Here is a 115,343-nt window from a genome sequence, read left to right as displayed (position 1 = left end):
GCAAAAGGTCTATAAGGACAAAGTTCAGGAACTTATCGCCGTTCAGGATGCGCAGATGCACAACGCGGGCGTGCAGGTCGAAGGAGATTTTAAAACTAACCGGACGCTGTTAATTACCCTGGCGCTGATAAGCATCGCTGCCGGATGCGTAATGGGATGGTATATCGTACGTTCCATTACCCGACCGCTTGATGACGCAGTACGCTTTGCCGAGGCGATTGCCGATGGCGATCTGACTCGCCATATCACCACCGACTATAAAGATGAAACAGGCGTACTACTGCAAGCATTAATGGCGATGAAAACGCGTCTGCTGGATATCGTACAGGAAGTGCAAAACGGTTCGGAGAGTATCTCCACGGCGGCGGCGCAAATTGTCGCCGGTAACCAGGATTTGGCGGCGCGTACGGAAGAGCAGGCCAGCTCGGTTGAAGAAACGGCGGCGTCGATGGAACAGATTACCGCCACGGTTAAAAATACGGCTGACCATACCAGTGAAGCGACCAAACTCTCTGCCGGCGCCGCCAGCGTAGTGAAAAACAATGGGGAGATGATGAATCAAGTGACGCAGAAAATGCGCGTCATTAACGATACGGCAAATCGTATGTCGGATATCATCAATATCATTGATTCCATTGCCTTTCAGACCAATATTCTGGCGCTGAACGCGGCGGTTGAAGCGGCTCGCGCGGGCGAACATGGGCGCGGTTTTGCCGTTGTCGCCGGAGAGGTTCGCCAGTTGGCGCAAAAGAGCGCCTCGTCAGCCAGTGAAATCCGTAATTTGATTGAAGATTCAACCAGTCAGACTCAGGAAGGGATGCACCTGGTGGAGAAAGCCAGCGCCCTGATTAATGGCATGGTGGATAACGTCGAAGAGATGGATGTGATATTACGCGAGATTGGGCAGGCCAGCCGCGAGCAAACTGACGGTATTTCGCAGATTAACAGCGCGATTGGCCTGATTGACGCCGCCACGCAACAAAACTCCTGCCTTGTGGAAGAGTCTGTTGCCGCCGCGGCGTCGCTGAACGAACAGGCGTTACATTTAAAAGAGCTGGTTAACGTGTTCCGCGTCCGCGAAGAGGACACGCAGCCCGCTTAATCCAGTTCGGCGATTTCCAGCGCCGCGCGATCAATCACGCCGATAATGCGTTTGATTTGCGCGTCGTTGATATCGCTGTGGTTTATCCGCAGATCCAGCACGGCCTTGAAGTTATCCAGCGCCCGCTTCATCTGCGGATTTTTACGTAACTCCATGCCCACACAACGGGCTTTTAGCCGCGCCTGAATATGCGTCAGGTGTTCGCGATTTTCATCAAGCCATTGCGCGCCGTTCGCGGTAATCGCGATTTTTTTCCGCCCGCCTTCTTCGTCGCTAATCGTGATAAATTGCTGATCCTGTAAAAAATCCAGCGTAGGGTAGATCACACCAGCGCTTGGCGTATAGCCGCCCCCCGTCAGGTTTTCTATCGCTTTAATCAGTTCATAGCCGTGGCTGGCGTCCCGGGTCAGGATATCAAGAATGACCAGCCGAAGCTCCCCGTGGCCAAAAAATCGCTGACGTCGACCACCGCCCTGTCCATGACGACCACAGCCGTGTCCGTGACGGTGTTCGCCGCCGCAACTGGCGTTCTTATGCTGATGCGCGCTATGGCAGCCTTCATGCTGATGTTCTCGATCTTTACAGCAGCCGTCGTGCTTATGATCCCGGTTTTTGCAACACCCTTCATGTTGATTTTGCATCATTGCCTCCTGCTTATTTAGATATATCTAATTTATATCTAAATGATGCTTTTTAGCAAGGATAAAAGCGCTTGTTGATATAATCTATTAATTTATAACGTTTTATTTTGAAGTTGTGATTAGCGATGTGTTGCCAGAACACTATCAAAAAACAGTTGCATTTTTACTGATTAACAATCATTATCATTTAAAACTTTAATTTAGATATATCGTATTACTTCACGAAGGCAAAAAATGACGACATCATCCGTACGCTACCCACAGCGTGTTCGTAATGAGCTGCGTTTTCGCGAGCTGATCGTTCTGCGGGTAGAACGTATTAGCGCAGGATTTCAGCGGATCGTACTTGGCGGCGAGGCGCTGGACGGTTTCATCTCCCTGGGCTTTGACGATCACACGAAAGTTTTTTTCCCTGAGCCAGGCTGTCGCTTTACGCCCCCGACAGTCACTGAGGAAGGCATTATCTGGGGGGAGGGCGTTCGTCCGGTCTCCAGGGATTACACGCCGCTGTATGACGAGGCGCGTCGCGAGCTGGCGCTGGATTTCTTTATCCACGATGGTGGCGTAGCCAGCCGTTGGGCAATGGAAGCCCGTGAAGGCGATACACTGACGATTGGCGGGCCGCGCGGTTCGCTGGTGGTGCCGGAAGATTATGCCTGTCAGGTTTATGTCTGCGATGAGTCCGGTATGCCTGCGCTACGTCGTCGTCTGGAATCGCTTAGCCGTCTGCCTGCGCGCCCTGCGGTAACCGCGCTGGTGAGCATTCAGGATGCGGCATACCGCGATTATCTCGCCCATTTGACGGACATTACTGTGGAATATGTTGTTGACGGCGATGAACAGGCAATGCAAACGCGCCTGTCGCAGCTGACAATACCAGAATCAGACTATTTCATCTGGATTACTGGCGAAGGCAAAACGGTAAAACGTTTAAGTCAGTGCTTTGAAAAGGGGTTTGATCCACACCTGGTACATGCGGCAGCCTATTGGCATCGTAAATAGCGGTATGGGGCGAGCCCTGTCAGAAACAAAAAAGCCACTCTTTAGAGTGGCTTAATTATATGATTTTAAAGCTAAAATTTGGTGGCCCCTGCTGGACTTGAACCAGCGACCAAGCGATTATGAGTCGCCTGCTCTAACCACTGAGCTAAGGGGCCGTGGCGGTGGATTATAATGTAACTTTACGCTGTAATCCAGCCGTAACCGTGCGGGTGCTGTTTTTATAAACAATGTGTTTTCAACCCGTTATACTTAAAGAACGTTGTATTGCTCAGGAGTAATAATGGTTAAGGACATACTGGCGCCAGGGCTACGGGTGGTTTTTTGCGGCATCAATCCGGGACTCTCGTCGGCGAATACCGGCTTTCCGTTTGCACATCCCGCGAATCGTTTTTGGAAAGTTATTCATTTGGCCGGTTTCACCGATCGGCAGTTGAAACCGGAAGAGGCGGAAAAATTACTGGATTTTCGCTGCGGGGTAACGAAACTCGTCGACCGACCGACGGTACAAGCGACTGAGGTGAAGTTGCATGAATTACGTAGCGGCGGACGAAACCTGATTGAAAAAATAGAGGACTACCAGCCCGCGGCGCTGGCGGTGCTTGGTAAACAGGCTTTTGAACAGGGGTTCAGCCAGCGCGGTATCGCCTGGGGTAAACAAAAGATCGCCATTGGCGCGACGATGGTGTGGGTGTTGCCGAATCCCAGCGGCTTAAACCGAATTAAAACGGAAAAACTGGTCGAGGCCTATCGCGAACTGGATCAAGCGCTCATTATGCGTGGGCTATAGCAATGGGGAATGAGGGCGCGAATACTCGCGCTGTGTAGAAATTCTGCAGGCCAAATAGGGCGCTTGCGCATGGCCTGATAAAAAAACGCCGCCTTGCGGCGGCGTTTATACGTGTGCGGCGAATTAATCGTCGAGGAAGCTGCGCAGCACTTCAGAACGGCTCGGGTGGCGCAGTTTACGCAGCGCCTTCGCTTCGATCTGACGGATACGTTCGCGGGTAACATCGAACTGTTTACCCACTTCTTCCAGCGTGTGGTCGGTGTTCATATCGATACCGAAACGCATACGCAGCACTTTCGCTTCACGAGCGGTCAGGCCAGCCAAAACGTCGTGAGTGGCGGCACGCAGGCTCTCGGTAGTGGCAGAGTCCAGCGGCAGCTCGAGGGTGGTATCCTCGATGAAATCACCCAGATGCGAATCTTCATCGTCGCCGATCGGCGTTTCCATGGAGATTGGCTCTTTGGCAATCTTCAGCACCTTACGAATTTTATCTTCCGGCATCAGCATCCGTTCAGCCAGCTCTTCCGGCGTTGGCTCGCGGCCCATCTCTTGCAGCATCTGGCGAGAAATACGGTTGAGCTTGTTGATGGTCTCAATCATATGCACCGGAATACGGATGGTGCGCGCCTGATCGGCGATAGAACGGGTGATCGCCTGACGGATCCACCAGGTTGCATAGGTGGAGAATTTGTAGCCGCGACGGTATTCGAACTTATCTACCGCTTTCATCAGACCGATGTTGCCTTCCTGAATCAGATCAAGGAATTGCAAGCCACGGTTGGTGTATTTCTTAGCGATAGAAATAACCAGACGCAAGTTCGCTTCAACCATCTCTTTCTTCGCACGGCGGGCTTTCGCTTCCCCGATGGACATGCGACGGTTGATGTCTTTCACCTGTTCGATGGTCAGACCGGTCTCTTCTTCAATCTGCCGCAGTTTTTGCAGGCAGCGTTGCACTTCTTCCGCGACATCGTGCAGTTTTTCCGACCACGGTTTGTTCATCGCGATAGCGGCATTGAACCAGGTTTCGCTGGTTTCATTACCGGTAAACAGCGTGATAAAGTTCTTCTTCGGCATTTTGCACTGCTCGACGCAGAGCTTCATGATCAGACGTTCCTGGGTACGCACGCGATCCATCATCACGCGCATACTGTTGACCAGATAGTCGAATTGCTTCGGTACCAGACGGAACTGTTTGAACACTTCAGACAGCTTCAGAATCTCTTCCTGCGCGGCAGCATGGCTGCGGCCTTTCGCTTTGATGGTGTCGCGCGTAACGACGTATTGCGCGCGCAGTTCAGCGAATTTTTCGCGTGCCAGTTCAGGGTCAATGCTGTTGTCGTCATCGGCGGCGTCATCGTCGCCGTCTTCTTCATCTTCGTCTTCGTCATCATCCAGGTCTTCCTGGGAGAGTTCAGAACCGACGTGAGTTGCGGTCGGCGCCATCTCTTCTTCCGCGTTCGGATCGACAAAGCCGGTGATAAGATCGGACAAACGAGCCTCTTCAGCCTCAACGCGATCGTACTGTTCCAGCAGATAGGTAATGGCTTCCGGGTATTCGGCAACGGAGCATTGAACCTGGTTGATCCCGTCTTCGATACGTTTAGCGATGTCGATTTCGCCTTCCCGGGTCAATAGTTCAACAGTGCCCATTTCACGCATATACATGCGTACCGGGTCAGTCGTACGACCGATTTCAGACTCAACACTGGACAGAACTTGTGCAGCAGCTTCTTCCGCATCTTCATCGGTGCTGGTGGTATTTTCAGCCAGCAGCAGATCATCGGCATCAGGCGCTTCTTCCATTACCTGAATACCCATGTCGTTGATCATTTGGATGATATCTTCAATTTGATCTGAATCGACGATATCTTCCGGCAGATGGTCATTGACCTCAGCATAGGTCAGATAGCCTTGCTCCTTACCACGGGTGACAAGAAGTTTCAGCTGTGACTGCGGGTTTTGCTCCATAAGACGGTATCCACACTTATTCGTTTGATTGGTGTCGACGGTATAGCTGTCGACATTTAAAGCGAGGGCATACTTATATTTTGGCCGCTGCCTCTCACTGCGGCTGTCGGGGGCTTCCCGATCGATATGCGGCATTTAAGCCGTTAAATTCATTTTCTGGCCAGCTCCTGGTTTAACGTCCAGAGCTCTCGGCGTTCTTCGCTGCTTAAACCATGAGTGCGATCGCGAGCGATCAGCTCTTCTTGTCGCAGTTGCAGCAGCGAATCAAACATATGGTTGAGTGAGTCGGTAAAAGTCTTTTCGGCAATCGCCTTATCTGCTATATCGTCCCACATCGATAATTTTTCAAGGGTCGCAGCATCATTTGTGCCACGGTAGAGTTCCAGAAGTTGTCCGGTAGTAAGACCTGGCTGAGCCAAACAAGTTTTGACCAATTCTTTAAATAAGCCAAGTCCAGGCAGCTTATTCTGATCCAGCGCGTCTAAGGGCGGCACTAACGGCGCGAGATCCGGATTTTGCACCAGTAATCCTATCAGTATACGCATGGTCGTGCGTTTTAGCTGCGGAGCCGGGCGGGAAACGCCGCTTTCCGCCTGTTTTGGCACTAAACGATCAAGCTGACTATCATCGAAAATGCCTAACTTCAGCCCCAACGTCTGGCGCAGCTGAATACGGTGCGCGTCGCCAGGCACCTGATTAATGAGCGGCAGCGCCAGTGCGGCTAACTGCGTGCTGCCATCCGGCGAGCTTAAATCCACCTGCGGCAGGAGGCTATTAAACAGAAACGTAGAGAGCGGCTGCGCCTGCTCCATCCGCGCTTCGAAAGCCGCCTTGCCTTCTTTACGCACCAGCGTATCCGGGTCTTCGCCGTCAGGTAAAAACATAAAGCGTACCTGCCGACCATCGGTCATATAAGGCATTGCTGTTTCCAGCGCTCTCCAGGCGGCATCACGGCCAGCCCGGTCGCCGTCGTAACAGCAAATCACGTTGTTCGTCGCCCGGAATAACATATGCATATGGTCTGCCGTGGTTGAGGTACCCAGCGAAGCGACCGCATAGTTAATGTCGTATTGCGCTAGTGCGACGACATCCATATAACCTTCGACCACAAGCAAGCGTTGCGGTTCAGCACTATATTGCTGAGCCTCATAAAGACCATATAGCTGGCGGCCTTTATGGAAAATGTCCGTTTCCGGAGAGTTAAGGTATTTCGGCGTGTCGTTCCCCAGAACTCGACCGCCAAAACCAATCACCCTGCCGCGTTTGTCCCGAATAGGGAACATGACCCGATTACGGAAACGATCGTAAGTGCTGCCCTGCTCGTTATTGACCAGCATTCCGGCATCCAGCAACAATGCCTTGTTATCGCTGTTATTACCGAAGCGCTTTAACGCGTTATCCCAACCTGGAGGCGCGAAGCCAATGGCGAAACGCTGAATAATTTCAGCGCTCAGACCGCGCTTTTGCAGATAGTCACGCGCAGGTTTTGCCGCAGGATGGGTAAGCGACTGCTGATAAAAGTCATTCAGACCATTCATCAACTGATAGAGGTTTTGCCGTTGATGGCGCTCTATCTGGCTAAGCCCGGTGCCTGCTTCATAGGGAATTTCCAGGTTATGCATGGCCGCTAATTCTTCGACGGTTTCGACAAATTCGAGCTTGTCGTAATTCATCAAAAAGTCGATCGCATTGCCATGCGCGCCGCATCCAAAGCAGTGATAAAACTGTTTTTCACCGTTTACGGTGAAAGAAGGGGTTTTCTCATTATGGAATGGACAACACGCGTGATAGTTCTTGCCCTGTTTCTTGAGTTTTACGCGCACGTCGATCAGATCGACGATATCGGTTCTCGCCAGCAGGTCATTAATGAATACGCGTGGGATTCGTCCAGCCATATGCCCCTTTTATACACGTCATTCTTCAGGCTGCCGTAGTGTTGGCTACGTTCGCTCACCCCTGTCGCTGACTTGCGTAAGCGCCGGGGACTTGCTCTCTTGCCGCCTGGACGCAGCATGAATGATTTTGTGTATATGCTAATGCATAAACGAAAACAAGCCGCGCATTCCTTTCGGAAGCACGGCCTTACAACTACAACTCGATCTGAATTGAGAGCAGCCCGCTCTCAAAAGATTAGTACAGACGAGTACGGCGTGCGTTTTCGCGAGCCAGTTTCTTCGCGTGACGTTTCACTGCAGAAGCTTTAGCGCGCTTACGTTCGGTCGTCGGTTTTTCATAGAACTCACGACGACGAACTTCCGCCAGAACACCTGCTTTTTCGCAGGAACGCTTGAAGCGACGCAGAGCTACGTCGAACGGCTCGTTTTCACGTACTTTAATTACCGGCATGTGCCTCTCACCTTTGATTAATTCGGTTTGCCGCTGGCATCAACGCCAGCTTATTTCAAAATGGTGCGGAATTTTACTGCAATTGCTGCTGCTTTGTAAAGCACCGCGGCCTTTTTTGAAAGGGACTTTTATAAGGGGAGGGAGTATACACGAAGTCGGGACTGAGGGTATACATCCACCCGCATTCGACCTACACTGCGCGGTATTAGAGCGAGGTAAAACAAGTCATGCGTGTACTGGGTATTGAAACATCCTGCGATGAAACCGGCATCGCTATTTACGACGACAAAAAGGGTCTGTTAGCCAACCAATTGTATAGTCAGGTGAAATTACATGCTGACTACGGCGGCGTAGTGCCTGAACTGGCTTCCCGCGATCATGTGCGTAAAACCGTGCCGCTGATTCAGGCGGCATTAAAAGAAGCCGGTCTGACGGCGAGCGATATCGACGCGGTGGCCTATACCGCAGGCCCGGGCCTGGTCGGCGCGCTGCTGGTCGGCGCAACCGTCGGGCGTTCACTGGCATTTGCCTGGAATGTGCCGGCCATTCCTGTACACCATATGGAAGGTCATCTGCTGGCGCCAATGCTGGAAGATAACCCTCCGGAGTTCCCGTTTGTGGCGCTGCTGGTCTCCGGCGGACATACGCAGCTCATTAGCGTGACCGGAATCGGTCAGTACGAACTGCTGGGAGAGTCGATTGACGATGCCGCCGGTGAAGCGTTTGATAAAACCGCCAAATTGTTGGGGCTGGATTATCCTGGCGGCCCGATGCTGTCGAAAATGGCGTCGCAGGGGACGGCGGGGCGTTTTGTCTTTCCGCGCCCGATGACCGATCGCCCGGGGCTGGATTTTAGTTTTTCCGGTCTGAAAACCTTTGCCGCTAACACCATTCGTAGTAATGGCGACGACGAACAAACTCGCGCTGATATCGCGCGCGCTTTTGAAGATGCGGTCGTGGATACGCTGATGATCAAGTGCAAGCGCGCGCTGGAAAGCACCGGTTTTAAGCGTCTGGTCATGGCGGGCGGCGTCAGCGCTAACCGCACGCTGCGCGCGAAGCTTGCCGAAATGATGCAAAAACGCCGCGGCGAAGTGTTCTATGCGCGCCCGGAGTTTTGTACTGACAACGGGGCGATGATCGCCTATGCCGGAATGGTGCGGTTTAAGGCGGGCGTTACGGCGGATCTTGGCGTAACGGTACGTCCGCGCTGGCCGCTGGCCGAGCTGCCGGCGGCGTAAAAGCGGAGAAAGGGGGCGACATCATGCCGCCCCAACGGGTTTACAGCAAAACGACGGGCATCCACAAATCAGCAGCACCAGGAAGATCAGGCCGAAAATCGCGCCTAACCACGCCAATGGTGGAAGGGTGACGCGCGGCGGATTCGATATGTACGCCCATCACCAAGCTATTGCCGGTCAACCCTTGTGAGCCGATCCCCAGACGGTTGAGGCCCTCTTCCAGACGCAGTTCCAGCTCAATCTTTCTGGCGTTTCTTTTTCAGCTTCGTCCAGATTTTCGTCTCCTGTCGACGCCACAGACGCTGGATGTTGTCATGATGGCGCAGCAAAATGAGACATGACAGCATCGACACCGGGAAGGTGAACTGCGGTTTAAACCACCAGACGTAAAACGGCGCAATCAAGGCGCTGACAATCGCCCCTAACGATGAATAACCGCTTAACAGGACCGTCAGCAGCCAGGTGCCAGCCATGACGCCGGTTAAATCCCAGCCGATGGGCGCAATGGCGCCAAACGCGGTTGCTACGCCTTTCCCACCTTTAAAGCCAAAAAAGACCGGCCAGATATGCCCCAGACAGGCGGCGATAGCGATAAGCCCCAGCCAGAAAGGGGTAACGCCTAACGCATACGCGCCCCAGACGGGCAACATACCTTTAAGGATGTCAAAAATAAGTACCGCGACAGCCGCTCCCTTGCCACCGATTCGTAATACGTTCGTCGCGCCCGGGTTGCCGGAGCCGCTTTCTCGCGGATCGGGCAGCCCGGCGATGCGGCAAACCAGAATGGCACTGGAAATTGAGCCGCAGAGGTACGCGAAGAGGATCATTCCAGGCGCGATTGCACTCATAAGCTGTTCCGTATTGAAAGTGTCGTTTTATTTACTATTTCTGTGGATAATACGCACATTTCGCCGGAAGTGGTATCCGGGTTAGCCAAAAAGCAGGCAGGTCGTGATGGATATTGTATTTATAGAGCAACTTTCGGTAATCACCACTATCGGTGTTTACGACTGGGAACAGACTATCGAGCAAAAACTGGTGTTCGATATCGAAATGGCATGGGATAACCGCAAGTCGGCGAAAAGCGATGATGTCGCAGATTGTCTAAGTTACGCGGATATCGCCGACACGGTGATAAATCATGTTGAAGGCGGGCGTTTTGCTCTGGTCGAGCGTGTGGCGGAAGAGGTGGCGGATCTACTGCTTAGCCGATTCAATTCTCCGTGGGTTCGCATCAAACTGAGCAAGCCTGGCGCCGTCGCGCGCGCGGCGAACGTAGGGGTAATTATTGAGCGTGGCAATAATCTGAAATAAAAATAAATAATTTTATATTTTTTAAACCAAACGGTTATATATGGGGTCTTAACGCGAGATCCATTTTTGCAGTGTTTTTCATTTTAGGGGTTTATTGATGAGCGATATGCACTCGCTGCTGATAGCGGCAATTTTGGGTGTGGTCGAAGGATTGACGGAGTTTTTGCCGGTATCCAGCACGGGCCATATGATTATTGTGGGTCATCTGCTGGGGTTTGAAGGCGATACGGCCAAGACATTCGAAGTGGTGATTCAACTTGGATCTATTCTGGCGGTCGTGGTGATGTTCTGGCGGCGGTTGTTTGGCCTCATCGGTATTCACTTTGGCCGCCCGCTACAGCGTGAAGGTGAAAGTAAAGGTCGATTAACGTTGATTCACATCCTGCTGGGCATGATTCCGGCGGTGGTGCTGGGGTTAGTCTTTCATGACACGATCAAGTCGCTATTTAACCCAATTAACGTGATGTACGCGCTGGTGGTAGGCGGTCTGTTGCTGATTGCCGCCGAGTGCCTGAAGCCGAAAGAACCGCGCGCGCCGGGGCTGGATGATATGACGTATCGTCAGGCGTTTATGATTGGCTGTTTCCAGTGTCTGGCGCTGTGGCCGGGCTTCTCGCGTTCCGGAGCGACCATTTCCGGTGGGATGCTGATGGGCGTCAGCCGTTACGCCGCCTCTGAGTTCTCGTTCTTACTGGCTGTGCCGATGATGATGGGCGCAACGGTTCTGGATCTCTACAAAAGTTGGTCATTCCTGACCGCAGCGGATATTCCGATGTTCGCAGTGGGCTTTGTGACGGCGTTTGTGGTGGCGCTGATCGCCATCAAGACCTTCCTGCAACTGATTAAGCGTATCTCGTTTATTCCGTTTGCGATTTACCGCTTTGTGGTGGCGGCTGCCGTTTACGTTGTTTTCTTCTGATGATTGACCTGCCGGATGGCGGCGTACCGCCTTGTCCGGCCTAACTGTTTTGTCGGTCTGATAAGTGCAGCGCCATCAGGCAATTTATCGTGCCGGATGGCGTTTAGCTGGCGGGGTTCGGGCAGCGCTTCTCTTTCCAGTTGGCGACCGCTGCAATTCGTCGCTTCGTCAGCTCCTCGCGAATCTCAATGCCCTTAAATCCGGCCTCCACCACCTCTTTCGTCGGTACCGCTTGGGCCACCTGCCAGGCTTCGCGCAGCCAGCGCCCCTGCGGGTAATCCGACGCTTCAAATCCGGTACGTCCACGGACATCGGCTTCGCTGGTCAGCGCAATCTGCTCGACGCGCTGCGGTTTACGCCATGCATCAATGGCGTCAAACAGCTTAACGATCGTTTTCGGCTGGAGTATCGGAAAGGTGTGGATCAGATCATGGTACTCGGCGACCAGTTTAGCTAAATCACGTAGGTCATTGGGGACGCGCAAACGCTGGCATAGCTGTTCGACCAGTTTCACGCCCGCCGGGCCGTGGCCATGATGGCGCGGCCAGAGGTTTTTCGGCGTTAAGCCTTTGCCCAGATCATGACAAAGCGTGGCGAAACGAACATCAAGCTGCGGACTGAGCATGGCGGCCATCGACAGCGTCATCAGCGTATGAACTCCGGTATCAATTTCCGGATGCCACTTTGCCGGCGCGGGTACGCCAAACAGGGCGTCGATTTCCGGAAACAGGACGCGCAGGGCGCCGCAGTCGCGCAATACCTGGAAGTAAACCTGCGGATTGCGGGTGGTAAGCGCATTTTCCGTCTCTTTCCATACCCGTTCCGGCGTCAGATGTTCCAGCTCGCCTGCCGCGGTCATTTCGCGCATTAGCGCCAGTGTTTCATCGGCGATACGGAAACTAAGATGGGCGTAACGGGCGGCAAAACGCGCCACGCGCAATACGCGCAAGGGATCTTCGCCAAACGCGGGAGAGACATGGCGCAGTAGACGCGCCTCCAGATCCCGGCGCCCGTGGTAAGGGTCGATAATCTGTCCGTCATCGTCGCGCGCCAGAGCATTAATGGTCAGATCGCGACGCTGGAGATCGGCTTCCAGGGTAACGTCCGGCGCGGCATAACAGGTGAAGCCCGTGTAGCCGGAACCGGATTTACGCTCAGTACGCGCCAGCGCGTATTCTTCGTGAGTTTGCGGATGGAGAAACACAGGAAAATCACGGCCTACCTGCTGGTAGCCCGCATCAAGCATCTCCTGCGGCGTGGCGCCGACAACGACCCAATCTTTATCTTTAACCGGTAGCCCTAACAACGCATCCCGAACCGCACCACCGACCAGATAAATCTTCACGCCACTTTCCTTTTAAAAACGATCATCCTCTAATGATAAGACAGTGCCGCAGAGAAGGCGATTTAGTTCATCCAGCGGTCTTTGCGTTTACGGCTTGGGATCATATGCGGCAGCACCAGCCCTAACAGCAAGCCAATACCCAATACGCCGCCGCCATACATAAACCACTGCATAATAATGGTGCGCTGTTTGTCATCCAGTTGCAGATTCGCGGCGCTAACTTTTTTCTGCGCGACAATCAGCTCGTTTTTCAGCTTCTGGTTCTCTTCTTTTAGCCCGTTGATGACGCTGTCGCTTTGCGCCACTTTCTGCTGCATATCGGCGGTGCGCTGATTCCACGTGGTATCAATATTGTTGAGTTTATCGGTCAACGTTTTGACCTGATTTTCCAGATCCGGCACGCGGGTACGCAGGCTTGGCGTGGTATTCAGTTCTTTTAACGGTATCCAGGCAGTACGACCAGAACTGTCTTTAATTTGACCATAGTTGGCATCGCTCTGTAAGAGCGTGACTTCCTCGCCGGCGTTGACGGTACCCACAAGGCGATAATTATCTCCCGGACCGCTGCGGACCCAGGTATTCAGTTCATCAGAAACGTAACGCGTCTCTTCAGCATGAGAGACGGCGGTGGCGCTAAGCGCAAGTAAAGTTAGTCCAATCAGGCGTAATTTTGGCATCAGGCTGTCGTTATTGTCAGAGAAAGTGGAACGATAGTAACGGCATCAGTGTCGCTACGCAAAGTAGTCGACATCAATCGGAATCATCTGTGTCGCCTTTGCCGCTACGTCAAACTTTTACGCCCGTCAAATTGCTCGTTGCATGGCAATTTGGCGCAAAATACTATCTACTGACAAAAATAATGCGGGTAAGTTCGCCAAGAATCTTCCCAGATGTGACATAACCCATAAGTACAAGGCCATGGCTCAGGAAATCGAATTAAAGTTTATCGTCAATCACGACGCCGTAGATGCGCTGCGAAATCATCTTCATACGCTCGGCGGCGAGCATCATGCGCCCAGCCAGTTGCTGAATATCTACTTCGAAACGCCTGATAACTGGCTACGCCGCCATGATATGGGGCTGCGTATTCGTGGTGAAAATGGGCGCTATGAAATGACCATGAAAATTGCCGGCCGGGTAACGGGCGGGCTGCACCAGCGACCCGAATACAATGTCGCGCTAAGCGAACCCGTGCTGGATCTGACGCAACTTCCGGCGGAGGTCTGGCCTGATGGCAACCTGCCCGCTGGCCTGGCATCAAACGTACAGCCGCTGTTCAGTACCGATTTTTACCGGGAAAAATGGTGTCTGGACGTTGACGGCAGCAGGATTGAAATTGCGCTCGATCTCGGCGACGTAAAAGCGGGCGAGTTTGCCGAACCGATTTGTGAGCTGGAGCTTGAGTTGCTTCGCGGCGATACGCGCGCCGTGTTAAAACTGGCGAAGCAACTGCTGTCGCAAACCGGTTTGCGTCAGGGCAGTCTGAGTAAGGCGGCGCGAGGTTATCACCTGGCGCAGGGGAATGCGCCGCGAGAGAATACACCAACGGCAATTCTGCGGACTGCCGCGAAAGCCACGGTAGAGCAAGGGCTGGAGGCCTCGCTGGATCTGGCGTTGTCACAGTGGCAGTACCATGAAGAGCTCTGGCTGCGCGGCGACGAGTCGGCGAAAGAACACGTGCTGGATGCTATGGGATTAGTGCGCCATGCCTTAATGCTTTTTGGTGGCATTGTTCCGCGTAAAGCGAGCGCTCACTTACGTGATCTATTTACCCAGGCGGAAGCGACGATGACATCAGCGGTGTCCGCCGTCACAGCCGTTTATAGTACGCAAACGGCGATGGCGAAACTGGCATTGACGGAATGGCTGGTGACGAAAGCCTGGCAGCCATTTCTGGACGCGAAGGCGCAGGCCAAAATGGCCGATTCTTTTAAGCGTTTCGCCGACATTCATCTTTCTCGTCATGCTGCTGAATTAAAAAAAGTTTTTGGACAACCGCTGGGTGATAAATATCGCGACCAGTTGCCGCGTTTGACTCGCGATATTGACAGCGTTTTACTGCTGGCCGGGTATTATGATGCGATGGTCGCGCAGGCATGGCTGGAGAACTGGCAGGGATTGCGTCACGCCATTATTACCGGGCAACGTATTGAAATTGAACATTTCCGTAATGAGGCCATCAACCAGCAGCCGTTCTGGTTGCACAGCGGAAAACGATAATCAGAACCGTAGAAAGCGCCTGATGACGCTGCGCTTATCAGGCTTACGGTATGCGGACTTGTAGGCCGGATCAGGCGAAACGCCGCCACCCGGCATTATTTAAAGGATATCCCCTAAATGACGCCGCTCTCTTCACCCTTATCGCAGTACTGGCAGACCGTTGTTGAGCGCCTACCAGAAGGATTTACTGAGACATCGCTTAGCGCGCAGGCGAAGTCAGTACTTACATTTAGCGATTTTGCGCTGGATAGCGTGATAGCGCATCCGGAGTGGCTTGCCGAACTGGAATCCGCATCGCCGCAGGCTGATGAATGGCGACATTATGCTGGCTGGTTACAGGAGGCGTTGGCAGGTGTCTGTGACGACGCCTCGCTGATGCGTGAACTGAGGTTTTTTCGTCGTCGCATCATGGTACGCATCGCCTGGGCGCAGACGCTGTCGCTGGTGGACGATGAGACTATTTTACAACAGTTGAGCCATCTGGCGGAGACGCTCATTGTGGGGGCGCGCGACTGGCTGTATGCCGCCTGTTGCCGCGAATGGGGAACCCCCTGTAACCCGCAGGGCGTTCCGCAGCCGCTGTTGATTTTAGGCATGGGCAAGCTGGGCGGCGGCGAACTGAATTTTTCGTCTGATATCGATCTGATTTTCGCCTGGCCGGAACATGGCGAGACCCGGGGCGGGCGTCGTGAACTCGATAACGCCCAGTTTTTTACGCGTCTCGGGCAGCGGCTGATCAAAGCGCTGGATCAGCCCACAATGGATGGTTTTGTCTATCGGGTGGACATGCGCCTGCGACCGTTTGGCGACAGCGGCCCGCTGGTACTGAGTTTTGCCGCGCTGGAGGATTACTATCAGGAGCAAGGACGCGACTGGGAACGCTACGCCATGGTGAAAGCGCGGCTAATGGGCGATAACGACGACGCCTGGTCTCGTGAATTACGCGCCATGCTGCGGCCTTTCGTTTTCCGCCGCTATATCGATTTCAGCGTCATCCAGTCGCTACGTAATATGAAAGGGATGATCGCCCGCGAAGTGCGACGCCGCGGTTTGAAAGACAACATTAAACTTGGCGCGGGCGGTATTCGTGAAATTGAGTTTATCGTGCAGGTATTCCAGCTCATCCGCGGCGGACGCGAGCCGTCGCTACAGTCGCGTTCGTTACTGCCAACGCTGGATGCTATCGCTGCGCTGCATTTGCTGCCTGAGAATGACGTGGCGCAACTGCGCGTGGCCTATCTTTTTCTACGTCGTCTGGAGAATCTGCTGCAAAGCATCAATGACGAACAGACGCAAACGTTGCCTGCCGACGATCTGAATCGGGCGCGGCTGGCCTGGGGAATGAAGGCGGAGAACTGGCCGCAGCTTGTTGGCGAACTGACGGATCATATGGCTAATGTACGCCGCGTATTCAACGAATTAATTGGCGATGATGAAGCCGATACCCCGCAGGAGGAAGAACGTTCAGAGCCGTGGCGTGAAGTATGGCAGGATGCGCTACAGGAGGATGATTCGACGCCAGTGCTGGCGCATTTAGCCGATGAGGATCGGCGACAGGTTCTGACCCTCATCGCTGACTTCCGTAAGGAACTGGATAAACGCCCTATCGGCCCGCGCGGGCGGCAAGTGCTGGACCAACTGATGCCGCACCTGCTTGCTGATGTCTGTTCTCGCGAAGACGCCGCTGTTACGCTATCGCGGATAACGCCATTGCTGGCGGGGATTGTCACTCGCACCACCTATCTGGAGCTGCTGAGCGAATTTCCCGGCGCGCTGAAACACCTGATTATGCTCTGCGCCGCTTCGCCAATGATAGCGAGCCAACTGGCGCGTTATCCGTTGTTGCTTGATGAACTGCTCGACCCCGGCACGCTTTATCAGCCGACGGCTACCGACGCTTACCGCGACGAATTACGCCAGTATTTGCTGCGCGTGCCGGAAGAGGACGAAGAACAACAACTGGAGGCATTACGCCAGTTTAAACAGGCACAGCTTTTGCGGATTGCGGCGGCGGATATTGCCGGTACGCTGCCGGTGATGAAAGTGAGCGATCACCTCACATGGCTGGCGGAGGCGATGATTGATGCTGTGGTGCAGCAGGCGTGGACGCAAATGGTTGCGCGTTATGGTCAGCCAGCGCATCTGGACGAGCGCCAGGGGCGGGGGTTTGCGGTTGTCGGTTATGGCAAGTTGGGCGGATGGGAGCTGGGCTACAGTTCCGATCTGGATCTCATCTTCCTGCATGACTGTCCGATGGACGTCATGACCAACGGCGAACGCGAAATCGACGGGCGGCAGTTTTATCTGCGCCTGGCGCAGCGCATTATGCATCTGTTCAGTACGCGCACCTCCTCCGGCATTTTGTATGAGGTGGATGCGCGTCTACGCCCCTCTGGCGCGGCGGGAATGCTGGTGACTTCAGCGGACGCGTTTGCCGATTATCAGCAGCATGAAGCCTGGACCTGGGAACATCAGGCGTTGGTACGCGCTCGCGTGGTATATGGCGACCCGCAGCTTACCTCACAGTTTGATACGGTGCGCCGCACTATCATGACGACGGCGCGCGACGGCAAGACATTGCAGACTGAAGTGCGTGAAATGCGCGAGAAAATGCGGGCGCATCTCGGCAATAAGCATCGTGATCGTTTTGATATTAAAGCTGATGAAGGCGGTATTACGGATATTGAGTTTATCGCGCAATATCTGGTACTGCGCTACGCTCATGAAAAACCTAAATTAACGCGCTGGTCTGATAACGTGCGCATCCTGGAGCTTCTGGCGCAAAACGGCATTATGGATGATCACGAGGCGCAGGCGTTGACGGTAGCCTACACCACACTGCGTGATGAACTGCACCACCTGGCGTTGCAGGAGCTTCCCGGTCATGTGGCGCAGACGTGTTTTAGCAAAGAGCGCGCGCTGGTGCAGGCAAGCTGGCGGAAGTGGCTGGTAGCCGTTTGAATTATGCTATTATCGCGCGCAAATTTTGAATCTCTCAGGAGACAGGAATGAAAGTAAATCTGCCAGCGTTTGAACGTGCAGGCGTCATGGTTGTGGGTGATGTAATGCTGGATCGCTATTGGTATGGCCCCACTTGCCGTATTTCACCGGAAGCGCCGGTGCCCGTGGTTAAGGTAAATACCGTTGAGGAACGTCCGGGCGGCGCGGCGAACGTGGCGATGAACATTGCGTCTCTGGGAGCGAACGCCCGTCTGGTCGGCCTGACGGGTATTGATGACGCCGCGCGCGCGCTGAGCAAAACGTTGGCGGAGGTCAATGTGAAGTGCGACTTCGTTTCTGTGCCGACGCATCCGACAATTACCAAACTGCGCGTGCTATCACGTAATCAGCAGCTCATTCGTCTTGATTTTGAAGAGGGCTTTGAGGGGGTGGACCCGCAGCCGTTGCATGAGCGTATCAACCAGGCGCTGGGATCGATCGGCGCGCTGGTATTGTCCGATTATGCCAAAGGCGCTCTGACCAGCGTGCAGACTATGATTTCCCTGGCGCGCCAGGCGGGCGTGCCGGTGCTCATCGATCCGAAAGGAACGGATTTTGAACGTTACCGCGGCGCCACGCTGCTGACGCCAAACCTTTCTGAATTCGAGGCGGTTGCGGGGAAATGTAAAAGCGAAGACGAACTGGTTGAACGCGGCATGAAGCTCATTGCCGATTACGACCTTTCCGCGCTGTTGGTCACGCGTTCCGAACAGGGAATGACGCTGCTGCAACCGAATAAAGCGCCGCTACATATGCCGACGCAGGCGCAGGAAGTTTATGATGTTACCGGTGCGGGCGATACGGTGATCGGCGTGCTGGCGGCGACGCTGGCGGCGGGAAATACCCTGGAAGAGGCGTGTTATTTCGCCAATGCGGCGGCGGGCGTAGTGGTAGGTAAACTCGGGACGTCAACGGTTTCCCCTATTGAGCTGGAAAACGCAGTGCGCGGACGCGCGGATACCGGCTTCGGCGTTATGACCGAAGAGGAGTTGAGACAGGCCGTCGCCAGCGCGCGTAAGCGTGGCGAGAAAGTGGTCATGACCAACGGCGTTTTCGATATTCTGCACGCGGGCCACGTCTCTTATCTGGCGAACGCGCGTAAATTGGGCGACCGCCTGATTGTTGCGGTCAATAGTGACGCCTCGACTAAACGCCTGAAAGGCGAAAGCCGTCCGGTTAATCCGCTCGAACAGCGTATGATCGTGCTGGGCGCGCTGGAGTCGGTCGACTGGGTTGTCTCTTTTGAAGAGGATACGCCGCAACGACTGATTGCCGGTATTCTGCCGGATCTGCTGGTAAAAGGCGGCGACTATAAGCCGGAAGAGATCGCGGGCAGCGAAGAGGTCTGGGCCAACGGCGGCGAAGTCATGGTGCTGAACTTCGAAGATGGTTGTTCCACGACCAATATCATCAAAAAGATCCAGACCGAGAGCGAGAAGTAAAACCGCGACATCAGGCGTTACAGACGCGGCGGGCGCTGATTTTGAAGGCGCGTCGGACATTTTGTTTCGACGCGTATCTCGCGGTTGACGCTGCTTTTTTTTCGACCTAAAGTAAAGGAATAAGGGTGAGAGGGGATCTCTCCCCCCTCTGATTGGCTGTTAGTAAGCTGCGAAACTTATCAGTAACAGAACAATCAGTATGATGACCTGTTGCATCATAACCCTTTCCTTATTAAAGCCCCTTCCTCGGGAGGGGCTTTCCCGTTTCAGCCCCTTGCTGACATCGCGATTGTTGGTGAGTGGCCTGTCTGGCGCAAGGGCTTTATCCCGCCGATTTTGCGTTACTGGATCGCCCACGCAAAATGGCCTGCTGGTCATAACGCTTTGTACAGACAAGGTGGAAAAAAGATAAAAAAATCCCCGGCCTTATGGCCAGGGACAGGAGATATAGCGGGGAGTTATTGCTCTTTTACCGTTGCTTCGCGATTAATCTCATCCGTTGCCGATGAAACCAACGGCGTGGTCAGCGCCTTTAGCGAGCCGCCAGCGATGCCAATCTCGTTTAACAGCGAATCGATCAGCGGCGCCTGGGTACGATAGGTGAGCGCGGCAGATAACGCTTGTTCCGCCAGGTTTCCCCCGTTAGCGCCGCCAGCGGCGACGTCGCCCGCCGTCGCGCCGCGATTGAGGCCATCGACCTGAATAATCTTAATGCCGTCGATGGATTTCATCGGTTCAACAGACTTCTCAATAACAGCAGGCAACGATTGTAAGAGCGCTAGTTTAAATTTGAGGCTGGTTTGTTCGTCAGATAGTACGTTGATAGCGTCATTCAGCGCCCGTTGCGCTTCGGCTTCCGCCAGACCTTTTTTACGCGTTGCTTCCGCCAGTTCGATGATGGCGGCGGCTTGCAATTCTGCCGCTTCTTTCTCTGCTTTTGCCCGAACGGTCAGTTCGACCGCTTTGGTTTCCGCATCCTGCGCCGCGGCGATCAGAGCGACCTGCTTGGCGCGATCCGCTTCGGCGGTCTGGCGGGTGGTTTCTACGTTTTGCTGGGCGCGAACCGCATCGGCCAGCGCGTCGTTGGCGCGCGCTTCTGCTTGTGATTGCTGCTCAGATTTGGCGGCAATGGCGATAGATTTCGTCTGGTTGGCGATTTCTGTCACCTGTTGCTGTTCGATCTCTTTAATACGTACTTCACGCTCGGCCTCAACTTTCCTGGACCGTACTGCTTGCTCACGTTCGATCTCCGTCTCCTGGATCTGCCGCTCAGCAAGAATGCGCGTCTGTTCTGCTTCACGATGGCGCTCGGCCTCAAAAGCGGCAATTTTGGCGTTTTGTTCGGCGGTGCGGGTTTTAACCTGTTGCTCCTGCTCCAGAGTCATAAAGGCTTCTTGCTGCTCGATTTCCAGCTTGCGCTCAAGCGCGTCGCGGTTCTTTTCGCGCACCGCTACTTCCACATCCTGTTCCACTTCATTACGTTCACGACGGCGGCGTTCGGTTTCCTGCGTCAGTTTCGTCAGCCCTTCGGCATCAAAGGCGTTGTTTGGATTGAAATGCTCTTTGGACGTTTGGTTAAAGTTGGTTAATGAGACGCTTTCCAGCTCCAGGCCGTTTTTCGACAAATCTTCCGCAACGGTGTTTTGTACGCCCTGAACGAAGTTTTCACGCGTATCCTGTAGCTCATGCATCGTCATCTGGGCCGCGGTAGCGCGTAAGGCGTCAACGAATTTATCCTCAACCAGCATACGAAGATCTTCCGGCGACAGCGTTCGCTGGCCAAGCGTTTGTGCGGCGGTAGCAATACCTTCAACAGAGGGTTTTACACGCACGAAGAAAGCAACGACCACGTCAACGCGCATACGATCTTTGGTGATCAGGCTATCGACGGTAGCACGGCTAACTTCAAGTTTTAGGGTATTCATATTGATCGGAATAATTTCGTGAAAGATTGGCATCACAATAGCGCCGCCGCTCATCACCACTTTTTGCCCGCCAAGCCCGGTACGGACAAACGCCTGTTCCGCAGATGCGCGGCGATAGAGGCGAGCAAAAATGATCCCGATAATTAATAAGACGATAACCGCAACGATGGCGGTAAACATCCATGATGGCAATATGCCAAAAACATCATCCATTATGTAAGTTCCTCTCAATTAGACATAGAAGTTACGCTCAGCCAAATAACGCGTTGCGGAAAGTCGGCAGACAATCAGCACCTTGTCTCCTTTTTTAAATTCTTTTCCCTTTTCGGGTTCCAGCAGTAAATAGTGAATCTGGCCGAACTTATCGGTAAATTTTCCTTCGCAAGGTGTACCGGCGACGGCGGCGTGGCCGGTAATAATCGCCATGCCGCCGATAAATTCCTCTTCCCTGAGGGCGGAGCTTTCATCTCTGGGTAGCCAGGGCGCGAGGATTTTTCCGCTGTAATGCACGGCAAAGACCGACAGGACAATGCTCAACGGGACCAGCAGCAGATTGCTGAGCGGCGCCTGCCAGAGCATGATCCCGCCATGCTGGATGAGGATACCGAAGAGGCCGAAATAGCCGGCCAATAGACAGAGGACGACCAGGGCGGGAACGCGTCCAATATTCAGATAATGGAGCGCCTGGCCCGCTGGGCCGGATGACAGGGCGTCATAATGATCGAGATGGGCGTCGAGCGCGCCTGAAAGAAAGTGGCCAAAAATCAGCGAAATCATCTCCAGCACGCCGATAAAGAAAACGAACGCGATGGCAAACAGATAGGGGCTGTTATACTCCGCAAATAAGGTCATATTTTCTATCCTTGTCGCCGCCTTCAGAAGGGGGTTCGCGTGATAATTTTCATGCTTGTTATTTCATTGCGTTACAATATCATGTGACCCATATCTCCTTAAGTCCGAAAAGCGATTTATCCGTCGTTATCTTTGGTGAATATTGTGATTTTGCGCATTAAATTTGCGCACGTTATGTATAAAACCGCCGTACATATAGGGAAATACTGAAATTAGAAAAAGCATATAGCCTTAACAGAATTCAATAACTGGAGGGTATGCTGATGAACAACAATAACGTCTATTCATTAAATAATTTCGATTTTCTGGCGCGCAGTTTTGCCAGAATGCAGGCGGAGGGGCGTCCTGTTGATATTCAGGCGGTAACCGGCAATATGGACGAGGAGCACCGCGACTGGTTTTGCAAGCGTTACGCGCTTTACTGCCAGCAGGCGACTCAGGCGAAAAGGTTAGAATTAGAACACTAATGCAGGCTCCCTTATACAGGCGCAGGACATTATTCAGATCTTATATGAGCGGGCCGTCAGGCCCGTTCACGTTTTTACTCTTGTGGATCGACTGGCGGGATGGCGGGCGCAGGTTTTACTTCTTCAGGCTTGTCGCGAGCTTCCAGTTCGCTGAGGCGTTGCTCCAGCAGCGCCAGTTTTTCCCGGGTGCGCAGCAAGACCTGAGTCTGGACATCAAACTCTTCGCGGCTCACCAGATCGAGACGCGTCAGCTGAGATTGCAGCGTTTGACGGATTTTTTTCTCGATATCTTCCCCGAACTCGCGAATACCTTTCGGCATTGACTCATGAACCTGGCGTGCGATTTGCTCAATTTTTTTCGGGTCAATCATTGTGGTTTCCCTGAACTGGTAAGTGTTAGCTCTTATTGTAGTGCGATATGTGGACGCCATAAACCAGAATTGTGTGACGTCATACGGAGTAAAGGCGTTGATGAAGGTAATCAATAGCGTTATAGTTAACCCGCTTATTCTCAGGGCGGGGCGAAATTCCCCACCGGCGGTAAATCAGCGATGTTTAACGCATTTCTCATCACGGCGCGCCGTGACGGAACGCGGAGAGCAGGTTGAAAGCCCGCGAGCGCTTTTTGCCATAGCGAAAAGGTCAGCAGATCCGGTGTAATTCCGGGGCCGACGGTTAAAGTCCGGATGGGAGAGGGTAACGATCCAGTCGGGCATGGACCCGCTCACGTTATTTTTTTGCCGCTTGTCGGCACTCCTAAGACTGCCCTGATTCTGGTAACCATAATGTTAATGAGGTTTTTTTACCATGAATCAGACGCTACTTTCCTCTTTTGGTACGCCTTTTGAACGTGTTGAACTTGCACTGGATGCGCTGCGTGAAGGACGCGGTGTGATGGTGCTTGATGATGAAGATCGTGAAAACGAAGGCGATATGATTTTCCCCGCAGAGACGATGACCGTAGAACAGATGGCGTTAACCATTCGTCACGGTAGCGGTATTGTTTGCCTGTGTATTACTGAAGATCGTCGTAAGCAGCTCGACTTGCCAATGATGGTGGAAAACAACACCAGCGCCTACGGCACCGGTTTTACCGTGACCATTGAAGCCGCAGAAGGCGTGACCACCGGCGTTTCCGCCGCTGACCGTGTCACTACGGTGCGTGCGGCAATTAAGGATGGCGCAAAACCGTCCGATCTTAACCGTCCGGGGCACGTTTTCCCACTGCGCGCTCAGGCGGGCGGCGTGCTGACGCGCGGCGGTCATACGGAGGCGACCATCGATCTGATGACGCTGGCCGGTTTTAAACCTGCAGGTGTACTGTGCGAGTTGACTAACGACGATGGGACGATGGCGCGCGCGCCGGAGTGTATCGCGTTTGCAGGCCAGCATAATATGGCGGTGGTCACGATTGAAGATCTGGTGGCTTACCGCCAGGCGCATGAGCGCAAAGCCAGCTGATCGAACGGATCATGGTTGAAAAAAGCCGATGAGATGTCATCGGCTTTTTTGTATTCCTTCGGTGCCATATCGTTCAGTTTCAAAGAACGACGAATAAGCTGAATGGTAAAATTATTGTGAGAAAAGCAGAGGCCTGAATGCAGACCTCTGCTTTGGTTTATCTATTCAGGTTATTTGCCTCTGGCCAGTTTCAATGCCCAGGCGCCGCTCATCACCAGCAGCAGAATCAGGCACAACCCAAAGGCCAACATACATGCCTGCGCCATGTTCATAAAGTGCCAGGGCGGAAGCAGATACCAGCCTTCGGACTGCTGGTAGAGATCGACAAACCACTGCTGTACGCTACTGAGCGTTACGCCATCAGGGACGATAGGCGCGTCATAACCGCAGTCTCCGGTAGGTTTAAACCACTCCGGTGCCCATTCCGCCAACGGTAAGTTGAAAGGAAAGGTCGGGTCAGTCGAACATCCTTGCACGCCAAAAAGTGAATCGGGGTCCGCATTATGTACCGCATGATGGATACCATTAAGCTTAATAGAAAACTTAATGCCCATAATGCTGCCATAAAACGCCGCGATACAGCCAATCAGCTTCAGCGCGATATTTTTGGGATTTATCGCCGCAATCACCCCGCCAATTACCATCACAAACATCGCGTAACGGATGTAAACACACTGCTCGCACGGTGCCATGTAGAGGTAGATTTGGAAGAACGAGTGCGCCAGGATAATTAATCCTCCCATCGCGATGGCCATTAACAGCCACAGAAAGCGCTGTTCCTGCCATCTCACCAGCGTATCCACTGGTCTTGCGCGTAGGTCTCGCCATAATCCCTTAATAAAATCCATAATCGTTTCCCTGCTTATTTTTTAGTGGCCAGTTCCCGAACGAGTTCAGCCATAGAATCGATGGATTTGATGTTTTTGGTATAGATAAGGTACTTGCCGTTGACGACGTAAGCCGGAACACCCTGAATTTTGGCAACGTCATAGGCGGCTTTCCATTTTTCCAGCGTCTCCTGAACGGCAGGATCTTTCAGCGCCGCTTCAAAATCAGCCTGGCTCATGCCTGCGGCGTCCAGCCCGGTTTTAATAAATGCCGCCGGATCTTTCCCATCTGACCAGCGCTCTTTCTTATCATGGTAAGCCGCATACCAGGCGAACTTCGCTTTTTTGAATTGTGATTTAGCATCAAATAACGAAATCCCGGCAGCTTTATCTTTGGCGATCAGGACTGCAAATACTTCGCTGGCCTGTTTGCCATATTCGCCTTTTGTTTCCAGGTGGAACGGAGTGAACGTAACGAGATCGGCTACTTTATCAGAAACCGGACCTGTTACGGCTTTGTCATATTTGTAGCAGAAAGGGCAGGCGTAGCTAAATACCTTAATCAGCGTTTTATCCGCATTAGGAATCGGTTTCTCCAGAACCATATAATCTGTGCCCTCGGTAAAAGCCGATGCCGCAAAAGGAGTGACCAATGCCGCGGTTAATACTACGCTTTTAAATAAAGAGGTAATCCATTTAGATGACATATTAATTCCTTCCCGTTATTTATTTAAACATTTGCGTTGGATGAACCAGTAATGCACGATAGTGAGTCTGGTTGGGTTTATCCGACAGCACATCAATTTCAACTTTCACTTCTTTCGTTTTATAGTCAATCTCATTCAGTTTGCCGACTGTGGGTTTACCAACGTCGAACAGGTTAATAGAACCGCCAAAGCCGAACATGGTGTCGCGGTCTTTTTGATATTCAACAACCGAGGTAATAGGACTATAGAAATCATATCCACGTTCTTTACCGTATTCCCAAACTTGTTGTACGGTGCCTTTCTTCTCATCGATCTTATATTCGACAAAACGGGAATATTTCATGGTCGGTAGAGCCGGTTGCTCCAGGCCGCGACCATCGCCGTTATCAAAGACCGTTAACGTGCCTTTGCTGGAAAGCCATGCCGTATGTTGGGTATAGGTGAAATCGAAATCGGTGTCCTTACACTTGCCGTTTTCGTCACAGGTCAACGGCTTACCATGATCGTCTACCGGTTTCAGCAATTTACTGGCTAGCTGCTTATTCCAGCCTTTAGACGGTGCCAGTATCCATTTCACCTGCTTATCGCGACCAATTTTTACAATACCCTGATGGCGGGAAGAAAGGATGATGGAGTCGTCTTTCGCGTCATAAGCGATAGAGTTGACGTGCGCCCAGTTACGACCGGCACCAACGCCAAGCGCATCGCCATACGGCGTATCCGGTTCGAGTTTCGCCTGCTGTCCGGCATGGGCCAGATCGACGTTCACGCATACTGCGCCCGCATCCAGCGCGCCGAGCAGCGCATCACGCATAGGGTCGAGGATTTTGGTTAAATCCCAAACGTCTACTACGCGGTCAGACTTATCAACCTCAATGATTTGGTCACGAATCGTATGAACATGTATGCCGTCTTCTTTGCGGTAATCGCGTTTGCCGACGCGCAGCAGTACGGTGCCGTTCACGGTTTCGATGGATTCATGAGACGCATCCAGGAACCCGCGCGGCAGTTTGTGATCGGCAAGAATTTGCCCCATCATGTCAAACTCGTACCAGTGTTGGCCCTGCACCGCGGTAAAGGTGCCGCGAGGCGTTTCACGAATACCCATCAGGTAGCCGCGTTTGTTGATATTCATATCGTGGCCGTCGTAGAAGGTATCTTGATCCAGCCACCAGCGGTATTCACCCTGGGTGTCAACCACAAACGTATAAGGGGCGATATCGAAAGGCAAAGCACCGCCCGCCGGACCGGCATCAAGAATGCCCGCATTTTTATCTTTTTCGCCGTGCCAGTGAAATTCAGCGCCCTGCGGCGTAAAGGTATGGGTATTTACCAGATAAAGGCGATCTTCAAATCCTGGCGCGACTTTAATAACTTTCGTTTGCTGGAGATCTGAAATAGAACGGTTATCCATATAATGGTTGACGATGGCGGACGTCTGCACCACATAGTCATCCTTCATGGCTTTGCCGTTTTCTTTATATTCTACCGTGACGTTGTTGGCAAATTTCTGATAAAGGCCAAAAATAGGAATACCGTCATAGGTTTCTAAAGACTCTTTCCCAACGGTATAAGTAACGGGAACGCCTTTTTCCCCTTTACCATGTACAGTAACTTTAACGTCTGAAATAACATGGCTATCTAATTCCACCAGTGCGGTGAGAGGGGCATTACCGTAAGGATCGACAACGACTGCGCCTAATTTCCCTGCGGGCTGCGCCGGTTGAAAACCTGCGGCAAACGTACTGGCTGCGGTGAGTCCGCATGTCAGTGCGACGGCACCGGCAAGTATTGTTTTCCGGTATTGGTCAAACATGGATATATCTCCTTATATACAACTTCTAAATATAATACTTCTGAATATACTATGTTTTTATGAATAATAAATGAGGTAAATGATTGGTCTTTAAATATAAGTCATGATGCTGTTACTTATTTTAAAGTATATTCTGTATCAATATTTTTTAATTGCCTGAGTGAGTCGATAGTAGGAGTGTGATATTTTAAGAACAATATAAATTAGTACGAAGTGTGATCTTATCGACATTGTTTTCTGCTTAATACCTCTTTCATTATTGTGTTTCACCACTGATTTATATGATCAAAATCATTTATTTGTTCCACAAATATGCCAGTATATGAATACGTCAAAATAAGGGTATGTAAAATTTTAACGTTAAATGTTTAGTGATGTTAAATTTTAAGGGTAAAAAGGATGTTTATTGCCTGGTATTGGATAATATTAATCGTTCTGGTGGTAGTAGGGTATATTTGCCATATGAAGCGTTATTGCAGAGCGTTTCGGCAAGACAGAGATGCATTACTTGAAGCGCGAACGAAACGTTTTCGCCAGACGAGCGAAGGCGACAGCGTGATGAATGAGCAGAAATAGCGCATATCCTTGACGGGCAGCCGGATGTTGCCTGGCTAAAGGCCTGCATCCGGCGCGACGTTTCTCTTAACCGATACCTATCGTCTGCAAAATGACGAGACTGAGCCCCATGATGGACATACCGCAAAGCACGCCATAGCTGGGGTTATTGTTAGGATCGATCTCTTTTGCCAGCGGCATCAGTTCATCGACGGAGAGCGCCACCATAATACCGGCGACTGCCGCCATGATAGCCGCCATAACGATTGGCGAAACCAGACTGCCCAAAATCAGCCACGCCAGCACGCCGCCAAGAATTTCCGCCATGCCGGAGATACCGGCCCAAAAAATCGCGGTACGTTTTGAGCCCGTCGCGGCATAAACCGGACCGGCAACCGCCAGACCTTCAGGAATATTGTGCAACGCCACCGCCAGTGCGATGCCGAAACCCAGTTCAAGATTGCTGCTGGCAGTGACAAAGGTGGCGATCCCTTCCGGAAAGTTATGCAGGCTAATGCCGAGCGTCAATAAAATCGCAGTGCGTTTTATCGAGCCGGGAAGCGGCTGCTGCCTTTTTTGCATCAGATCCTGCGGATGAGCGTGAGGAAGCAGGCGGTCCAGCCCGAAGTAGCCCAACAGGCCGATAATAAACATTCCGTAGCCCAGTACAGGCGACATCCCCTCGGTATCAAGCGCGGCGGGCAGCATCTCCATCAGCGAGATGAGCAGCATGATCCCTGCGGCGAAGCCCAGCGAAAAAGCCAGCACGCGGTTAGACGGTTTTTGGCCAAGAACGCCAAGAAACGCGCCAATAAAGGTGGCAGCGCCCGCCAGTAAGGTCAGAATAAGTGGTACTGACATCCATTACTCCTTATCAATTTGCCGTCCGAACCTGACCTTCAAAATAACTGATGATCTTCATCATAGTTATCTGAGTTCTTCCTCTGTGAAGAAAGCGTATGGTGATGTTAACAAAATGTCTTTCCTGTAAGGATAACATCATGTCTTTAACGTGTATGCCAGCATTGTTTTTGGGGCATGGCAGCCCGATGAACGTGCTGGACGATAATGATTATACCCGCGCCTGGCGGCGATTGGGGGAAGCCCTGCCGCGACCACAGGCGATAGTGGTGGTATCGGCGCACTGGTATACCCGTGGGACTGGCGTCACAGCGATGGAAAGGCCGCAAACTCTCCATGATTTTGGCGGTTTTCCGCAGGCGCTGTATGACACGCATTATCCGGCCCCTGGATCGCCTGCGCTGGCGCAGCGTCTGGTTGAACTGTTGGCTCCCGTTCCCGTCGCGCTCGATAAAGAAGCGTGGGGATTTGATCACGGCTCTTGGGGCGTATTGATCAAGATGTACCCGAATGCGGATATCCCGATGGTGCAGCTTAGTGTTGATAGTACCAAACCGGCGGCATGGCATTTTGAGGTGGGCCGTAAACTGGCGACGCTGCGTGACGAAGGCGTGATGCTGGTGGCCAGCGGGAATGTGGTTCATAACCTGCGGACTGTGCGTTGGCACGGTGACAATATACCGTATCCCTGGGCGGCGTCATTTAATGACTTTGTGAAAGCCAACCTGACGTGGCAGGGGCCGGTAGAACAGCACCCGCTGGTGAATTATCTGCAACATGAAGGGGGCGCCTTATCGAACCCGACGCCGGAGCACTTTTTGCCTTTGCTGTATGTACTTGGCGCCTGGGACGGCAAGGAACCTATCACCATCCCGGTCGACGGTATTGAGATGGGCAGTATAAGTATGTTGTCGGTGCAGGTGGGGTAGGCCGGATAAGGCGCGGAATGATTGCCCGATGGCGCTACGCGCATCGGGCTTACAGGAAAATCTATCCTTCGACAAAAATATGCGGATAGAAGCGGGAGAGATCCTGGGTGATCAGCGCCCGATCTTCACGGATACCAATTCCGGCGGGCTGATCGTTAATCAGCCAGCTACCAATCAGGGTGTAACTGTCGCCGAATTTTGGCAGCGGATAGAACTGTTGCACGATCATACCCTCTTCGCCATACGGGCCTTCCACGGATTCGATCGTTTTACCGTTTTCAATAATCGATACGTTCGCCCCTTCGCGGGAGAAGATCGGTTTCACGACATATTTATCCATTGGCGGATGTTCGTCTTCGGCGAAATACGCAGGCAACAGATTCGGATGGTCCGGGAACATCTCCCACAACAGCGGCAACAACGCTTTATTGGAGATAATGCTTTTCCAGGCCGGTTCCAGCCAGCGCACGCCGGCATCTTCCAGCTTGGTGGAAAACATCTCGCGCAGCATAAATTCCCACGGATAGAGCTTGAACAGGTTCGCAATGACCTGATCCTGCAGATCCGTAAATTGGCCTTTTTCCCCCAGACCAATATCGTCGATATAGAGAAATTCGGTGGCGATTTCCGCTTCGGCCGCGCAATCCTGTAAATACTGAATGGTGCCGCGATCCTCAACCGTATCGCGACAGCAGGTGAGATGCAGCAACTGAAAACCGTACTGCTCGCGAAGTTCAGCAAAGCGTTCAATCAGCTTTTCCTGCAGGCTATTAAACTGATCGCTGCCTTCCGGCAGATTGCCCGCGTTGATCTGATCTTCCAGCCAAATCCACTGAAAAAACGCCGCTTCATACAGCGATGTTGGCGTGTCGGCATTATTTTCGAGCAGCTTAGGCTCGCCGATGCCGTCCCAGGCCAAATCGAGGCGGGAATAGAGCGACGGTTGTTGCGTTTGCCAGGACTGGCGAACAAAACCCCAGGTATGTTTTGGAATACGAAACTTCGTCATCAGCTCATCGCTGGCGATGACGCGTTCTACTACCTTGAGGCACATCTGGTGCAGCTCGGCGGTAACGTCTTCCAGTTTTTCCACCTGGGCGAGCGTTAACTTGTAATAAGCGTCTTCACACCAGTACGGTTCACCATACATAGTGTGAAAATTAAACCCGTATTCAGTCGCTTTATCGCGCCAGTCCGGGCGCTCGGTAATACTGACTCTTTCCATGCGTATCAGCCGCCCATCGAACGTGTTGAAGTACCGGCAGCGCTACGCTGCATGGTGCTCTGTTTGGCGACGGATTCGCCAAAACCGCCGCGGGTAACGGTTGTTGTGGTGGCAGGTTTCGGCGCCATCGCGGTTTTCGGTACGGTCATTGTCCGGCCCGGTTGCGCCGCGCCGTAGTTTTTACCTGCCGCATCGGTATATTTGCCGTATGCAGGGCTGGCCGGGTTTTTCGAGCTAAACAGCGGCTGTTGCGCAAAGCCTGCGCCGCCGCCCATCAGACGCCCCATCATGTAACCTGCCATAAGCGGCATCCAGAAACTGCCGCTGGATTGTTGGGCCTGCGCCTGATTTTCCGGTGCCATGCCAGCCTGTGCGGGCGCTTGCTGGCACTGACCTTCGCCAAACTCGGCGACGCAATCTTCGCGTGTAGCGTACTTAGGCGCAGTACGTTCGGCCTCTTTCAGCGCATTGTTATATGCGGTTGTACACTCCGCGCTTTTGCCCGGATTCGCCGCTGAACAGTCATCAGCGTTTTGATACAGCGATACGGTTTCATCGCTTTTTTCACAGCCAGCCAGCATAAAAACAGCCGTAACCGCCAGGGCGACCGGCGTTAAATGCCGCGCGCTCCAGCTTTTGCGAAATGATGCGTGATGGATGGATTTTGTCCGTTTCATATTTGTCTTCCAGGACCCAGTGGTAAATACAACATGCCTTCAGAATAGAGGATGACTGGTCGAAATTGAAGCGAGAAAAGGCGAGAATGCGGCGGAATAGCAGGATCTTTACGTTGCCTTACGTTCAGGCGCGGCTTCATGACAGGTAGCGCCGCGCTTACCAGACCTATAAGGGCACAGGTCTGATAAGCGCAGCGCCAGCGAATAACTTATCAATGCCGGAATGGATTGCCGTTATTGCTGTTGGCGCGAGCGGCGGTCGGCTGTACTGCCGGCGCGGCGCTATGGGCATTATAACCGTCTGCGGCAGCATCCTGCTCTGGCGTTTCCGGCGCTACGCTTTCCGGCGACGTCGGGATAGGTTTACCCAACGTACTGTTAAGCGCGAGCAGATCCTGCTCGTTCAGCGTACCGAGCGCATATTTGATATTTAACTGATTAATCAAATAGGTATAACGCGCGTTGGCCAGTTGCTGCTTGGCATCATACAGAGTGGTGGTGGCATCCAGTACGTCAACAATGGTACGTGTACCGACCGAGTAACCGGCTTCCATTGCATCCAAAGAACTTTGCGCGGAAACGACTGCCTGTTTATACGCGTTGATGCTGCTGATGGAGGCGTTAATATTGTTAAAGGAAGAACGTACGGTCTGCACCACGCTACGGTGCGCGCTTTCCAGCTGTTCGCTTGCGCCGACGAAGTTATACTGCGCCTGTTTTACCTGCGAGTTAACCATCCCGCCTTGATACAGCGGCAGGGAGAAGTTCAGGCCGATTTTATTCTGCCCCATGTTGCTATCGTCGTACTGGGCGGCGTTGGTTTTAGAACCGCTATAAGAGGTATCAGAAATGCCGGTTGAGGCCGTTAAATTCAGCGTCGGCAGATGGCCATCCTGCGCCTGACGGATTTGCTCGCGCGCCAGATCCTGACTTAAACGCGCCTGCAACAGCGACAGGTTACGGTTTTCCGCTTCCTTCAGCAGCGCATTAACAGCTTTGGGTTTGTCGGTTTTAAAATGCTCGACGTTAAGCGACGCCAGCTCCGGGTAATAATTGCCGGTCACCTGGCGCAGCTCTTCTACCGCGTTATCCAGGTTGTTGCGGGCGGTCACTTCATTCGCCAGTACGGTATCATATTGCGCACGGGCGTTTTGCACGTCGGTAATGGCGACCAGACCCACGTTAAAACGTTGCGTCGTTTGATCTAACTGACGGTAGATAGCCTCTTTTTGCGCCTGGGTATAGGAAAGCACATCAATAGCGTTCAATACCTTAAAATACGCGTTCGCGGTATTGAGGATCAGCGTCTGCTGATCGGTCTGATAGGTGACATCCTGAATGCCTGCTGCTTTTTCTTGCAGGGTGAGCCCACGCCATTTCGACATATCAAACAGTGTCTGCGTTAATTGCAGGGAAGCGCTGGTTTCATTGGAGTTGATACCGTTCGCATCGCGATAACCGTTGCTGTAGGTGTAGTCGGCACCTAAACCCAGTTGCGGCAGTAAAGGACTACGCGCTTCGTTAATTTTTTCGAATGCAGCATCGCGATCGGCAGCGGATTTACGCAATTCCGGGTTGCTCAGGCGTGCTTGCTGATAAACTTGCATCAGGTTCTCTGCCTGGCTTAGTGTGCTGAACCCCGACAGGCTCAGGCCGATAAGGATGGGGAGCAATTTCTTCATTTGCATTCCTTGTTGTGAAGCAGTATTTAGCGCTGATCAATTTGTAAAAATAATTGCTGATTCTAGCAGAATCCGCCACTGCAAAAAGTTGGCGTTACGTGCCATACGAGCCTTAATTGGCACCAATTTACCACAAGGGTGATAAAACAGCAGTCAACCACCCTTGAAATTCATCATTTAATCATTATTGCTAGCAGGGCAGCACAATGCGTAAATCAGACAACTTGCCAGTTACTTTCACCAAAAGCGATGTAGAAATTATTGCACGGGAAACGCGCTATCGCGGTTTTTTTTCATTGGATGTGTATCGATTCCGCCATCGTTTATTCAACGGAGAAATGAGTGGCGAGGTAAAGCGCGAAATTTTTGAGCGCGGGCACGCCGCCGTCTTGCTACCCTTTGACCCTGAACGCGACGAGGTGGTGCTGGTCGAACAGATTCGTATTGCCGCGTACGACACAAGCGTTACGCCGTGGCTGCTGGAGATGGTCGCCGGCATGATAGAAGAAGGCGAAACCATTGAGGCGGTCGCCCGGCGGGAGGCGATGGAAGAAGCGGGGCTGACCGTAGGCCGCACCCGACCGGTCATCAGTTACCTGGCGAGTCCAGGAGGAACCAGCGAGCGCTCATCTATTCTGGTGGGTGAAGTGGACGCCACGACCGCGGTAGGTATTCATGGTCTGGCGGATGAAAACGAAGATATTCGGGTTCATGTGGTAAGCCGGGAACAGGCATACCAGTGGGTAGAAGAGGGGAAAATCGACAACGCAGCCGCAGTCATCGCTTTGCAATGGCTTCAGTTGCATCATCAAGAGTTAAAAAACGAGTGGAAAAAATGAAGCGTTATACACCTGACTTCCCAGAAATGATGCGTTTGTGCGAAACCAATTTTTCGCAATTGCGCCGCCTGCTGCCGCGCAATGACGCCCCCGGTGAAACGGTGAGCTATCAGGTGGGCAACGTACAATATCGGTTAACGATTGTGGAATCGACCCGATACACTACGCTTGTAACGATCGAGCAAACGGCGCCAGCCATCACCTACTGGAGCCTGCCGTCGCTGACGGTGCGCCTCTACCATGATGCGATGGTGGCTGAAGTGTGTTCAAGCCAGCAGATCTTTCGCTTCAAAGCGCGGTATGATTATCCAAATAAAAAGTTGCATCAACGCGACGAAAAGCATCAAATTAATCAGTTTCTGGCCGACTGGCTACGATTCTGTTTAGCACATGGAGCGATGGCGATTCCGGTTTATTAGCGTCGTGAAACCTAAGGACACCATTTGGAAAGCCTGTTAACCCTACCTCTGGCTGGTGAGGCCCGAGTCAGGATTTTACAAATTACAGATACTCACCTGTTTGCCGAAAAGCATGAAACGCTGTTAGGCGTCAATACCTGGGAAAGTTACCAGGCCGTGCTGGAGGCTATTCGGGCGCAACAGTATGAATATGATCTGATCGTGGCCACCGGCGATCTGGCGCAGGATCAATCCGCTGCGGCTTATCAGCATTTTGCTGAGGGTATCGCAAGCTTTCGCGCGCCTTGCGTTTGGCTACCGGGCAATCATGATTTTCAGCCGGCAATGTACAGCGCGCTGCAAGAGGCGGGGATTTCCCCGGCTAAACGCGTGTTAATCGGTGAACAATGGCAGATTTTGTTGCTGGATAGCCAGGTGTTTGGCGTCCCGCATGGCGAACTGAGCGAGTTCCAACTGGAATGGCTTGAGCGTAAGCTCGCCGATGCGCCAGAGAGACAGACATTGCTCCTTTTGCACCACCATCCGTTGCCGGCAGGGTGCAGTTGGTTGGATCAGCACAGCTTGCGTAATGCCGGTGAGCTGGATAGCGTGCTGGCGAATTTCCCGCGTGTAAAATATCTGTTATGCGGACATATCCACCAGGAGCTGGATCTTGACTGGAACGGTCGCCGTCTGCTGGCGTCGCCGTCAACCTGCGTACAGTTCAAACCGCACTGCGCGAACTTTACGCTGGATACTATCGCGCCGGGCTGGCGTACGCTGGAGCTCCGGGCGAACGGCGTCCTGGAGACGGAAGTGCATCGCCTGCAGGATACCCGGTTCCGACCCGATACCGCTTCGGAAGGATACTGATGTCTACGCTTCTCTATTTGCACGGATTCAACAGTTCCCCTCGCTCGGCAAAAGCGTGCCAGCTAAAAAACTGGCTGGCGGAGCGTCATCCGCATGTCGAGATGATCGTCCCTCAGCTGCCGCCGTATCCTGCCGATGCGGCGGAGTTGCTGGAATCTCTCGTGCTTGAGCATGGCGGTGCGCCATTAGGGCTGGTAGGATCGTCGCTGGGTGGTTATTACGCCACCTGGCTGTCGCAATGTTTTATGCTGCCGGCTGTGGTGGTGAATCCCGCCGTGCGGCCCTTTGAATTACTGACCGACTATCTCGGTCAGAACGAGAACCCCTACACCGGGCAGCAATATGTGCTAGAGTCTCGCCATATTTATGATCTTAAAGTCATGCAGATTGACCCGCTGGAAGCGCCGGACCTGATCTGGCTACTGCAACAGACGGGCGATGAAGTGCTGGATTACCGCCAGGCGGTGGCATATTACGCCTCCTGCCGTCAGACAGTGACCGAGGGTGGTAATCACGCATTCACGGGCTTCGAAGATTATTTCAACCAGATTGTCGATTTTCTTGGACTGCACAGTTGCTGACAATCAATTCGAATTGCTAATTAAACCATGACGCAAACTTATAACGCTGATGCCATTGAGGTACTCACTGGGCTTGAGCCGGTACGCCGCCGCCCGGGGATGTACACCGATACGACCCGCCCCAACCATTTGGGTCAGGAAGTGATTGATAATAGTGTGGATGAAGCACTGGCAGGTCACGCCAAACGCGTGGATGTCATTTTACATGCCGATCAATCGCTGGAAGTGATTGACGACGGACGCGGGATGCCGGTGGATATCCATCCGGAAGAGGGGGTTCCGGCGGTAGAACTGATCCTCTGTCGGCTTCATGCCGGCGGTAAATTCTCCAATAAGAACTATCAGTTCTCTGGTGGTCTGCATGGGGTGGGGATTTCGGTAGTAAATGCCCTGTCAAAGCGCGTGGAAGTGACCGTGCGCCGCGACGGTCAGGTCTATAACATCGCGTTTGAAAACGGCGAAAAAGTGCAGGATTTGCAGGTTGTCGGCACCTGCGGTAAACGTAATACTGGCACCAGCGTGCATTTCTGGCCGGACGAAAGTTTCTTCGACAGCCCGCGTTTTTCTGTCTCTCGCTTAATGCACGTTCTGAAAGCAAAAGCGGTGCTGTGTCCCGGCGTGGAAATCACTTTTAAAGATGAAGTGAATAACAGCGAGCAGCGCTGGTGCTACCAGGATGGTCTGAACGACTATCTGGGCGAAGCGGTAAACGGCCTGCCGACGCTGCCGGAAAAGCCGTTTATCGGTAATTTTAACGGTGAAACGGAAGCGGTTGACTGGGCGCTATTGTGGCTGCCGGAAGGCGGCGAATTACTGACGGAAAGCTACGTCAACCTGATCCCGACCATGCAGGGGGGGACGCACGTCAACGGTCTGCGCCAGGGCCTGCTCGACGCGATGCGCGAATTTTGCGAATACCGCAATATTCTGCCGCGCGGCGTCAAACTGTCGGCGGAAGATATCTGGGATCGCTGCGCTTATGTGCTCTCCGTGAAAATGCAGGACCCGCAATTTGCCGGGCAGACTAAAGAGCGTCTGTCGTCGCGTCAATGTGCGGCATTTGTTTCCGGCGTGGTGAAAGATGCCTTCAGCCTGTGGCTGAACCAGAACGTGCAGGCGGCGGAACAACTGGCAGAGATGGCGATTGCCAGCGCGCAGCGGCGACTGCGCGCCGCAAAAAAAGTGGTACGCAAAAAGCTCACCAGCGGTCCGGCGTTGCCGGGGAAACTGGCGGACTGTACCGCGCAGGATCTTAATCGGACCGAGCTGTTCCTTGTGGAAGGGGATTCGGCGGGCGGTTCCGCCAAGCAGGCGCGCGATCGCGAATATCAGGCGATCATGCCGCTCAAAGGTAAGATCCTTAACACCTGGGAGGTCTCTTCCGATGAAGTGCTGGCCTCGCAAGAGGTGCATGATATTTCCGTGGCGATCGGTATCGATCCGGACAGCGACGATCTGAGTCAGCTGCGCTACGGCAAGATCTGTATCCTGGCGGATGCGGACTCCGATGGTTTGCATATCGCTACTCTGCTTTGCGCGCTGTTTGTCAGACATTTCCGCGCGCTGGTGAAGAATGGTCATGTCTATGTCGCGCTACCGCCACTATACCGTATCGATTTGGGTAAAGAGGTCTATTACGCGCTGACGGAAGAAGAGAAGGCGGGCGTACTGGAACAACTGAAGCGTAAGAAAGGCAAGCCGAACGTACAGCGTTTCAAAGGCCTGGGTGAAATGAACCCGATGCAGTTACGCGAAACCACGCTTGATCCAAATACTCGCCGCCTGGTGCAGCTCACCATTAGCGATGAAGACGATCAGCGTACTAACGCGATGATGGATATGCTGCTGGCGAAGAAACGTTCTGAAGATCGACGCAACTGGCTACAGGAAAAAGGCGATCTCGCGGATCTCGACGTGTAACGGTTGTTGCACGCTTTATCCGGTCTGCGCGCCGCAGGCCGGATAAGCGAATTCGACATGACGCCGCAGCCTGATGGCGACACTTGCGCATCGCATCAGGGAGACGTCAGACGAGGGTAATAACTTAAACGCCGGATTCCAGAATACGAATATTCATTTCCAGCACATCGTCTTTTACCGCGTCGCTGTAGGCTTTCATATGCGGGGTTTGCAGATGCGCCTCAAGGTGCGCAACGCTTTCCCACTGTTCAATCATCACGATCGAGTCAGGCGCCAGAGTCTGAAAACTCACGCCCGCGGCATGATCCACCATCGGCGCGTAACCGTGGCACCCCTCTTCTTTAAGAACGGTTGGAATAATTTGCGCAAACTGGTCGAGGACGGCCTGACGGTGATGTTGGCCCGGACGCGTGCGAATTTCGGCAATGACGGTAAGCATGGTTAACTCCTTCTAATTCCAGGATGACCAGTTAAGCAAAAATTTCGCTCAGATGCTTGCGATATTCTGCGGTATAGCGCGGAACATCCGGCATTTTAATCACGTCGTTGGCAATAAACGTTGGCAGCGCGTCCATGCCCAGGAACTGGTTGGCTTTATGGAATGGCAGATAGACGCCATCTACGCCTACGCCGTGGAAAAACTGATCTTTTTCGGTAAATGCTTCCATCGGCGCGTTCCACGTCAGTGACAGCATATATTTTTTCCCCTGCACCAGACCGCCGGAACCGTACTTTTTAGCGGCATCGGAACGCGTGCGGCCATCGCTGGCATAGAGCGTACCGTGACCTTCGGTAAAGACATCATCCATATATTTTTTTACTGTCCATGGCGCGCCCATCCACCAGCCTGGCATCTGCCAAATCACCACGTCAGCCCAGACGAAATTCTGCACCTCTTCTTTAATGTCATAGTCGCTGTCGGCGCGGACGATCTTAACCTGATGACCCAGATCGCGCAGCAGCCCATCGGCAACTTCGGTCAGGGTGTCATTCAACTGGCCGTTGGAGTGCGCGAATTTTTTCGCCCCGTTGATAATCAGGATGTTACTCATTTTGTGTCCTCAAGAAATGCGTTTGCTGCTGATTCTACGCTGACGGGCGGTGCGGTGAAATTAGCAAAATGTGCAAAGTCTTTTGCGTTTTTGGCAAAAATCTCTGCTACCAGCGTACTACGGCCTCAAATCCACCTTCCGCGGCGTTGCCAAACGACACCGTCATGCCGTGCAGCGTAGCGATGCGGCGGACGATTGATAATCCCAGACCGCTGCCGGTCACACTTTGGCCTGGCGGGCGGTAAAAACGCTCGCCGATATGCGTCAGAATCTCTGGCGCTACGCCGGGGCCATTATCTCTGACGGTGAAGCTGCGGGCATGTAAGGTAACGTCGACGACGCTGCCCTGCGGACTGTAGCGAATCGCATTATCCAGCAGGTTACGCACTAACAGGCTTAAGAGTAGCGGCTGGCCGGTACGTATGACGTCATGGGCGTTAAGCTGTAAACGCACGTCGATATTCGCCTGCTGCGCCGGATGATAAATATCCATTACCGCGGACTGCAGCAGCTCTTCCAGCGAAATCTTCGCTACATCCTGCAAATTATTGAGCGAGTCGAGACGCGATAACGTCAGTAGCTGATCGACCAGCCGCGTGGCGCGATCGATCCCCGCATGGAGCTGGGTCAGCGCTTTATCACGCGATAGCGGATCGTCGCCCGAGAGCTGCGCCACCTCGGTTTGTACTTTCAGCGCGGCCAGCGGGCTGCGCAATTCATGGGCGGCGTCGGAGGTAAATCGCCGTTCGCGCACCATCATGGAGTGGATGCGGCTAAAAAGCTGATTAAGCGCTTCGACCAGTGGGCGAACCTCGCTCGGTACGCCTTTGGCGTCGAGCGGCGTTTCCGATTCCGGCGACCGGAAGCGTAGCGCCTGCGCCAGTTTTTTCAACGGTCTGAGCTCGCGGTGAAGCAGGAGCAATAAAATCAGCAGCATGAAGGGAAGGGCGATCAGCCACGGCGTTAATTGCGCCGCTACGATCGCCAGCGCCATATCTTCGCGGTAATCCCACTCCTGACCGACGACGATACGATACTTGCCGTCCGCCGAGTTCAACCACAAAAAACGCCAGAGGTCGTTGTCATCCTTCAGATAGCCATTGTCGAAACCTTCCCGGCGATAGCGATACGGAATATCCTGACCGTTGTCGCCATCATGCAGCAACATTTTGCCATCAGCGGAAAAGATGGCGAACGCCAGCGCATCGTCATCGATATGCCCATGTTTTAATTTCTTTGGCGTATGCGCCATGCGCTGCGGGGCGTTGATCTCGTTAAGATCGAGGGTGCTAAGCCGTCTGGCGAACAACATCAACTGTGTGTCAAACAGCTCGTCGACATTATCCGTCGTCTTTCTCCAGGCCACAAAACTGGAAATTGCCCAAGTGATGGAGACCAGAATCAGGAAAATAAGCGTCAGCCTGACGCGCAGGCTGAGACGTTGCGTCAATTTCATGCGTCACCCAGGGTGTAGCCGATGCCGTGTACGGTGCGAATAAATTCGCTGCCGAGCTTGCGGCGTAAATGATGAACATGGACTTCCACTGCATTGCTGGACACGTCGTCATCCCAGTTATACAGCTTCTCTTCAATAAGCTTGCGCGGCAGCACGCGACCTTTGTTGCGCAGTAAGAGTTCCAGCAACGCGAACTCTTTTGGTTTTAGGGCCAGTGGTTCGCCGGCAAGCGTCGCGACGAGATTGCCTGGATTGAGCGTCACCTGGCCGTGGCGCAATTCGCTACTGGCCTGACCGCTGGCGCGGCGTACCAGCGCCTCCAGACGGGCGGCGACCTCAATGAGCGCGAAAGGTTTACATAAATAGTCATCGGCGCCCAGACGTAGCCCCTCGACACGCTCTGCTAACGCGTCGCGCGCCGTCAGGATCAGCACCGGTTCCTGTTTACCCTTTTCGCGCCATTCGCGCAAAATATCCCGTCCGTCCATGCTTGGCAGCGTCAAATCTAAAATAACCGCATCATAAGGCGCGCTGTAAAGCGCCTCTTTGCCCGGGCGTCCCTCGGTAAACCAGTCGACGCTGAAACCCATTTTACTCAGGCCCGCTTTTATGCCATCGCCAATAAGTGTGTCATCTTCTACCAGTAAAATTCGCATCTGTTCTTCCTTGCGGTAACTCGCGTTACCGTCAGTTAACCTTGTCGCCGCAGGCGATGTACAGAAAAAAAGATTCTTTTTTTGCCTTAAGAAGTTGTTAAGGATTACCTTATTAAATGGATCTGAAACGACATGAAAGGGAAAAGTAATCATGAAAAAATTAGCTGCAATCGTTGCCGTTATGGCACTGTGTTCTACCCCGGTTCTGGCGGCTCAGCAGGGCGGTTTCTCCGGCCCGTCGGCGACGCAAACGCAAGGCGGCGGATTTGTCGGCCCGAACGGCAGCAGCACGACGGTAGAGAGCGCTAAATCGCTGCGTGACGATGCGTGGGTAACGCTGCGCGGGAATATCGTCGAGCGCATTTCCGACGACCTGTATGTGTTTAAAGATGCGACCGGTACTATCAATGTGGATATTGACCACAAGCGCTGGAACGGCCTGACCGTAACCCCGCAGGATACCGTTGAAATTCAGGGTGAAGTGGATAAAGACTGGAACTCTGTCGAAATCGACGTAAAACAGATTCGTAAAGTGAATCCGTAATCCCACATTGCGCAAGATCGGTCAGGATTCACAGCCGCCCGGTGGGCAGAATAGGCCACAAGGAGGCAGTGATGAATGACCTGATCAGCGCGGCTTATTCCGAACGTCTGCGGCGCGTTTGCGACCACATTGAGCGTCATCTGGATGAGCCTCTGTCGCTTGAGGTGTTAAGCCGGATGGCGCACAGCTCGCCGTTTCATTTTCACCGGCAGTTTACCGTCTGGAGCGGGCTTCCGCTCTATCGCTATATCCAGTGGCTGCGTTTGCGCCGGGCGTCATGGCGGCTGGCGTTTAATCCGCAAGATAAAGTTATCGATATCGCGCTGGATGCCGGATTTCAGAATCCGGAGTCGTTCACACGTGCTTTCAAAACCGCGTTTGGTCAAAGCCCGCGCCGGTTTCGGCAATCGCCGGACTGGCTGGCCTGGCACCAACGCGTTCCTAAACTTGCGTTACAGGAGCAGCATGTCATGGACGTAAAAATCGTTGAATTTCCACCTACCCGCGTCGCGATGCTGACGCATCTGGGGCATCCGGATAAGGTCAACGCCAGCGCGGCGAAATTTATTGCATGGCGGCGCGAAACGGGGCAGTCGCCGATTGCCAGCAGTCAAACTTTTGGTATTGCCTGGCACGACCCGCAGACGACGCCGCCGGATCAATTCCGCTTTGATATCTGCGGCAGCGTCCACCAGCCGATAGCCGAAAATGACGTTGGCGTGGTGAATAGCGAGATTCCTGGCGGGCGCTGCGCGGTGGTACGCCATCAGGGATCGCTCGACAGCCTCCCGGAGAGCGTGTGGTATTTATTCCGCGAATGGCTACCGGCCAGCGGCGAGACGCTGCGCGATTTTCCGGTCTTCTTCCAGTACCTGAATTTCGTCAATGAGGTGGCGGAACATGAGCTGCTGACGGATATCTATCTGCCGCTTCGTTAACTTCCTCGTCACCTGGCTCACGGTTTGTGACTCAGACCGTGAGATAGGGTATTATCTGCGGCAATATTGCCGTCCGAACGGTCAGCATGCAGATTGAGGATCCCCTGTTAATGAGCGATATGGCAGAGCGCCTTGCGCTACATGAATTTACGGAAAACGCCTACTTAAACTACTCCATGTACGTGATCATGGATCGTGCGTTGCCGTTTATTGGCGACGGCCTGAAGCCGGTACAGCGCCGCATCGTCTATGCGATGTCAGAGCTGGGGCTGAACGCCAGCGCTAAATTTAAAAAATCCGCCCGTACCGTCGGTGACGTACTGGGTAAGTATCATCCGCACGGCGACAGCGCCTGCTATGAAGCCATGGTGCTGATGGCGCAGCCGTTCTCTTACCGTTACCCGCTGGTCGATGGCCAGGGAAACTGGGGCGCGCCGGATGATCCGAAGTCATTCGCGGCAATGCGTTATACCGAATCTCGCCTGTCCAAATATGCCGAGCTGCTGTTAAGCGAACTCGGTCAGGGGACGGCGGACTGGGTGCCAAACTTCGACGGCACGATGCAGGAACCGAAAATGTTACCGGCGCGTCTGCCGAACATCCTGCTGAATGGCACCACCGGTATAGCGGTGGGCATGGCAACAGATATCCCGCCGCACAACCTGCGCGAAGTGGCGAAAGCGGCGATTACGCTGATTGAGCAGCCGAAAACGACGCTGGATCAGTTGCTGGATATCGTTCAGGGGCCGGATTACCCGACCGAAGCGGAGATCATTACCCCACGTGCGGAAATTCGTAAAATTTACGAAAACGGGCGGGGCTCCGTGCGTATGCGCGCGGTATGGACCAAAGAAGACGGCGCTGTGGTAATTTCCGCGCTGCCGCATCAGGTCTCTGGCGCGAAAGTGCTGGAACAGATTGCTGCGCAGATGCGTAATAAAAAACTGCCGATGGTGGACGATCTGCGCGATGAATCAGATCACGAAAACCCGACGCGTTTAGTGATTGTGCCACGCTCCAACCGTGTGGATATGGAGCAGGTGATGAACCATCTGTTCGCCACCACCGATCTGGAAAAAAGCTACCGTATTAACCTGAACATGATCGGTCTGGATGGTCGTCCGGCGGTGAAAAACCTGCTGGAGATCCTCACCGAGTGGCTGGCGTTCCGCCGCGACACGGTACGCCGTCGTCTGAACTATCGTCTGGAGAAAGTGCTTAAGCGCCTGCATATCCTCGAAGGTTTGCTGGTGGCGTTTCTCAACATCGACGAAGTGATTGAGATTATCCGTAACGAGGATGAGCCGAAACCCGCGCTGATGTCGCGTTTCGGCATCAGCGAAACCCAGGCGGAAGCGATTCTCGAACTGAAACTGCGCCATCTCGCCAAACTGGAAGAGATGAAAATTCGCGGCGAGCAGGACGAGCTGGAAAAAGAGCGTGACCAGTTGCAGGGCATTCTCGCGTCTGAACGCAAAATGAATACCTTGCTGAAAAAAGAACTACAGGCAGATTCCGATGCCTATGGCGACGATCGCCGTTCTCCGCTGCGTGAGCGCGAAGAAGCTAAAGCGATGAGCGAACACGACATGCTGCCGTCCGAACCGGTGACTATCGTGCTGTCGCAGATGGGCTGGGTGCGCAGCGCCAAAGGTCATAATATTGATGCGCCGGGGCTTAACTATAAAGCGGGCGACAGCTTTAAAGCCGCGGTGAAAGGTAAGAGTAATCAACCGGTGGTGTTTATTGATACCACCGGGCGCAGCTATGCTATTGATCCCATTACGCTTCCGTCGGCGCGTGGGCAGGGCGAGCCGCTGACCGGCAAACTCACGCTGCCGCCGGGGGCGACCGTAGAGCATATGCTGATGGAAGGCGATGACCAGAAACTGCTGATGGCGTCGGATGCGGGCTACGGCTTCGTTTGTACGTTTAACGATCTGGTTGCCCGTAACCGTGCCGGTAAGGCGTTGATTACACTGCCGGAAAATGCGCACGTCATGCCGCCGCTGGTGATTGAAGACGAGCACGATATGCTGCTGGCGATTACCCAGGCCGGACGGATGTTGATGTTCCCGGTAGACTCTCTGCCGCAGCTGTCGAAAGGCAAAGGGAATAAGATCATTAATATCCCCTCTGCAGAAGCGGCGAAAGGCGATGATGGACTGGCGCACCTGTACGTGCTGCCGCCACAAAGCACTCTGACTATCCATGTCGGGAAGCGCAAAATCAAACTGCGCCCTGAAGAGTTACAGAAGGTGGTCGGCGAACGCGGACGCCGTGGCACATTAATGCGCGGCCTGCAGCGTATCGATCGCATTGAGATTGATTCACCGTATCGCGTAAGTCATGGCGACAGCGAAGAGTAAGACAGGGGCACCCGTAAGCCGGACAAGGCATCTAAGCCGCCATCCGGCGCTCTGCCGTTGCCGGATGACGACGCAGTAGCGTCTTATCCGGCCTACGGTTTCAGATCGGATTAACATTAAAATTTCCCGTAAAACCGTTGTTTATTCGTGCATTGCGATTAACAATACGTTTTTCCAGAGAGCCACACTTACCAAAATCCTAACCTGAATTTCAGGTGACGTAGAATGCCGGGCTCTTAGGCCTTCAGAGGTTGTTATGCTATATATTTTTCGTCTTATTGTTACCGTTATTTACTCCATTCTGGTCTGTGTTTTCGGTTCTATTTACTGCCTTTTCAGCCCACGTAACCCAAAACACGTGGCGACGTTTGGACATATGTTCGGCCGTCTGGCCCCGCTGTTTGGCCTGAAAGTGGAGTGCCGCAAACCCGCCGACGCGGAAAACTATGGCAATGCTATCTATATTGCTAACCACCAGAATAATTATGATATGGTCACGGCGGCGAATATTGTGCAGCCGCCAACGGTGACGGTGGGGAAAAAAAGCCTGCTTTGGATCCCGTTTTTTGGGCAACTGTACTGGCTGACCGGTAATCTGTTGATTGACCGTAATAACCGCGCCAAAGCGCATAGCACCATTGCGGCAGTGGTTAACCATTTTAAAAAGCGCCGTATTTCTATCTGGATGTTCCCTGAAGGTACGCGTAGCCGGGGACGCGGTCTGCTGCCGTTTAAAACCGGCGCGTTTCATGCGGCTATCGCGGCTGGTGTGCCGATCATTCCTGTCTGCGTTTCCAACACCTCTAACAAAGTCAATCTAAACCGCCTGAACAACGGACTGGTTATTGTGGAAATGCTGCCGCCAGTCGATGTCAGCGAATATGGTAAAGATCAGGTTCGCGAGCTGGCGGCCCACTGCCGTGCGTTAATGGAGCAAAAAATCGCGGAACTTGATAAAGAGGTTGCGGAACGTGAAGCGACCGGTAAGGTTTAAGCAGCCTTACTCTGTTATTGTAGAAATCATTTTTTCAGGCACAACTCTTTAGCCTGTTTTACATGGAGCTTATATGTCATTCAGTCGGCGTCAGTTTCTTCAGGCATCGGGAATCGCACTATGTGCAGGCGCGATTCCCCTCAGGGCGAATGCTGCCGGTCAGCAACAGCCGTTGCCTGTTCCGCCGTTGCTGGAGTCCCGTCGCGGGCAGCCGTTGTTTATGACGCTACAGCGAGCGCACTGGTCCTTTACGCAAGGCACGCGCGCGCCGGTCTGGGGAGTGAACGGTCGTTATCTGGGGCCGACAATCCGCGTCTGGAAAGGCGATGACGTTAAACTCATCTATAGCAACCGCCTGGCGGAAAATGTCTCCATGACGGTTGCTGGTTTACTGGTGCCGGGGCCGCTGATGGGTGGCCCGGCGCGTATGATGTCGCCGAACGCGGACTGGGCGCCGGTGTTGCCGATTCGTCAGAGCGCCGCCACGCTGTGGTATCACGCTAATACGCCTAACCGTACCGCGCAGCAGGTGTATAACGGCCTGGCCGGAATGTGGCTGGTCGAAGACGACATCAGTAAAACGCTGCCCATTCCGAACCATTACGGCGTGGATGATTTTCCCGTCATTATCCAGGATAAACGGCTGGATAACTTTGGGACGCCGGAGTACAGCGAACCGGGAAGCGGTGGTTTTGTCGGCGATACGCTGCTGGTGAACGGCGCGCAAAGCCCCTATGTCGAAGTGTCCCGCGGCTGGGTGCGGTTACGGTTGTTGAACGCCTCGAACTCGCGGCGCTATCAGCTTCAGATGAGCGATGGCCGGGCGCTGCATGTGATTTCAGGCGATCAGGGCTTTTTACCTGCGCCGGTTTCCGTCAAACAGTTGTCACTGGCGCCCGGCGAGCGACGTGAAATTCTGGTTGATATGACCAACGGCGACGAAGTCTCGATCACCTGCGGGGAAGCGGCCAGCATAGTCGATCGGATTCGCGGTTTCTTTGAGCCTTCCAGTATTCTGGTTTCGACCCTGGTGCTGACGTTACGGCCAACCGGATTGCTGCCGCTGGTGACCGATAATCTGCCGATGCGTCTGTTGCCGACGGAGATCATGAGCGGCGCGCCTGTCCGCAGTCGGGACATCAGTCTTGGCGACGATCCGGGGATTAACGGCCAACTGTGGGATGTGAATCGCATTGATATTACCGCCCAACAAGGCACCTGGGAGCGCTGGACGGTACGCGCCGATATGCCGCAGTCGTTCCATATTGAGGGCGTCTCTTTCCTGATTCGTAACGTCAACGGCGCTATGCCGTTCCCGGAAGATAGAGGCTGGAAAGATACCGTCTGGGTGGATGGGCAAGTCGAACTGCTGGTCTATTACGGTCAGCCGTCCTGGCCGCACTTCCCGTTCTATTTCAACAGCCAGACGCTGGAAATGGCTGACTGCGGCTCGATTGGGCAAATGCTGGTGAATCCAGCGTCGTAAAGCGTCCGAGTACGGGTCTGAATAGCGCAGACCCGTCAGGGTTTTCAGGAAGGAGCAAACAGCGTGGGAAGCAGCAGACTCAACTGCGGGAAGTAGCAAATCATCGCCATGACCACAAAGAGTGCCAGAAACATCGGTAATAGCGGTTTGACGACTTTATCAATACTGATTTTGCCGATACTGCAACCGACGAACAAAATAGTGCCTACCGGGGGCGTACACAGTCCGATGGTTAAATTGAAAACCATAATAATGCCAAAATGGACAGGGTCGATTCCCAGATGTTGAGCAATGGGAAGGAAAATAGGCGTAAAGATTAGAATAGCCGGGGTAATATCCATAAACGTCCCGACGAGTAACAAAATGAGATTGATAATCAGCAAGATGACCCATTTATTTTCGGACACGCTGGTAATCATTTCATTAATCAGTTCAGGAACATCAGCATTGGTCATCGCCCATGACATTCCCATTGAGCAGCCGACCAGTAAGAGAACAATAGAGCTGGTTACTACCGAATCCAGCAGAATATCGCGCAACTTACTCACATTAATTTCTCGATAAATGGCCGCCAGCGCCAGGCTATAGATTACCGCGATCGCAGAGGCCTCTGTTGGCGTAAATACGCCGCCGATAATGCCGCCGATAATAATAAATATCAGCAACAGGCTGGGCAATGAATCGCGGAATACCGACAGAAACTGCCGCAGGTTGATGCGTTCGGCAACCGGGTAATGGTGGCGATGGGCATACAGCGCCGCTACCGTCATTAAAGCCAGCGCGGTTAAGATGCCGGGCAGGTAGCCCGCCAAAAACAGGGCGGCGACAGAGGTGCCGCCGCTAGCCAGCGAATAGACAATTAGCACGTTGCTGGGCGGGATCATCAGGCCAATCGGCGCCGAAGCGACGTTGATCGCCGTAGAGAACGCCGGAGAGTAGCCCTCTTTTTCCTGTAATGGCGACATGATGCCGCCCACCGCGGCCGCAGAAGCGACAGCCGAGCCGGATATCGCGCCAAACAGGGTGTTCGCCAGAATATTGCAGTGCGCCAGCGAACCGGGAAGGCGGCCAACTAACGCCTGAGCCAGATTCACCAGGCGCCGGGCGATTCCCCCGGTATTCATGATATTGCCGGCTAACACAAAAAAGGGGATCGCCAGCAGCGTAAAGCCATCGAGACCGACAGTCATTTTTTGCGAAATAACCGAGATTGCCGCATCCGGGGGAAGAGCTATCAGGATTGAGAATAAGGACGACAGCCCGATAGCGAATGTAATAGGAACGCCGACCGCCAGCATAATGGCAAAGCTGCCAAATAAAACAATTATTGGGTAAATATATTCAAAGTCCATATATCCCTCGTTAGCGAAGATGGCGCTGATGATAATTATCAATAACGTTCACAATGGTGTAGTACACCAGGATGACGCCGCTAATCGGCATGACCCAATAGACTTTATCCATAGGCCATTTTAATACCGGGGACATTTGGCTGACGTGCGCCGCTTTTTCAACAATAATATCACCGCCGTACACCATAAAAATCAGTGCGAACACGGTAATAATCACCTGAATGATACTGTCGAGCACGAGGGCGGGCGTTCGGGAGAGTTTTTGCGCTAACAAATCGATAGCTAAATGTTTTTTTAATCCGGCGGTATAGACGCCGCCTAACAGAATCATCCACATAAAAAGAATCTGGGTGAATTCGTCGAGCGTGCTGCTTGGCGCGTTGAATATAAAGCGCGCCGCCACCTGCCAGGATACGCAGGCAACCATGACCGCCAGAATAATACAGCAGCACCCGGCCAGTATTTTGTTCAGTGCATTGGTGAGTATTCGCATATTACATCCTGTAAAGGGCAGGAGAACCCTGCCCGGGCAGATTTACATATTCTCGATGTATTCCAGATCCTTCGCTGACTGAGCGTCTTTTGCGCGGAACTCATCAAACAAGGGCTTAACACGCTGTTTGAACGCGGATTTATCAATATCAACAACAGTCGCGTTCATGGCCTTCATGCTCTCATAAGCCTCTTTTTCCGCGGCGGGCCAGATGACATCTTTCATTTGCTGCATGGATTCATCTGCGGCTTTATATAACGCTTTCCGCTCTTTATCGCTCAATTTGTTAAGTACTTTGGTACTGATGACCAGGACATCCGGCACCATCGTGTGCTCGTCGCGGGAATAGAATTTCGCCACCTCCGCATGACGCATATCGGCATAAACCACGGGGTTGTTTTCGCCGCCATCGACCACGCCTTGCTGGAGCGCGGTATAGAGTTCGCCTTGCGCCATCGGCGTCGGCACACCGCCGAGCGCTTTCACCATCGCGATAGCGCTGGGGCTTTGCTGCACTCTGATTTTCATACCGGCTAAATCGTCGGGTTGAGTGATGGGCTTACCAGCGTAAAAACTGCGGGCGCCGCCGTCGTACCAGGTTAAGCCGACGAAGCCTTTGCTTTCGGAGGACGCGAGAATGCGTTTCCCTAAGTCGCTTTTCAGTACGTTGTAGTAGTGATCGCGGTCGCGGAATAAAAACGGCAGGCTAAACACGCTATATTCCGGCGCAAAAGACTCCAGCGATGCCGCATTGACTTTCACCATTTGCAGAGCGCCGGAGTTCATCAATTCCAGCGATTCACGTTCGTTGCCCAGCGTGGCGTTGGGGTAAATACGAATATTTAATTCGCCGTCCGAATAGGCTTTCGCTTTATCGGCCAGATAGCTCATCGCTTTGTGAACGGCGTGGCTTTTATCCTGATTGTGGCTCAGTTTCAGCGTGGTTTTGGCGAGCGCTGGAAATGCCAGTAGCAAACAGCCGGCCAGTAATACCGCTGATGTTGTGAATGAACGTGTGTTTTTCATATCTGCTTCCTTATAGGTTGGGATTCCTGTGGTTATCGTTGATTAATTAATAACCTGCTGATACGTAAGGTGTTGCGTTGGGGAAAGGCGTGGTGATGGTGTTCTTTATCCCCTGAATTCTGTCAGCCAATTTAATTTAATCAATAGACCAAAGAAAGAGATCTGGTTCACAGAAGAAAGTCATGGTAAAAACAGTGTCGTGAGCAATTCAGCGAAGTTTTTTTATATATTGCTGATAATGTGATGTTTTTTTACTTTTTGTTGTTATGGCGATACTGCGTTTTTAGACGTGGGTATAATTAATTGCATACCAATTTGAAGATATTCATAAGACCAATTTCAAACACCTCAGGCCAGGCCGTTGAAAGTTGTTTCTATTTCGCGCCAGCCCTGCATATAAGGCGATAATCTCCTTCATTTTCGCTATAGATACGGCTTATAATCCCGACCTTTGATTATTTTTTTGCCAATCGTTTTGGAAGCAATATGAGCGCTATCTCCCTGATCCAACCGGATCGCGACCTTTTCTCCTGGCCGCAGTACTGGGCCGCCTGCTTTGGGCCGGCGCCGTTTTTGCCGATGTCACGTGACGAGATGGATCAACTTGGCTGGGATAGCTGCGACATTATTCTGGTAACCGGCGACGCCTACGTCGACCATCCGAGCTTCGGCATGGCGATTTGCGGTCGTATGCTGGAAGCGCAGGGCTTCCGCGTGGGGATCATCGCCCAGCCGGACTGGAACAGCAAAGACGACTTTATGCGTCTGGGAAAACCGAACCTGTTCTTCGGCGTCACCGCCGGCAACATGGACTCGATGATCAACCGTTACACCGCTGACCGTAAGCTGCGCCACGATGACGCCTACACCCCAGATAACGTCGCGGGCAAACGCCCGGACCGCGCCACGCTGGTCTATACCCAGCGTTGCAAAGAAGCGTGGAAAGATGTCCCGGTGATCCTCGGCGGCATTGAGGCCAGTCTGCGCCGTACCGCGCATTACGACTACTGGTCTGATACTGTGCGTCGTTCAGTGTTAGTCGATTCCAAAGCCGACATGCTGATGTTTGGCAACGGCGAGCGTCCGCTGGTGGAAGTGGCGCACCGTCTGGCAATGGGCGAAACCATCGATCAGATTCGTGACGTGCGTAACACTGCGATTATGGTTAAAGAAGCGCTGCCAGGCTGGAGCGGCGTCGACTCCACTCGTCTGGACACGCCGGGTAAAATCGATCCAATTCCCCATCCCTATGGCGAGGATCTGCCGTGCGCGGATAACAAGCCGGTCGCGCCGAAAAAGCAAGAAGCTAAGGCGATTACCGTGCAGCCGCCGCGTCCGAAGCCGTGGGAAAAAACCTATATCCTGTTGCCATCCTTTGAAAAGGTGAAAGGCGACAAGGTGCTGTACGCCCATGCGTCGCGTATTCTGCATCACGAAACTAACCCTGGCTGCGCGCGGGCGTTGATGCAAAAACACGGCGACCGCTATATCTGGATCAACCCGCCCGCCATACCGCTCTCCACTGAAGAGATGGATAGCGTGTTTGCGCTGCCGTATCAGCGAGTGCCGCACCCGGCTTACGGCAATGCCCGTATTCCGGCCTATGAGATGATCCGCTTCTCGATCAATATCATGCGCGGCTGCTTTGGCGGCTGCTCTTTCTGCTCGATCACTGAACATGAAGGGCGCATCATTCAGAGCCGTTCAGAAGACTCTATCATCAACGAGATCGAAGCGATCCGCGACACGGTGCCGGGGTTTACCGGCGTGATCTCCGATCTGGGCGGTCCTACCGCGAACATGTATATGCTGCGCTGTAAGTCGCCGCGTGCGGAGCAGACCTGTCGTCGCCTGTCATGCGTCTATCCGGATATCTGTCCGCATATGGATACTGACCATACGCCGACGATCAATCTTTATCGCCGCGCCCGTGAGCTGAAAGGCATTAAGAAAATCTTAATTGCCTCCGGCGTGCGCTACGACATCGCTGTAGAAGATCCTCGCTACATTAAAGAGCTGGCAAGCCATCATGTGGGCGGCTATCTGAAGATTGCGCCGGAGCATACTGAAGAAGGTCCGCTGTCGAAAATGATGAAGCCGGGTATGGGCAGCTACGATCGCTTTAAAGAGTTATTTGACCTTTACTCTAAACAGGCCGGAAAAGAGCAGTATCTGATCCCATATTTTATCTCCGCGCATCCGGGCACGCGGGACGAGGATATGGTGAATCTGGCGCTGTGGCTCAAGCGCCACCGCTTCCGTCTGGATCAGGTGCAGAACTTCTACCCGTCGCCGTTGGCAAATTCGACCACCATGTATTACACCGGCAAAAACCCGCTGGGTAAAATTGGTTATAAGAGTGAAGATGTGCTGGTGCCGAAGGGAGACAGGCAGCGTCGCCTGCATAAGGCACTGCTGCGTTATCACGATCCGGCGAACTGGCCGCTGATTCGCCAGGCGCTGGAAGCGATGGGGAAAAAGCATTTGATTGGCGGTCGCCGTGAGTGTCTGGTGCCTGCGCCGACCATTGAAGAGATGCGCGAAGCGCGTCGCCAGAATCGCAATACCCGCCCGGCGTTGACCAAACATACGCCAGTGGAACATCAGCGGCAGGGGCTTGCCGCTAATAAGAAGCGCGGGAAAGGCGCAGGGCGTTAATTACCTTTGAATCTGTTGCTTCTGGAAGCTAATGTTTCCGGAAGTAACAGACATCTAAATATATTGTGTCGGTCTTTAGTAATTGCTAAATTACGGGGGCTTTATATTTTATTTAAATATTATTGATTGTATAAATTAATTATATATTACCTTAATGATTAAGGCATGATGCTTGTATACAGCCCCAGAGGAGGGGATATCATGGGTATGATTATTATTCCCTGTTTTATCGTAATTGCTATAATAGCTGTTGTTATATTCATAATGGCTATTAAAGCATGTAGTATGGAAAAACGTGAAGACAGGCAAATGACTCTTGCAGGGATAATTTTAATGGGTGTTATTGCCGCTATTCCTGGATGGTTTTTGTACGAAATATTTAGCCATGCGCCGTAATATTTAACCTACCAGGGTTGATATATTAAAATAGATAAGAAGTATATAATCTAAGGTATAATGCCTGATGGCGCTGCGCTTATCAGGTCTATGAATAGCACAGTTTTGTAGGCCGGATAAGGTGCTTACACCGCCATCCGGCAGAAGTGCTCCGTATTTATGCCTCACGAATTCTGGCCGCCAGCGCGGCCAGTTTTTCATCATCAGCCCGTTCATGATCGTGTGACGACAGATATCCTTCATACTGTTCGAAAAATTTATTCTGCCGCGATTCAATCGGTTTCCAGTGGGTTAAATCGCCAGTACCGTGCATGGGGCTTAATTTACTGTGCACATGGTCTACGCCGAAACCTTCGAAGAACATTCCCGTACGACTGACATCCGGGAAAGCCTTATCCAGTTTCTTAGCCACTTTTTGGGTCGCCAGCATCAGGTCCGCTAACGCCTGCGGCGGTAGATCGAACGCGTAGCTGGGGTAATGTTTTTTCGGGATCACTACGGTAAACCCATCGGTATTCGGAAAAATCGATAAAAAAGCCAGGTGATGCTCATCTTCCCAAACTTTATGACAAGGTGCTTTACCTTCAACTATTTGACAGAAAATGCAGGTCATTCCATTTCTCCGTTAACCGAGGGGCTTATCGATGCGTTAAGCGTTTAATACAACCCTAACACTTTCCACCATGCGAGGCCGACTGTCAAAAAGACCGCCTGATTAAAGAGACTGATAATAAATCCCGTTCGCCACCAGACGCCCGTCGGTACATAGCCGGCGCCAAATAGAATGGGGCCGCGTGCGTGGGTATACTGCGTAAGAGAGCAGTACAGGCTGCTGGTAAACGCCAGCATGAGCGCCATCGGCGCCGCCGGGATATTCAGATGCAGACCGACACCCAGAAACACCGCATACAGCGCGGCGATTTGCGCGTTGCCGCTGGCGAAAAAATAGTGGGTATAAAAATAGGCTGCGTTAAGCAGCAGCAGGATGATTATCCAACTGGTTCCATGCATCGTACTGCCGATGCTGTCGCCAATCAGGTTGCCAAACCAACTGGTGAATCCTAGTTTCTTCAACTGGTTAGCCATCATCAGCAGCGCGGCAAACCAAATCAACGTATCCCAGGCGCCTTTTTCGCTTTTAACGTCTTCCCAGGTGAGCACGCCGCTCAGTAATAAAATCGAGAGACCGACAAAAGAGGCCGTCGTGGCATCCACGCCGAGCGAGCTGCCAAAAATCCATAGCACCAGCAACACGCCGACGGTCGCCAGCATGAGCCACTCGCCGCGCGTCATACTGCCCATTTGCGCCAGCTCTTTGCGCGCCAAATCCGGCGCATCCGGCGTATGTTTAATTTCCGGACGCGTCAGCCAGTAGACCAGCAGCGGGACGATAAGAAAAGAGACCAGGCAAGGCAGGAGCGCGGCGATAAACCAGCTTCCCCAGCTCAACGTAACGCCGGCGTTCGCCGCCAGTTTTACCGCCAGCAGGTTACCCGTATAACCGGTCATAAACAGTGCGGCGGTGACGTCGTTAACATTGCCAATACAGGTGATCAGAAAGGTGCCGATTTTGCTGCGAGACTCATCTTCCGGATGTGAATCAAAGCTGCGCGCCAGCGAGTCGGCGATCGGGTAAATCACGCCGCCGCAGCGCGCGGTGTTACTGGGCATCGCGGGGGAGAGGATCAGATCGGCAAACGCCAGACCATAAGCCAGACCCAGCGTTCGTTTACCTAACAGACGGATCATTTGTAGGGCGATACGCCGACCCAGCCCGGTTTTGATAAACCCACGGGCAATCATAAAGGCGACGACGATAAGCCAGATCAGCGAACTGTTCAGCTCGCTCAAGGCCGTGGTAATCGCGCCGCTGGCCGTTTTGTCGCCGGCAGCATAGGCGAGCGCAAAGACGGTGATACCAATAATACCGACCGCGCCAATAGGCAGCACTTTCGCCACGATAGAGGCGATCGTCGCGACAAAAATAATCGCGGAATGCCAGGCCGGCGCGCTTAACCCGGAAGGGGGCGTTAGCTGCCACAGTCCGGCGGCGATAACCAGAATAAGAATAAATGGGAGCCATTTGACGCCCTGAGATTTTTTTTCCGCCACAATCACACATCCATAAATATTTTATATACATTAAGTAAATTGATAATAATCATGAATAAATATTCACAAAATCAGAATAATTCTGCGCTTGTGTGTGGGGGAAATATACTGTTAAATGCGCGTAATTGTTTCTTAATATTTCGAAATGAAAAAAAGCCCGACGACATCGTCGGGCATGGCGTGCGATAAATCCGGCTTAACCGCCGAACTGATCCGGATCGGGGCCGAGGCGTTTTCCTTGATCCAGTTTTGCGATCTCGCCTAATTCATCTTTATCGAGACGGAAATCCCAGACAGCAAAGTTTTCCGCGATACGGGAAGGGGTGACGGATTTCGGAATGACGACCAGCCCGCAGTCCAGATGCCAGCGAATAACAATCTGGGCAGGCGTTTTGCCGTATTTATCCGCCAGTTCGCGGATCACTTTCTGATCGAATACGCCTTCGCCGCCCTGCGCCAGCGGGCTCCAGGACTCGGTCTGGATTTTATGCGTCGCATTCCACGCATGTAGCTGGCGCTGTTGCATCAAGGGGTGAAGCTCGATCTGGTTGATCACAGGGGTAACGCCGGTTTCATCGATCAGACGCTGGAGGTGATGGATCTGAAAGTTACAGACCCCGATACTCTTTACCAGCCCCTCTTTTTGCAGCGCGATCATGCCTTTCCAGGCGTCGACATAGTGATCGATAGCCGGTACGGGCCAGTGCATCAGATAGAGATCGAGATAATCAAGCTGCAGTTTTTTCAGACTCTCCTGCAGGGCTTCGCGGGGACGTTTTTGATCGTCATTCCACAACTTGGTGGTGATAAACAGCTCTTCCCGCGCTACGCTCGCTGCTTTTAGCGCTTTGCCGACGCCTTCTTCATTCTGATATGCTGTGGCGGTATCAATCGATCGATAGCCCACCTCCAGCGCTTTATGAATCGCCGCGATCACCTCTTCATTGCTTGCTTTCCAGACTCCCAGCCCAAGTTGTGGCATTACGTTGCCATCCTGTAGCCTGATAATGGTTGGATTAGCCATGATGTGTTCCTCTTTTAATTGGCTCGCCGGAGTCGGGTCCGGCGAGACTAAGTGACTTAAGTCTGGGCGAAATGGCCAAAAACGAAAGTCAGAGGCGAAAAAACCTTAGCGCGCCGCTTCATAAATCCGACGGCTGACATCCAGCGTAATATCCTGATTTTCACCTAAATTTGTGCATCCATGCGCCTCAAGTTTAGCCAGTAGCGCCGGAATAGTGCTGCCATCCAGACCGTAATCGGACAGACGGGTAGGCACGCCCATCTGTTCAAAGAAACGGCGGGTGGCGGCAATGGCGGCATCAATACGCTCGTCGTCGGAACCGTCGGTGATATTCCATACACGTTCAGCATATTGCAGGAGTTTTGCACGTTTAACGTCTCGTTTTTCGTTCCATAGCGCAGGCAGAATGATAGCCAGCGTCTGGGCATGATCGAGACCGTGCATCGCGGTAAGCTCATGGCCCAGCATATGCGTCGCCCAGTCCTGCGGAACACCAGCGCCAATCAGGCCATTTAACGCCTGAGTAGCGGCCCACATCACGTTAGCGCGGACGTCATAGTTTTCAGGCTCTTGCAGCGCTTTGGGACCTTCTTCAATCAGTGTGAGTAAAATGCCTTCGGCGAAACGATCCTGAATTTTGCCGTTAACCGGGTAAGTGACGTACTGCTCAACGGTATGGACGAAAGCATCCACGACGCCGTTCGCAACCTGGCGCGGCGGCAATGTATAGGTGTAGACCGGATCCAGTACGGCAAACACCGGTTGCACGAACGAGGAGTGGAAGGCCTGTTTGTCGCCAGTGGTTTTACGGGAAATGACTGCGCCGGCGTTCGATTCTGAGCCGGTTGCCGGTAGGGTTAGCACAGACCCCATCGGGATTGCGCTACGAATCTCAGTACCGCCGGTTTCCAGAATGTGCCACGGATCGACGCCGTCCGTATACTGCGCCGCTGCGGCGATAAATTTGGTGCCGTCCAGTACGGAACCGCCGCCAACGGCCAGCAGGAAGGTAATATTTTCGTCGCGCACAAGCTGCACGGCCTTCATCAGCGTTTCATAGGACGGGTTCGGTTCAATACCGCCAAACTCCCGAACATCCAGTCCTTTTAACGCTTCCTGAACTTGCGCCAGTACGCCGGTCTTTTTCACGCTACCGCCGCCATAGGTAATCAGCACGCGGGCGTCCTGCGGGATCTGATCGCGAAGATCGACGATAGCGCCTTTACCAAACAGAATGCGGGTAGGGGTATGTAATTTGAAATTGTTCATTGCTCATTCCCTTATGTGGGTAAAAAGAGGGCAGGCGGCTGTCTGCCTGATGGTCATCATTGTGGTCTTGTGAGGGATGTCTCTCAATGCACATTTCTGCCAATGTTTTGCCTATTTCTCCAGAATGCTGGAGAAAATCGCTAAAAATGCGCACAATCCAGCGGAGTGGATTTGATGAAAAAATGGCGCGTTATGAATCGTGAAGCAATTTGCTTACAGTTGGCGGATAAAATTAATCATTTAAAAAATAATGATAAAATAATCAGCGAGCAGCTGGCGGGCATTCGTCTGTTGTATGGTGTTGAACCGGGGCCGCGCACGCCGGTCATGTATCAGCCTGGCATCATATTTCTCTTTTCCGGCCATAAAATTGGCTATATTAACAAGCGCAAGTTTCGTTATGACGCTAATGAATATCTTTTACTGACCGTGCCGCTCCCTTTTGAATGCGAGACCTGGGCGACGCCGGAGGTACCGCTGGCCGGTATTCGGCTCGACATTGATGTGCTGCAACTGCAAGAGTTGCTCATGGACATTGGCGAAGATGAGCGTTTTCAGTTGCCGATGGCGGCCAGCGGGATTAACTCCGCCACGTTGTCGGACGAGATTTTATGTGCGGTGGAAAGATTGCTGGATGTGATGGAGCGCCCGCTGGATGCGCGGATTCTGGGAAAACAGATTATTCGCGAAATTCTTTATCATGTGCTGATGGGACCGCGCGGCGGGGCGCTGCTTGCACTGGTTAGTCGCCAGACGCACTTTAGCCTGATCAGTCGCGTACTTAAACAGATCGAAATGAAATACACCGAGAACCTGAATGTTGAGCAACTGGCGGCAGAAGCGAACATGAGCGTGTCGGCGTTTCACCATAATTTTAAGGCGGTCACCAGCACCTCGCCGTTGCAGTATTTAAAAAGCTACCGACTGCATAAAGCGCGGATGATGATGATTCACGACGGTATGAAGGCCAGCGCCGCGGCGATGCGGGTCGGCTATGAGAGCGCATCGCAGTTTAGCCGGGAGTTTAAACGTTATTTTGGCGTTACGCCGGGCGAAGATGCGGCAAGAATGCGGACAATGCAAGGGAGCTAAGTGGGGCATCCCGCCACGGGTCAACGAAGCGTAACCGGGCCATCCTGGCCGATTATGGATACGTCAGGCGTTACAGTATTTCTTTTTAATCACCACGACCAGCGTACCTAACAGTCCGGCGACCAGTAGCGCGACGGGAAGGATCATTAAAAATGTCATTACCTGGTCTTCATGGCGCTTAACAAACGGGATCATACTGAGCGCGTAGCCGAAGCTGGTCACGACAGTCACCCACAGCAGGCCGCTTAACCAGTTAAAAAACTGAAACCGGCGGTTGGACAGGCCGGAAATACCCGCCATTGTTGGCAGCAGAGTGCGGACAAACGCCAGAAAGCGCCCGGCAAGCAACGCTAACAAACCGTGGCGGTCAAACATGCAGGTGGCGCGCTGATGATATTTTGCCGGAAGCTGCGCCAGCCAGCCTTTGACGGTACGCGTATTACCGAGCCAGCGTCCCTGGATATAACTTAGCCAGCAGCCGAGACTGGCCGCGGTGGTGAGAATGCCAATTGTCGGCAAAAAATGCATCACATCCTGGGCGATCAACGCGCCTGCCAGTAGCAGCAGACTATCGCCAGGTAAGAATGATGCTGGCAGCAGACCGTTTTCTAAAAATAGCGTGGCGAACATGACAAAGTAGACGACGCTAACAACGTGTGGATTCGCCAGCGCGGCAAAATCATGTTGCCAGAGCGCAGCGATAATATCTTGAATGACAGCCATGAACTTTCCTGTGGAACAGCATTTACGCTTTTATCTGCCTATTGTACTCCTGAATCGTCCGGGATGCCTTGATCCCGGACGCAACAAACGCAGACTTTTCCACGGAAATTGTCTGCATATATGTCCATCCCCGGCAACTTTACACAATTCTGGCGAAGCCGGCGGCTAAATCAGCGATCAAATCATCAACACTCTCTAAACCAATATGCACCCGAACCAGCGTACCGGTAAAATCTACGCCGCCTGCGGGACGAATCGCGGCGATCTGTTCCGGCTGATTAGCAATAATCAGCGATTCGTAGCCTCCCCAGGAGTAGGCCATACTGAACAGCGAAAAGTTATCCAGATAGGCTGATAATTCTGCCTCGGTCAGCTTTTTATTGAGCACAAAGGAGAACAGGCCGCTGCTACCTGTAAAGTCTCGTTTCCAGAACGCATGACCTTTGCTACCCGGCAGGGCCGGATGATTAACGCGCGCGACCTGAGGATGGTTCGCCAGCCATGCGGCGATTTTGAGGCTGCTTTCTTGATGCTGGCGCAGTCGGACACCGAGTGTGCGCAGACCGCGGCTGGTCATATAAGCCGTGTCGGCGTCGAGCATTTGCCCCATCAGATAGGCGTTTTCCCGCAATTGTTCCCAGCAGCGCGCATTTGCAACGGCAGTACCGACCATCGCATCAGAATGACCAATCAGATACTTAGTGCCCGCCTGGATAGAGATATCAATATCGAATTCCAGAGCTTTGAACAGAACGCCAGCCGCCCAGGTATTATCAATCATGATGACGGCTTCTGGCGCGACGCGTCTGACCGCACTGACAATGCTCGGAATATCATGTACTTCCATGGTAATAGAACCGGGGGATTCCAGAAATACGACTTTCGTGTTCGGTTGAATATGTTGCGTGATATCAGCGCCGATGAGCGGGTCGAACCAGCTTGTCGTCACGCCCAGTTTGCCGAGAATTTTGCTGCAGAAATCCTGGCTGGGTTCATAGGCTGTGTTGGTCATCAGGATGTGGTCGCCCTGCTCAACGAATGCCAGAATGGTGTTGGCAACCGCCGCCGCGCCGCACGGGAAGAGCGCGCATCCGGCGCCGCCTTCCAGTTCACACATGGCTTCCTGGAGCGAAAAGTGGGTCAGCGTTCCCCGGCGTCCGTAAAATAATTCGCCGTTGGCGAGATTGCGGGTAGCGTGTTTTTTGGCCTCGACGGTGTCAAACACCAGTGAAGAAGCGCGTTGAATCACACTATTCACTGAGCCAAGCGTGTATTTTTTGCTGCGTCCTGCGTTTACCAGTTTGGTATCCAACTGTTTATCCGTCATGTTGCGTTTCCTGATTTTAACCGTCTGGATGTCTAAACTAGCATGAATATAACCATCTGCACCCTGGCGACGTGTGATACAGATGAAAATTTTGCCAAAATAAAAACAGGTGGCTTTTTTAATGCGTAAGCGCAAAGAAAAAGCAGTAAAGGTGCGGCAGTATGTAAATAGTAATGAGAACGACTATCAATTCGACGCCGTTTTGATATTATTATGCTCAGATTTTGTGATTTGCGTCCTGGAGATACAGAGTGGGTAATAATTTGATGCAGACGGATCTCTCCGTCTGGGGTATGTATCAGCACGCCGATATTGTCGTGAAGTGCGTGATGATTGGTCTGATTCTGGCGTCAGTCGTCACCTGGGCTATCTTCTTCAGTAAAAGCGTTGAATTTTTCACTCAAAAGCGCCGCTTAAAGCGCGAACAACTGCAATTAGCCGATGCGCGCTCTTTAGATCAGGCTTCCGACATTGCGGCAGGTTTCAGCGCAAAAAGCCTCAGCGCACAGCTCATCAATGAAGCGCAGAATGAACTGGAACTCTCTCAGGGCAGCGAAGATAACGAAGGGATTAAAGAACGTACCGGCTTCCGTCTGGAACGTCGCGTCGCAGCGGTGGGCCGCTACATGGGACGAGGCAACGGTTATCTGGCGACGATCGGCGCCATTTCCCCCTTCGTCGGGTTGTTTGGCACCGTATGGGGCATTATGAATAGCTTCATCGGTATTGCGCAAACGCAGACCACCAACCTGGCGGTGGTTGCTCCTGGTATTGCGGAAGCGCTGCTGGCGACGGCGATTGGGCTGGTAGCCGCGATCCCGGCGGTCGTCATTTACAACATCTTCGCACGTCAGATAGGCAGTTACAAAGCGACGCTGGGCGACGTGGCGGCGCAGGTATTGCTGCTGCAAAGCCGCGATCTTGATCTGAATGCGAGCGCCAGTGCGCAGCCGGTACGCGCCGCGCAGAAATTACGGGTAGGGTAATGCGTCATGGCAATGCGTCTTAACGAGAACCTGGATGACAACGGCGAAATGCATGAAATCAACGTGACGCCGTTTATCGATGTCATGTTGGTTCTGCTGATTATCTTTATGGTGGCTGCGCCGCTGGCGACGGTGGACGTCAAGGTGAATCTGCCCGCTTCTACCAGTACGCCACAGCCGCGTCCGGAAAAACCGGTTTATCTGTCGGTGAAAGCGGATAACACCATGTTTATCGGTAACGATCCGGTGACGGATGATACGATGATTGCCGAGCTAACGGCCCTGACGGAAGGGAAAAAGGATACTACGATTTTCTTCCGCGCGGATAAAACCGTAGAGTATGAAACCCTGATGAAAGTGATGGATATGCTGCATCAGGCGGGCTATCTCAAAATTGGTCTGGTCGGCGAAGAGACCGCGAAAGCGAAATAAGTATTCTGCTGACGCTGTAGGCCGGGTAAGGCGAAGTCGCCACCCGGCTTTTTTATTGCCTAAAGTGGCGCCTTGCTTAACAGAATTGCGCCACCTTAATCGACTTCATGCGTTAGCCTAAATGCTCCCCGCCGCACACGCCGTGCACTTCTGCGGTAACGTAACTGGATTCCTGGCTTGCCAGATAGACATACACCGGCGCCAGCTCTGCCGGTTGACCGGCCCGCTTCATTGGCGTCTGCTGGCCAAACTGCGGAATTTTATCCTGTGTTTGGCCGCCGGAAATTTGCAGCGCTGTCCAGATAGGGCCAGGCGCGACAATATTCACGCGAATTCCTTTTTCCGCCACCTGTTTCGCCAGGCCGCGGCTGTAATTAAGGATTGCCGCCTTGGTTGCCGCATAATCCAGCAGGTGCGGACTGGGCTGATACGCCTGGATAGACGACGTTGTGATAATACTGGCGCCTTTTGGCAGCAGCGGAATCGCTTCCTGGGTTATCCAGAACAGGGCAAAAACGTTAACGGCGAAGGTTTGCTGAAATTGCTCGCTGGTCAGATCTTTTATCTCCGGGATTGCCGTCTGTTTACCGGCTACCAGCGCCAGAATGTCCAGCCCGCCCAGCGCTTCACGCGCCTTATGGACCAGCGAACGGGCGAAAGATTCGTCGCTAAGATCGCCTGGCAATAACACCGCTTTACGGCCGCACTCCTCAATCAGCGCTTTAACCTGCTGAGCGTCCTCTTCTTCCGCTGGCAGGTAGTTGATCGCGACATCTGCGCCTTCACGCGCGTAAGCGATAGCGGCAGCGCGCCCAATCCCGGAGTCGCCCCCTGTCACCAGCGCCTTACGATCTTTAAGGCGACCACTGCCGACATAACTTTTTTCGCCACAGTCAGGAACAGGCGTCATTTTCGCCTGGACGCCGGGCGCCGGCTGTTTTTGCTTAGGATACTCGCCGGTGTAATACTGCGTGGTAGGGTCGTATAGATGAGACATTGAGCTTCTCCCTTCAGGTTGAACACCCTTTAAGCGTAGACACTTTTACTACCGTAAGAGGGAGAATCAGAACGATCCTTATGCTTCGCCCGTATTCACAACAGAGTTAACTAGCCATGAAGGTTATTTTTCTTGCCGTGCGACGGTGGTGACGTTGCGCGTCCGGTAGTCGCCATCGGAAAGCTTACGCGTCAGACGTAGGGTTGCCGTCTCGCGAGCCAGCAGATGCTGCCAGTCACTTTCAAGACGAGACATAATTTTGTCTCGTAATTCAGGATGCTGCTCGATAATGGCATTGATGGTCGCGCCATAAATCTCCTCTTTGACCTGTAACGCATACATCTCTCGTCGGTTTTGCCACTTCAGGCGCACTAACGCCGCCGGTATGGATACCACCTCCTGCGTTACCTTTTCCAGGGTGGCATTTTTGCTGGCGATTAGTGCTGCAAGATTTTGCTTTAAGATAAATTCATCACTTTTATGGTTGTCTAAAGCCAAATAAACGTTATTGTCTTCAACTTCTTTCATCTTTATCTTCCAGTGAATAAAATAGCGGCATATTGGTTTCGCGAGTGATTAAATTAAGCCAAATGGCATTGCCTTTTTCATTTATCATTGCGGTTTTATCCGCCAGTATTTTACTTAGCATTTGGGCATCAATATCGCCTTCTGCCTGTAGTGCGTTTATCAGGCGGGCAAACGTTTCAATTTTAGCCACACAATACAGACGTTCTTTAATATGACGGTCGCGTTCTTCAAATAATACGTTTCTGTGTTGCCCGGCAGCGTTAGCGCTAATTAAAATATCGGGCTCGAAATCGCTGAGTTTTGTCTTTCCCTTAGGCAAATTTTTACTGTTTTCTGTGGCTTCAGGGGGCGGCGATGACAGGCGAAAATGAGAGGAAACCAGATGCTCAGGAAGCATGACTAAATATCCTTTACGATCAGTGGTATACTATTTTTAATAGTGTAGGTTTCGTTGACAATAACATGGTGTAATTTTAAAATCAAAAAAAATGGAGCCTGCTATGAACAGTATTTTTTATTCTGTTATTATATTGCTATTACTGACCGGCGCGATACTCTTCCTGATGTGGGAGGTTAATAAAAAACGTCCTGGTGGAAAAACCGTAAATTTAAATCAAACTGAACCCATGACAAAGGAAGAGGGCGAAGATCATTTCTCAGTATTAATGAATTCGATAACGCCGGTATGGTACTGGCGCGTTAACCATGAATATATCGATTTCCTTCATGCAACGATAAAACGAATGACAATGACTGAGTTGAATGAAACGCCAGGATTATTTGACGCACAGCGTCGTTGCAGCGACCTTAACTCTGCCGTTTATAAGTATTACGACAATATTAAGAAGCGTTGTCTGAACGGAGAAAAGGTGCCGTATTCGGATTTGGACGTCCTGAATTTACGTCAGTGTTTTCGCGAGTTCAGTCTTGAGGCCTACCCGGCATTGGTCGCGCTGGTATGGCCGGAATATCAGCGCCCGCAGGTTAACCCGGATGAGATTTAGAGCCTATCCCATTAGGGCTATTTTACTTGCCATTTTGGACCTGGGCAGTGCTCGCCAAAACGCGTTAGCGTTTTGAACGCCGCTAGCGGCGGCCCGAAGGGCGAGCGTAGCGAGTCAAACCTCACGTACTACGTGTACGCTCCGGTTTTTGCGCGCTGTCCGTGTCCAAACTGGCTGCGCCAATAACGCCTGGTGGGATAGGCTCTTAACTGGCATGTTGATCTGATGTTGCATGGTTGAGATATACTGTTGCTGGTTTTAGTTACCTGACAGGTCCCTATGGAACGCTTTCTTGAAAATGTAATGTATGCGTCTCGCTGGCTGCTCGCGCCGGTGTATTTTGGCCTCTCTTTGGCGCTGATCGCTTTAGCGCTAAAATTTTTCCAGGAAATTCTACACGTTCTGCCGAACGTTTTTGCCCTGGCGGAGGCCGATCTGATCCTGGTGCTGTTATCGCTGGTTGATATGACGCTGGTCGGCGGGTTGCTGGTAATGGTCATGTTCTCCGGGTATGAAAACTTTGTCTCTCAGCTGGATATCTCTGCGGGCAAGGAGAAGCTGAACTGGCTGGGGAAAATGGATGCGACTTCGCTAAAAAATAAGGTGGCGGCATCGATAGTCGCTATCTCTTCCATTCACCTGTTACGCGTGTTTATGGACGCGAAAAACGTCCCGGATAACAAATTAATGTGGTATGTCATCATCCATCTGACCTTTGTCCTGTCGGCATTTGTGATGGGCTATCTGGACAGATTGACGCGGCATAACCATTGAGCCGCCGTCAACGGCGGGGCAGTCGGGCAAAGGACGCTGAGCCCGGCTGTAAAACAGCGCTTCTTTAACGGCGGATAACCGTCTCCCTGCAGCCTTACGCAATATTTTTACTACATCTATTCATTTACTCAGTAATAAGACTAAAAGATTTTCTCTGCGTTCACAGATATATAACATCTGCGGGTACGTGAACGGCGATAACTGTAAAAAAATGGAGAATGCATTATATATTCTCCGCGCCTTGCCGATAACGAGAGTGCGTCATCGTCTGATGACTAATCTCTTATATTCAGCAAGGAAATTCATATGCGTTTGCTGCAAAACTTTACTATTCGTATGGTCATGCTGACGATACTGGGACTTTTTTGTCTACTCTGGTCGGGGGTGGGGTTATACAGCGTCCATGCTTTATCCGAAGTTTCGGAAGGAAATGATATTGACCGGCATCTTGTGCGGCAAATGACGGTGCTAAGCCAGGGTAACGATCAATATTTCCGCTTTGTTACCCGCCTTAGCCGCGCGATGGATGTAAAAATCGGCGGCGGCACGCCCGATTTTGCGCCCGCCCGGCAGTCGCTCGAGAATATGCGTCAGAAGCTGGAGGAGATGAAAGCGCTATCGCCAGGGCCGATGAACCCTGATATCTCAAGGGAGGTCTTGTCCAACTGGCAGGCCTTGCTGGAGAAAGGCGTCGTTCCTCAAATGCAACTGGCGCAGCAAGGATCGCTAACCGCCTGGAGCGAACATGCCAGTACGGTCACGCCCGCACTCAGTCGCGCGTTCGGCGCCAGCGCGGAACGGTTTAGTCATGAAGCTGGCGCCATGCTGGATAACACACGTGTGATGGTCGATGGTAAAACCTATACCATCCGCATCCTGCTTATCACGGCGGTGATTCTGGGCATTGCTATCCTGATTTTTACCGATCGCTATCTGGTTGCAATGATGGTGAAACCGCTGGAGCGCATCCGTCAGCAATTTCAGCGCATCGCGCAAGGCGATCTTAGCCAGCCGATTGAAGCGTTGGGGCGTAACTGCGTAGGCCGGTTGGTGCCGCTACTGCGCGCGATGCAGGACAGTTTACGCGAAGCCGTGAGTACGATCCGCGCCGGAAGCGACAATATCTGGCGCGGCGCGACGGAAATTTCTACCGGTAATAACGATCTCTCTTCCCGAACGGAAGAACAGGCCGCCGCGCTGGAAGAAACTGCCGCCAGCATGGAACAGCTTACCGCAACGGTGAAAATGAACGCCGAACACGCCCGCCAGGCGAGTCAGCTTGCGGATGCCGCCTCGCTAACGGCAGGAAAAGGCGGTGAACTGGTTTCCGATGTGGTAGAAACAATGAACGGTATTTCCGCCAGTTCGCAGCAGATCGCCGAAATTACTACCGTGATTAATAGTATTGCTTTCCAGACCAATATTCTGGCCTTGAACGCAGCGGTAGAAGCGGCCAGAGCGGGCGAGCAGGGACGCGGCTTCGCGGTGGTCGCCGGTGAGGTACGTAACCTGGCCAGCCGCAGCGCGGGGGCGGCGAAAGAAATTGAAGCCTTAATTGGCGAATCGGTACGTCGCGTAGCGCAAGGCGCGCAGTTGGTCCAGGAGACCGGCGCGACGATGGACGCCATCCTGCGCGGCGTCACGGAAGTGACGACGATTATGAAACAGATCGCGTCCGCCTCCGAAGAGCAGAGTAAAGGTATCTCTCAGGTTGGCGTGGCGATCACGCAAATGGATAGCGTTACGCAACAAAACGCCGCGCTGGTTGAGCAGGTTTCCGCGGCGGCAGCGGCGCTGGAACGGCAGACGGAGGATTTGCAACGCTCCGTACAGCAGTTCCGGCTTTCCGCTAGTGAGCCGCAACAACGCGTAACGGCGAAAGCGGCGCCTGGCGTTCAGAGAATGGCGTCGGCTCCCGCACAGTCTACTGATGAATGGGTTTCCTTCTGATGTGAAGCAAAAAAGCGCGTAATGCGCTGGCCTTCATTTAATTAGTCTCTATATAATTTATTATATAGCGACTAAGGAGGTCAGATGAATAATCATTTTGGGAAAGGGTTAATGGCCGGGTTGCACGCGCCATATGCATATAGCGCGCATCATGCGGTGAATTTCTGTTCTGAGTATAAACGTGGCTTTGTATTGGGTTTTACACACCGTATGTTCGAAAAGACCGGCGATCGTCAACTTAGCGCGTGGGAGGCTGGAATTCTGACGCGTCGCTATGGTCTGGATAAAGAAATGGTGATGGATTTCTTTAAAGAGAATCATTCCGGGATGGCGGTTCGCTTCTTTATGGCCGGTTATCGACTCGAAGGTTGATCCAACAGGGGTATTATCTTGCTTTAATTAATTACACTATCGCCTCTTCCCTTCGTTTTACTGTTCCGTCGAAGTATTATGGCGCACATAACCATAAAAAAAGTGTGGTAAATGGCGTACCGATCGCAATAACTTCTTCGCGAACAGTGCAAAATAAAAGCCAGGTCTTCGTAACGGAATAACTATAAAATGACTGGAGATAATACTCTCATCACTTCTCACGGCATTAACCGTCGTGATTTCATGAAGCTTTGTGCAGCACTGGCCGCTACTATGGGGCTCAGTAGCAAAGCCGCCGCAGAAATGGCAGAATCGGTATCCAATCCACAGCGTCCGCCCGTTATCTGGATTGGCGCTCAGGAGTGTACCGGTTGTACCGAATCACTGCTTCGTGCTACACACCCAACCGTTGAAAACCTCGTTCTGGAGACCATCTCTCTGGAATACCACGAGGTGCTTTCCGCCGCATTCGGTCACCAGGTCGAAGAAAACAAACATAACGCTCTGGAGAAGTATAAAGGGCAATATGTTCTGGTGGTGGATGGTTCTATCCCACTAAAAGATAACGGTATCTACTGCATGGTTGCCGGCGAGCCGATCGTGGATCACATCCGCAAAGCCGCCGACGGCGCAGCCGCGATTATCGCTATCGGTTCCTGCTCGGCATGGGGCGGCGTTGCTGCGGCTGGCGTAAACCCAACCGGCGCTGTCAGTCTGCAGGAAGTCTTACCGGGCAAAACGGTTATCAATATTCCAGGTTGTCCGCCAAACCCGCATAACTTCCTGGCGACCGTCGCGCATATCATCACTTACGGCACGCCGCCGAAGCTGGATGCGAAAAATCGTCCAACCTTTGCCTATGGCCGTCTGATTCATGAGCATTGCGAACGTCGTCCACACTTCGACGCAGGCCGTTTTGCCAAAGAATTTGGCGACGAAGGCCACCGTCAGGGCTGGTGTCTCTACCATCTTGGCTGTAAAGGGCCGGAAACCTGGGGCAACTGTTCTACGTTACAGTTCTGTGACGTTGGCGGCGTCTGGCCAGTGGCGATCGGTCATCCTTGCTATGGCTGTAACGAAGAAGGTATCGGCTTCCATAAGGGCATTCACCAGCTTGCTCATGTCGAAAACCAAACTCCGCGTTCAGAGAAACCTGACGTCAATATGAAAGAAGGCGGCAATATCTCTGCGGGCGCTGTCGGTCTGCTTGGCGGCGTAGTCGGTCTGGTTGCCGGCGTCAGCGTGATGGCGGTACGTGAACTGGGGCGTCAGCAAAAGAAAGATAACGCTGACTCACGGGGAGAATAACCGTGAACAGACGTGACTTTATTAAAGCAGCCTCCGGTGGAGCATTGCTGTTGGGCGCCGCGCCGTCTGTCAGCCATGCGGCTGCAGAAAACCGTCCGCCGATTCCAGGTTCGCTGGGCATGTTGTATGACTCTACGCTGTGCGTGGGCTGTCAGGCCTGCGTCACAAAGTGTCAGGATATCAACTTCCCGGCGCGTAACCCGGAAGGGGAGCAGACCTGGTCGAACAACGACAAACTGTCGCCGTATACCAATAACATTATCCAGGTATGGCGTAGCGGCACGGGCGTGAACAAAGATCAGGAAGAGAACGGCTATGCCTACATCAAGAAACAGTGTATGCACTGCGTCGATCCTAACTGCGTTTCCGTTTGTCCGGTGTCGGCGCTGAAAAAAGATCCGAAAACCGGCATCGTCCACTATGACAAAGATGTCTGCACCGGCTGCCGTTACTGTATGGTCGCCTGTCCGTACAACGTACCTAAGTACGACTACAACAACCCGTTTGGCGCGCTTCACAAGTGTGAGCTGTGTAACCAGAAAGGCGTTGAGCGTCTGGATAAAGGCGGTTTGCCTGGGTGCGTGGAAGTTTGTCCGGCAGGGGCCGTGATTTTCGGTACTCGTGAAGAGCTGATGGCGGAAGCGAAAAAACGTCTGGCCCTCAAACCAGGCAGTGAATATCACTATCCGCGCCAGACGTTGAAAACGGACGACACCTATCTGCATACGGTGCCTAAATACTACCCACACCTCTACGGTGAAAAAGAGGGCGGTGGTACTCAGGTGCTGGTGCTGACAGGCGTTCCTTATGAAGATTTGGATCTGCCGAAGCTGGATGACCTTTCAACCGGAGCGCGCTCCGAGCATGTTCAACACACGCTTTATAAAGGCATGATACTACCCCTGGCTGCGCTGGCGGGCTTAACCGTGCTGGTTCGTCGTAATAGCAAAAACGACCATCACGATGGAGGAGACGATCATGAGTCATGATCCAAAACCGCTGGGCGGAAAAATCATCAGTAAACCGGTCATTATTTTTGGACCGTTAATCGTCCTGTGTATGCTCCTTATCGTGAAGCGTCTGGTCTTCGGGTTGGGCTCCGTTTCCGACCTGAACGGCGGTTTCCCATGGGGCGTCTGGATTGCCTTTGACCTGTTGATCGGCACTGGCTTTGCCTGCGGCGGTTGGGCGTTGGCATGGGCGGTATATGTCTTTAACCGTGGGCAATACCATCCGTTGGTGCGCCCGGCGTTGCTGGCAAGCTTGTTTGGTTACTCGCTGGGCGGCCTGTCGATCACTATCGACGTCGGTCGTTACTGGAACCTGCCGTACTTCTACATTCCAGGTCACTTCAACGTGAACTCGGTACTGTTTGAGACGGCGGTCTGTATGACCATCTACATCGGCGTGATGGCGCTGGAGTTTGCGCCTGCCTTGTTTGAACGTCTGGGCTGGAAAGTGTCGCTCAAGCGTCTGAATAAGGTGATGTTCTTTATTATCGCGCTGGGCGCGCTGTTGCCGACGATGCACCAGTCCTCAATGGGGTCATTGATGATCTCGGCGGGCTATAAAGTGCATCCGCTATGGCAAAGCTATGAAATGCTGCCGCTGTTCTCGGTTCTGACCGCGTTTATCATGGGCTTCTCCATTGTCATATTTGAGGGTTCGCTGGTTCAGGCAGGCCTGAAAGGAAACGGTCCGGATGAGAAAAATTTGTTTGTTAAGCTGACGAATACCATCAGCGTGCTGCTGGCGATTTTCGTCGTCCTGCGCTTTGGCGAACTGATTTATCGCGACAAGCTGTCCTATGCGTTTGCCGGCGATTTTTACTCCGCTATGTTCTGGATTGAAGTCGTCCTGATGGTCTTCCCGTTAGTGGTGCTGCGTGTGGCGAAACTGCGTAATGACTCTCGTATGCTGTACCTGTCGGCGCTGAGCGCGCTGTTGGGCTGCGCGACGTGGCGTCTGACCTATTCGCTGGTGGCATTCAACCCGGGTGGCGGCTACCACTACTTCCCAACCTGGGAAGAATTGTTGATTTCTATTGGTTTTGTGGCCATTGAGATTTGTGCATACATCGTACTCATTCGTCTACTGCCGATACTTCCTCCTTTAAAACAAAACGATCATAATCGTCATGAGGCGAGCAAAGCATGAGCCAGAGAATTACTATTGATCCGGTAACCCGTATTGAGGGTCATTTACGCATTGACTGCGAAATTGAGAACGGCGTCGTATCCAAAGCATGGGCGTCCGGCACCATGTGGCGCGGTATGGAAGAGATCGTGAAGAACCGCGATCCGCGCGATGCGTGGATGATTGTGCAGCGTATTTGCGGCGTTTGTACGACAACTCACGCGATCTCCTCCGTTCGTGCGGCGGAAAGCGCGCTGAATATTGATGTTCCCGTCAACGCGCAGTATATCCGTAATATTATTCTGGCGGCGCATACCACCCATGACCACATTGTCCATTTCTACCAGCTCTCTGCGCTGGACTGGGTGGACATTACCTCTGCGCTGAAAGCCGATCCGGAAAAAGCTTCTGCGATGCTGGATGGCGTGTCGAGCTGGCACCTGAACAGCGCGCAAGAGTTCACGAAAGTTCAGAACAAGATCAAGGATCTTGTCGCCAGCGGTCAGTTAGGTATTTTCGCCAACGGCTACTGGGGGCACCCGGCAATGCAGTTACCGCCGGAGGTCAACCTGATTGCGGTCGCCCACTATCTGCAGGCGCTGGAATGTCAGCGTGACGCTAACCGCGTGGTGGCGTTGCTGGGCGGTAAATCGCCGCATATCCAGAACCTGGCAGTCGGTGGGGTGGCGAACCCGATCAATCTCGACAGTATCGGTACGTTGAACCTTGAACGCCTGATGTACATCAAATCGTTTATCGATAAGCTGAGCGATTTTGTCGAGCAGGTGTATAAAGTGGATACCGCTGTCATCGCGGCCTACTATCCGGAATGGCTGGAGCGCGGCAAAGGCGCGGTGAACTACCTGAGCGCGCCGGAATTCCCGACCGACGGTAAAAACGGCAGTTTCCTGTTCCCGGGCGGTTACATTACCAATGCCGATCTGTCGACATACCGTCCGATCACCTCTCACTCCGACGAGTTCCTGATTAAAGGTATTCAGGAGAGCGCGAAGCACGCCTGGTACAAAGATGAAGCGCCGCAGGCGCCGTGGGAAGGCACTACGATCCCGGCTTACGACGGTTGGTCGGATGACGGTAAATACTCATGGGTCAAGTCGCCGACATTCTACGGCAAAACCGTCGAAGTCGGGCCGCTGGCGAACATGCTGTGTAAACTGGCTGCAGGTCGTGAATCCACGCAGACCAAGCTCAATGAAATCATTGCGCTTTATCAGAAGCTGGCCGGCAAAACGCTGGAAATGGCGCAACTTCACTCTACGCTGGGTCGTATCATCGGGCGTACCGTTCACTGTTGTGAACTGCAAAACATATTGCAGGATCAATACAACGCGCTGATTGTAAATATCGGCAAAGGCGATTACACCACGTTTGTGAAGCCGAACATTCCGGCGACGGGCGAGTGCAAAGGCGTGGGCTTCCTGGAGGCGCCGCGCGGTATGCTGTCTCACTGGATGGTGATTAAAGACGGTATTATCAGTAACTATCAGGCGGTGGTGCCATCGACCTGGAACTCAGGTCCGCGTAACTTCAACGATGACGTGGGGCCGTACGAACAGTCGCTGGTCGGTACGCCGATCGCCGATCCGGCGAAGCCGCTGGAAGTGGTACGTACCATCCACTCCTTCGACCCTTGCATGGCGTGCGCGGTACACGTGGTGGACGCCGATGGCAATGAAGTGGTCTCGGTGAAGGTTTTGTAATGCGGATATTAGTCTTAGGGGTCGGCAATATTTTGCTGACCGATGAAGCCATCGGGGTGCGTATTGTTGAAGCGTTAGAGCAACGATACACCCTGCCGGATTTCGTTGAGATTCTGGATGGCGGTACGGCGGGAATGGAACTTCTTGGCGATATGGCGAATCGGGATCATTTGATCATTGCCGACGCCATCGTGTCGAAAAAGAACGCGCCGGGAACCATTATGGTACTGCGCGACGATGAAGTTCCGGCGCTGTTCACCAACAAAATCTCCCCCCATCAGCTTGGACTGGCCGACGTATTGTCGGCCCTCCGCTTTACCGGCGAGTTTCCGAAGAAACTGACCCTGGTCGGCGTTATTCCACAGTCGCTGGAACCGCACATCGGCTTAACGCCAACCGTCGAGGCGATGATTGAACCTGCGCTTGAGCAGGTTCTTGCTGCGCTGCGTGAATCCGGCGTCGAAGCAATTCCTAAGGAGACGGCGCATGTCTGAAACGTTTTCCGGATTCGACACGGCGCCCGTCGCCCGGGTTCAGGCGGCGTTTGAAGAGATAGCCCATCGTTCGATGCACGATCTTTCGTTTCTGCATCCGACTATGCCAGTGCATGTCTCTGATTTTACGTTATTTGAAGGACAATGGACGGGCACGGTAATTACGCCGTGGATGTTAAGCGCATTAATCTTCCCTGGCCCGGACCAGATCTGGCCCGGGCGTACCGTCGGTGAAAAACTCGGTCTGCAACTGCCTTATGGCACGATGACCTTTACCGTTGGCGAACTGGAAGGCGTTTCGCAATATCTTGCCTGCTCGTTGATGTCGCCGCTTTCCCGTAGCCTGTCGCCGGAAGAGGGCGTCCGGCTGGCGGATGACTGCGCGCGGATGCTGTTATCTCTGCCGGTAAGCAATCCTGATGCGCCGCAGACAAGCCGGCGTGCGTTGCTGTTTGGCCGTCGGAGCTGTGAGAATGCATGAGCTGTCTCTTTGCCAAAGCGCCGTTGAAATTATTCAGCAGCAGGCAGAACAGCACGGCGTGGCGCGCGTCACCGGCGTATGGCTGGAGATAGGCGCGCTTTCGTGCGTTGAAGAGCGCGCGGTTCGTTTCAGCTTTGACATCGCCTGCCAGGGAACTTTAGCGCAAGGGTGCGAATTGCACATCGACTACAGACCGGCCCAGGCCTGGTGCTGGGATTGCAGTCAGGTGGTGGAAATTCTCAGGCATGACGCGCAATGTCCGCATTGTCATGGCGATCGCCTGCGGGTGGATACCGGCGATTCGTTGAAAGTAAAAAGTATTGAGGTCGAATAACCCGCATTTTATTTCAGGTGGTTAACTATGTGTATTGGCGTCCCCGGTCAGGTGCTGGCCGTCGGAGATGATATTCACCAGCTTGCGCAGGTGGAAGTGTGTGGCATCAAACGTGATGTCAATATTGCTCTGATTTGTGAAGGTAAGCCAGCCGATCTGATAGGGCAATGGGTATTGGTACACGTTGGTTTTGCGATGAGCATCATTGACGAAGACGAAGCGAAAGCCACGTTAGATGCGCTGCGCCGCATGGAGTACGACATCACCAGCGCGTGATCCCTTAATCACCTCTATTATATCGCTCTATAATCGTTGTATAATTATTTATATATCGATTGTGGGGCGAAACCTATGAATAAATTTTTGCGCCAGCTCTCTCTGCTGGCGTTGCTTTTTTGCTGGCCGTTAATGTCACAGGCGGCGCGTACTTTTACCGATCAACTTGGCCGCCAGGTCACGGTTCCCGACACCGTCGACAGAGTGGTGGTGTTCCAGCATCAAACGCTCAATCTCCTTGTACAGATGAATGCCACTGACAAAATCGTTGGGGTCATGGCGAACTGGAAACAGCAATTAGGCGACGGCTATGCGCGTCTGGCGCCGGAACTGGCGCAAAAAGCCTCGCTGGGCGATCTAACGCACGTTGATCTTGAAAAACTGGTGGCGCTGCACCCGCAGGTGGTGTTTGTCACGAATTACGCTCCGCAGGAGATGATCGACAAGATCAGCCGTCTTGGCATTCCGGTGGTGGCGATTTCGCTGCGCCATGATATTGCTGGCGAGCAGGCTAAAATGAACCCGACCCTGGCCGATGAAGAGCAGGCTTATAATCGCGGGCTGCGTGAAGGAATAACGCTGATTGGCGATATCGTCAATAAACCGCAGGAGGCGAAAGCGCTGATTGAGGCGATGGATAAAGGTCGCAAGATGGTCAGCGACCGTTTGCAGTCGGTTCCTGAAAATGAGCGAGTTCGCGCCTATATGGCGAATCCGGAGTTGACCACCTACGGTTCCGGTAAATATACCGGTCTGATGATGGCCCATGCGGGGGCGCTGAATGTAGCGGCATCCTCGGTGAAAGGCTTTAAGCAGGTGACAATGGAGCAGGTGATCGCCTGGGATCCGCAGGTGATCTTTGTCCAGAATCGCTATCCAAAGGTCGTCAATGAGATCCTGCACAATCCCCAGTGGCAGGTCATTGACGCGGTGAAGCATCATCGGGTTTACCTGATGCCGGATTATGCCAAAGCCTGGGGATATCCGATGCCGGAGGCGGTGGGAATCGGCGAACTGTGGATGGCGAAAAAACTCTATCCGCAAAAATTCCACGATATTGACATGCAAAAGGCCGCTAACGACTGGTATCAACGTTTTTACCGTACTGACTATCAGGGCGTACAGTGATGCGAATACTGGCAGCGGGGAGCTTGCGCGTCGTCTGGCCGCAGCTAATGACGGCGTTTCAGGCGGATGCGGTATGTGATTTCGGTCCGGCGGGGCTGTTACGTGAACGCATCGAAGCGGGCGAAGCGTGCGACTTTTTTGCTTCGGCGAACCTGGCGCATCCGCAGGCGCTGCTGGAAAGCGGGCGGGCGCTGCGGGTCGCGCCTTTTACGACGAACCGTTTGTGTCTGAGCGTGCGGGCACAGGCGATGCGTGAAGGCGAGGACTGGCTGTCGCTATTAACCCGGCGGGATCTGCGGATCGGCACCTCAACAGCAGGTTGCGATCCTTCCGGCGATTATACGCAGCAGCTTTTTTCGCGGATGGGCAACGAGGGCGAAGCGGTCCGAAAACGCGCGGTAGCGCTGGTTGGCGGCAGGCAGACTTTGCCGTTACCGGCGGGCCGGCTGGCAGCGGAATGGCTCATCAATCATGATTACACCGATATCTTTATCGGCTATGCCAGCTATGCTCCCAGGCTACGGCAGGTTAATTCGCTGCGAGTGATTGATATCCCGGAACCTTATAATCCCGTGGCTGAATATGGCTTTGCCTGCCTGAGCGAGCAGGGAAAAACGCTTGCCGACTTTTTACTGTCAGCACGGGCGAGGTTGATTCTCATGCAACATGGGTTTAGTGAAGCGCCGAATATGACGCACTCGCAGAACTGATAAGCGAAGCGTCAGCAGGGAATACCATGCCGGATGACGACATTACTACCCCATCCGGCATTATGGTTTAACTTTGACGTTTATCTTCGGTATGGTTTTCGAAGTCGCTGGCGTCATGGCGTTCGTGAAGCTGTTCGTTCAATGGGCCGTTGGTCCGGTTGACAATGCGCCCCCGCTTTACCGCCGGACGTTCGGCTACCTGTTTCGCCCAGCGTTGTACGTTTTGATAACTTCCGGCATCCAGAAACTCCGCTGCATCATAGACATTCCCCAGCACCACGTTGCCGAACCACGGCCAGATGGCCATATCGGCAATAGTGTACTCTTCTCCCGCGACATACGGGTGGTGAGCTAACTGCTTATCCAGCACGTCCAGCAGACGCTTGGCTTCCATGGTGAAGCGATTAATGGCGTACTCAATTTTTACCGGCGCATAATGATAGAAATGACCGAAACCGCCACCGAGGAACGGCGCCGCGCCCTGTAGCCAGAACAACCAGTTAAGGGTTTCTGTGCGCTTAGCCAGATCCTGCGGCAGGAAATGGCCAAACTTATCCGCCAGATAAACAAGAATTGCGCCCGACTCAAAAACCCGAATCGGCGGGTTGTGTGAGTTATCGCGCAGCGCCGGGATTTTTGAGTTCGGATTGATGTCAACAAAGCCGCTGGAGAACTGATCGCCCTCGCCGATGCGAATCAACCAGGCGTCATATTCGGCGCCGGTCACGCCCAGCGCCAGGAGCTCTTCCAGCATAATAGTCACTTTCTGGCCGTTAGGCGTCCCCAGCGAATAAAGCTGTAACGGATGTTTGCCGACGGGCAGCGTTTTGTCGTGCGTCGGGCCGGAAACCGGGCGATTAATGTTAGCGAACGCGCCGCCGCCGGATTTATCCCACGTCCAGACTTTTGCGGGTTGATAAGTATTATCTGCCATATTGACCTGCCTTCACAATGGTGGTGTTGAAGCAGTGTAGCAGCTTGCTAGTCGGACATTTAACCGATTGGGACATTCCGGCGAGTGAAATTTTAACCTTCTGGCCTCAGTGTGCCTTATTGAGGTGTATGATTATGTCGACCTCTGTCCGGTTAGTGTCACAGAGCAGACAATCAGAGCGAAATCACGCCAGGCTGCTCAGGCGGTCTTGTTTTGAGGTAAGTGCATGAGCAAAGGAACCACCAGTCAGGATGCCCCCTTCGGGACATTATTGGGTTACGCCCCCGGCGGCGTAGCGATCTACTCTTCAGATTACAATTCCCTCGATCCGTGGGACGACGACGACGCAGCTTTTCGTAGCTACATCGACGATGAATACATGGGGCATAAATGGCAGTGCGTGGAATTTGCCCGCCGTTTTCTCTTTCTGAATTATGGCGTTGTTTTTACTGACGTCGGCATGGCCTGGGAAATCTTCTCGCTACGTTTTCTGCGCGAGGTCGTGAATGACAATATTTTGCCTTTGCAGGCCTTCCCGAACGGTTCGCCGCGCGCGCCGGAGGCCGGGGCGCTGCTCATCTGGCAAAAGGGCGGCGAGTTTAACGAAACCGGGCACGTCGCGATTATCACCCAACTCCTGGATAACAAAATTCGTATTGCTGAGCAAAACGTTATCCACACGCCATTGCCGCCAGGGCAGCAGTGGACTCGCGAACTGGAAATGGTCGTAGAAAACGGGTGTTACACCCTGCGCGACACCTTTGATGACACGACGATTTTAGGCTGGATGATCCAGACCGACGACACGCAATACAGTTTGTCACAGCCTGACATCGCGAATCAGTCGCTGGCGATTCGCGGCGCAAGACTGCCAGAGAAAGGTCAGTTTGACGGTCAGTGGCTGGATGAGCGCGATCCGTTACAAAAAGCCTATGTACAGGCGAACGGGCACGTTATCAATCAGGACCCGTACCAGTATTTTACCATCACCGAGAGCGCTGAACAGGAGCTTATCAAAGCGACCAATGAGTTGCATTTGATGTACCTGCACGCCACGGACAAAGTTTTAAAAGACGATAATCTGCTGGCGCTATTCGATATCCCCAAAATTCTTTGGCCGCGTCTGCGCCTCTCCTGGCAGCGCCGTCGTCACCATATGATCACCGGTCGTATGGATTTCTGCATGGATGAACGCGGGCTGAAAGTCTATGAATACAATGCCGATTCCGCATCATGCCATACCGAAGCGGGATTAATTCTCGAAAAATGGGCTGAGCAGGGCTATACCGGTAAAGGGCATAACCCGGCAGAGGGCTTAATTAACGAGCTGGCAGGCGCCTGGAAACACAGTAAAGCGCGTCCTTTCGTCCATATCATGCAGGATGATGATGTCGAGGAGGACTATCACGCGCAGTTTATGCAGCAGGCGCTGCATCAGGCCGGCTTCGCGAGCAAAATCCTCCGCGGGCTGGGCGAGTTGCGCTGGGATGACGCCGGGCAGTTGATCGATGGCGACGGACGGCTGGTGAATTGTGTCTGGAAAACCTGGGCGTGGGAAACGGCGATGGAGCAGATACGCGAAGTCAGCGAGACGGAGTATGCCGCAGTGCCTATTCGTACCGGGCACCCGGAAAATGAAGTCCGGCTGATTGATGTATTACTGCGCCCGGAAGTGTTGGTGTTTGAACCGCTGTGGACGGTGATCCCGGGCAACAAAGCGATCCTGCCCATCCTGTGGTCGCTGTTCCCGCATCATCGCTATTTGCTCGACACGGATTTTACCGTTAACGATGAGCTGGTGCAGACCGGCTATGCGGTAAAACCGATCGCCGGACGTTGCGGTAGTAATATCGATTTGGTGAGCCATCAGGAAGAGCTCCTGGATAAAACCAGCGGCAAGTTCGCCACGCAGAAAAATATCTATCAGCAGTTGTGGTGCCTGCCGAAGGTCGCCGGGAAGTATATTCAGGTCTGTACGTTTACCGTGGGCGGTAACTACGGCGGTACGTGCCTGCGCGGCGATGATTCATTAGTCATTAAAAAAGAGAGCGATATTGAACCGTTAATCGTCATCAAAGCGTAACGGGGTCATTCTCGTCGGGATATCGGCGTGGGTGCCGATATCCCGCCTGTTGTGTTTACCAGCGAACGGCTATCAGCCTGCCATTTACTAGTAACATATGAGAAATAATATCACAAATTATTCTTAACTTTTCTGACGCAGGCGGTGACGCTCGCCGCGTTGGCGCACTCGTTTCCTGATTTTCGTCTAATTGGTACTTTTTGCGGCTGGTTACGCCGCCCCCTCCCTTTGGATTTAGGTCATGCCTGTTTGGTTGGTAAACGGACAGCATAATATATTGACGAGTTCAAATGACATTATTAGTCATATAAAAAGTTTACGTTAGGTTATTTTTCTATTGCAAAAGTTTGCGTTTAAACCCTGTCTGCAATCTTCGGGCTGAGATATAGATACACCTAAGTAAATGCAGTTAATTATTATTCAACTATTATTGTCAGCCTTGTGAATGATATTTTCGTATAAAGTGAAGCGACTTCCATTATGACTATTAATGGTATTATTGAATAGTTTACTCTGTAATTATTTAAGTTTAGTGGACGTTTTGTCTTATTCTGGTGAACGTATGGTTATGGCAGATGACAGCCGATTTTTCATTATGTTATCATGAGTTGATAATACTTTATCCAGGCATAGATCAGGATGTCCACATATAATAAGGAGAATGGTATATGTTTAAAAAAGTATTAGGCTTGCGCCACTGGAATAATAATGTTGTAAAAATACCGCCGCCAGCAGCAGAATCTGGCGCTAATGCATCTGACGTGGTGGTGGATACTCCTGAGCCTTATGAGCGGATACTGTGTCAAAAAATTCTGATGGGGATCTCGACGATCGATATCATTCGTAATGCCATCATTAAGTCCTGTGAGCAGCTCAACATTGAAAAAGAACGCATTAATGAACTTAACGAACAGAATGATAAAGCCAGAAGTTCATTAAAATCGCTCGTGGAATTTATCACCGAAATTGGCACGACTTCATCGGATATTGGCTGTCGTATGGGCGACTTAAATACCTCCTTAACGCAAATTAATGCGTGTATTAAAGAGATACAGAAGATCGCTAACCAGACCAATTTGATAGCGATTAACTCCGCGATCGAGGCCGCGCGCGTAGGGGATGCCGGGCGTGGTTTTAGCGTTATTTCGAAAGAAGTGAAAAACCTGTCCGAAGATGTTAAACACAGTTCGAAAAGCGTCAGTACGTTAACCTCTGTAATCAAAGATAATACGGCCAGAGTGAGTGAGGTGCTGGATAACCAACAGCCGGTTATTGATAATATTACGACTAACATAAATCAAATTGTGGAGTCTATTGGCATCGTCATCGATAAATCGCTGAGCATGAAATCGGTCATGCAGTACATCTCTACGGTGCAGTTTTTGAATATTGTTAAAGTTGACCATGTTATCTGGAAAATGGAAGTCTACAAATTACTCTTAAATAAAGACATAAACAGCAAAATAACGATGCACGATCAGTGTCGGCTGGGGAAATGGTACTACGGTTTTGAAGGGCAGCAGTTTAGCAATTACTACAGTTTCCGTAGTCTGGAAGCGCCGCATAAAGAGGTGCATAGCGCTGGTCACTCTGCGCTGAACTATTTTGCCGCAGGCGATATGAATGCGATGTCGCAAGAACTCGACAGAATGGAGCGTTCCAGTAATGAGGTGGTTAACCAGCTGGAAATGCTGGCTGTCGATTTATTAAAAGAAACCACACTGTGAAGTCATGAGTTATTACCGTATAACCAACAGGAGCCATCATCAACAGGACTGATGTATCACACTTTCTGCACTGGAGTTATTCCGGACAGAGAAAAAAAGCATGACGCAGAAGATGGCTGTGTTTGTTTACCCGAATCACTTACTTTAGTAAGTGATTCGGGATTAATCAGCAACCTCTTTGCTTTTTATCGGCGGCCAGACTTTGGCTGGAAAAGTGCGTTACTGCTAAATTTCTCACTCTCTTACCGCCTTCCTGCCCCTCGAAATACCTGAGACCTGTGCTCACAGATTAATAGCGATTATTTAATCGTGAAATAACGCTGGGCATTATTGAAGCAGATATCCTGAACCATACGGCTTAGCATCGCTTCATCATCAGGAATCTCTCCGTCCTGCGCCCACTGTCCCAGCAGGTTACAGAGAATACGACGGAAATATTCATGTCGCGTATAAGAAAGGAAACTGCGGGAGTCGGTCAGCATCCCGACAAACTGACTTAACAGTCCCATTTGCGACAGTTGTTCCAGTTGGCGCAGCATACCGTCTTTCTGATCGTTAAACCACCAGCCGGAACCAAACTGCACTTTTCCGGCAATTCCCGGCCCCTGGAAGTTACCGATCATGGTCGCCAGGACTTCGTTATCACGTGGGTTCAGGCAATAGAGGATAGTCTTGGGCAGTTCATTGGTCACATCCATACTGTCGAGCAAACGGGAGAGCGCCCAGCTAATGTTATTATCGCCAATGGAGTCAAAGCCGGTATCCGGCCCCAGCAGGCGGAACATCCGGGTATTATTATTACGGATCGCGCCAATATGTAGCTGCATCACCCAGCCGCGCGCGGCGTACTGACGGCCCAGCCAGACCAGCACCGCCGTGGTAAACTGGGCGATCTCAAGTTCGCTCAGCGTTTCGCCAGCCAGACGTTTGCCCAGAATGGCGTCAAGCTGCGCGTCGTCGGGCACCGGCGCAAATCGCAGCGTTTCAATGCCATGATCCGACGCGCGGCAGCCGCAGGCGGCGAAATGGTCGAGGCGGCGAGTGAGCGCCTGACGTAAATCGTCGAAACGGGTAATGCTGACATCTGCCGCCGCTTCCAGTTTCCTCAGGTAATCGACAAAGCCGTCCAGTTCGATTTTGAAAACTTTGTCGGGGCGCCAGCTTGGCGCGACTTCAATATCAATGCTGTCGTCGGCGGCTATCTGGCGGTGATATTCCAGAGAATCTATCGGGTCGTCGGTGGTTCCGACCATCCGCACATTCATCTGCTGCATAATACCGCGCGCGGAAAAGGCCGGCGTCGCCAGTTTCTCATTACACTGCGTCCAGATACTTTCCGCGGTATCCGGTCCGAACAGCGTACCTGTAATGCCAAATGGACGGCGTAGTTCAAGGTGCGTCCAGTGATACAGCGGATTGCCCAGCGTTTTTGGTACGGTATTGGCCCAGGCCATATATTTTTCATAATCGCTGGTCTCTTTGCCGGTGATCAGCGACTCATCCACGCCTGCGCTTCGTAGCGCTCGCCATTTATAGTGGTCGCCTTCCAGCCAGATCTGACCGAGGTTATCGAAACGGCGATCGTCGGCGATTTCCTGCGGACTTAAATGGCAGTGGAAGTCATAAATCGGCATGGGCGCGGCGTATTTATGGTACAGCGTGCGGGCAATGTCGTTTTTAAGTAGAAAATCTTCAGTCATAAACGTAGCCATGATTTATCTCCTTACTTAGCCAGCGCTTCTACCGTGGCTTTCGCGCCGTTCTGCAATAGCTGTTGGTAAGCGTCGGTAACGGCTTGCACAAATTCGTGGTTCTTCGGCAGGTCGCTGCCAAAGATAGACTCGATGGCCAGTAGCCCGCGAACGCGTTCTTCCGGCGTCTGATATTGCTGATGAATCGCCTGATACTGCGCTAGCAGCGGATCGACGACATCAATGGTTTTACCTTGTTCATCGATACCGCCGACGTAACGCATCCATCCGGCGACGCCCAGCGTCAGGCGGCGATAGTCATCGCCCTGTTGCAAGTGCAGACGTACCGGGTCCAACAAACGCTGCGGCAGTTTCTGACTGCCATCCATCGCGATCTGCCAGGTGCGGTGTTTCAACGAGGGGTTAGTGAAACGCGCGATCAACAAATTCGCATACCCTTCCAGATCGGTGCCTTCCGGCATTGATAACGTCGGCGCTTGTTCATCAAGCATCAGCGCCAGCGCCGCGCGACGGTAAGCCGGGTTGGTCATGGTATCGGCGATAGTGTCATACCCGCCGAGATAACCCAGATAGGCGAGGAAAGAGTGACTGCCGTTAAGCATACGCAGCTTCATCATTTCAAACGGTACGACATCTGCAACGAATTGCGCGCCGACGGTGTCCCAGTCCGGGCGACCATTCACAAAGTTATCTTCGATGACCCACTGGCGGAAGGGTTCGCAGGCGATAGCGCAGGGATCATAAACCCCTAACTGGTCGGCAACCAGTTGTAGCGTCTCTTCGGTCGCCGCCGGAACAATGCGGTCAACCATGGTGCAGGGGAAGGTCACATTGTCGGCAATCCATGCGGCGAGGGCGGCATCGCGAGCTTTTGCCAGGCCGAGGACGGCAGCCTTCGCGACGTGACCATTCTCGCGTACGTTATCGCACGACAGCACGGTAAAAGCTTTCAGTCCTTGCTCCCGGCGCATGTTTAGCGCTTCGACAATATAGCCAATGGCGGATTTAGGCTGCTGTGGATGGGCAAGATCGTTTTGGATCAGCGGGTTATTGACATCAAGCTCGCCGCTGGCGGGGTCGGTGCAGTAGCCTTTTTCGGTCACGGTTAAGGAGACGATGGCGGTTTCCGGGCGCGCCATTGCCGCCAGAATCCCTGCATGGCCGTCGAATTCAGGGTGCAGCGCTTCTTTCATTGAACCGATAATTTTCAGTTCGGTGCTTTCTGCGCCGCGTTCTGCAACGGTGTACAGCAGATTTTGCGCTTTCAGGTTCGCGATCAGCCGCGCGTCGTTACCCGGCATCAGGTTCACTTCACAAATGCCCCAGTCGCTGTCGCTCTTTTCCAGTAAATGATGGGTAAAGAGCGCCTGGTGCGCGCGGTGAAACGCCCCGCAGCCCAGATGCACAATACGGGATACCAGACGTGATTTGTCCCAGTTTGGGCGGGCGACGGAAACCTGGGCGGTGGCGATATTCTGTTCCATTGCAAACTCCTGTCATTCGACGTCTTCGCCCGCGATCTCCGGGGCGAGGCATGTTGCTATTGCATTGAGTAGGGGAAATCGCATGACGCGTCGCGCCATGCGAAAGAAGGTTATTTGCTAAAGAAAGCGCGCTGGATAGCCAGTTCGACGCCGCGGACTTCCGCAAGCCCTTTCAGACGGCCAATGGCGGAATAACCCGGATTCGTTTTCTTCTTCAGATCGTCCAGCATCTGATGACCGTGGTCCGGGCGCATTGGGATCAGATCGTCGCTACCTTCGGCTTTACGACGGTGCTCTTCTTCCACAATCGCTTTAACGACTTCATACATATCCACATCGCCGTGCAAATGGGCGGCCTCGTGGAAGGTCTTCGGATTCTCTTCGCGCAGCGTAGAGCGCAGATGCGTAAAGTAGATGCGCGGACCAAACTGTTTGATCATATCAACCAGATCGTTGTCGGCGCGCACGCCGTAAGATCCGGTACACATGGTGAAGCCGTTCGCCATGCTATTAACGGTTTCCACCATCCATTGCATGTCTTCAATGGTAGAGACAATGCGCGGCAGGCCGAGAATAGGGCGCGGTGGATCGTCAGGATGAACGGCCATACGCACGCCAACCTCGTCGGCAACCGGAATAATGGCTTTCAGGAAATAGGCAAAATGTTCACGCAGTTTTGCTTTATCGATATCTTTATACGTCGCCAGGTGTTGACGGAACTGATCCAGCGTATAGCCTTCTTCCGCGCCAGGTAAACCGGCAATAATGTTGCGGGTCAGACGTGCTTTGTCTTCCTCGCTCATGGTGGCGAAACGCCGCTCTGCCTGAGCAATCTCTTCTGCCGTATAGTCGGCTTCTGCTCCCGGACGCTTCAGGATGTGCAGTTCGAACGCGGCGAATTCAATCTGGTCAAAACGCAACGCTTTTGAACCATCCGGCAATACGTATTCCAGATCCGTACGTGTCCAGTCCAGCACCGGCATAAAGTTATAGCAAACCGTATAGATACCGCATTGCGCCAGGTTACGCAGCGTTTGCTGGTAGTTTTTGATCCATAAATCGTACTGACCGGTGTGGGTTTTGATGTCTTCGTGGATAGGTACGCTCTCTACCACAGACCACTCCAGACCCGCCTCTTCAACGATAGCTTTACGTTTCTGGATCTCGTCTACCGACCAAATTTCTCCATTCGGGATATGGTGTAACGCCGTTACCACGCCGGTTGCGCCAGCCTGGCGTACATCTGACAGCGTTACCGGGTCGTTAGGTCCGTACCAGCGCCAGGTTTGTTTCATATCTCGTTTCCTCTTCTTGCGATAACGTCTTCGTGGTTGACCCATTGCCAGCCAACATCGAAACGTGCTTTGTAAACCCGTTCTGACCCCTAAATTCAACCAAAATTTTTCTCATGTCAACCTTATTGTCTAAATTGGCTAACCAAATCACAAATATCATCATTCACGGTCTGCCAATTTTATTTATTTGATCTGTGTCAATTTTTGCTGGGTGAAAAGCATTCACCATTCAACTTGAAATGAGTTGATGTATTTATTTCAAGAATATTAAGGGCGGGAGTTGCCGCCAGATTTTGACCGGTCCGGATGAGAAAATATTGATTGGTCAACCAATTTTGTGATTTCAGTTTTCCCGCTACAGGTCAGACGGCGCGGAGCTAATGTTTTTTAACGAGGCTTTATCATGAAGATGACAAAATTAAGATGGTGGATTATCGGCCTGGTCTGCGTAGGGACCATCGTAAACTACCTGTCCCGTAGCTCGCTTAGCGTTGCGGCGCCAGCGATGATGAAAGAACTCCATTTTGATGAGCAACAATATTCCTGGGTGGTGAGCGCCTTCCAGCTTTGTTACACCATTGCGCAGCCGATCACCGGCTATTTGATGGATGTCATCGGACTGAAAATCGGCTTCTTTATCTTTGCCTTGTTATGGTCGCTGATCAACATGGCGCACGCGCTGGCCGGCGGCTGGATAAGTCTGGCATTTCTGCGTGGTCTGATGGGGCTAACCGAAGCGTCAGCGATTCCGGCCGGGATTAAAGCCAGCGCCGAATGGTTCCCGACGAAAGAACGCGGTATTGCGGGGGGACTGTTTAATATCGGTACTTCGATTGGCGCGATGCTGGCGCCGCCGCTGGTGGTCTGGGCGATGCTGACCTTTGCTGATAGCGGCATCGGTACTGAAATGGCGTTTGTGATTACCGGTGGGATCGGCGTGCTGTTCGCCATCACCTGGTTCCTGATTTATAACTCGCCAAATAAACACCCGTGGATCACCCACAAAGAGCTGCGTTATATCGAAGACGGCCAGGAAAGCTATCTCCAGGACGATAATAAAAAACCGGCCGTTAAAGAGATCGTTAAAAAGCGTAACTTCTGGGCGTTGGCGATTACCCGTTTTCTGGCTGACCCGGCATGGGGAACGCTGAGTTTCTGGATGCCGCTGTATCTGATTAACGTGATGCATCTGCCGTTAAAAGAGATCGCCATGTTTGCCTGGCTGCCATTCCTGGCGGCGGACTTTGGCTGCGTTGCAGGCGGTTTCCTGGCGAAGTTCTTCATGGAAAAGATGCACATGACCACGATCAATGCGCGTCGTTGTAGCTTTACCATCGGCGCTGTTTTGATGATTTCGATCGGTTTTGTCAGCATTACGACTAACCCGTATGTCGCCATTGCATTGATGAGTATTGGCGGTTTTGCGCACCAGACGCTGTCTACCGTCGTGATTACCATGAGCGCTGACCTGTTCAAGAAAAATGAGGTCGCGACGGTTGCCGGTCTGGCAGGATCTGCGGCATGGATGGGACAGTTAAGCTTCAACCTGTTTATGGGGGCATTGGTCGCTATTATCGGTTACGGCCCGTTCTTCATTGCACTCAGTCTGTTCGATATTATCGGCGCCATCATCCTGTGGGTACTGATTAAAGATCCAGAAAAGCACCACCCGCCAATGACGGAACAGCCGCTGGCGTCTCACCGCTAAAGCTGTCTCGGTTTCACTAGCCTGATAAGCGAAGCGCTACCGGGTTCTAACGGCCACCTTCGGGTGGCCGTCTTCATTACCCTTATCGGTAAAAATACGCGTTGGTTTTATACCAGCGCGTTATCATTTAGTTTGCCTGATTATTTTCAGATGCTGAAAATAATATTGTGGTAAGGGTTATTGTTTTTCGCCTGGATTTTTATCGACTCTCTGTCTCGCTGCGATCATCGATAAAGTCCCCTTTATGTAAATAAAGGTTCAATGCTTCTACTCTTTTCTCCATATATTTTGCGCAGCTTCACAAAAAATAACCTGATGTTGTAATGCCCACTCCCTAACATTCTCCATGCGCTATACGTTAATTTAAGTTTAAATTTCATGCCGGGGATATCACGATGTCACGTAATTTTACTGTTTCAGCCTGTCAGTATATTGTTACTGAAATAAACACTTTTGAAGATTTCATAACAAAGGTAAGGATACTTCTTAATAAAAGTCAGGGAGCTGATGTCGTTATCTTCCCGGAGCTATTTACCATTGAGTTATTTACATTATTGAAAAAATGGCAAGAAAGACCCATTTCACACCTAACTTTAATTGATCAGTTTACGGATGCCTATAAGCAGCTTTTTCAACAGGAAGCGAAAGAAAGAGGACAGTTCATTATTGCTGGCTCTCATCTGGAGCAGACTGGAGCAGATCGCTATGAGAATGTTGCGCATATATGGGGACCCGATGGCGAACATTATGCTCACAGTAAGACGCATATCTTCCCGGCTGAACGGGGTTGGTATACTCAGGAAGGCGATAAAATGGCTGTTTTTCAACTGCCATTTGCTAAGGTGGGTTTTAATATTTGTTATGAAGCAGAAATACCGGAGTGTGCTGCGACGCTGGCGGAACAGGGTGCGGAGTTAATTTTAACGCCTTCCGCTACGTTTACTGAACAGGGATTTTGGCGAGTCAGGCATTGTTGCCACGCACGTTGTATTGAAAATCAAATTTATCTTGTTCACTGTTGCCTGGGCGGAAACCCGGGCGGGCCACTGCCAGGCTGCTGGGCCCGAAGTTCAATTTTAAGCCCCTGTGATGTCGTGTGGAAAAATCCACAAGGTATTATCGCAGAGGCGCACGTCAATCAAGAGGATGTCATTTCAGGAGAAATTAACCTCGATGTTCTATATGAAAATAGACTTGGGGGGGCAGCAACAACGTTCAAGGACAGACGCAGAAAAGCAGGCATATATAATATCTGGCCATCACACATTAAATAACAGAATGTGTCCCTTCTATGTATTAGCTGGAGGTCGTTATGGGATATTTAAAATTACCTGAGGGTAAAAGGATTGCGGTCAATCTTGGTGTTGATGTAGATGCTCAGTCTTTATGGCTGGGCGGATTTAATCGACCGTCGCCATCCTTTATGTCACGAGGAGAGTTTGGTGCTCAAGTTGGCGTACCAAGGCTTCTGAAATTGTTCAAAGAAAATAATATCAAAACCACCTTTTTTATTCCCGGACACACTGTAGACACCTTCCCGGAAATCATTAAAGCAATTTTTGATGCCGGGCATGAAATCGCTCACCATGGCTACTATCATGAAAATCCGACGCTGGTGAATCGTGATACAGAACGCCGACTTATGGATCTGGCGTTCGCCTGTTATAAAAGACATTTCGGCATACGCCCTGTGGGATACCGTTCTCCCTATTGGGATTATAGCGAGAATACGCTGGATCTTCTGGAGGAAGCCGGTTTTCTCTATGACAGTAGCCTGATGGCGAGAGATCTTGTGCCTTACCATCCTCAACGTTGGCAGGTGAATTGGGAGACGGGAAATATCGCAGGCCCGGCCAGCGCGATTCTGGAAATTCCTGTTAGCTGGTATCTGGATGATTTTCCCGCACTGGCGTATACCGGTAACCAGGAGGGGATGAGCGATACTGACGGTGTTCTGCGACGCTGGAAGGATATTTTTACCTATGCTTATCACCATCAGGAAAACGGTTTATATGCGATGGCTCTTCATCCGCAGATAATCGGTCATGGGCATCATATGATGATGTTGTCACGTTTGATTGAACATATTAAAGGGCATGATGGCGTATGGTTTGCAACCTGTGAAGAGATAGCCAGTGTCTGGGTGGATGACGAAGAGGATCGACAAAAAATGCTCCGTCCTGATGTTCGTGGCGTAGCGCCGGTTCCGGATGATTATGGCTGGCCAGGCAAATGATATCACCTCATGACAATGTTAATATCAGTCGGGTAACGGATTACCCGGGCAGAAGTTACCTGTTTGCCCGCTCGTTAATGCATATTGTCCATCAGAAAGGGAGACTATCCCGGGACGTATAAAATCTTTTTTATTTCGGTCAAAACGTTAATCAACGAGAATAGTTTTTTTTTGATTTAAATCATTTTTTAGTGTTCACAGGATAATAAGCAAATAACATTTATAATGTGAGTATTAAGAAAAATAAAATTTCCATAGTGATTAATTTTTATTTAACGCTTTGATTTTTAATGTTTTTGTGTGTGTTAATTGATGTAAATCAATTTGGGTTTTTTTATTAAATAAGTAAAAATTAAGTTGATATTTGCTTTTTGATGTGTTTTTTATATATAGCTGATTATTATTCTGAAATGTCAATTTTTGAATAACGACGCTGTGATACCGGCACCAGGGATACTTTGCGATAAAAGGGATTGAATATGGCAGAGAGCGTTCAGTATAACCTCAATTGTATTTGGCCACAGCGGGCCAAAACCCTCTATTGCTTTGCAACCAGCGGAATAACGTTCATCAGACGTGGGTAAACGTCGGCAAAATCCCTGCAAACCTGGCGCTTTTCACGCTGTTTTTTTTGGTCGTTGCGCTTTTAATAAGAGTCACAAGCGCTGGCCGCCGGTATTCGTCTGGCTGCTGAACTGCCACCTGATCAACAAGGAGATAAATCATGGATGCGATTTTTTTAAAGCTCGACAATATCAAAGGCGAAAGCCAGGTTGAAGGCTTTGAAGATCAGATAGAGATCATGTCTTATAGCCACAATGTGGCAATGCAGGTAAATAACGATGTTAGCCTCACTGAGCGGACTTCCGGGCGCGCGCATGTTGGTGAAATGTCGCTCACCAAATTTGTCGACCTCGCCACGCCTGTGCTCAATGAGTACTGCTGTAGCGGGAGGCTAATTAGAACCGCGGTGCTGACGTTGTGCCGCAATGACGACGGCAAAATGCGGTCGCTTATCGTTTATACCCTGACAAACGTGCTGATATCACAACTCAGTGTTAGCGGCGGCGCCGGCGGTAAGCCGGTGGAAACGATGTCGCTGAACTTCACGAAAATCGAATGGCAAATCACTGCCGAGAAATCAGACGGCGCTCAGCAGGAGTCCAGAACGTCAGTATGGGATCTGGCGATGGACCAGATAGGGAAATGATGATGACGCCAACCATTCCGGTCGCGCTATTCGACAGGCTCTTGGTTGAGGGGATAAGCCCACATGAATTGGTACGACGCAAGTTAATGTGTTTATTCAACTCTTGCGCCGTGCCAGGTGGCGAGACATTACCGCCGCTGCTCACTCGGGGTATGCCGGAATGGCACGAGGTGAATGTGGGCGACAAACGGGTTCTCAACTGGTTTTGCCGTGAGCTTCGCGCTGCTATTTTACGTTATGAACCGAGCATCAACATGCTGAAAGTCAGTGTAAAAGATGCCCATCATCAGACGCTGGCGTTGTCTTTGGAAGCGATGTTACAGGATGAGTCTGAACCGTTAAGGCTGGAGATAGCCTACTCTAATGGTAGATGGCGCTAGTAATGCAGGAAGGAACGCCGGGCCTGGCGTTTAACATTATCCCAAAAGCAAAAAAACGCAGCGAGCGAACCTGATAATCAGGCAGACAGTCCACCTTTCGGTATGGTTGATCTGCCTGCATCATTTTCAGGATGGTTAATAACGGACCATGACAGATTTAAGTTCGGTATAGTCATCAATAAACGCGCTGCCAAATTCACGACCACTACCCGATCCTTTCATCCCTCCAAAGGGTACCGCGGGATCGAGGAAGGTATGCATATTGACCCACACCATGCCAGCATCAATATCTTCAGCGTAGCGTAATGCCTTAGACATATTTTCCGACCACACACTTGCAGCAAGGCCGAATGGCGAAGCGTTGATATGCGAAAGCGCCTCTTTTTCATTCTGATAACCGATAAAGCTACAGACAGGGCCAAAGGTCTCCTCGTGCATCAGCGTACTGTTTTTACTACGCACTTTTACCGCTGTCGGCTGTAAAAAGAACCCTCCGCCGGGTAAAGTTTCACCGCCATAAACAATGGTATCCCCTTCTTCCCGTGCACGTTGAATCAGACGCAGCACTTTTTCAAGCTGAACCTGATTCGCCAGCGGGCCCATCACCGTTTTTTCATCTAAAGGCGAGCCGGGCACGATCTCCGATAACCGTTGTCTGAGGAGCGTCATGACCGTATCCAGTTTTTCCTGGGGCAGATAAAAACGCTCTGCGGCAGCACAAATCTGTCCTTGATTCAGATAACCGGCTTCAAGAATACCGTTGACCATGGCTTGTGCCGTGAGATCATTGAGAAACAGCGCCGCATTTTTCCCTCCCAGTTCGAGGGTAACGCGTTTTCCTGACGACGTTGCCGAACGCCGGACTTTCTCACCTGTCGCGACTGACCCGGTGAAACTCACTTTGGCGCAATCTGGATGCGCGATCAGCTGTTGCGCTATCTCACCGCCAGCACCGTTTACCACGTTAATTACGCCATCAGGGAAACCAGCCTCTTTAGCCAGTTCAGCGACTCGCAGCAGTGTCAGCGGGGTATATTCACTTGGTTTAATGACGATGGTGCAGCCACATACCAGCGCTGCGGCCAGCTTCCAGATAGCAATCATAATTGAGAAATTCCACGGCACAATACCGACGACCACCCCAATGGGTTGGCGTTGGGTAAACGCGGTGTATCTCTCTTCTCCCATTGATGGCAGGGAGACATTCAGCGTTTCACCGGTTATTTTTCCTGCCCAACCGGCAAAGTAACGCAGGAAGGCCACTGACTGATCGAGTTCAAGACCGCGCGACAGCATAATCGTTTTACCTGAACAGACGCTTTCCAGTTGAGCTAACTCTTCACGATGAGCGGCAAGAGTATCAGCCAGTTTCAGCAGTAATGCGCCGCGTTGTAACGTTGGCATTTTACGCCAGACATCAAACGCCCGTCTGGCGCTCTGCATGGCCTCTTCTGCCTGCGCAGGGGTTGCCGACACAACGTCGGCGATGATTTTGCCGGTGGCTGGGTTAGTGACCGAGAAGTTCGTGCCGTTTCCGGCCTGACGTTCACCTGCAATAAATTGTCCGTGTCGTTGGCGTAAAAAAGTCGTTACTTCGGCAAGTAATGTCACGTCGCTCATCAGAAGTGCCTGTAGGTCAGGAATGTACGTTTTTCCATCTCAACATACTTGCCTGGAACTGAATATCGTTCCAAAGAACGTCATTCTTCCGGACGATATTTTGTAAAACGTTACCGTGCTGTGATAGCGGTCTTAGTCAAGCGTGATGACAAGGTAACGCGATGAATACAAAAATCGATGCGTTGAATTACTACGGCGCGACGAAAAAATACCCGTTGCATTTTCCTGCTCTGCAAGAGGATATTGATGCCGATGTGGTGATCATTGGCGGTGGCTTTTCAGGCATCAATACCGCGCTGGAACTGGCGGAGCAGGGGATCACTAATGTTGTCGTTCTGGAAGCCCGCCATCTTGGGTATGGCGGCACCGGGCGAAACGGCGGTCAGGTGATGGCCGGTATAGGTCACGACATCGAAGCCGTTAAAAAATATGTAGGCGCAGCGGGAATGGAGACGCTGTTTAAAATCTCGAACCTCGGCGCAGGCATTATTCGGGAGCGAATTCGTAAATACCATATTGATGCTGATTTTGTCCCCGGATATGGTTATCTGGCCTACAACCAGCGGCAGTTAAAAACGCTGCAACAATGGGAAAAAGAATTCAAAGCCGCTACGCCGGAAGACGATATTGAACTCTATACCGGTAAAGACGTGCAGCAGGTTATCGGTTCCGACGTCTACTGCGGTGTTCTCAAGCATATGGGGGGAGGGCATGTCCACTCGCTGAATTTATTGCTGGGCTCCGCTCAGGCTGCGAATTCGCTGGGGGTGAAGATATTCGAATATTCACCTGTGGTTGAGGTCAGTTACGGTAAAACTGTGCGGGTACGTACTGCGATGGGCAGCGTAAAAGCAGCCAAATTGCTGTGGGCCTGTGATAGTTTTCTCAATAATCTGGAACCAGAAATTTATAAGAAAACGCTGGTTACTTATTCTTATCAGGTCTCTACAGAACCTCTCTCCAGCGAGCTTGTTGAGCGGATCAGTCCCTTGCGCGGGGCTTTTAGCGATATCCGCCCGGTGATAAATTACTACCGTCTCACAAAAGAAAACCGTCTGCTGTTTGGCAGCGCCACAAGGTTTCTTGAATATACCCCGCACGATTTTGCTGCCTGGAACCGCACTCTGTTGACGGAGGTCTTCCCTTATTTGAAAGACGTTAAAATCGATTTTGCCTGGGGCGGACCGATGGCCTGTAGCGCGAATCTGTTTCCGCAGATTGGCACGCTTCGTGAACACAATAATGTTTTTTATGTTCAGGGTTATTCCGGATTTGGCGTCACGCCTTCCCATATTGTATGCAAAATCCTGGCCGAAGGAATAAATGGCGGTTCCGAGCGGTATCGTCTGATGAGTAGCATTCCCCACGCGACAATTTATGGTCGCGACAGTCTACGTCTATTGCTGGTCAGTGCGGGAAAACTGATACATCAAACAGCCGGTTTCTGGAAAGGCCGGAATTAACCAGGAGAACATTAATGCACGCTTTTAAACTCAATCAACCTGTTCCTGAATTACAGCCAATCGGGAGTGTCAGCCTGTTGGGGGCGTTGCCAACAGAAGGCGATCCCCAGGTCGCCGTTGCGATGATTTACGGTAAACCTGAGGACGTATTTACCTGTGGACTGTTTTCATCGACCCGCGGCGGTTTCACGATGATTTATCCCTTTACCGAGCACGCAACCGTGCTGGAAGGGGAAGTGGAACTAACTGTCGCGGGTCAGGAACCGATACGTTTTTCACCGGGCGATAGTTGGTTTGTTGAACAGGGAACCGAAGTGGCATGGAAAGTTTTAACGCCCCGTTTTGTAAAACATTATCTGGCAAACGTTGAAAGCCATAAACAGGGTTGAATCCTTTAATTGTTCGTCAGTAGCGTTGGCATCACTGGGGAGAATAACGCGCTCCCCACTTGCTATTAGCGCATGCGGGGACGGCGTCACAACGTTATTTACCGTTATCCCTCTTCAGGACGATACCTGTTAGATACGGTGCCTGCCATAAATAAGCGTTATTCCGGAGCGGTAATTTATTGTTGTAATAATAGTGAAGAGGTTGACCATGTTTAAAAACAGACTTGCCAGCCATCTTGAACGTGGCGTTATTGGTTTCCCCACGACGCTTGCCAGCTCCGTCGGGCTGATTATGGCAAGCCCGGTGATCCTGACCGTGACCAGTGGTTTTGGCTCAGGGGGAGATACCTTTGCCCTTGCGGTATTACTGGCATTTATTATGATGCAAGCGCAGATTACCACCTTTGCCGAAGCGGCAACGCTTATTCCCACGACTGGCTCCGTCTACGACTATATCTCCTGCGGAATGGGGCGTTTTTTCGCTATCACCGGTGCGCTTTGCGCTTACCTGATCGTACACATTTTTGCCGGCACGGCAGAAACGATTCTCGCTGGCGTCATGGCGCTGGTGAACTTTGAGTCTGTTAGCGAACACGTGGCCATGCAGCACAATACCTGGATGGTTGGTGTCGGCATGGTAGTGGTTTTCGGGATACTGAATGCCATTGGTGTTGAAGTATTTGGCAAGGTGGAGGTATTTCTTACTTTCGGTATGTGGACTACCCTGACCATCTTCGGTTTATGCGGGATCCTGTTATCCCCGGTCACTCATCATTCCGGGTGGTTTGGCGCACCGCTTGATGTCAGTAATCTTTCTGGTCTGTTTGGTTATATAGGCATGGCGATGTTTATGTTCGTCGGTTGTGAACTGGTCACGCCAATGGCGCCGGAAATTAAAAAAGCGCATCGTACGATTCCCAGAGCGATGGCGCTTGGCCTTTTAGCGGTGGCAGGTTGTATGTTCCTCTATGGCGCTGCGATTAACCGGCAGGTAAATAATGTGGTGGTCGATGCGGCAAACCATATCTTTTTACTGGATACGCCGATGGCTATTCCCGCCTTTGCCAATCGTGTCATGGGACATGTCGGGCAATACTGGCTGGGCGTGGGGTTGTTGTTAGCGGGATGTGCGACGATTAATACGCTAATGGCGGCAGTACCGCGTATTATATACGGCATGGCGCTGGACGGCGCTTTGCCGCGGTTTCTGACCTGGTTGCACCCCCGCTTTAAAACACCGGTCATCGCCATCGCATTCGGTGTTGCGATTCCCTGTTTACATGCCTGGTATCTGAACGGTGATATCGACCACATTGTTCCGCTGATCCTCGCTGCGGTCTGCGCCTGGGGAGTAGCTTATCTGCTGGTAACGTTATCGGTCGTTATCTTACGTATTCGGCGCCCCGATTTGCCCCGCGCTTACCGGGCCCCCTGGTTTCCCTTACCTCAGATTATTTCGAGCGTGGGTATTATTATCGCCATTATTAATATCGCGCCTCCAGGAATGAACAGTCGGGATGTACTTATACCATTCGGTATTATGCTTGGATTGACTGCCGCCTATGCCTTATTCTGGACATTATGTGTGCAACGGGTTAATCCTTTCCTCCCGCTTCCGGTAGAAGAGGTCGTGGAACGGGCTATGGGCAATTATGAAAAGCGAAACAATGAAGAGATGACGCCAGATGTCCTCCGTCCCCTGGTTTAAGAACGCATTAATGAATATGGTGTTACGTGATTTGAGCGGCTGGCGTTGTGAAAAATTGACCGAACATAGCGCCGTGCTGCATCTGAATGCATTTACCCAGGTTATCTGCCATGTTCAGCAAAAACGGTTATTCATGGCCAGTATTCACAGTTGTGAATTCAGGGTGAAAGGCACAATCAATTATCCTTTGCAGGGCAAAATTCGCGTTCATCAGCCCGGATGGCTGAAACGTTATCCCGTCATTTTTACTGGCAGCAAAAGTACCGCCGGGCTGATTAACTATCTTAATTGTTTCCCCAATTTACAACAGGCACTGAGTGAACTGGATTATCGTCGGTTTACGCTGGTTTTACATCATAAGGAATGGTATTGCAGCATTGAGCTATGGGCTGCTAGCGAAGTGGTTTGTAAAATGCCGCCGCTGCGCCGTTATCTGCGGCTTGAGCGGCACCAGCGTGTTCTTCTGCTTAGTGTGATAAATATGATCAATCAGGCCATGAATCAATGGCTGCAACAGGATACCGACGCCAGATAATATGACATTTTATTGAGGCATCAGATCAGAGAGTGGTATTAATTCAGGCATATATGATACATGGGGAAAAGACCCGCAATTGACGCGGGTTAAAAAGAACGCTTTCACATATTCAGTGAATGTTGTACCGAGGACATTCTGGTTCGGGAAACCAGTTCCGTGCGATTTATCACTTCTGTTTTAGCAAAAATATTACGTAAATGCGTTTTCACTGTTGAGAGAGAAATATTCAACTGACGGGCAATCAATTTGTTGCTGGCCCCTTCGCAGACCATTCCCACAATTTCACGCTCTTTGGCGGTCAATATTGACGCCAGATCGTTGTCTTCCTGAAGAGAATCATGAATTGCCAGTCCCAGTAATGGTTGTACTGCCTGGGCTCGCAAACGCTCTTCGCTGGAAAAAGGTATATCGCGCATTAATGAAATGCCCGCGATAATACGATGGCCCCGACGAATAAAGATCTCAATCATGTCGCACACATGATTAGGTAGCATAAATTCATGATAATAATGGCGATGACGAGCACAGATGCCGGGCGTCATCGTCGCTACTGTAATAACCTGTTGGCCGAACCGGGAAGGCGATAGCGGGTCTAATGGTTGAAAATGCTCCAGATATTGTTGGTGTGTGCTATTAGAAATGTTATGTAAAACATAGGCTTCTGGCTTTAAATAAGCATTAACACGATAAAAAACCGCCGACGACAGAGGAATGAGTTGCGCAATGCTCTGTAAGCAATGGAGAGTGATCCCGTCATTATGGCCAGTAGTTGATAAGGCTGACATGTTATCTCCTTCCATCCGGATGAGCGCGTCGGGGCGCAGTAAAATAGTGGTATGTTGAAACATACAATTTACATTCGGTTAACACAATCATTCACATGTTAATAATGTGACGTATGTTGCGGTATTTTTTATAATATATTGAAAATAAATGATTTTAATTTAAATCCTGTCTGGTTTTCTAAAAAATAATTTAAAATTATTAATATGATTTTTTTCTGTCGCGGTTGACTCATCTCCTGAAAATGCCGTGAGTTCTCGTCCTTCAGGACGATATTCTTTTGAGACGACTGTTCTATGATTTTCTGTAATAGCGCAGGTTAACAGAGACTTAATTTCTGGCTCAGACAGGATTTGCTAAATAACGTTTCAATAGCGTCATGCGCTATGCAGAAAACCGGCGTATCAATAGATACAGCCTGCTCTCGGCATTCTGCCCGCAGCGCCAGACGAACGCTATTGCGAAATGTGAGTCATGTCTCCGCATCAGAAATGATAACTACAGGACAGAATAATGTTGAATCTCAACACATTACGGCAACAACAAATCCCCGTAATGACGGAATATCGCGCGCAGATACCCTTTCATATTCTGGCAAAACCCATAGGCCCTGCATGTAATCTGGCCTGCCGCTATTGTTATTACCCACAGGGCGAAACGCCCGTAGAAAAAATGAATGAATCAACGCTGGAGGTTTTTATTTGTCGCTATATTGCGGCGCAACCTGCCAGTGCGCGTGAAATTAATTTTGTCTGGCAAGGCGGTGAACCGCTTTTAGCCGGAATCGGTTTTTATAAAAAGGTAATAGCGCTTCAACAACGATATGCGCCTGACGGCGTGACGATCAGTAATAGTCTGCAAACGAATGCGACGTTGTTAAACGATGCCTGGTGCCGTCTGTTTCGCGACAATAATTTTACTATTGGCATCAGTCTTGAGGGCAGTGAAGACTTGCAAAATCATCATCGTCCGGGCAAACGCGGCGAGGCCAGCTATCCGGCGGTGTTGCGGGGAATCACATTGTTACAACACTATCGAGTCGATTTTAATGTACTGATTGTCGTGCATGATGACATGGCTCGCCATGCGGCAGCCATCTACGATCATGTTGTTAGCCTTGGCGCTCGTTATCTGCAATTTCAGCCACTGATGGACGAAGGCAACGCCCTACAGCAACGTTACCAATTGAGTGCGGATAACTGGGGACGTTTCATGATTGATATCTGGCGTCAATGGCGCAAACGCGGTGATATGGGACGGGTTTTTGTGATCAACATTGAACAGGCATGGGCACAATATTTTACGCATATCAGCGCCACCTGTGTCCATTCCGCCCGCTGCGGCACGAATCTGGTCATGGAGCCGGACGGCAAACTCTATGCCTGCGATCATCTGATTAATAGCCAGCATTACCTGGGACAGCTTTCTAATAATACGTTAGCGCCAGCCGTAGATTCCGCAACCCGGCTTCCCTTTGGTATTAAGAAAAGCCAGCGCCGGGAGTGTCAACGGTGTTCTGTGAAAATAGTCTGCCAGGGAGGCTGCCCCGCACATATCAACAGTGCCGGCTACAACCGACTTTGTAGCGGCTATTACTCTTTTTTCACGGAGATTCTGGCTCCGCTACGCGCCTGGCCCCGGAATCTGAATGGACTGAAGGCCTGGCGTGCTGACGTTATGGGCAGATTTTCGGGCTGATGGTCCCTCTTGCCGCATTTGCCTGCCGCTCTTGTACAACATCCGTAGTCTGAAATGGAGAATAAGCCGTGAAAAAACAAGTAACACTTGCCACACTCAGCATTATCTTCTCCGGTACGGCACACAGTACGCAAAACGAACGTCCTGATATTATCGTGATTATCGCTGATGATATGGGATATTCTGATATCACTCCCTTCGGTGGGGAAATCCCAACGCCTAATTTGCAGGCGATGGCTGAGAACGGCGTGCGGATGAGTCAATATTACACGTCTCCCATGTCTGCTCCCGCCCGTGCGATGCTATTAACCGGGAACACCAGTCAGCAAGCGGGTATAGGCGGTATGTGGTGGTATGAAAATACCATAGGTAAGGAAGGCTATGAATTGCGCCTGACTGATCGGGTGACGACCATGGCTGAACGCTTTAAAGATGCTGGTTACAATACGCTGATGGCGGGTAAATGGCATCTTGGTTTTACGCCAGGCTCGACGCCAAAAGATCGGGGCTTTCGTCATTCTTTCGCCTTGATGGGGGGAGGCGCCAGTCACTTTGATGATGCCGTGCCGCTGGGAACCGTGGAGATATTTCATACCTATTATACCCGTGACAATCAGCGCATTTCACTGCCCTCCAGTTTTTACTCCAGCGAAGCCTATGCCAGCCAGATTAATCGCTGGATCAGCGAGACGCCACGGGAACAACCTATCTTCGTGTGGTTGGCCTTTACTGCGCCACATGATCCTCTGCAGGCGCCGGATGAATGGATTAGTCGTTTTAAAAGTCAGTATGAACAGGGCTATGCAGACGTCTATCGTCAGCGTATTGCTCGTTTGAAGAAACTGGGTTTCCTGCGTGATGACATACCTCTGCCAGGACTGGAACTTGATAAAGAATGGCAGGCGATGACCCCGGAACAGCAGAAATATACGGCGAAGGTGATGCAGGTTTACGCTGCTATGATCGCCAATATGGATGCACAGATCGGCACCGTTATTGAGACGTTAAAAAAGACCGGGCGCGATAAAAACACGATTCTGGTCTTCTTAAGTGATAATGGTGTGAATCCGGCGGAGGGCTTTCACTATGAATCTGAACCGGATTTTTGGAAGCAATTCGATAATCGTTACGAAAATATTGGTCGTAAAAATTCATTTATCTCTTATGGCCCCCACTGGGCTGATGTCAGCAATGCGCCTTATGGTCGCTATCACAAAACGACCAGCGGTCAGGGGGGAATTAATACCAGTTTTATGATTTCCGGTCCTGGTATCATCCATCATGGCGCCATAGATAACGCCACGATGGCGGCGTATGATGTTGCGCCCACGCTCTATGAATTTGCAGGTATTGATGCCAGTAAATCATTATCTGAAAGACCGACACTGCCAATGATCGGCGTGAGTTTTAAACGCTATCTGACCGGTGAAAGTCTGCACGCGCCTCGCACACAATATGGTGTTGAACTCCATAATCAGGCGGCCTGGATAGATGGGGAATGGAAATTGCGTCGTCTTGTCACAGTATTCCCACAGGCGGGTAATGCTCCATGGGAATTATTCAACCTGCAACGTGACCCCCTGGAAACGCATAATCTCGCAGCAGATTATGTGGATAAAGTGAAAATACTGAGCAGTGCATATGAGGCATTTGCAAAACAGACAATGGTGCTTTATGCCAAAGGCAAGCTTATCGATTATGTGGGTATCGACAGTAAAACCGGGCGTTATCTGGCTGTCGATCCACAGACATTGCAGCCAGTTCCTGCTCCGTTAGCGATTCCTTTAGACACAAAATCGGACCAATAATTATTGGTTACGTTTCAAATGATTATTCAACGCTCACATAACCGCATTCAGCCAGTGACTTTCAGGATGAAGTTTCTCAGCGTTGGCGATGTATCGCCGCGCCGGTATGCCAGAGCCAGCTTTGCGACGGGCATCTGGTCTGCAACGGGGCGGTATACTACTCCCTTGACATTAACCTGTCTCATTGAATCTGGAACCATCGACACGCCCATCTCTGCCGACACAAGGTTAATGACTGACGAAATTTGCGGCACGAGTTGACCAATTTTCGGTTCAAAGCCCGCTTTACCGCAGGCCTTGATCACTGCGTCATAAAGCGACAGGCCGATTTCACGTGGGAAGAGTAAAAAAAACTCATCTTTGAGAATCGAGAGTGCAATCTGTTTACACGCCGCAGCAGGATGCGTTTCTGCCAGCACAATAACCATTGGCTCTTCAGACAGTAACCTGAGCTGGAACCGTTCATTGCCTGTAAAACCGGGTCTCAGAAAGGCAACATCCAGCGATCCTTCATTCAATTCATCAGCCAGTTGGGTTGTATTTCCTTCCTCAAGCTGCAAACGAACGTCAGGATAAGCCCGCTTGAAAGTACGGATTGCGCCGGGCACCACACTGTTAAATGCCGCAGAGGCAGTAAAACCCACCCTTAACACGCCCGACTCCCCCCTGGCGACACGCTGCGCCGCCAGCACGGCTCTTGTCGCGGTAGCAGGCATCCCTTTAACAACATCATAAAATGCTTTTCCAGCCTCGGTTAATTCCGCGCCATGAGGCACTCTCCGGAATAGCTGCGCTCCCAGCTCTCTTTCCAGATCCTTAATCTGTTGGCTTAGCGGCGGCTGACCTATGCCTAATTTTGTCGCAGCCCGCGTGAAATGCCGCTCTTCAGCGACGGCGAGAAAATAGCGAATATGGCGCAGTTCCATCCTCATCTCCAAAAGCAATTAAGAATGGCACCATCATATATTGGAAGAATGAAACCAGCGAGCGCATAGTGAGGTTAACAGGAGGTGCTATATGCCCGATATTTCTCATACACCGACACGTAGCTGGCTTTTTACCCCAGCAATTCGACCAGAACGTTTCATAAAAGCAGTTGAAAGTGCGGCGGACATTTCTATTATCGATCTTGAAGACTCCGTCACCCCGAATGACAAGGCGCAGGCCCGGAAAATTGCGATGCAGTTCCTTTCATCCCGACCAAACTCATCGCTGAAAATAGCATTAAGAATTAATGGAATGAATACTCATGCTGGCATTGAAGACCTGCATATGTTACTGGAATGCCGTTTTTTTCCTGATTACATTATTCTTCCAAAAACAGAGTCAGCCGCGCACCTGCAAATCGTGGATAGTCTTATCATGATGGCTGGTTCTGATACTCGCCTTATTGGCATTATTGAGTCAGTTGTTGGGCTTAATGCCGTAGAGTCTATTGCGGACGCCACCCCCAGACTCTGCGGGTTGATGTTTGGCGCCGCAGATATGGCGGCTGACATTGGCGCCACACCCGCCTGGGAGCCTCTTGCGCTGGCGCGGGCCAGAATAGTGGCTGCCTGCGCTATGAAAGGGCTTCTTGCAATAGATGCTCCCTTCTTTGATATAGGCGATTTTTCAGGTCTGAAAGAGGAAACGCTGCAGGCGCTCAGTTTTGGTTTTTCTGCAAAATCGGCTATTCACCCCGCTCAGATTAGTGTAATCAACGCCGCATTTACTCCTACAACGGCAGAAATTAATCATGCTCGTGCAGTACTGACAGAGAATGCCAAAGGCGTCGGGATCGTTAGCGGCATGATGATAGATGCAGCCGTTGCCCGTCAGGCCCGGAGATTACTCGCCCGGGCAGGGATCTTTTCCTGATTTTATTAACAGAGGAATTGATTATGAACACGTTATTACCCGCTTATAAAACCATTAGCGAGGGGCGCTACCGAGAAATTTCGGGTCTTTACTGGGAGGATTTTCATCCCGGTGATGTTTTTGAACATCGTCCCGGCCGGACGGTTCTGGACGCCGATAATGTGTGGTTTACCCTGCTCACTCTCAATGTGCAGCCGGTCCATTTCGATGCGGCTTACGCCAGCAAAACGGAATGGAAAAAGTTACTGGTTGATTCAACGTTCACTCTGGCGCTTTTAACCGGTATGAGCGTGCGTACTGTCAGCGCCAAGGTCGTGGCCAATCTTGGCTGGGATAAGGTACAAGCCGTCCATCCGGTTTTCGCAGGGGATACACTTTATGCTGAAAGCACTGTACTCAGCAAACGCCTGTCAAATAGTCGCCCGGGACAAGGCATCGTTACCGTTCGGACATGTGGTATTAACCAGAATGGTGTAGAGGTCATGCGCTTCGAACGAACAATGTTAGTTTATTGCTGTGGATGTTCGCCTGAAGAAGACGCCGCTTATTGAGAAATCGCCCTGAGGTTTAGAGTCATGATGAATGTTAATGCAGTGTATGCCGAAAAATGCGTGACGCCTGACGAGGCGGTTACTTTAATTACCTCCGGCAGTCACCTCTCTATGGGAATGTTTGCAGCAGAGCCTCCAGCTTTGCTGAATGCGCTGGCAAAGCGAGCGAAAAGGGGAGAAATCAACGATCTGCGGGTTTACTGTTATGAAACAGCCAGCATTGCCGGGAACACTATTTTCCGTTATGAGCTAAGTGACTATATTCATCTCTACAGTATGTTTATTACCGGTATTGAACGGGCTTTAATACGTCAGGGGATTGAGAGTTCCGGGCGAAAAATAGTTAACTATGTACCTTCAAATTTTCATCAGGCGACGCGATTACTGGCTGATGATATTGGTATTGATACCTTTATTCACACCGTGTCCCCTATGGATAAGTATGGCTATTTTAATTTTGGAACTGGAAACGATTATTCCACCCGGATTGCGAGGACAGCTAAAAAGCTTATTGTCGAAGTTAACAAATATATGCCGCGCGTTCATGGAGAAGGTGCTGCAATCCATATTTCAGAAATTGACGCCATTGTTGAAAACCATGTCCCTTTAATTGAACTACCAATGCGTACTGCCGTAGCCGAAGATATTGCTATCAGTCAGATTATCGCCTCTCTTGTTCCAGATGGCGCTTGTCTCCAGATGGGGGTCGGCGCATTACCGGAGCTCATCTGTAATGCGCTCAAGGAACATAATGATCTGGGGGTCCATACAGAGGCGCTGAATCCGGGGTTGGTAAGTTTGATTCAACAAGGCGTCGTTACCAACCAGCGTAAAAATATCGACCGGGGAATGTCTGTATTTACTTTTGCTATGGGACAAAAGGATATGTATGACTATCTCAACGACAACCCCTCTTTTTTTAGTCGGCCTGTCGATTATGTTAACGATCCGGGGATCATTGCGCAAAATGAGAATGTTGTCTCCATTAACGCTACCTTACAAATCGATCTCACTGGTGCCTGTAACTCTGAACATTTGCTTGGACACCAGTACAGCGCTTCAGGAGGGCAATTGGATTTTGTCAGAGGCGCATATGCATCTAAAGGAGGTCGTTCCATTATTACGACCCGCTCAACGGCCGCGAATGATACGATTTCTCGTATTGTTCCCCGCCTTGAGGGGCCTGTAACAACCCCACGAACGGATACGCACTGGATAGTCACTGAATTTGGCTCCGTGAACCTGAAGGGGCTCTCTTCAACCGAGCGTGCGCTCAGCATCATTGAATTGGCACATCCCAATTTTCGGCAGCAACTTAGAGTAGATGCAAAAAAAATGCATCTGATTTAAAAGTAGGTTAATGCTATTTTTTAATGTAGCATCCCCAAAATATAAACATCATGAGTCTATTCAAATGATAATTGACAGAATTGATCACCTTGTATTAACGGTATCTGATATATCAACCACAATAAGATTCTACGAAGAGGTACTTGGTTTTTCTGCGGTAACATTTAAACAAAACAGAAAAGCGTTAATATTTGGAGCGCAAAAAATTAACCTCCATCAGCAAGAAATGGAGTTCGAACCAAAAGCGAGTAGACCAACGCCGGGATCTGCCGATTTATGTTTTATTACATCGACACCGATAAATGATGTTGTGTCTGAGATCTTACAGGCAGGCATTCCCATTGTTGAAGGCCCGGTTGAGAGAACTGGAGCCACAGGCGAGATAATGTCTATCTACATCAGGGACCCTGATGGAAACTTAATTGAAATTTCGCAGTATGTTTAATGTTAAAACTTACTATTACTGCCTTTATTATGATCACGCATCCGTTTATATTGGTCTAATGGAGATCATATGGCAATAATTTCTGGAAAGAGTCTATGTTCAAACTTATTGACTTGAAGACATCGAGGTATTCATAAGAAAGCATAAAAAAGGAAAGGTGGTGCCCGGACTCGGAATCGAACCAAGGACACGGGGATTTTCAATCCCCTGCTCTACCGACTGAGCTATCCGGGCAACGAGGCGCATTAAACCGTAATCGCCTCGCTTCGTCAACGAAATTTCTTCAAATCAACGTAGACTGCACAATCTATCACCACTTTGTTGTTATTGCACGCAGAGTCAGGCAAAAAACATCGCCCATGCGGCGGAGATCGGCATCGCCAGCAACAGCGCCGGGAGCATATTCACTACCGGAAACATTTTGATTCCACATACACGCAAGCCGGTCGCCACCAGCAGCAGTCCGCCCACGGCGCTAAAGTCGCCCATCATTGCCGGCGTAGTCAGTGGAAGAATGAGGGTGGCGCAGGCGGCAAGCGTTAACTGGATAATCAACATCGGTGCGCAAATCGCCGAAACGGCGATGCCAAGCGAACAGGCGAAAATTATGGCAGTGAAAAAATCCAGAAAAGATTTAGCGATCAAAATGTTTGGATCGCCGGTCATCCCTTCATGCATCGCGCCGAAAATACCGGTGCCGCTGGCGCAAAAAAGTACAATGATAGCGACGTAACTTTGAATAAATGAGTCGTGTGTCGGTTTCTTACCCGATGCCATAAATAATTGTTGGATTTTCGCGACTGCGCCATTAATGCCTTTTTCCAGCAAACAAAACTCGCCGATGAGCGCGCCGACCAGCGTCGCCAGCACCATCACCGGAAGATTAGCGCACTTCATCACCAGCAGAATACCAATTCCCAGAGAGCACAGACCAAAAATAGACGTCATTGAGACGCGAATCCGTTCTGGCAGACGCTGACTTAACAGCGCGCCAATAACGCCGCCGAATAAAATTGCGCCAGCGTTAATAAAAGGTCCAATTACCACAATGACTCCTGTTATTTGTCTTTCAAATTGCCTTATTATCACGCGATTAAGCTGTTAATAGCTTGATTATCTGTGACGTATAGAGCGCTGATTTTACCTTGCGCCGTCTGGTGAAAGGTGCCATGATTGCGCGAAATTTCTCCTGCCAGCATGGGGCTCGCCGGGATGAACATAGCGCCTTTATATTGTCTTCACTGTCGCCTGACTGCGCGAGGTTTGCCCCTTTCTTTCCTTTTTTTGTCATCCCCGCTATGCGGTGAGGGCAGCGCACGCTCACTGCAGGACAACAGTAAAATCAGAAACAGTCTGTTTTTACTGATGTCTGGCGGTCGGAGCTGGTATCCAGTTTGACCCGGCATCTCGTTGGGCAAGGCATCGGCCTTGTCCGGGGTTACTCTACTCCCGAAACGGGTATTTGCGCTTATGAAATCAATGAATATTGCCGCCAGCGGTGAACTCATCCCCCGTCTCTCCACCCACCGAAACGTAGTGGCGCTGGACAGTACCGACTTTACCGATGTGGCCGCAGTCGTCATTACCCCTGCCGACAGCCGTAGCGGTATTCTGGCGTTGCTTAAACGCACCGGTTTTCACCTGCCGGTATTTATGCTTGCGGATGAACCCGTCAGCGCGCCTGTCGGCGTTACGGCGGTAATCGGCGGGAACGCGCAGGAATGGCTGGAGCTGGAAAACGCTGCCTGTCGCTACGAAGCGGAACTTCTGCCGCCCTTTTATGGCACCCTGACCCAGTATGTCGACATGGGGAATAGTACCTTTGCTTGCCCGGGGCACCAGCATGGCGAGTTTTTTAGAAAACATCCCGCAGGCCGCCATTTTTATGACTTTTTTGGTGAAAACCTGTTTCGTGCGGATATGTGTAACGCCGATGTGAAACTTGGCGATCTGCTAATACATGAAGGTTCTGCCAAACACGCGCAGAAATTTGCGGCAAAAGTGTTTAATGCGGATAAAACCTACTTTGTGCTGAATGGGACTTCGGCGGCGAATAAAGTGGTCACCAACGCCCTGCTGACGCGCGGCGATCTGGTGCTGTTTGATCGTAATAATCACAAATCCAACCACCACGGCGCCCTGATTCAGGCCGGGGCGACGCCGGTCTATCTTGAAGCGGCGCGTAACCCGTTTGGTTTTATCGGTGGCATTGATGCGCACTGTTTTGATGAAACGTACCTGCGCGACCAGATTCGTGACGTGATGCCGGAAAGCGCCGATGCGCTGCGTCCGTTCCGCCTGGCGATCATTCAGCTGGGTACCTATGACGGCACTATTTACAACGCCCGTCAGGTGGTGGATAAAATCGGGCATCTCTGCGATTACATTCTGTTTGACTCCGCGTGGGTAGGCTATGAGCAGTTTATCAATATGATGGCGGATACCTCGCCGTTGCGGCTGGAGCTTAATGAAAACGACCCTGGGATCTTTGTGACCCAATCGGTACATAAGCAACAGGCGGGGTTCTCACAAACCTCGCAGATCCACAAAAAAGATAACCATATTCGCGGCCAGGCGCGTTTTTGCCCGCACAAACGCCTGAACAACGCCTTCATGTTGCATGCTTCAACCAGTCCGTTCTACCCGCTGTTTGCGGCGCTGGATGTCAATGCCAAAATCCACGAAGGGGAGAGCGGTCGCCGCCTGTGGGCGGAGTGCGTTGCGCTGGGCATTGACGCGCGTAAAGCCATTCTCGCCCGTTGCAAACTGCTTCAGCCCTTTATCCCACTGGTGGTTGACGGCAAGCCGTGGCAGGCACATCCGACGGAGACCATTGCCAGCAATCGTCGTTTCTTCAGTTTTGAGCCCGGGGCGAAATGGCATGGCTTTGAGGGTTATGCGGATGACCAGTATTTTGTCGACCCCTGTAAACTGTTACTGACCACGCCAGGTATTGATGCCGATAGTGGGCGGTACACCGAATTCGGCATCCCGGCGACCATTCTCGCCCACTATCTGCGTGAGAACGGTATTGTGCCTGAGAAGTGCGATCTCAACTCGATTCTGTTCTTGCTGACACCCGCCGAGAGCGAAGAGAAACTGGCGCGGCTGGTCGCGATGCTGGCGCAATTTGAACGGCACATTGAAGACGATACGCCGCTTGCGGATGTATTGCCGACGGTTTTTCAGAAATACCCGGTGCGCTACCGCGATTACACCCTGCGTGAGCTATGTCAGGAGATGCACAATCTGTACGTTAGCTTTGACGTTAAGGATCTGCAAAAAGCGATGTTCCGCAAAGAAAGCCTGCCGCATGTGGCGATGAACCCACAGGATGCCAACAGCGCCTTTATTCGCGGCGATGTAGAGCTGGTGCGTATCAGCGAGGCGGGCGGGCGTATTGCTGCCGAGGGGGCATTGCCATACCCGCCGGGCGTACTGTGCGTGGTGCCGGGGGAGATTTGGGGCGGCGCGGCGCAGCGTTATTTTTTGGCGCTGGAAGAGGGCATCAATCTGTTGCCTGGTTTTTCGCCGGAATTGCAGGGGGTATATAGCGAGACCGATGCCGATGGAATTCAACGCTTGTACGGATATGTTTTAAAGTAACGTTGCCTGCAGGCCGGATAAGGCATTTACACCTTATCCGGCCTGCGAAACAGGGCAAGGATTAATGTGCAACGGGTTGCGAACTTGCCGGAACGCGAACGTGTTTGTATTTGAACAAGGCTACGAACGCGAAGGCCAGCACCAGCGAGTAGCCTGCGAAGATGAGCCACACGGTCTGCCAGTCGGTAATGCCGTTTTGAGTGTAATACTCCACCACTTTACCGCTCACAATGCCGCCCAGGATACAGCCGAAGCCATTGGTCATCATCAGGAACATCCCCTGCGCGCTGGCGCGGATTTCCGGGCGTACTTCTTTTTCGACAAACACCGAGCCAGAAATGTTGAAGAAGTCGAAGGCGCAGCCGTACACAATCATCGACAGTACCAGCAGAACGGTACCGAACGGCGTCGGGTCGCCATAAGCGAACAGGCCGAAACGCAGCATCCACGCCACAATACTGATAAGCATAACGTTCTTGATACCATAACGGCTCAGGAAGAACGGAATGGTCAGGATGAATAACGTTTCAGAAATCTGCGAAATCGACATCATCACCGAGGCGTGCTGCACGATAAAGCTACTGGCGAATAGCGGATCTTTATCAAAGCTATGCAGGAAGGTGTTGCCAAACATGTTAGTGATCTGCAGTTCCGCGCCCAGCATCATGGAGAAGATGAAAAGAAAATCGCCATCCGCTTATTTTTAAACAGCGCAAAAGCGTCAAGGCCCAGCATTGATGTCCAGCTCTGGTTTTTCTGTTGGTTCGCCACCGGAATGTGCGGCAGGGTAAAAGTAAACAGCACCAGCAGAACGGAAAGCGTCGCGCCGATATAAAGCTGCATATGGCTCAGCTCGAAACCGGAGAAACTCACGCCCCACATCGCCAGAATAAAGCCAATGGTGCCCCAGATACGGATAGGCGGAAAGTCAGTCACAATATCCATGCCGGCAGACTGCAGGCGGTAATACGATATGGTATTGATCAAGCCCAACGTCGGCATATAAGCCAACGAGTTAAGCAGGATCACAAAGAACATCGCCCCAGGCGTAGTGACTTCCGCGGCCATGAATAGCGTGATGGCGCCGACAACATGACACAGGGCATAGACCCATTTCGCGCTCAGCCATTTGTCAGCCACAATGCCTAGCAAGGTCGGCATAAAGACGGCGGCAATCCCCAATGAACTATAAACTGCGCCAATAGATGCGCCGTCAAATTTTAAGGTGACGAACATATACGAGCCCAGGGTAGTGAGCCAGCTTCCCCACAGACAGAACTGCAGAAAAGAGAGTATTTTAAGCTGCAGCTTAAGATTCATGTTAATTTCCTCACACCTGAGAGCGGATGAATGTTTTAAAAGGCACATTTGCCGTTGTGATTTGGTGTGATTCTATCAATGAGAGGCGGGCTTTTTTTGTTACCTGTGACAAATATTTGCAAACAATTTCTGATTGCAAAGCAAAAGGGTGACAGAGTTAACACTTTTGCCTTTCCCGCCTCTGTCATTTGCTGGCCAGAGGCGGGATGCGATGGTTTATCGGCGGCGATACGATCGCTGGGCGGAATTCACCTTATACAGATAGCGGCGCGACTCCGCAGATGGATGTCGGGTGGTTAATATCTGGTACACATCCCCCGGTGACATGCGGTTAATCATATTCGCGGCCTGAATTTTATCGTTCGAGAATACGCGTAATACGCTGCCTGCGCCGCCATTGTAGGCGGTAATGACCGCATAGCGCCGCGACGTCGGATTCTCAATACCGCTCAGATAGACATTATTCAACATCGCCAGATACGCTGTGCCGGTATCGATATTGCTGGCGGGGTCGAACAGGAAGTTACGGCTTGGCGTGCCGGACTTACCCTGAGAACGGAAAACATCTTTCCCGGCGCTGTGTTGCACCACCTGCATCAGGCCCAGCGCATCCGCATGGCTGACCGCATACGGGTTAAACGAGGACTCCGTTTGCATAATCGCCAGAATCAGCGACTCGTCAACGCCGTATTTACGGGAGGCCTGGCGTACCATGCCAATGTATTTATGCGCGCGTTTATCAAGGTGGTTCGGCACCAGATTAATGGTGACGCTGTAAATAATACGCAGGCCGTTACTGCGGCTTTTGAGCCGCGTTTTCAGCAAGTAATCCGCGAATGTCGTGGCACGGCCTTCCCAGCGAATAGGCTGGCCGGTATTGTCGAGGACCTGACCATACAGGAAGGGTTCTTTAGAAATTTTTATGTCATCGACATCGGAGTAAAGATCGACGGAGGTTGGGTCGTCACCCATGAGCAACGTTTTAATAATGGCCCGGCGCAGATGTGCGGTAGGTTCCGTCCCGGCGATGGTTTCAACGGTAATGGTCCCATCATCAAAGTTGATGTGGCTACGGGTCTGGAACTGATCGGTATATTTGACGTAGTCTTTCGGCCCGGCGATCAGGACTTCCTTATATCCCCACAGATTTTCAATATTGTTGGCAAATTGCCCCATCAAAATATCAAAGCCGTTGGTATCCTTGACCCAGGCTTCATTATACGTCTCGCCTTTTTTGGTCGAACTGGAGCAGGAGATGAGCAACGGCGCAATAACAGCAAGCGCGAGTAATTTTTTCATCATTCCGGGAGTGCATGTTGTGTTGTCGTTATGCCATGTTGCCGGGCAGCGGCGCTAAGGGCTTATCCGGCATAACTCACAGGCCGAATAAGCGCAGCCTCATTCAGCAACGGGCCTATTTTTTATCTTCCGGCGTATAACCTTCAATATGAACGTCTTTGCCTTCGAACAGGAAGCTCACCATCTCCTGTTCCAGCAGTTTACGGTGCTCGGCGTTCATCATGTTGAGCTTTTTCTCGTTAATCAACATGGTCTGCTTATGCTGCCACTGCGCCCACGCGTCCTTAGAGATCTCGTTATAGATACGTTTTCCTAGTTCGCCAGGGTAGAGCTGAAAATCTTGCCCTTCAGCGTCGCGTTGCAGGTAAGTACAAAAAATCGTTCTGCTCATAAGTCATCCTCTTCATCGACCGGAGCGTTAAACTGGCGCTCCGGTACGTAACTGCTGTAACAAGCGCTCCACGGGGGCCGCCAGTCCGACTGACGGCGGTTGCGCTAAGTTATACCAGAGCGCGCTGCCTTCATCCATGCAGACGCCCAGTGACGACACGGGAAGCCACATAGGCACAATATCCAGGTGGAAATGGCTAAATGTGTGGCGAAACGCGTTAAGCTGGGTCAAATTATCAGCGTTAACATGCCGTTGCGCCAGCCATTCACGTAATTCATCTTCGCTGGCGAACTGCGGGAAGCAGTAGAGTCCGCCCCATAAACCGTTGGGAGGGCGCTGCGCCAGGAAAATCTCCTGATTATGCTGTAACAATAAAAAGTAACCCGTCCGCTCCGGCAACGTCTGTTTCGGTTTCTTGCCCGGATAGCGTGACCAGCTTTCATGCGCAGCGGCGATACAACCGTTTTGCAGCGGACACAGGGTGCACTTTGGCTTTGAACGCGTACAAACCATCGCGCCCAGATCCATCATCGCCTGATTAAAACGCTCCACGCCGCGTGCGGGCGTCACTTGCTCGCTCAACGTCCACAGCGTATTCTCCACCTCTTTTTTTCCAGGCCAGCCGCTAACAGCATAACAGCGAGCCAGCACACGTTTAACGTTTCCATCAAGAATCGGATAATGTTTACCTAACGCGAGGGAGAGAATCGCGCCGGCGGTTGAGCGCCCGACGCCGGGTAGCGCGGCGATTTCGGCAAAAGTTTGCGGGAATTCTCCACCGTGAAGCGTCGCCACCTGTTGCGCCGCTTTATGCAAATTACGCGCGCGGGCGTAATAGCCGAGCCCGGTCCATAAATGGAGCACTTCATCCAGCGGCGCATTCGCTAAATCCGTCACTGTGGGAAAGCGCGCCATAAATCGCTCAAAGTAAGGAATCACCGTCGTCACCTGCGTTTGTTGCAACATGACTTCCGAGAGCCATACTTTGTAAGGCGTCTTGTTAATTTGCCAGGGCAGCGTTTTCCGCCCGTATTTGTCGTACCAGTCCAGAACCTGGGCTGAAAATTGAGACGCTTGCATGGAAACTCATTCATTATTGCCGGGGGCAAGATTGCAGCACAGAGGCCGCAGGGTGTAAACCGGAACTTTCCGCAGTGCGCTTCATGCTTGCATCCGGCAACTAACTTTGGATAATGCCCGTTTTCAGAACTCAAACACAGCAGACTACACTTTTATGAAAAACGACGTCATTTCACCGGAATTTGATGAAAACGGTCGCCCGCTGCGCCGTATTCGTAGTTTTGTTCGTCGCCAGGGGCGACTGACAAAGGGGCAAGAGCACGCGCTGGAAAACTACTGGCCGGTGATGGGCGTCGAGTTCAGCGAAGCGCCGGTAGATTTCGCCACGTTGTTTGGTCGCGAAGCGCCGGTGACGCTGGAGATTGGTTTTGGCATGGGGGCGTCTCTCGTGGCGATGGCGAAAGCGCGCCCGGAGCAGAATTTCCTCGGCATTGAAGTGCATTCACCCGGTGTCGGCGCGTGTCTGGCGTCCGCTCATGAAGAGGGCGTTGAAAACCTGCGTGTCATGTGCCACGACGCGGTAGAAGTGTTGCATAAAATGATTCCTGACAATTCTTTATCGATGGTTCAGCTCTTTTTCCCTGACCCGTGGCATAAAGCGCGTCATAATAAACGCCGTATCGTTCAGGTGCCGTTTGCTGAACTGGTATTGAGCAAGCTGAAATTGGGCGGCGTTTTCCATATGGCGACCGACTGGGAAGCGTATGCGGAACACATGCTTGAAGTCATGTCTTCTATCGACGGGTACAAAAATCTGTCAGAGAGCAATGATTATGTACCGCGCCCGGAATCGCGCCCGGTAACGAAATTTGAACAACGTGGCCATCGTCTTGGTCATGGCGTATGGGACTTAATGTTCGAGAGGGTGAAATAATGGCAAAGAACCGTAGTCGTCGTCTGCGTAAAAAAATGCACATTGACGAATTCCAGGAATTAGGATTTTCGGTGGCATGGCGTTTTCCGGAAGGTACATCTGAAGAGCAGGTCGATAAGACTGTCGATGACTTTATTAATGACGTTATTGAGCCTAATAAACTGGCGTTTGACGGCAGCGGCTACCTGGCCTGGGAAGGGCTGATTTGTATGCAGGAAATCGGTAAATGTACCGAAGAACATCAGGCGATTGTGCGTAAGTGGCTGGAAGCGCGCAACCTTGAAGAAGTCCGAACCAGCGAACTTTTCGACGTTTGGTGGGACTAATGAGTACAGGGTCGGCAAATGCCGGCCCGCTTTGTCTTGAGGGAAAGTTATGATGCGCAAAACGCTGCTGGCGGCAGTGCTAACGTTTACGGCGATGGCCGCTCATGCAGATTACAAATGCAGCGTCACGCCGCGTGACGATGTGATCCTGAGTCCACAAACGGTGCAGGTGAAAGGTGAAAACGGCAACCTGGTGATCACGCCGGACGGCAATGTGATGTACAACGGTAAGCAGTACACCCTTAGCGCCGCGCAGCGCGAGCAAGCGAAAGATTACCAGGCGGAGCTGCGAAGCGCGCTGCCGTGGATTGATGAGGGCGCCCGATCGCGCGTCGAAAAAGGCCGCGTGGCGCTGGATAAAATCATCGCTAAAGAGGTGGGCGAAAGCAGCAACATGCGTAGCCGTCTGACGAAGCTTGATGCGCAATTAAAAGCGCAAATGAACCGCATTATCGAACATCGTACGGACGGCCTGACGTTCCACTATAAGGCTATCGACCAGGTGCGTGCCGACGGTCAGCAGTTGGTGAATCAGGCGATGGGCGGTATTTTGCAGGACAGCATTAACGAAATGGGCGCCAAAGCGGTGCTTAAAGGCGGCGGCAATCCTTTACAGGGCGTGATGGGCAGCCTCGGTGGTTTGCAAACCGCTATCCAGAACGAATGGAAAAATCAGGAGAAAGATTTCCAGCAGTTTGGCAAAGATGTCTGTAGCCGCGTAGTGACCTTAGAAGATAGCCGCAAAGCGCTGGTTGGCAGCCTGAAGTAATCTTTCCTTTTTAAACAATGGCGCAGATCGTATCTGCGCCTTTTTATTGTCTATGGAAAACCCCCAGCTAGGCTGGGGGTTCCGGAAAGCTTTCAGCTTTAAGCCAGTTATTAAAACCCCTTTTGATTTGTTAAAACATCTTGCGGTCTGGCAACTGCAAAAGTTCAACAAGA

General features: G+C 51.8%; 107 protein-coding genes, 2 tRNA genes, 4 pseudogenes and 1 riboswitch (1 of these 114 running past the window's edge). Of the genes and pseudogenes, 63 read left to right on the top strand and 50 right to left on the bottom strand.

Going from position 1 to position 115,343, the window contains the following annotated elements:
* Positions 1–1,102 carry the 3' portion of a methyl-accepting chemotaxis protein gene (locus J4728_RS11845; protein ID WP_000478471.1) on the top strand. 464 nt of this gene lie to the left of the window's left edge, so the window shows 1,102 of its 1,566 coding nt (coding positions 465–1,566); its start codon lies beyond the left edge, outside the window; it ends in the stop codon at positions 1,100–1,102.
* Here J4728_RS11845 and J4728_RS11840 read toward each other — a convergent pair.
* Positions 1,099–1,746, bottom strand: coding sequence for a PadR family transcriptional regulator (locus J4728_RS11840; protein WP_208211789.1), 648 nt, complete (start codon positions 1,744–1,746; stop codon positions 1,099–1,101). The genes J4728_RS11845 and J4728_RS11840 overlap by 4 nt on opposite strands.
* A gap of 231 nt (positions 1,747–1,977) precedes the next feature.
* Between J4728_RS11840 and J4728_RS11835 the strand changes: the two genes are divergently transcribed.
* Entirely contained in the window at positions 1,978–2,745 is a 768-nt protein-coding gene (locus tag J4728_RS11835; protein ID WP_000213757.1) for a siderophore-interacting protein, read from the top strand.
* A gap of 79 nt (positions 2,746–2,824) precedes the next feature.
* Here J4728_RS11835 and J4728_RS11830 read toward each other — a convergent pair.
* Positions 2,825–2,900 (bottom strand) — tRNA-Ile (locus J4728_RS11830).
* Between the two features lie 125 nt (positions 2,901–3,025).
* On the opposite strand from J4728_RS11830, the gene mug reads away from it, so the two are divergent.
* Positions 3,026–3,532 carry a G/U mismatch-specific DNA glycosylase gene (mug, locus tag J4728_RS11825; RefSeq protein ID WP_000237776.1) on the top strand — a complete coding sequence of 169 codons (507 nt, stop codon included), beginning with the start codon at positions 3,026–3,028 and terminating at the stop codon, positions 3,530–3,532.
* 123 nt (positions 3,533–3,655) lie between these two features.
* Here the strand turns inward: mug and rpoD are convergent, their stop codons facing one another.
* The 3 genes from rpoD to rpsU all read right to left on the bottom strand — a co-directional run bounded on the left by rpoD (position 3,656) and on the right by rpsU (position 7,849).
* Positions 3,656–5,638, bottom strand: coding sequence for an RNA polymerase sigma factor RpoD (gene rpoD / locus J4728_RS11820; RefSeq protein WP_001120159.1), 1,983 nt, complete (start codon positions 5,636–5,638; stop codon positions 3,656–3,658).
* A gap of 14 nt (positions 5,639–5,652) precedes the next feature.
* A complete protein-coding gene (gene dnaG, locus J4728_RS11815) occupies positions 5,653–7,398 on the bottom strand; it encodes a DNA primase (RefSeq protein WP_000918865.1) in 1,746 nt (581 codons plus the stop codon).
* A gap of 235 nt (positions 7,399–7,633) precedes the next feature.
* The gene (gene rpsU, locus J4728_RS11810; RefSeq protein ID WP_001144069.1) at positions 7,634–7,849 is read right to left on the bottom strand and encodes a 30S ribosomal protein S21; all 216 of its coding nucleotides are present in this window, start codon (positions 7,847–7,849) and stop codon (positions 7,634–7,636) included.
* A gap of 227 nt (positions 7,850–8,076) precedes the next feature.
* Between rpsU and tsaD the strand changes: the two genes are divergently transcribed.
* A complete protein-coding gene (tsaD, locus tag J4728_RS11805; RefSeq protein WP_001264391.1) occupies positions 8,077–9,090 on the top strand; it encodes a tRNA (adenosine(37)-N6)-threonylcarbamoyltransferase complex transferase subunit TsaD in 1,014 nt (337 codons plus the stop codon).
* Between the two features lie 109 nt (positions 9,091–9,199).
* On the opposite strand, the pseudogene J4728_RS11800 reads toward tsaD, so the two are convergent.
* Both J4728_RS11800 and plsY read right to left on the bottom strand, forming a co-directional pair.
* Positions 9,200–9,343 (bottom strand): annotated as a pseudogene (locus J4728_RS11800) (fumarate hydratase); the annotation flags it as partial.
* Positions 9,327–9,938: a glycerol-3-phosphate 1-O-acyltransferase PlsY gene (gene plsY / locus J4728_RS11795; RefSeq protein WP_001272784.1), complete on the bottom strand. Its 612-nt coding sequence runs from the start codon at positions 9,936–9,938 to the stop codon at positions 9,327–9,329. The pseudogene J4728_RS11800 and the gene plsY, both read right to left, overlap by 17 nt.
* 106 nt (positions 9,939–10,044) lie before the next feature.
* Between plsY and folB the strand changes: the two genes are divergently transcribed.
* Together folB and bacA are read left to right on the top strand one after the other, a co-directional pair.
* The gene (gene folB, locus J4728_RS11790) at positions 10,045–10,404 is read left to right on the top strand and encodes a bifunctional dihydroneopterin aldolase/7,8-dihydroneopterin epimerase (RefSeq protein ID WP_000355776.1); all 360 of its coding nucleotides are present in this window, start codon (positions 10,045–10,047) and stop codon (positions 10,402–10,404) included.
* A 97-nt stretch (positions 10,405–10,501) separates the two neighbouring features.
* Positions 10,502–11,323, top strand: a complete 822-nt coding sequence (gene bacA / locus J4728_RS11785; RefSeq protein WP_001281933.1) for an undecaprenyl-diphosphate phosphatase — start codon at positions 10,502–10,504, stop codon at positions 11,321–11,323.
* On the opposite strand, the pseudogene J4728_RS24300 reads toward bacA, so the two are convergent.
* The 3 genes and pseudogenes from J4728_RS24300 to J4728_RS11775 all read right to left on the bottom strand — a co-directional run.
* Positions 11,322–11,406: pseudogene (locus tag J4728_RS24300) on the bottom strand (hypothetical protein); the annotation flags it as partial. The gene bacA and the pseudogene J4728_RS24300 sit on opposite strands and share 2 nt — an antisense overlap.
* A gap of 20 nt (positions 11,407–11,426) precedes the next feature.
* Positions 11,427–12,668, bottom strand: coding sequence for a multifunctional CCA addition/repair protein (locus J4728_RS11780; protein ID WP_000708447.1), 1,242 nt, complete (start codon positions 12,666–12,668; stop codon positions 11,427–11,429).
* Positions 12,669–12,730: 62 nt separating this feature from the next.
* The gene (locus J4728_RS11775; RefSeq protein ID WP_001125344.1) at positions 12,731–13,345 is read right to left on the bottom strand and encodes a TIGR04211 family SH3 domain-containing protein; all 615 of its coding nucleotides are present in this window, start codon (positions 13,343–13,345) and stop codon (positions 12,731–12,733) included.
* A 241-nt stretch (positions 13,346–13,586) separates the two neighbouring features.
* Here J4728_RS11775 and J4728_RS11770 point away from each other — a divergent pair, with 241 nt between their 5' ends.
* From J4728_RS11770 to hldE, 3 genes are all read left to right on the top strand, one after another.
* Complete coding sequence (locus J4728_RS11770; RefSeq protein WP_208211787.1) at positions 13,587–14,888, top strand: inorganic triphosphatase; 1,302 nt, start codon at positions 13,587–13,589, stop codon at positions 14,886–14,888.
* A gap of 117 nt (positions 14,889–15,005) precedes the next feature.
* Positions 15,006–17,849, top strand: coding sequence for a bifunctional [glutamate--ammonia ligase]-adenylyl-L-tyrosine phosphorylase/[glutamate--ammonia-ligase] adenylyltransferase (gene glnE / locus J4728_RS11765; protein ID WP_208211785.1), 2,844 nt, complete (start codon positions 15,006–15,008; stop codon positions 17,847–17,849).
* A 47-nt stretch (positions 17,850–17,896) separates the two neighbouring features.
* Positions 17,897–19,330, top strand: coding sequence for a bifunctional D-glycero-beta-D-manno-heptose-7-phosphate kinase/D-glycero-beta-D-manno-heptose 1-phosphate adenylyltransferase HldE (gene hldE / locus J4728_RS11760; RefSeq protein WP_000867682.1), 1,434 nt, complete (start codon positions 17,897–17,899; stop codon positions 19,328–19,330).
* A gap of 159 nt (positions 19,331–19,489) precedes the next feature.
* Here hldE and J4728_RS11755 read toward each other — a convergent pair whose 3' ends face one another.
* The 3 genes from J4728_RS11755 to J4728_RS11745 form a co-directional block, all read right to left on the bottom strand.
* Complete coding sequence (locus J4728_RS11755) at positions 19,490–19,549, bottom strand: type I toxin-antitoxin system Ibs family toxin (RefSeq protein WP_111754053.1); 60 nt, start codon at positions 19,547–19,549, stop codon at positions 19,490–19,492.
* A gap of 239 nt (positions 19,550–19,788) precedes the next feature.
* Complete coding sequence (locus tag J4728_RS11750; protein ID WP_000342879.1) at positions 19,789–21,468, bottom strand: flotillin family protein; 1,680 nt, start codon at positions 21,466–21,468, stop codon at positions 19,789–19,791.
* Between the two features lie 18 nt (positions 21,469–21,486).
* Positions 21,487–22,107 carry an OB-fold-containig protein gene (locus J4728_RS11745; protein ID WP_000171738.1) on the bottom strand — a complete coding sequence of 207 codons (621 nt, stop codon included), beginning with the start codon at positions 22,105–22,107 and terminating at the stop codon, positions 21,487–21,489.
* 257 nt (positions 22,108–22,364) lie between these two features.
* Between J4728_RS11745 and glgS the strand changes: the two genes are divergently transcribed.
* A complete protein-coding gene (gene glgS, locus J4728_RS11740) occupies positions 22,365–22,574 on the top strand; it encodes a cell surface composition regulator GlgS (protein ID WP_000928927.1) in 210 nt (69 codons plus the stop codon).
* 74 nt (positions 22,575–22,648) lie between these two features.
* Here glgS and ubiK read toward each other — a convergent pair whose 3' ends face one another.
* The gene (gene ubiK / locus J4728_RS11735; protein ID WP_000566824.1) at positions 22,649–22,945 is read right to left on the bottom strand and encodes a ubiquinone biosynthesis accessory factor UbiK; all 297 of its coding nucleotides are present in this window, start codon (positions 22,943–22,945) and stop codon (positions 22,649–22,651) included.
* A gap of 132 nt (positions 22,946–23,077) precedes the next feature.
* A riboswitch (FMN riboswitch) is annotated at positions 23,078–23,276 on the top strand.
* Positions 23,277–23,381: 105 nt separating this feature from the next.
* Between ubiK and ribB the strand changes: the two genes are divergently transcribed.
* The gene (gene ribB, locus J4728_RS11730; protein ID WP_001076978.1) at positions 23,382–24,035 is read left to right on the top strand and encodes a 3,4-dihydroxy-2-butanone-4-phosphate synthase; all 654 of its coding nucleotides are present in this window, start codon (positions 23,382–23,384) and stop codon (positions 24,033–24,035) included.
* Positions 24,036–24,205: 170 nt separating this feature from the next.
* Here the strand turns inward: ribB and dsbI are convergent, their stop codons facing one another.
* From dsbI to J4728_RS11715, 3 genes are read right to left on the bottom strand one after another with little or no spacing between them, the layout of a single operon-like run.
* On the bottom strand, positions 24,206–24,883 hold the full coding sequence (gene dsbI, locus J4728_RS11725) for a protein-disulfide oxidoreductase DsbI (protein ID WP_208211783.1): 678 nt from the start codon (positions 24,881–24,883) through the stop codon (positions 24,206–24,208).
* Between the two features lie 14 nt (positions 24,884–24,897).
* On the bottom strand, positions 24,898–25,569 hold the full coding sequence (locus J4728_RS11720; protein ID WP_000096230.1) for a thiol:disulfide interchange protein DsbA/DsbL: 672 nt from the start codon (positions 25,567–25,569) through the stop codon (positions 24,898–24,900).
* Positions 25,570–25,588: 19 nt separating this feature from the next.
* Positions 25,589–27,385 (bottom strand): aryl-sulfate sulfotransferase, encoded by a 1,797-nt coding sequence (locus J4728_RS11715; RefSeq protein WP_208211781.1) that lies wholly within the window; start codon positions 27,383–27,385, stop codon positions 25,589–25,591.
* Positions 27,386–27,784: 399 nt separating this feature from the next.
* On the opposite strand from J4728_RS11715, the gene J4728_RS24100 reads away from it, so the two are divergent.
* Positions 27,785–27,961, top strand: coding sequence for a hypothetical protein (locus tag J4728_RS24100; protein WP_000469259.1), 177 nt, complete (start codon positions 27,785–27,787; stop codon positions 27,959–27,961).
* A gap of 66 nt (positions 27,962–28,027) precedes the next feature.
* Here the strand turns inward: J4728_RS24100 and zupT are convergent, their stop codons facing one another.
* Positions 28,028–28,801 (bottom strand): zinc transporter ZupT, encoded by a 774-nt coding sequence (zupT, locus tag J4728_RS11710; RefSeq protein ID WP_000115871.1) that lies wholly within the window; start codon positions 28,799–28,801, stop codon positions 28,028–28,030.
* A gap of 140 nt (positions 28,802–28,941) precedes the next feature.
* On the opposite strand from zupT, the gene ygiD reads away from it, so the two are divergent.
* Positions 28,942–29,730: a 4,5-DOPA dioxygenase extradiol gene (ygiD, locus tag J4728_RS11705; RefSeq protein WP_001520560.1), complete on the top strand. Its 789-nt coding sequence runs from the start codon at positions 28,942–28,944 to the stop codon at positions 29,728–29,730.
* A gap of 61 nt (positions 29,731–29,791) precedes the next feature.
* Here ygiD and J4728_RS11700 read toward each other — a convergent pair whose 3' ends face one another.
* The 3 genes from J4728_RS11700 to tolC form a co-directional block, all read right to left on the bottom strand.
* Positions 29,792–30,955, bottom strand: a complete 1,164-nt coding sequence (locus J4728_RS11700) for a glutathionylspermidine synthase family protein (RefSeq protein WP_000442833.1) — start codon at positions 30,953–30,955, stop codon at positions 29,792–29,794.
* A gap of 5 nt (positions 30,956–30,960) precedes the next feature.
* A complete protein-coding gene (locus J4728_RS11695; protein WP_000831528.1) occupies positions 30,961–31,632 on the bottom strand; it encodes a DUF1190 family protein in 672 nt (223 codons plus the stop codon).
* Positions 31,633–31,844: 212 nt separating this feature from the next.
* On the bottom strand, positions 31,845–33,320 hold the full coding sequence (tolC, locus tag J4728_RS11690) for an outer membrane channel protein TolC (RefSeq protein ID WP_072100990.1): 1,476 nt from the start codon (positions 33,318–33,320) through the stop codon (positions 31,845–31,847).
* 200 nt (positions 33,321–33,520) lie between these two features.
* Between tolC and nudF the strand changes: the two genes are divergently transcribed.
* From nudF to parE, 5 genes are read left to right on the top strand one after another with little or no spacing between them, the layout of a single operon-like run.
* Positions 33,521–34,153 carry an ADP-ribose diphosphatase gene (nudF, locus tag J4728_RS11685; RefSeq protein WP_001231952.1) on the top strand — a complete coding sequence of 211 codons (633 nt, stop codon included), beginning with the start codon at positions 33,521–33,523 and terminating at the stop codon, positions 34,151–34,153.
* Complete coding sequence (locus J4728_RS11680; protein ID WP_000833404.1) at positions 34,150–34,572, top strand: DUF1249 family protein; 423 nt, start codon at positions 34,150–34,152, stop codon at positions 34,570–34,572. The genes nudF and J4728_RS11680 overlap by 4 nt, the downstream gene beginning before the upstream one ends.
* A 24-nt stretch (positions 34,573–34,596) precedes the next feature.
* A complete protein-coding gene (cpdA, locus tag J4728_RS11675) occupies positions 34,597–35,424 on the top strand; it encodes a 3',5'-cyclic-AMP phosphodiesterase (protein WP_000444735.1) in 828 nt (275 codons plus the stop codon).
* Positions 35,424–36,005, top strand: a complete 582-nt coding sequence (gene yqiA / locus J4728_RS11670) for an esterase YqiA (RefSeq protein ID WP_000105725.1) — start codon at positions 35,424–35,426, stop codon at positions 36,003–36,005. The genes cpdA and yqiA overlap by 1 nt, the downstream gene beginning before the upstream one ends.
* Before the next feature lie 27 nt (positions 36,006–36,032).
* A complete protein-coding gene (gene parE / locus J4728_RS11665; protein WP_000195318.1) occupies positions 36,033–37,925 on the top strand; it encodes a DNA topoisomerase IV subunit B in 1,893 nt (630 codons plus the stop codon).
* Positions 37,926–38,049: 124 nt separating this feature from the next.
* On the opposite strand, the gene J4728_RS11660 is transcribed toward parE, so the two are convergent.
* The 4 genes from J4728_RS11660 to qseB form a co-directional block, all read right to left on the bottom strand.
* Complete coding sequence (locus J4728_RS11660) at positions 38,050–38,364, bottom strand: putative quinol monooxygenase (protein ID WP_001626736.1); 315 nt, start codon at positions 38,362–38,364, stop codon at positions 38,050–38,052.
* A 31-nt stretch (positions 38,365–38,395) separates the two neighbouring features.
* The gene (locus J4728_RS11655) at positions 38,396–38,977 is read right to left on the bottom strand and encodes an NAD(P)H-dependent oxidoreductase (RefSeq protein ID WP_000065416.1); all 582 of its coding nucleotides are present in this window, start codon (positions 38,975–38,977) and stop codon (positions 38,396–38,398) included.
* Positions 38,978–39,083: 106 nt separating this feature from the next.
* Positions 39,084–40,433, bottom strand: a complete 1,350-nt coding sequence (gene qseC / locus J4728_RS11650; RefSeq protein WP_208211779.1) for a quorum sensing histidine kinase QseC — start codon at positions 40,431–40,433, stop codon at positions 39,084–39,086.
* Complete coding sequence (gene qseB / locus J4728_RS11645) at positions 40,430–41,089, bottom strand: quorum sensing response regulator transcription factor QseB (protein WP_054171627.1); 660 nt, start codon at positions 41,087–41,089, stop codon at positions 40,430–40,432. Before qseB ends, qseC begins: the two co-directional genes overlap by 4 nt.
* Before the next feature lie 151 nt (positions 41,090–41,240).
* Here qseB and J4728_RS11640 point away from each other — a divergent pair, with 151 nt between their 5' ends.
* From J4728_RS11640 to ftsP, 5 genes are all read left to right on the top strand, one after another.
* The gene (locus J4728_RS11640) at positions 41,241–41,633 is read left to right on the top strand and encodes a YgiW/YdeI family stress tolerance OB fold protein (RefSeq protein WP_000731552.1); all 393 of its coding nucleotides are present in this window, start codon (positions 41,241–41,243) and stop codon (positions 41,631–41,633) included.
* Positions 41,634–41,704: 71 nt separating this feature from the next.
* Positions 41,705–42,571 (top strand): GyrI-like domain-containing protein, encoded by an 867-nt coding sequence (locus J4728_RS11635; RefSeq protein WP_000998810.1) that lies wholly within the window; start codon positions 41,705–41,707, stop codon positions 42,569–42,571.
* A 110-nt stretch (positions 42,572–42,681) separates the two neighbouring features.
* Positions 42,682–44,940, top strand: coding sequence for a DNA topoisomerase IV subunit A (gene parC, locus J4728_RS11630; RefSeq protein WP_208211777.1), 2,259 nt, complete (start codon positions 42,682–42,684; stop codon positions 44,938–44,940).
* 256 nt (positions 44,941–45,196) lie between these two features.
* Complete coding sequence (gene plsC, locus J4728_RS11625) at positions 45,197–45,934, top strand: 1-acylglycerol-3-phosphate O-acyltransferase (protein ID WP_000965730.1); 738 nt, start codon at positions 45,197–45,199, stop codon at positions 45,932–45,934.
* A gap of 73 nt (positions 45,935–46,007) precedes the next feature.
* Positions 46,008–47,420, top strand: coding sequence for a cell division protein FtsP (gene ftsP, locus J4728_RS11620; RefSeq protein WP_208211775.1), 1,413 nt, complete (start codon positions 46,008–46,010; stop codon positions 47,418–47,420).
* A 44-nt stretch (positions 47,421–47,464) separates the two neighbouring features.
* Here the strand turns inward: ftsP and J4728_RS11615 are convergent, their stop codons facing one another.
* The 3 genes from J4728_RS11615 to J4728_RS11605 are packed head-to-tail and all read right to left on the bottom strand — an operon-like array spanning position 47,465 to position 50,291.
* Complete coding sequence (locus tag J4728_RS11615; RefSeq protein WP_000345261.1) at positions 47,465–48,772, bottom strand: TRAP transporter large permease; 1,308 nt, start codon at positions 48,770–48,772, stop codon at positions 47,465–47,467.
* Between the two features lie 10 nt (positions 48,773–48,782).
* Positions 48,783–49,265, bottom strand: a complete 483-nt coding sequence (locus tag J4728_RS11610; RefSeq protein WP_001221828.1) for a TRAP transporter small permease — start codon at positions 49,263–49,265, stop codon at positions 48,783–48,785.
* A 42-nt stretch (positions 49,266–49,307) separates the two neighbouring features.
* The gene (locus J4728_RS11605; RefSeq protein ID WP_000799367.1) at positions 49,308–50,291 is read right to left on the bottom strand and encodes a TRAP transporter substrate-binding protein; all 984 of its coding nucleotides are present in this window, start codon (positions 50,289–50,291) and stop codon (positions 49,308–49,310) included.
* 486 nt (positions 50,292–50,777) lie between these two features.
* Here J4728_RS11605 and J4728_RS11600 point away from each other — a divergent pair, with 486 nt between their 5' ends.
* Both J4728_RS11600 and J4728_RS11595 read left to right on the top strand, forming a co-directional pair.
* Complete coding sequence (locus tag J4728_RS11600; protein WP_208211773.1) at positions 50,778–52,949, top strand: YgiQ family radical SAM protein; 2,172 nt, start codon at positions 50,778–50,780, stop codon at positions 52,947–52,949.
* Between the two features lie 201 nt (positions 52,950–53,150).
* Positions 53,151–53,345, top strand: a complete 195-nt coding sequence (locus tag J4728_RS11595; RefSeq protein ID WP_000525384.1) for a hypothetical protein — start codon at positions 53,151–53,153, stop codon at positions 53,343–53,345.
* A 157-nt stretch (positions 53,346–53,502) separates the two neighbouring features.
* On the opposite strand, the gene J4728_RS11590 is transcribed toward J4728_RS11595, so the two are convergent.
* The 4 genes and pseudogenes from J4728_RS11590 to yqhD form a co-directional block, all read right to left on the bottom strand.
* Positions 53,503–53,958, bottom strand: a complete 456-nt coding sequence (locus tag J4728_RS11590; protein ID WP_000128242.1) for an HIT family protein — start codon at positions 53,956–53,958, stop codon at positions 53,503–53,505.
* Positions 53,959–54,002: 44 nt separating this feature from the next.
* A pseudogene (locus J4728_RS11585) lies at positions 54,003–55,488 on the bottom strand (DASS family sodium-coupled anion symporter).
* A 165-nt stretch (positions 55,489–55,653) separates the two neighbouring features.
* The gene (gene dkgA / locus J4728_RS11580; protein ID WP_000013100.1) at positions 55,654–56,481 is read right to left on the bottom strand and encodes a 2,5-didehydrogluconate reductase DkgA; all 828 of its coding nucleotides are present in this window, start codon (positions 56,479–56,481) and stop codon (positions 55,654–55,656) included.
* Between the two features lie 105 nt (positions 56,482–56,586).
* Entirely contained in the window at positions 56,587–57,750 is a 1,164-nt protein-coding gene (gene yqhD, locus J4728_RS11575) for an alcohol dehydrogenase (RefSeq protein WP_001058722.1), read from the bottom strand.
* A 192-nt stretch (positions 57,751–57,942) separates the two neighbouring features.
* Here yqhD and J4728_RS11570 point away from each other — a divergent pair, with 192 nt between their 5' ends.
* The gene (locus tag J4728_RS11570) at positions 57,943–58,842 is read left to right on the top strand and encodes an AraC family transcriptional regulator (protein ID WP_024133738.1); all 900 of its coding nucleotides are present in this window, start codon (positions 57,943–57,945) and stop codon (positions 58,840–58,842) included.
* A gap of 63 nt (positions 58,843–58,905) precedes the next feature.
* On the opposite strand, the gene yghB is transcribed toward J4728_RS11570, so the two are convergent.
* A complete protein-coding gene (gene yghB, locus J4728_RS11565; RefSeq protein WP_000268444.1) occupies positions 58,906–59,565 on the bottom strand; it encodes a DedA family general envelope maintenance protein YghB in 660 nt (219 codons plus the stop codon).
* 139 nt (positions 59,566–59,704) lie between these two features.
* The gene (gene metC / locus J4728_RS11560; RefSeq protein ID WP_000130262.1) at positions 59,705–60,892 is read right to left on the bottom strand and encodes a cystathionine beta-lyase; all 1,188 of its coding nucleotides are present in this window, start codon (positions 60,890–60,892) and stop codon (positions 59,705–59,707) included.
* A gap of 251 nt (positions 60,893–61,143) precedes the next feature.
* On the opposite strand from metC, the gene exbB reads away from it, so the two are divergent.
* The gene (gene exbB, locus J4728_RS11555; protein ID WP_000527859.1) at positions 61,144–61,878 is read left to right on the top strand and encodes a tol-pal system-associated acyl-CoA thioesterase; all 735 of its coding nucleotides are present in this window, start codon (positions 61,144–61,146) and stop codon (positions 61,876–61,878) included.
* A gap of 6 nt (positions 61,879–61,884) precedes the next feature.
* Positions 61,885–62,310 carry a TonB system transport protein ExbD gene (gene exbD / locus J4728_RS11550; RefSeq protein WP_001251476.1) on the top strand — a complete coding sequence of 142 codons (426 nt, stop codon included), beginning with the start codon at positions 61,885–61,887 and terminating at the stop codon, positions 62,308–62,310.
* A gap of 112 nt (positions 62,311–62,422) precedes the next feature.
* Here exbD and J4728_RS11545 read toward each other — a convergent pair whose 3' ends face one another.
* From J4728_RS11545 to J4728_RS11535, 3 genes are all read right to left on the bottom strand, one after another.
* Entirely contained in the window at positions 62,423–63,307 is an 885-nt protein-coding gene (locus J4728_RS11545; protein ID WP_000019032.1) for an SDR family oxidoreductase, read from the bottom strand.
* A gap of 123 nt (positions 63,308–63,430) precedes the next feature.
* Positions 63,431–63,835, bottom strand: a complete 405-nt coding sequence (locus J4728_RS11540) for a hypothetical protein (protein ID WP_000665657.1) — start codon at positions 63,833–63,835, stop codon at positions 63,431–63,433.
* A complete protein-coding gene (locus J4728_RS11535; RefSeq protein WP_000936440.1) occupies positions 63,822–64,232 on the bottom strand; it encodes a hypothetical protein in 411 nt (136 codons plus the stop codon). The genes J4728_RS11540 and J4728_RS11535 overlap by 14 nt, the downstream gene beginning before the upstream one ends.
* 103 nt (positions 64,233–64,335) lie before the next feature.
* Here J4728_RS11535 and J4728_RS11530 point away from each other — a divergent pair, with 103 nt between their 5' ends.
* The 14 genes from J4728_RS11530 to J4728_RS11465 all read left to right on the top strand — a co-directional run bounded on the left by J4728_RS11530 (position 64,336) and on the right by J4728_RS11465 (position 76,523).
* Positions 64,336–64,839, top strand: a complete 504-nt coding sequence (locus tag J4728_RS11530) for an ESA_00282 family adhesion-associated protein (RefSeq protein WP_001736383.1) — start codon at positions 64,336–64,338, stop codon at positions 64,837–64,839.
* A 279-nt stretch (positions 64,840–65,118) separates the two neighbouring features.
* A complete protein-coding gene (locus J4728_RS11525; protein ID WP_000439335.1) occupies positions 65,119–65,613 on the top strand; it encodes a TIGR00645 family protein in 495 nt (164 codons plus the stop codon).
* Between the two features lie 306 nt (positions 65,614–65,919).
* Positions 65,920–67,563, top strand: a complete 1,644-nt coding sequence (locus J4728_RS11520; RefSeq protein ID WP_001238434.1) for a methyl-accepting chemotaxis protein — start codon at positions 65,920–65,922, stop codon at positions 67,561–67,563.
* A gap of 84 nt (positions 67,564–67,647) precedes the next feature.
* Entirely contained in the window at positions 67,648–67,935 is a 288-nt protein-coding gene (locus tag J4728_RS11515) for a DUF2623 family protein (RefSeq protein ID WP_001059119.1), read from the top strand.
* Positions 67,936–68,124: 189 nt separating this feature from the next.
* On the top strand, positions 68,125–69,243 hold the full coding sequence (hybO, locus tag J4728_RS11510) for a hydrogenase 2 small subunit (RefSeq protein ID WP_000145429.1): 1,119 nt from the start codon (positions 68,125–68,127) through the stop codon (positions 69,241–69,243).
* A 2-nt stretch (positions 69,244–69,245) separates the two neighbouring features.
* Positions 69,246–70,232: a hydrogenase 2 operon protein HybA gene (hybA, locus tag J4728_RS11505; protein WP_001081721.1), complete on the top strand. Its 987-nt coding sequence runs from the start codon at positions 69,246–69,248 to the stop codon at positions 70,230–70,232.
* The gene (hybB, locus tag J4728_RS11500) at positions 70,222–71,400 is read left to right on the top strand and encodes a Ni/Fe-hydrogenase cytochrome b subunit (RefSeq protein WP_000017678.1); all 1,179 of its coding nucleotides are present in this window, start codon (positions 70,222–70,224) and stop codon (positions 71,398–71,400) included. Before hybA ends, hybB begins: the two co-directional genes overlap by 11 nt.
* Entirely contained in the window at positions 71,397–73,100 is a 1,704-nt protein-coding gene (gene hybC, locus J4728_RS11495; protein WP_208211771.1) for a hydrogenase 2 large subunit, read from the top strand. Before hybB ends, hybC begins: the two co-directional genes overlap by 4 nt.
* Positions 73,100–73,594 (top strand): HyaD/HybD family hydrogenase maturation endopeptidase, encoded by a 495-nt coding sequence (locus tag J4728_RS11490; RefSeq protein WP_001221960.1) that lies wholly within the window; start codon positions 73,100–73,102, stop codon positions 73,592–73,594. The genes hybC and J4728_RS11490 overlap by 1 nt, the downstream gene beginning before the upstream one ends.
* Positions 73,587–74,075: a hydrogenase-2 assembly chaperone gene (hybE, locus tag J4728_RS11485; RefSeq protein WP_000004951.1), complete on the top strand. Its 489-nt coding sequence runs from the start codon at positions 73,587–73,589 to the stop codon at positions 74,073–74,075. The genes J4728_RS11490 and hybE overlap by 8 nt, the downstream gene beginning before the upstream one ends.
* Positions 74,068–74,409, top strand: a complete 342-nt coding sequence (gene hypA / locus J4728_RS11480; RefSeq protein WP_000544945.1) for a hydrogenase maturation nickel metallochaperone HypA — start codon at positions 74,068–74,070, stop codon at positions 74,407–74,409. The genes hybE and hypA overlap by 8 nt, the downstream gene beginning before the upstream one ends.
* 27 nt (positions 74,410–74,436) lie before the next feature.
* Positions 74,437–74,685, top strand: coding sequence for a hydrogenase maturation factor HybG (gene hybG / locus J4728_RS11475; protein ID WP_000334887.1), 249 nt, complete (start codon positions 74,437–74,439; stop codon positions 74,683–74,685).
* A 75-nt stretch (positions 74,686–74,760) separates the two neighbouring features.
* Positions 74,761–75,813 carry an ABC transporter substrate-binding protein gene (locus J4728_RS11470; RefSeq protein WP_208211769.1) on the top strand — a complete coding sequence of 351 codons (1,053 nt, stop codon included), beginning with the start codon at positions 74,761–74,763 and terminating at the stop codon, positions 75,811–75,813.
* A complete protein-coding gene (locus J4728_RS11465) occupies positions 75,813–76,523 on the top strand; it encodes a molybdate ABC transporter substrate-binding protein (RefSeq protein WP_001748656.1) in 711 nt (236 codons plus the stop codon). The genes J4728_RS11470 and J4728_RS11465 overlap by 1 nt, the downstream gene beginning before the upstream one ends.
* Positions 76,524–76,590: 67 nt before the next feature.
* On the opposite strand, the gene yghU is transcribed toward J4728_RS11465, so the two are convergent.
* Entirely contained in the window at positions 76,591–77,457 is an 867-nt protein-coding gene (gene yghU, locus J4728_RS11460) for a glutathione-dependent disulfide-bond oxidoreductase (protein WP_000774852.1), read from the bottom strand.
* A gap of 226 nt (positions 77,458–77,683) precedes the next feature.
* On the opposite strand from yghU, the gene gss reads away from it, so the two are divergent.
* Positions 77,684–79,540 carry a bifunctional glutathionylspermidine amidase/synthase gene (gss, locus tag J4728_RS11455; protein WP_001626692.1) on the top strand — a complete coding sequence of 619 codons (1,857 nt, stop codon included), beginning with the start codon at positions 77,684–77,686 and terminating at the stop codon, positions 79,538–79,540.
* Positions 79,541–80,208: 668 nt separating this feature from the next.
* Positions 80,209–81,267: a methyl-accepting chemotaxis protein gene (locus tag J4728_RS11450; RefSeq protein WP_000475245.1), complete on the top strand. Its 1,059-nt coding sequence runs from the start codon at positions 80,209–80,211 to the stop codon at positions 81,265–81,267.
* 299 nt (positions 81,268–81,566) lie between these two features.
* Here J4728_RS11450 and uxaC read toward each other — a convergent pair whose 3' ends face one another.
* From uxaC to uxuA, 3 genes are all read right to left on the bottom strand, one after another.
* A complete protein-coding gene (gene uxaC / locus J4728_RS11445; RefSeq protein WP_000190182.1) occupies positions 81,567–82,979 on the bottom strand; it encodes a glucuronate isomerase in 1,413 nt (470 codons plus the stop codon).
* An 11-nt stretch (positions 82,980–82,990) separates the two neighbouring features.
* Positions 82,991–84,463: a fructuronate reductase gene (locus J4728_RS11440; protein ID WP_000437127.1), complete on the bottom strand. Its 1,473-nt coding sequence runs from the start codon at positions 84,461–84,463 to the stop codon at positions 82,991–82,993.
* A 110-nt stretch (positions 84,464–84,573) separates the two neighbouring features.
* Positions 84,574–85,758, bottom strand: a complete 1,185-nt coding sequence (gene uxuA, locus J4728_RS11435) for a mannonate dehydratase (RefSeq protein WP_000815487.1) — start codon at positions 85,756–85,758, stop codon at positions 84,574–84,576.
* Between the two features lie 403 nt (positions 85,759–86,161).
* Here uxuA and J4728_RS11430 point away from each other — a divergent pair, with 403 nt between their 5' ends.
* The 5 genes from J4728_RS11430 (at position 86,162) to iraD (ending at position 91,292) form a co-directional block, all read left to right on the top strand.
* Positions 86,162–87,466, top strand: a complete 1,305-nt coding sequence (locus J4728_RS11430; RefSeq protein ID WP_000784371.1) for an MFS transporter — start codon at positions 86,162–86,164, stop codon at positions 87,464–87,466.
* A 395-nt stretch (positions 87,467–87,861) separates the two neighbouring features.
* Positions 87,862–88,740, top strand: a complete 879-nt coding sequence (locus J4728_RS11425; protein ID WP_000089254.1) for a carbon-nitrogen hydrolase family protein — start codon at positions 87,862–87,864, stop codon at positions 88,738–88,740.
* A 38-nt stretch (positions 88,741–88,778) separates the two neighbouring features.
* Positions 88,779–89,702 carry a polysaccharide deacetylase family protein gene (locus J4728_RS11420; protein ID WP_000540888.1) on the top strand — a complete coding sequence of 308 codons (924 nt, stop codon included), beginning with the start codon at positions 88,779–88,781 and terminating at the stop codon, positions 89,700–89,702.
* Between the two features lie 724 nt (positions 89,703–90,426).
* Positions 90,427–90,912, top strand: a complete 486-nt coding sequence (locus tag J4728_RS11415; protein WP_000338753.1) for an Hcp family type VI secretion system effector — start codon at positions 90,427–90,429, stop codon at positions 90,910–90,912.
* Positions 90,912–91,292, top strand: a complete 381-nt coding sequence (gene iraD / locus J4728_RS11410; RefSeq protein ID WP_000988938.1) for an anti-adapter protein IraD — start codon at positions 90,912–90,914, stop codon at positions 91,290–91,292. The genes J4728_RS11415 and iraD overlap by 1 nt, the downstream gene beginning before the upstream one ends.
* A gap of 135 nt (positions 91,293–91,427) precedes the next feature.
* On the opposite strand, the gene J4728_RS11405 is transcribed toward iraD, so the two are convergent.
* Entirely contained in the window at positions 91,428–92,912 is a 1,485-nt protein-coding gene (locus J4728_RS11405) for an NAD-dependent phenylacetaldehyde dehydrogenase (protein ID WP_001286390.1), read from the bottom strand.
* Between the two features lie 161 nt (positions 92,913–93,073).
* On the opposite strand from J4728_RS11405, the gene J4728_RS11400 reads away from it, so the two are divergent.
* The 4 genes from J4728_RS11400 (at position 93,074) to J4728_RS11385 (ending at position 97,007) form a co-directional block, all read left to right on the top strand.
* Positions 93,074–94,375 carry an NAD(P)/FAD-dependent oxidoreductase gene (locus J4728_RS11400; RefSeq protein WP_001092825.1) on the top strand — a complete coding sequence of 434 codons (1,302 nt, stop codon included), beginning with the start codon at positions 93,074–93,076 and terminating at the stop codon, positions 94,373–94,375.
* A 14-nt stretch (positions 94,376–94,389) separates the two neighbouring features.
* Entirely contained in the window at positions 94,390–94,764 is a 375-nt protein-coding gene (locus tag J4728_RS11395; RefSeq protein ID WP_000542980.1) for a cupin domain-containing protein, read from the top strand.
* Positions 94,765–94,972: 208 nt separating this feature from the next.
* Positions 94,973–96,472, top strand: coding sequence for an APC family permease (locus J4728_RS11390; RefSeq protein ID WP_000475953.1), 1,500 nt, complete (start codon positions 94,973–94,975; stop codon positions 96,470–96,472).
* Positions 96,450–97,007, top strand: coding sequence for a DUF3156 family protein (locus J4728_RS11385; protein ID WP_000100101.1), 558 nt, complete (start codon positions 96,450–96,452; stop codon positions 97,005–97,007). The genes J4728_RS11390 and J4728_RS11385 overlap by 23 nt, the downstream gene beginning before the upstream one ends.
* 104 nt (positions 97,008–97,111) lie before the next feature.
* Here the strand turns inward: J4728_RS11385 and J4728_RS11380 are convergent, their stop codons facing one another.
* Entirely contained in the window at positions 97,112–97,795 is a 684-nt protein-coding gene (locus tag J4728_RS11380) for a helix-turn-helix transcriptional regulator (protein WP_001275354.1), read from the bottom strand.
* 511 nt (positions 97,796–98,306) lie between these two features.
* Between J4728_RS11380 and J4728_RS11375 the strand changes: the two genes are divergently transcribed.
* The gene (locus tag J4728_RS11375) at positions 98,307–99,491 is read left to right on the top strand and encodes an anaerobic sulfatase maturase (RefSeq protein ID WP_000933437.1); all 1,185 of its coding nucleotides are present in this window, start codon (positions 98,307–98,309) and stop codon (positions 99,489–99,491) included.
* A gap of 68 nt (positions 99,492–99,559) precedes the next feature.
* Positions 99,560–101,299, top strand: a complete 1,740-nt coding sequence (locus tag J4728_RS11370) for an arylsulfatase (protein ID WP_208211767.1) — start codon at positions 99,560–99,562, stop codon at positions 101,297–101,299.
* Positions 101,300–101,346: 47 nt separating this feature from the next.
* On the opposite strand, the gene ripR is transcribed toward J4728_RS11370, so the two are convergent.
* On the bottom strand, positions 101,347–102,225 hold the full coding sequence (gene ripR / locus J4728_RS11365; RefSeq protein WP_000423170.1) for an itaconate degradation transcriptional regulator RipR: 879 nt from the start codon (positions 102,223–102,225) through the stop codon (positions 101,347–101,349).
* A gap of 91 nt (positions 102,226–102,316) precedes the next feature.
* Here ripR and ripC point away from each other — a divergent pair, with 91 nt between their 5' ends.
* The 4 genes from ripC (at position 102,317) to J4728_RS11345 (ending at position 105,505) form a co-directional block, all read left to right on the top strand.
* A complete protein-coding gene (gene ripC, locus J4728_RS11360; protein ID WP_001112897.1) occupies positions 102,317–103,159 on the top strand; it encodes an itaconate degradation C-C-lyase RipC in 843 nt (280 codons plus the stop codon).
* A 23-nt stretch (positions 103,160–103,182) separates the two neighbouring features.
* The gene (ripB, locus tag J4728_RS11355) at positions 103,183–103,710 is read left to right on the top strand and encodes a (R)-specific enoyl-CoA hydratase RipB/Ich (protein ID WP_001094307.1); all 528 of its coding nucleotides are present in this window, start codon (positions 103,183–103,185) and stop codon (positions 103,708–103,710) included.
* Between the two features lie 24 nt (positions 103,711–103,734).
* A complete protein-coding gene (ripA, locus tag J4728_RS11350) occupies positions 103,735–105,060 on the top strand; it encodes an itaconate CoA-transferase RipA/Ict (RefSeq protein WP_208211765.1) in 1,326 nt (441 codons plus the stop codon).
* A 64-nt stretch (positions 105,061–105,124) separates the two neighbouring features.
* Complete coding sequence (locus J4728_RS11345; protein ID WP_000582672.1) at positions 105,125–105,505, top strand: VOC family protein; 381 nt, start codon at positions 105,125–105,127, stop codon at positions 105,503–105,505.
* 158 nt (positions 105,506–105,663) lie between these two features.
* On the opposite strand, the gene J4728_RS11340 is transcribed toward J4728_RS11345, so the two are convergent.
* Positions 105,664–105,739: transfer RNA gene (locus tag J4728_RS11340), tRNA-Phe, on the bottom strand.
* A gap of 105 nt (positions 105,740–105,844) precedes the next feature.
* A complete protein-coding gene (locus J4728_RS11335) occupies positions 105,845–106,552 on the bottom strand; it encodes a DUF554 domain-containing protein (RefSeq protein WP_000234466.1) in 708 nt (235 codons plus the stop codon).
* 423 nt (positions 106,553–106,975) lie between these two features.
* On the opposite strand from J4728_RS11335, the gene J4728_RS11330 reads away from it, so the two are divergent.
* Positions 106,976–109,111 carry an ornithine decarboxylase gene (locus J4728_RS11330; protein WP_208211763.1) on the top strand — a complete coding sequence of 712 codons (2,136 nt, stop codon included), beginning with the start codon at positions 106,976–106,978 and terminating at the stop codon, positions 109,109–109,111.
* 61 nt (positions 109,112–109,172) lie between these two features.
* Here J4728_RS11330 and J4728_RS11325 read toward each other — a convergent pair.
* The 4 genes and pseudogenes from J4728_RS11325 to mutY form a co-directional block, all read right to left on the bottom strand.
* Positions 109,173–110,431: pseudogene (locus J4728_RS11325) on the bottom strand (nucleoside permease).
* 216 nt (positions 110,432–110,647) lie between these two features.
* Positions 110,648–111,733, bottom strand: a complete 1,086-nt coding sequence (gene mltC / locus J4728_RS11320; protein ID WP_000976289.1) for a membrane-bound lytic murein transglycosylase MltC — start codon at positions 111,731–111,733, stop codon at positions 110,648–110,650.
* A gap of 112 nt (positions 111,734–111,845) precedes the next feature.
* Positions 111,846–112,121 (bottom strand): oxidative damage protection protein, encoded by a 276-nt coding sequence (locus J4728_RS11315; RefSeq protein ID WP_000091706.1) that lies wholly within the window; start codon positions 112,119–112,121, stop codon positions 111,846–111,848.
* 27 nt (positions 112,122–112,148) lie between these two features.
* On the bottom strand, positions 112,149–113,201 hold the full coding sequence (gene mutY, locus J4728_RS11310) for an A/G-specific adenine glycosylase (RefSeq protein WP_208211761.1): 1,053 nt from the start codon (positions 113,199–113,201) through the stop codon (positions 112,149–112,151).
* A gap of 154 nt (positions 113,202–113,355) precedes the next feature.
* On the opposite strand from mutY, the gene trmB reads away from it, so the two are divergent.
* The 3 genes from trmB to J4728_RS11295 are packed head-to-tail and all read left to right on the top strand — an operon-like array spanning position 113,356 to position 115,170.
* The gene (gene trmB / locus J4728_RS11305; protein ID WP_000786890.1) at positions 113,356–114,075 is read left to right on the top strand and encodes a tRNA (guanosine(46)-N7)-methyltransferase TrmB; all 720 of its coding nucleotides are present in this window, start codon (positions 113,356–113,358) and stop codon (positions 114,073–114,075) included.
* Entirely contained in the window at positions 114,075–114,401 is a 327-nt protein-coding gene (locus J4728_RS11300) for a YggL family protein (RefSeq protein WP_001107574.1), read from the top strand. Before trmB ends, J4728_RS11300 begins: the two co-directional genes overlap by 1 nt.
* A 49-nt stretch (positions 114,402–114,450) precedes the next feature.
* Positions 114,451–115,170, top strand: a complete 720-nt coding sequence (locus J4728_RS11295) for a DUF2884 domain-containing protein (RefSeq protein ID WP_000984827.1) — start codon at positions 114,451–114,453, stop codon at positions 115,168–115,170.
* The last annotated feature ends 173 nt before the right edge of the window (positions 115,171–115,343 follow it).

It is taken from the genome of Salmonella sp. 32070601201500089SM (assembly GCF_017573605.1).
GTDB classification, from domain to species: domain Bacteria; phylum Pseudomonadota; class Gammaproteobacteria; order Enterobacterales; family Enterobacteriaceae; genus Salmonella; species Salmonella enterica.
This window is presented reverse-complemented; position numbering and strand designations above follow the sequence as displayed.

Excerpts from the sequence above, each read along its gene's own strand:
- J4728_RS11840 (WP_208211789.1), bottom strand. The coding sequence starts at position 1,746 with ATGATGCAAAATCAACATGAAGGGTGTTGCAAAAACCGGGATCATAAG.
- J4728_RS11835 (WP_000213757.1), top strand. The coding sequence starts at position 1,978 with ATGACGACATCATCCGTACGCTACCCACAGCGTGTTCGTAATGAGCTG.
- mug (WP_000237776.1), top strand. The coding sequence starts at position 3,026 with ATGGTTAAGGACATACTGGCGCCAGGGCTACGGGTGGTTTTTTGCGGC.
- rpoD (WP_001120159.1), bottom strand. The coding sequence starts at position 5,638 with ATGCCGCATATCGATCGGGAAGCCCCCGACAGCCGCAGTGAGAGGCAG.
- dnaG (WP_000918865.1), bottom strand. The coding sequence starts at position 7,398 with ATGGCTGGACGAATCCCACGCGTATTCATTAATGACCTGCTGGCGAGA.
- rpsU (WP_001144069.1), bottom strand. The coding sequence starts at position 7,849 with ATGCCGGTAATTAAAGTACGTGAAAACGAGCCGTTCGACGTAGCTCTG.
- tsaD (WP_001264391.1), top strand. The coding sequence starts at position 8,077 with ATGCGTGTACTGGGTATTGAAACATCCTGCGATGAAACCGGCATCGCT.
- plsY (WP_001272784.1), bottom strand. The coding sequence starts at position 9,938 with ATGAGTGCAATCGCGCCTGGAATGATCCTCTTCGCGTACCTCTGCGGC.
- folB (WP_000355776.1), top strand. The coding sequence starts at position 10,045 with ATGGATATTGTATTTATAGAGCAACTTTCGGTAATCACCACTATCGGT.
- bacA (WP_001281933.1), top strand. The coding sequence starts at position 10,502 with ATGAGCGATATGCACTCGCTGCTGATAGCGGCAATTTTGGGTGTGGTC.
- J4728_RS11775 (WP_001125344.1), bottom strand. The coding sequence starts at position 13,345 with ATGCCAAAATTACGCCTGATTGGACTAACTTTACTTGCGCTTAGCGCC.
- J4728_RS11770 (WP_208211787.1), top strand. The coding sequence starts at position 13,587 with ATGGCTCAGGAAATCGAATTAAAGTTTATCGTCAATCACGACGCCGTA.
- glnE (WP_208211785.1), top strand. The coding sequence starts at position 15,006 with ATGACGCCGCTCTCTTCACCCTTATCGCAGTACTGGCAGACCGTTGTT.
- hldE (WP_000867682.1), top strand. The coding sequence starts at position 17,897 with ATGAAAGTAAATCTGCCAGCGTTTGAACGTGCAGGCGTCATGGTTGTG.
- J4728_RS11750 (WP_000342879.1), bottom strand. The coding sequence starts at position 21,468 with ATGGATGATGTTTTTGGCATATTGCCATCATGGATGTTTACCGCCATC.
- J4728_RS11745 (WP_000171738.1), bottom strand. The coding sequence starts at position 22,107 with ATGACCTTATTTGCGGAGTATAACAGCCCCTATCTGTTTGCCATCGCG.
- glgS (WP_000928927.1), top strand. The coding sequence starts at position 22,365 with ATGCTGATGAACAACAATAACGTCTATTCATTAAATAATTTCGATTTT.
- ubiK (WP_000566824.1), bottom strand. The coding sequence starts at position 22,945 with ATGATTGACCCGAAAAAAATTGAGCAAATCGCACGCCAGGTTCATGAG.
- ribB (WP_001076978.1), top strand. The coding sequence starts at position 23,382 with ATGAATCAGACGCTACTTTCCTCTTTTGGTACGCCTTTTGAACGTGTT.
- dsbI (WP_208211783.1), bottom strand. The coding sequence starts at position 24,883 with ATGGATTTTATTAAGGGATTATGGCGAGACCTACGCGCAAGACCAGTG.
- J4728_RS11720 (WP_000096230.1), bottom strand. The coding sequence starts at position 25,569 with ATGTCATCTAAATGGATTACCTCTTTATTTAAAAGCGTAGTATTAACC.
- J4728_RS11715 (WP_208211781.1), bottom strand. The coding sequence starts at position 27,385 with ATGTTTGACCAATACCGGAAAACAATACTTGCCGGTGCCGTCGCACTG.
- J4728_RS24100 (WP_000469259.1), top strand. The coding sequence starts at position 27,785 with ATGTTTATTGCCTGGTATTGGATAATATTAATCGTTCTGGTGGTAGTA.
- zupT (WP_000115871.1), bottom strand. The coding sequence starts at position 28,801 with ATGTCAGTACCACTTATTCTGACCTTACTGGCGGGCGCTGCCACCTTT.
- ygiD (WP_001520560.1), top strand. The coding sequence starts at position 28,942 with ATGTCTTTAACGTGTATGCCAGCATTGTTTTTGGGGCATGGCAGCCCG.
- J4728_RS11700 (WP_000442833.1), bottom strand. The coding sequence starts at position 30,955 with ATGGAAAGAGTCAGTATTACCGAGCGCCCGGACTGGCGCGATAAAGCG.
- J4728_RS11695 (WP_000831528.1), bottom strand. The coding sequence starts at position 31,632 with ATGAAACGGACAAAATCCATCCATCACGCATCATTTCGCAAAAGCTGG.
- tolC (WP_072100990.1), bottom strand. The coding sequence starts at position 33,320 with ATGCAAATGAAGAAATTGCTCCCCATCCTTATCGGCCTGAGCCTGTCG.
- nudF (WP_001231952.1), top strand. The coding sequence starts at position 33,521 with ATGCGTAAATCAGACAACTTGCCAGTTACTTTCACCAAAAGCGATGTA.
- J4728_RS11680 (WP_000833404.1), top strand. The coding sequence starts at position 34,150 with ATGAAGCGTTATACACCTGACTTCCCAGAAATGATGCGTTTGTGCGAA.
- yqiA (WP_000105725.1), top strand. The coding sequence starts at position 35,424 with ATGTCTACGCTTCTCTATTTGCACGGATTCAACAGTTCCCCTCGCTCG.
- parE (WP_000195318.1), top strand. The coding sequence starts at position 36,033 with ATGACGCAAACTTATAACGCTGATGCCATTGAGGTACTCACTGGGCTT.
- J4728_RS11660 (WP_001626736.1), bottom strand. The coding sequence starts at position 38,364 with ATGCTTACCGTCATTGCCGAAATTCGCACGCGTCCGGGCCAACATCAC.
- J4728_RS11655 (WP_000065416.1), bottom strand. The coding sequence starts at position 38,977 with ATGAGTAACATCCTGATTATCAACGGGGCGAAAAAATTCGCGCACTCC.
- qseC (WP_208211779.1), bottom strand. The coding sequence starts at position 40,433 with ATGAAATTGACGCAACGTCTCAGCCTGCGCGTCAGGCTGACGCTTATT.
- qseB (WP_054171627.1), bottom strand. The coding sequence starts at position 41,089 with ATGCGAATTTTACTGGTAGAAGATGACACACTTATTGGCGATGGCATA.
- J4728_RS11640 (WP_000731552.1), top strand. The coding sequence starts at position 41,241 with ATGAAAAAATTAGCTGCAATCGTTGCCGTTATGGCACTGTGTTCTACC.
- J4728_RS11635 (WP_000998810.1), top strand. The coding sequence starts at position 41,705 with ATGAATGACCTGATCAGCGCGGCTTATTCCGAACGTCTGCGGCGCGTT.
- parC (WP_208211777.1), top strand. The coding sequence starts at position 42,682 with ATGAGCGATATGGCAGAGCGCCTTGCGCTACATGAATTTACGGAAAAC.
- plsC (WP_000965730.1), top strand. The coding sequence starts at position 45,197 with ATGCTATATATTTTTCGTCTTATTGTTACCGTTATTTACTCCATTCTG.
- ftsP (WP_208211775.1), top strand. The coding sequence starts at position 46,008 with ATGTCATTCAGTCGGCGTCAGTTTCTTCAGGCATCGGGAATCGCACTA.
- J4728_RS11615 (WP_000345261.1), bottom strand. The coding sequence starts at position 48,772 with ATGGACTTTGAATATATTTACCCAATAATTGTTTTATTTGGCAGCTTT.
- J4728_RS11610 (WP_001221828.1), bottom strand. The coding sequence starts at position 49,265 with ATGCGAATACTCACCAATGCACTGAACAAAATACTGGCCGGGTGCTGC.
- J4728_RS11605 (WP_000799367.1), bottom strand. The coding sequence starts at position 50,291 with ATGAAAAACACACGTTCATTCACAACATCAGCGGTATTACTGGCCGGC.
- J4728_RS11600 (WP_208211773.1), top strand. The coding sequence starts at position 50,778 with ATGAGCGCTATCTCCCTGATCCAACCGGATCGCGACCTTTTCTCCTGG.
- J4728_RS11595 (WP_000525384.1), top strand. The coding sequence starts at position 53,151 with ATGGGTATGATTATTATTCCCTGTTTTATCGTAATTGCTATAATAGCT.
- J4728_RS11590 (WP_000128242.1), bottom strand. The coding sequence starts at position 53,958 with ATGACCTGCATTTTCTGTCAAATAGTTGAAGGTAAAGCACCTTGTCAT.
- dkgA (WP_000013100.1), bottom strand. The coding sequence starts at position 56,481 with ATGGCTAATCCAACCATTATCAGGCTACAGGATGGCAACGTAATGCCA.
- yqhD (WP_001058722.1), bottom strand. The coding sequence starts at position 57,750 with ATGAACAATTTCAAATTACATACCCCTACCCGCATTCTGTTTGGTAAA.
- J4728_RS11570 (WP_024133738.1), top strand. The coding sequence starts at position 57,943 with ATGAATCGTGAAGCAATTTGCTTACAGTTGGCGGATAAAATTAATCAT.
- yghB (WP_000268444.1), bottom strand. The coding sequence starts at position 59,565 with ATGGCTGTCATTCAAGATATTATCGCTGCGCTCTGGCAACATGATTTT.
- metC (WP_000130262.1), bottom strand. The coding sequence starts at position 60,892 with ATGACGGATAAACAGTTGGATACCAAACTGGTAAACGCAGGACGCAGC.
- exbD (WP_001251476.1), top strand. The coding sequence starts at position 61,885 with ATGGCAATGCGTCTTAACGAGAACCTGGATGACAACGGCGAAATGCAT.
- J4728_RS11545 (WP_000019032.1), bottom strand. The coding sequence starts at position 63,307 with ATGTCTCATCTATACGACCCTACCACGCAGTATTACACCGGCGAGTAT.
- J4728_RS11540 (WP_000665657.1), bottom strand. The coding sequence starts at position 63,835 with ATGAAAGAAGTTGAAGACAATAACGTTTATTTGGCTTTAGACAACCAT.
- J4728_RS11535 (WP_000936440.1), bottom strand. The coding sequence starts at position 64,232 with ATGCTTCCTGAGCATCTGGTTTCCTCTCATTTTCGCCTGTCATCGCCG.
- J4728_RS11530 (WP_001736383.1), top strand. The coding sequence starts at position 64,336 with ATGAACAGTATTTTTTATTCTGTTATTATATTGCTATTACTGACCGGC.
- J4728_RS11525 (WP_000439335.1), top strand. The coding sequence starts at position 65,119 with ATGGAACGCTTTCTTGAAAATGTAATGTATGCGTCTCGCTGGCTGCTC.
- J4728_RS11520 (WP_001238434.1), top strand. The coding sequence starts at position 65,920 with ATGCGTTTGCTGCAAAACTTTACTATTCGTATGGTCATGCTGACGATA.
- J4728_RS11515 (WP_001059119.1), top strand. The coding sequence starts at position 67,648 with ATGAATAATCATTTTGGGAAAGGGTTAATGGCCGGGTTGCACGCGCCA.
- hybO (WP_000145429.1), top strand. The coding sequence starts at position 68,125 with ATGACTGGAGATAATACTCTCATCACTTCTCACGGCATTAACCGTCGT.
- hybB (WP_000017678.1), top strand. The coding sequence starts at position 70,222 with ATGAGTCATGATCCAAAACCGCTGGGCGGAAAAATCATCAGTAAACCG.
- hybC (WP_208211771.1), top strand. The coding sequence starts at position 71,397 with ATGAGCCAGAGAATTACTATTGATCCGGTAACCCGTATTGAGGGTCAT.
- J4728_RS11490 (WP_001221960.1), top strand. The coding sequence starts at position 73,100 with ATGCGGATATTAGTCTTAGGGGTCGGCAATATTTTGCTGACCGATGAA.
- hybE (WP_000004951.1), top strand. The coding sequence starts at position 73,587 with ATGTCTGAAACGTTTTCCGGATTCGACACGGCGCCCGTCGCCCGGGTT.
- hypA (WP_000544945.1), top strand. The coding sequence starts at position 74,068 with ATGCATGAGCTGTCTCTTTGCCAAAGCGCCGTTGAAATTATTCAGCAG.
- hybG (WP_000334887.1), top strand. The coding sequence starts at position 74,437 with ATGTGTATTGGCGTCCCCGGTCAGGTGCTGGCCGTCGGAGATGATATT.
- J4728_RS11470 (WP_208211769.1), top strand. The coding sequence starts at position 74,761 with ATGAATAAATTTTTGCGCCAGCTCTCTCTGCTGGCGTTGCTTTTTTGC.
- J4728_RS11465 (WP_001748656.1), top strand. The coding sequence starts at position 75,813 with ATGCGAATACTGGCAGCGGGGAGCTTGCGCGTCGTCTGGCCGCAGCTA.
- yghU (WP_000774852.1), bottom strand. The coding sequence starts at position 77,457 with ATGGCAGATAATACTTATCAACCCGCAAAAGTCTGGACGTGGGATAAA.
- gss (WP_001626692.1), top strand. The coding sequence starts at position 77,684 with ATGAGCAAAGGAACCACCAGTCAGGATGCCCCCTTCGGGACATTATTG.
- J4728_RS11450 (WP_000475245.1), top strand. The coding sequence starts at position 80,209 with ATGTTTAAAAAAGTATTAGGCTTGCGCCACTGGAATAATAATGTTGTA.
- uxaC (WP_000190182.1), bottom strand. The coding sequence starts at position 82,979 with ATGGCTACGTTTATGACTGAAGATTTTCTACTTAAAAACGACATTGCC.
- J4728_RS11440 (WP_000437127.1), bottom strand. The coding sequence starts at position 84,463 with ATGGAACAGAATATCGCCACCGCCCAGGTTTCCGTCGCCCGCCCAAAC.
- uxuA (WP_000815487.1), bottom strand. The coding sequence starts at position 85,758 with ATGAAACAAACCTGGCGCTGGTACGGACCTAACGACCCGGTAACGCTG.
- J4728_RS11430 (WP_000784371.1), top strand. The coding sequence starts at position 86,162 with ATGAAGATGACAAAATTAAGATGGTGGATTATCGGCCTGGTCTGCGTA.
- J4728_RS11425 (WP_000089254.1), top strand. The coding sequence starts at position 87,862 with ATGTCACGTAATTTTACTGTTTCAGCCTGTCAGTATATTGTTACTGAA.
- J4728_RS11420 (WP_000540888.1), top strand. The coding sequence starts at position 88,779 with ATGGGATATTTAAAATTACCTGAGGGTAAAAGGATTGCGGTCAATCTT.
- J4728_RS11415 (WP_000338753.1), top strand. The coding sequence starts at position 90,427 with ATGGATGCGATTTTTTTAAAGCTCGACAATATCAAAGGCGAAAGCCAG.
- iraD (WP_000988938.1), top strand. The coding sequence starts at position 90,912 with ATGATGACGCCAACCATTCCGGTCGCGCTATTCGACAGGCTCTTGGTT.
- J4728_RS11405 (WP_001286390.1), bottom strand. The coding sequence starts at position 92,912 with ATGAGCGACGTGACATTACTTGCCGAAGTAACGACTTTTTTACGCCAA.
- J4728_RS11400 (WP_001092825.1), top strand. The coding sequence starts at position 93,074 with ATGAATACAAAAATCGATGCGTTGAATTACTACGGCGCGACGAAAAAA.
- J4728_RS11395 (WP_000542980.1), top strand. The coding sequence starts at position 94,390 with ATGCACGCTTTTAAACTCAATCAACCTGTTCCTGAATTACAGCCAATC.
- J4728_RS11390 (WP_000475953.1), top strand. The coding sequence starts at position 94,973 with ATGTTTAAAAACAGACTTGCCAGCCATCTTGAACGTGGCGTTATTGGT.
- J4728_RS11385 (WP_000100101.1), top strand. The coding sequence starts at position 96,450 with ATGTCCTCCGTCCCCTGGTTTAAGAACGCATTAATGAATATGGTGTTA.
- J4728_RS11380 (WP_001275354.1), bottom strand. The coding sequence starts at position 97,795 with ATGTCAGCCTTATCAACTACTGGCCATAATGACGGGATCACTCTCCAT.
- J4728_RS11375 (WP_000933437.1), top strand. The coding sequence starts at position 98,307 with ATGTTGAATCTCAACACATTACGGCAACAACAAATCCCCGTAATGACG.
- ripR (WP_000423170.1), bottom strand. The coding sequence starts at position 102,225 with ATGGAACTGCGCCATATTCGCTATTTTCTCGCCGTCGCTGAAGAGCGG.
- ripC (WP_001112897.1), top strand. The coding sequence starts at position 102,317 with ATGCCCGATATTTCTCATACACCGACACGTAGCTGGCTTTTTACCCCA.
- ripB (WP_001094307.1), top strand. The coding sequence starts at position 103,183 with ATGAACACGTTATTACCCGCTTATAAAACCATTAGCGAGGGGCGCTAC.
- ripA (WP_208211765.1), top strand. The coding sequence starts at position 103,735 with ATGATGAATGTTAATGCAGTGTATGCCGAAAAATGCGTGACGCCTGAC.
- J4728_RS11345 (WP_000582672.1), top strand. The coding sequence starts at position 105,125 with ATGATAATTGACAGAATTGATCACCTTGTATTAACGGTATCTGATATA.
- J4728_RS11330 (WP_208211763.1), top strand. The coding sequence starts at position 106,976 with ATGAAATCAATGAATATTGCCGCCAGCGGTGAACTCATCCCCCGTCTC.
- mltC (WP_000976289.1), bottom strand. The coding sequence starts at position 111,733 with ATGATGAAAAAATTACTCGCGCTTGCTGTTATTGCGCCGTTGCTCATC.
- J4728_RS11315 (WP_000091706.1), bottom strand. The coding sequence starts at position 112,121 with ATGAGCAGAACGATTTTTTGTACTTACCTGCAACGCGACGCTGAAGGG.
- mutY (WP_208211761.1), bottom strand. The coding sequence starts at position 113,201 with ATGCAAGCGTCTCAATTTTCAGCCCAGGTTCTGGACTGGTACGACAAA.
- trmB (WP_000786890.1), top strand. The coding sequence starts at position 113,356 with ATGAAAAACGACGTCATTTCACCGGAATTTGATGAAAACGGTCGCCCG.
- J4728_RS11300 (WP_001107574.1), top strand. The coding sequence starts at position 114,075 with ATGGCAAAGAACCGTAGTCGTCGTCTGCGTAAAAAAATGCACATTGAC.
- J4728_RS11295 (WP_000984827.1), top strand. The coding sequence starts at position 114,451 with ATGATGCGCAAAACGCTGCTGGCGGCAGTGCTAACGTTTACGGCGATG.